This is a genomic window from Curtobacterium sp. SORGH_AS_0776 (genome assembly GCF_031453355.1).
Taxonomy (GTDB): Bacteria; Actinomycetota; Actinomycetes; order Actinomycetales; family Microbacteriaceae; genus Curtobacterium.
Genome location: NZ_JAVIYU010000001.1, coordinates 2,605,471 through 2,719,271, shown reverse-complemented (window position 1 = coordinate 2,719,271; position 113,801 = coordinate 2,605,471). Strand labels below are relative to the sequence as shown.

The window sequence follows — 113,801 nt, the reverse complement described above, 5'->3', positions numbered from 1 at the left end:
GTGACGACTGGCCCGAGGCCGAGCTGCGCGCAGCGGTCCTCGCCGGCGAGCTCGTGGCCGTCGGGGCGTGCTGGGCCTCCCCCGCCGAACCGCAGACCCCGTCACTCCGGGCGGCAGCCGCGGCGTGGGCCCTCCGTGACGCGCGCCTCATCGCGAGCACCCGGACGGCCGCGTGGGTCTGGGGTGCCGTCTCGCGTGCACCGGCCCCGCTCGAGGCCTGTGTCCCGCTCCGGGTCCGCGTGCACGTCGACGGCGCGCTGCGCGTCCGTGAGGTCGTGATCACGGACGAGGACGTCGTCGTGCTCGGTGGCCTCCGCGTCACCACGCCGCTGCGCACGGTCGTCGACCTGCTGCGCAGCCCCGGGGACCGGCCCGGTGGGTTCGACCCGTCGGACGCGGCAGCGGTGGCCGGACTCCTGGCGATCGGTGCGGTGTCGGTCGCGGCGGTCGCCGGGTCCCTCGCGACGCTCGGGACGATCCCGATGGCCCGGCAGGCGGAGCGGCGGTTGCGGGACGTGCTCGACGCGGCCGGGGAGCCGGTCAGCCCGCGCTGACCCGGTCTGGTCGACCGGGTCTCGGGTCAGCCCGCGCTGACCCGGTAGACGTCGTAGACCGCGTCGATCCGTCGCACGGCGTTGAGCACACGGTCGAGGTGGGTCGTGTCGCCCATCTCGAACACGAAGCGGCTCAGCGCGAGCCGGTCGGAGGACGTCGAGACCGTCGCGGACAGGATGTTCACGTGGTGGTCCGTCAGCACCCGGGTCACGTCGCTGAGGAGCCCCGACCGATCGAGCGCCTCGATCTGGATCTGCACGAGGAACACCGACTTCGAGGACGGCGCCCACTCGACCTCGATCATCCGGTCGGGCTCGTTCATGAGCGACTTGACGTTCGTGCACGAGGCCTGGTGCACCGAGACGCCCTGGCCACGGGTGATGAACCCGACGATCTGGTCGCCCGGGACCGGCGTGCAGCACTTCGCGAGCTTGACGAGGATGTCCGGCGCGCCACGCACGAGGACGCCGCTGTCGCTGTTGCGCAGCTGCCGGCTCGTGACCTGGCGGGGGAAGCTGAGCTCCGGCTCTTCCGTCTCGGTCTCGGTCTGGACGTTCCCGAGGACCTTCTCGATCACCGACTGCGTGGAGACGTGCCCCTCGCCGACGGCCGCGTACAGCGCCGAGATGTCGTCGTAGCGCATGGACGACGCGACCTCGGAGATCGAGTCCTGGCTCATGATGCGCTGGAGCGGCAGGTTCTGCTTCCGCATCGCCCGCGCGATCGCGTCGCGGCCCTGCTCGATCGCCTCTTCGCGGCGTTCCTTGGTGAACCACTGCTTGATCTTGTTCCGGGCGCGTGGGCTCCGGACGAAGGTGAGCCAGTCCTGGCTGGGGCCGGAGTCGGGGTTCTTCGAGGTGAAGATCTCGACGACGTCGCCGCTCGACAGGGCACTCTCGAGGGGCACGAGACGCCCGTTGACCTTGGCGCCCATCGTGCGGTGGCCGATCTCGGTGTGCACGGCGTACGCGAAGTCGACGGGGGTCGCACCGGACGGCAGCCCGATGACCTTGCCCTGGGGCGTGAAGACGTAGGTCTCCTTCGCACCGATCTCGTACCGGAGCGAGTCGAGGAACTCCCCCGGGTCGCTCGTCTCGGCCTGCCAGTCGGTGATGTGCGCCAGCCACGCCATGTCCTGGTCGGTCGCCGACGAGGAGTCTACGTCACGGCCGGCCGCGCGCTGCTTGTACTTCCAGTGGGCGGCGACACCGAACTCGGCCCGCTGGTGCATCTCGTGCGTGCGGATCTGGATCTCGACCGCACGGCCCTGCGGACCCAGGACGGTGGTGTGCAGCGACTGGTACAGGTTGAACTTCGGCGTCGCGATGTAGTCCTTGAACCGACCCGGCAGCGGCGTCCACCGCGCGTGCACGGAACCGAGCATCGCGTAGCAGTCGCGCACGGTCGGGACGAGGACACGGATGCCGACCAGGTCGTAGATCTCGTCGAACTCGCGCCCGCGGACGATCATCTTCTGGTAGATCGAGTAGTACTGCTTCGGCCGGCCCATGACCTCGCCGCGGACCTTGGCGGCCTTGAGGTCCTTCTTGAGCGTGCCGATGACGTTCTGGACGAACTGCTCGCGCTTCGGCTGGCGTTCCTTCACCAGGCTGTCGATCTCGACGTACAGCTTGGGGTGGAGCACCGCGAACGAGAGGTCCTCGAGCTCCAGCTTGATCATCTGGATGCCGAGCCGGTGCGCGAGCGGCGCGTAGATCTCGAGGGTCTCCTTCGCCTTGCGCGTGGCGGAGGTCGACTCGACGAAGCCCCACGTGCGGGCGTTGTGCAGCCGGTCGGCGAGCTTGATGACCAGGACGCGGATGTCCTTCGACATCGCGATGACCATCTTGCGGACGGTCTCGGCCTGGGCGCTGTCGCCGTACTTGACCTTATCGAGCTTCGTGACGCCGTCGACGAGCATGGCGATCTCGTCGCCGAAGTCCTCGCGCAGCTGGTCGAGCTGGTAGTCGGTGTCCTCGACGGTGTCGTGCAGGAGCGCCGCGGCGATGGTGATCGGCCCGATCCCGAGGTCGGCGAGGATCTGCGCCACCGCGACCGGGTGCGTGATGTAGGGCTCGCCCGACTTGCGCTTCTGCCCGTCGTGCGCGCGTTCCGCGACCGAGTAGGCGCGCTCGATGAGCGTCACGTCGGCCTTGGGGTGGTGCGACCGGACGGTGCGGATCAGGGTGTCGACGGCACCGGCGGGCTGGGCGCGCGAGAACAGCCGCGGCAGCAGCGACCGGAGCGAACCGAGGTTGCCGGTCGTGTTCGGCCCGAGCGGACTCGTCGGCCGGGGTGCGGAACCGGGGCGGCTCGCGGAGCCGGTGTCCTGCCCTGCCCGCGGCGCAGAGGCGTCTTGCGGCGTGGACTCACGCGTGTCCGTCATGCTGCGCCTCCCGGGATGCCCGTCCGAGCTCGATCCGACAAGACTACGCGTGTCCGGTCAGTGCTCGTGACGCGGTTCGCCCTGGGCGTCGCGCACCACGGGGGCGCCCGACTGCTCCCACGCGACCATGCCGCCGACGAGGTTCACCGCGGGGACACCGGACTGCTCGAGCGCCGCCACGACCCGTGCGGAGCGTCCGCCCGAGTGGCAGACGATGATCGCGGGCTCGTCGCCGCCGTCGATCTCCTTCCACCGGGCGACCAACTCGGACATCGGCACGAGGGTCGCCTCGGGAGCGTGGACCTCGTCCCACTCCCCCTGTTCGCGCACGTCGAAGAGGCGCGCACCGGCGTCGATCCGCCGACGGGCCTCGGCGACGTCGATGTCGACGATCTCCGCCGGCATCAGACGCCCGCCGTCGCGTCGACCTCGCGCTGACGCTTGGCGGCAGCGGCCTGCTTCTTGGCGTCGGCCTGCTTGATCTTCGGCTCGTTCTCTCGCAGGTGCGCGTACATCGGCGACGCGATGAAGATCGTCGAGTAGGTGCCGACGATGATGCCGATGAACAGCGCGAGCGAGATGTCGCGGAGCGTTCCGGCACCGAGGATGTACGACCCGATGAAGAGGATCGCGCCGACCGGCAGCAGAGCGACGACCGAGGTGTTGATCGACCGCACGAGCGTCTGGTTCACCGCGAGGTTCACCGACTGCACGAAGGTGCGGTGGGACTCCTGGCTCGTGTTCTCGCGGACCTTGTCGAACACCACGACGGTGTCGTACAGCGAGTAGCCGAGGATGGTCAGGAAGCCGATCACCGCCGCGGGCGTGACCTCGAGCCCGACGATGCCGTACACGCCCGCCGTGATGAGGAGATCGTGGAGGAGCGCCACCATCGCGGACACCGACATCTTCCACGTGCGGAAGTACAGCGCCATGAACACCGCCGCGAGGGCGAGGAAGATCACGAGGCCGCGGATCGCCTGGTTGAGCACGTCGGCACCCCAGGTCGCACCGATGAAGGTCGCGGCGACCTGGCTGTCCGGGACGTCGTAGGCCTTCGCCAGGGCGTCCTGGACCTCGGATGTCTCACGGTCGGTGAGCTGGCCGGTCTGCACGCGGATGCCGTGCGTCCCGAGCTGCGAGACACGCGGGACGCCGTCGGGGACGATCGACTCGACGGTCTCGGTGGCGAGGTTCTGGTCGAGCGTCTTCACGTCGGAGAGCGTGAACTCGGACCCGCCGGTGAACTCGATGCCGAGCTGGTACCCGCCACGCAGCCACGGGACCGCGAGCGAGACCACGATCGCGATGATCGCGATGACGTACCAGGTCTTGCGGCGGCCGACGATGTCGTACGAGCGCTTCCCCGTGTAGAGGTCGCTGCCGAACTGGCTGAAGCTGGCCATCAGTCGTCCTTCCCGTCCGGCGTCGTGCCGTTCTCGCCGGAGGCCTGCGCGGCCTTCCGCTCTGCGATCGTCTGTCGGCGCTGCGCCTCACCGGCGCTGCGCTGACGCCTGCCGTCGACGACCGGCGCGCGGAACTGCGCGCGACCGCGGTAGACGGCACCGAGGGCCGCGGGATCGAGCCCGCTGAACCGGTGTCCCTCGCCGAAGAAGCGGCTGCGGGCGATGAGCTGCATCATCGGGTGCGTGAACATCACGACCACGACGACGTCGATCAGGGTGGTGAGGAGCAGCGTGAACGCGAAGCCCTTCACGTCGCTCACCGCGAGGATGTAGAGCACCACGGCGGCGAGGAAGTTGATCGAGTCGGACGCCAGGATCGTGCGCAGTGCACGCTTCCAGCCGGCCTCGACGGCGCTCTCGAGGCCTCGGCCGTCACGGAGTTCGTCCCTGATGCGCTCGAAGTACACGATGAACGAGTCCGCCGTGATGCCGATCGCGACGATCAGACCCGCCACGCCCGCCAACGACAGGCGGTAGTCGACGCGCCAGGACATGATCGCGATCACGAGGTACGTCAGCGCCGCGGCCACACCGAGCGAGAGGACCGTGACGAACGCGAGCGCCCGGTACTGGATGACCGAGTAGATGATGACCAGGATCAGACCGATCAGACCCGCCACGAGGCCACCGACGAGCTGCGCGGTACCGAGGGTCGCGGAGATGTTCTCGTTCGACTGGACCTGGAAGTTGATCGGCAGCGCGCCGTACTTCAACTGGTCGGCGAGGGTCTTCGCGGAGTCGGCCGTGAACGAGCCGGTGATCTGCGCCTTGCCGTTCGTGATGGCCGCGTTCGACGCCGGGGCCGTGATGACGGAACCGTCGAGGACGATCGCGAACTGGTTCTGCGGCGGCTGCAGCTTGACGAGCCGGCTGGTGACGTCTCGGAAGTCGTCCGAGCTCTTGCCCTTGAACGTCAGGTTGACGGCCCACTGGCCGGTCGACGTGCCCTGCGAGTCGGTCGCGAGGCCGGAGGTGGCGTTGCTGATGCCCGAGCCGGACACCTCGACCGGGCCGAGGATGTACTTCGCGGTACCGTCCTGGTCACAGGTGACGAGGGGCTCGTCGTCCGGCGCCGTCGTGACGTCGTCCGGCGCGTTGCAGTTGTAGTTCGTGTACAGGTCCTGCAGCGCCGGCGTGACCTGGGACAGGTCGCTTCCGTTCGTCGGCTTCGTGCTCGGGGTCGCCTGCAGCGAGGCCGGGGGCGTGTACGGCGTCGGCGACGCGGACGAACCGTTGCTGCCGCCCACCGCGGTGTTGGTCGCCGCCTCGGTGTAGAGGACCGGGCGGAAGGTGAGCTTCGCGGCCGCCTCGATGCGGTCGATCGTCGCCTTGTCCGGCTTGCCCGGGATGGAGACGACGATGTTGTTCGTCCCCTGGGTGTTGATCTGCGATTCCGAGACACCGGTCGCGTTGATGCGCTGCCGGATGATGTTCACGGCCTGGTTGAGCTGCTGGCTCGTCACCGAGCCGCCCTCGGTGTTCTGCGCCGCGAGCGTCAGCTGCGTGCCGCCCTGGAGGTCGAGGGCGAGTTCCGGGACCCAGCTGGCCCCTTCGAACCACTTGCCGCTGTCGTCCTTGGTGTTCCCGGCGAGGACCGACGCGGCGGTGTTCAACCCCGCGAGGACCGCCATGAGGATCACCAACCAGGTCAGCGAGCGGATCGCCTTCTTGACGGGTGTCGATCGTGCCACCGGTCGTCTCGTCTTTCTGTCAGGACCGACGGCGGTTGACCGGCGGCAGGTGTCGCCGCCGGGTCGGTGGACCCGGCGGCCGAGGAGTCAGTCTTCGGTCTTGCGCTTCGCAGCGTCGGTGTCGGCGTCCGTGGACTCGACACGCTCGCCGTAGATCGGCTCCCCGTTGAGCTCGGCGACGGGCTTCGGCGCTGCCGGCTCGTCCTCGGGCGTGGCCGTGGTGGTGATGTCCGACGCGGTGTCGTCGACGACACGCGACAGGGTCTGGCGGTGGACGGTGACGACCGTTCCGGGTGCGATCTCGACGTCGGCCGTGACCTTCTCGTCGTCGACCGACAGGAGCGTGCCGTACAGACCGAAGGACAGCATGACCTTCGCGCCCGGCACCATCTTGGTGGCGAGCTCGCCCTGCTGCTTCTTGCGCTTCCGGCTGTTGTAGAACATGAAGGCCGCGAACGCCACGACGATGACGATGAGGATGACTTCTTGACCCATGATGCGTTGCCTTCTCTGGTTGCTCGGTTTCGGGCCGTAGCAGTCTAGGGCACACGTCTGTGCGTGGCATGTCACCGAGACCGCGGACGGGGACGTCAGTCGGCGTCGTCGTCGAACAGCCCGGGCTGTGCGAGGCCGGTCTGCCCGGGTGTCATGTCGAAGTGCCGCCAGGCCTGCGGGGTGGCGATCCGGCCGCGGGGGCTGCGGGTGACGAGGCCGACCCGGACGAGGAACGGTTCGACGACCGACTCGATGGTCTCGGACTCTTCCCCGACGGACACCGCGAGGGTGTTCAGGCCGACGGGACCGCCGTCGAAGCGCGTCAGCATCGTCTCGACCACGGCGCGGTCGAGACGGTCGAGTCCGAGTTCGTCGACGTCGTAGAGGTCGAGGGCGCCCTGCACGGCGGCCATGCCGTCGGTGGTGCGGTGCACGAGGGCGTAGTCGCGGACACGTCGGAGCAGGCGGTTCGCGATGCGCGGTGTGCCCCGGGAGCGCCCGGCGATCTCGCGCAGGGCGGACCGGTCGATGTCGAGTTCGAGCAGGTGCGCCGCCCGGATGAGGACCTGCTCGAGCTCGTCCTTCTCGTAGAACTCGAGGTGGGCGGTGAACCCGAAGCGGTCGCGCAGCGGGTTCGGCAGGAGGCCGGCACGGGTGGTGGCGCCGACGAGGGTGAACGGCGCGAGGTCGAGCGGGATGCTCGTGGCGCCGGCCCCCTTGCCGACCATCACGTCGATGCGGAAGTCCTCCATCGCGAGGTAGAGCATCTCCTCTGCCGAGCGGGCCATCCGGTGGATCTCGTCGATGAACAGGACCTCGCCGGGGACGAGGGACGACAGCACCGCGGCGAGGTCACCGGCGTGCTGGATCGCCGGGCCGCTCGACATCCGCAGGGGGCGACCGGACTCGTGCGCGACGATCATCGCGAGGGTCGTCTTGCCGAGTCCGGGAGGGCCGGCCATCAGGATGTGGTCGGGCGTCCGGTCCTGCAGTGCCGCCGCCTTGAGGAGCAGGTCGAGCTGCCCCCGGACCTTCCGCTGCCCGACGAACTCGTCGAGGGACTTCGGGCGGAGGGCCCCCTCGAACGCGAGTTCCTCTTGTGACTCGGCGCCCGCGGCGGTGATCCCGCTCACCGGCCGGCACCGGCGGGGCGGAGCGCCCCGAGGGCGGCGCGGAGCAGTGCCTGGGTGCCCATCGAGGCGACGCCCGGCTCGGACGCGATGGTCTCGTCGACCGCACGCTGCGCCGCGTCCTCGCGCCAGCCGAGGCCGACGAGGGCGGCGACGACGTCGGTCGCGGCCGGGTGCGCGGTGCCGCCGCGGGCCGCCACGACGGGGACCTGCTCGAACGCGGCGAGCTTGCCGGAGAGGGCGACGATGATGAGCTTGGCGGTCTTCGGGCCGATGCCGGAGACCTTGCGGAAGGCGCCGTCGTCATCGTGCGCGACGGCGTTCGCGACCTGGGCCGGGTCCATGTGGGCGAGGACGCCCATCGCCGACTTCGGGCCGACGCCGGACACGCTGCGGAGGAGGTCGAACACCTGGAGCGCGTCGGTGGACTCGAAGCCGAAGAGGAGGTGCTCGTCCTCGCGCACGATCATCGCGGTCCGGACGAAGACCTCGGACCCGTGGCGCATCGTCAGCGCGTGCGCCGGGGTCACCGTGACCGCGTAGCCCACTCCCCCGACCTCGATCACCACGCCGGAGCCGGCGATGTCGATGCAGGTGCCCCGGAGACTCGCGATCATGCCCCGAGCCTACGGCCGGCCACCGACGATGCCGACGAGCCACGCTGCGAGCGACCGGCGGCCGCGGCCGCGGCGCGTGCCAGCGGCGAGTCGACCGTGCCGCCCTGTGCGTCCCGCCACGCGCGCTGTGCCGGGGTGAGGTTCGTGGCACGCGTGCCGACCGTGTCGGGTGACCCGAGCCTCCAGGCGTGGCACACGGCCAGGGCGAGCGCGTCCGCGGCGTCGGCGGGCTTGGGGGCCTCGTCGAGGCCGAGCACGCGCGCGATCATCGTCTGCACCTGGCGCTTGTCCGCGTTGCCGTACCCGGTCACGGCGGCCTTCACCTCGGACGGGGTGTGCAGCCCGACCGGCAGCCCCCGTGCCGCCGCGGCGTGCAGCGCGAGGCCGGCGGCCTGCGCCGTGCCCATGACCGTCCGGACGTTCGCCTGCGCGAACACCCGCTCGACCGCGACGGCGTCGGGACGGTGCTCGTCGATCTCGGCGGCGATGCCGTCGGCGATGCGGAGCAGCCGCTGCTCGAGCGCCATGTCCGCCGGGGTGCGCACGACCGTCACGTGGACGAGCCGGGCGCGGCGGTTCGATGCGACCTCGACGATGCCGACGCCGCACCGCGTGAGCCCGGGGTCGACCCCGAGCACGCGCAGCATCGGGCTAGTCCTCGTCCTCGTCGAGCTCGGCCTGGACGTCCGCGGGGATGTCGAAGTTCGAGTAGACGTTCTGCACGTCGTCGCTGTCCTCGAGCGCGTCGATCAGGCGGAACACCTTGCGCGCCGTGTCGGCGTCGACCGGCACCTTGAGGCCGGGGACGAACTCGGCGTCGGCGGAGTCGTAGTCGATCCCGGCGTCCTGCAGCGCGGTGCGGGCCGCGACGAGGTCGGTCGCTTCGGTGATGACCTCGAAGCCGCCGCCCTGGTCGATGACGTCCTCGACGCCGGCGTCCAGCACCGCCGTCATGACGGTGTCCTCGTCGAGGCCGTCGGTCTTGGTGACGGAGATGACGCCCTTGCGGGAGAAGTTGTAGGCGACGCTGCCCGGGTCGGCCATGGTCCCGCCGTTCCGCGACATCGCGGTGCGGACCTCGGCAGCGGCACGGTTCTTGTTGTCCGTGAGGCACTCGATGAGCATCGCGACGCCGTTCGGGCCGTAGCCCTCGTACATGATCGTCGTGTACTCGATCGTCTCACCGGTCAGGCCGGCACCGCGCTTGATGGCGCGGTCGATGTTGTCGTTGGGGACCGAGGTCTTCTTGGCCTTCTGGACGGCGTCGACGAGGGTCGGGTTGCCGGAGAGGTCGGCGCCGCCCATCTTGGCGGCGACCTCGATGTTCTTGATGAGCTTCGCGAACGACTTGGCACGTCGCTGGTCGATGACGGCCTTCTTGTGCTTGGTCGTTGCCCACTTGGAATGCCCGGACACGGTGCTCCTTGCGTCTTGCGGAAAGTCCCGTCCAGCTTAGCGGCCTGGAGGGACGGTGCGGCCCCGCCTCGCGGGCGGGCCCGTCGACGCACGTACGATGGGGCGCAGCACCGGGACGACCAGGGGGAACGCATGACCGATCCGCTGTCCGCACTGGAGGCCGCCGTCCAGGCGCTCCCCGACGACCGGACCCTCCGGGTCCGCTACGCCGAGCTGCTCGCCGACGCCGGCCGGTACGGCGAGGCGATCGAGCAGGCGAGCGTCGTGCTCCGCGAGGCGCCGGAGGACGAGGCGGCGACGGCGGTCGTCCGGCGCGCGGCCCTCGCGGCATCGGAGCCGCCGGAGCCGGCGGTCGCGCCGCCGACACCGGCACCGAGCGACCGGCACGAGGACATCGACTGGTCCGAGCTCGAGGCGTCGATCGCGAACCCGACCGAGCCGCCGTTCGTCGAGCGGGTCGTGACCGAGCACGACGAGGAGCTCGTGACCGAGGCTGCCGAGACCGCCGAGGACGCCGACCCGGTGGCGGAGCTGCGGCGCGAGACCGTCCGGCTCGCCGACGTCGGCGGGCTCGAGGTCGTGAAGCGGCGGATCGACGAGTCGTTCCTGCAGCCGATGGCGCACCCCGAGATCGCGGCCGCGTTCGGCAAGAAGCTCCGCGGCGGCCTGCTGCTGTACGGTCCGCCCGGCTGCGGCAAGACGTTCCTCGCCCGCGCGATCGCCGGCGAGCTCGGGGCGCACTTCGTCTCCGTCACGCTCAGCGACGTGCTCGACCGGTTCATCGGCGAGAGCGAGAAGAACATCCACCGGGTGTTCCGCACGGCCCGCGAGCACGCGCCGGCCGTGCTGTTCTTCGACGAGATGGACGCGATCGGCGCGAAGCGGAGCGGGAACACGTTCTCGTCGTTCCGGAACGTCGTCAACCAGATCCTCGTCGAGATGGACGGGGTCGACTCGCAGAACGACGGCGTCTACGTCCTCGCGGCCACGAACCACCCGTGGGAGGTCGACGCCGCGCTGAAGCGACCGGGACGCTTCGACCGGATGGTCCTCGTCCGTCCGCCGGACGACGACGCCCGCGAGGCGATCCTCCGTGTCCACCTCCGCCGACGGCCGATCGAGGGCATCGACCTCGGCGACCTCGTCCGTCGTACGAAGGGGTTCTCAGGCGCCGACCTGGAGCACCTCGTGACCACCGCGGCGGAGAAGGCGATGACGGAGTCGATCCGGACCGGGTCGGTGCGGCCGATGCGGATGGACGACATGCGCGCCGCCCTCAAGGAGGTCAAGCCGTCGATCGGCCCCTGGGTGCAGACCGCCCGCAACGTCGCGGAGTACTCCAACGCCAGCGGCGAGTACGACGACATGGTCGAGTGGCTCCGCGAGGAGAAGCAGCTCTGATGGCCGACGCGGTCGACGTCGTGGTCGAGCGCGCCGACGCGCTCCTGGGCTTCAAGCGCCCGGACGACGCGCGGGCCGTCCTCACCGCCGCCGTCGCGAGCACACCGGACGACCCCCGGCTGTGGGCGACGCTCGCACGGGCGGAACGTGCACGCCACGACCACGCCGCCAGTCGCACCGCCGTCGAGCGCGCCCTCGCGCTCGACCCCGACAACGCCACCGCACTGTCCGCCCGGGTGAACGCGATGCTCGACGCGAACGAGCGCCAGGCGGCGAAGGCCGCGGCCGAGGAACTGCGCGAGCGCCGGCCGGACTGGGCGACCGCGCACCTGCTGTGGGCGTTCGCACACACACGCTGGTCGCACGCGAAGCGGTCCGCAGCGGAGGAAGCCGCGTGGCCGACGGCGGACGTCGCCCGGTCCGCGGCAGCCCTCGAGCGCGCGCTCGAGCTCGCACCCCACGACGCCCGGCTGTTCGCCGACGCGGCGCAGTGCTACCGCGCCCTCTCGTGGACCGACGCGGCCCTCGCGCCACGGGCTCGCGAGGCCATGGACCGAGCACTCGAGCTCGACCCGAACGACGAGTGGGTGATGCTCGCGGCCGGGTCGGTCCTGCAGCTGTCCGAGCGGGTCGCGCAGTCCGCTCGGGTCCTCGCGCAGCACCCGACGTCGTGGGAGGCCCGCCGGCGTGTGGACGACGGGCTCTGGAGCCTCGTGTCCGTGCCGGTCGGCGTCGTCGCCTGGTCCCTCGTCGTGACGGTGCTCGGCGCCCACATCGCTGCCGGGGGCGGTGCGAACGTCGTGACGAAGACGCTCGGGTGGACCCTGACCGGCATCGCGGCGCTCTGGGTCTGCTTCGTGGAGGTGCACTCGTTCGCGAAGTTCCCGCGCGGACTGCTCCTCCGGACGATGCGGCGGGTGCCGCTCGTGCCGGTCGTGCTCGGCGTCGCCGCACTCACCTGGATCGCCGGTGCCGCCGGAGCGGTGCTCCTGCTCGCCGGCATCGTCCCACCCGCCGGCGACGGGTACACGACCATCGTCACCGTGCTCGCCGTCGCGCTGCTGCTGCAGTCCGCTGCGCAGGACGTCACCACGATCGTGCAACGCCGTCGTCAGGTGCGGTCCGGGCTGTGGGACGGGCTCGTCGCCGACCGCGGACGGCGTCGCAAAGGAGGAGAACGACCGCGGTGGTGCGTACATCGCCGGCTTCGCCGCGCTCGTGACCTGGGGCATCGTCGCGCTGGCGGCACCGACCACGGGGACGTGGGCCGTGGCCGCCGTCCCGCTGCTCCTTGCCACACGGGTGTTCGTGCTGCAGAGCGCGGCGGAAATCCTGCGTGCGGTGGGCCGGCCGCGGCGCGCTCGGCTCGTCGTGTACGCGGTGATCGCCCTCGGGTTCGGCGTGTTCGCCGTCCGGGCCGTCGTGGTGCAGGTGCTGGTCGCCGCCGGCGTGGCCTGACCCCGTCGAGCGACCGGCCGGTCGGCGTCAGGCGGCGCGGACGAGGTCGAGGAAGCGCCGGTGGAAGCGGTCCTCGCCGGCGACCTCGGGGTGGAACGCACTCGCGATGACGGCGCCCTGCTGGACCGCGACGACCTGCCCGTCGGGGAGCGCGCCGAGGACGTCGACCCCGGGGCCGTGCTGCTCCACCACGGGCGCGCGGATGAACACCGCGTGCACCGGGGCCTCGCCGAGGGCCGGCATCGGGATGTCGATCTCGAACGAGTCGTTCTGGCTGCCGAAGGCGTTGCGGCGCACCGTCGTGTCGAGCACGTCGAGCGTCTGCTGCCCGGGGATGCCGGCGGCGATGCGCGAGGAGAGCATGATCATGCCCGCGCAGGTGCCGTACGTCGGCAGCCCGCCACGGATCGCCTCGGACAGCGGCTCGGCCACGCCGAAGGCACGCGCCAGCTTGTCCATGACGCTGGACTCCCCGCCCGGGATGACGACGCCGTCGAGGGCGCCGATCTCCTCCGGGCGACGGAGCGGCACCACGTCGGCACCGAGTTCCGTCAGCGACGCGATGTGCTCACGGAAGTCGCCCTGCAGCGCGAGGACCCCGATGCGGGGCCGGGCGCTCACCAGCCGCGCTCGGCGAGACGGTGCGGTGCGGGGACGTCGGCGACGTTGATGCCGACCATCGCCTCGCCCAGACCGCGGGAGACCTCGGCGATGACCTTGGGGTCGTCGTGGAAGGTCGTGGCCTTGACGATCGCGGCGGCACGCTTCGCCGGGTCGCCGGACTTGAAGATGCCGGAGCCGACGAACACGCCGTCCGCGCCGAGCTGCATCATCATCGCGGCGTCGGCCGGGGTCGCGACGCCACCGGCGGTGAAGAGCACCACGGGGAGCTTGCCGGTCTGCGCGACCTCCTTCACGATGTCGAACGGGGCCTGCAGGTCCTTCGCGGCGACGTAGAGTTCGTCTTCCTTGAGGTGGCGCAGCGCCGCGATCTCCTTGTTGATCGTGCGGATGTGCTTGGTGGCCTCGGACACGTCACCCGTGCCGGCCTCGCCCTTGGAGCGGATCATGGCCGCGCCCTCGGTGATGCGACGGAGCGCCTCGCCCAGGTTGGTCGCACCGCAGACGAAGGGGGTGGTGAAGTTCCACTTGTCGATGTGGTTGACGTAGTCGGCCGGCGACAGCACCTCGGACTCGTCGATGTAGTCGACGCCGAGCTCCTGCAGCACCTGCGCCTCGACGAAGTGGCCGATGCGGGCCTTCGCCATGACGGGGATCGACACGCTCGCGATGATCTCCTCGATCATGGACGGGTCGGACATGCGGGCGACGCCACCCTGCGCGCGGATGTCGGCGGGGACGCGCTCGAGGGCCATGACGGCGGTCGCGCCGGCCTCTTCCGCGATGCGGGCCTGCTCGGCGTCGACGACGTCCATGATCACGCCGCCCTTGAGCATCTCGGCGAGGCCGCGCTTGACGCGGTCCGAGCCGGTGATCGAGGTGCCGGGGGTGCTCGTGGTGCTGCTGCTGTCGCTCATGATGCCGACAGTCTAGTGCTCCGACGGCCACCCTTCGGCGACGAGTCGGCGGGTCTCGCCGAGCAGCTGGGACATCGACTTCGTCCGCGCGATGATCGGGAAGAAGTTCGCATCCGACTGCCACCGCGGCACGATGTGTTGGTGCAGGTGGCCGGCCACACCGGCGCCGGCGACCTCGCCCTGGTTCATCCCGATGTTGAAGCCGTCGCAGTGCGACACGGCACGCAGGACGCGCATCGCCGTCTGGGTGAGCTCGCCGATCTCGCGGAGTTCGTCCGGCGTCCCCTCGTCGTAGAGCGGGACGTGGCGGTACGGGCAGACGAGCAGGTGCCCGTTGTTGTAGGGGAACAGGTTGAGCAGGACGTAGGCGTGCTCGCCCCGCGCGACGATGAGGCCGTCCTCGTCGGACTTGTGCGGGGCCTCGCAGAACGGGCAGTCGTCGTCGTGGCCGCGGCCCCTGCCCTCGCGCCCGGCGTCGATGTACGCCATCCGGTGCGGGTTCCAGAGGCGCTGGAACGCATCGGGCACCGCGGCGCCGGTCGCAGCGTCGCGGATCACGAGTGGGTCGTCCGCCCCGCCGGTGCCGGTCGCACCGGCCGGACCCGACGAGTCGGGAGCGGGCACGGCGGTGGGACCGGCCGCGTCGTCGACGCGACCCGTCCCACCGACGGGATCCGTGCCTCCTGGAGGGGTCATCAGACCTGCGCGCGCTCGCGGATCGCGGTGAGGATGCGCTCGACCGCATCGTCCACGGGCACACCGTTGTCCTGTCGACCGTCGCGGAAGCGGAACGAGACCGCGCCGGCGTCGCGGTCGTCGCCGCCCGCGATGAGCTGGAACGGCACCTTCTGCTTCGTGTGCGTGCGGATCTTCTTCTGCATGCGGTCGTCCGAGTGGTCGACCTCGGCACGGACGCCGTGCGAGCGCAGCTTCGCGACGACCTCGTCGAGGTAGTCGCCGTACTCCGCCGCGACCGGGATCGCGACGACCTGGACCGGGGCGAGCCAGGCCGGGAACGCGCCGGCGTAGTGCTCGGTGAGGACGCCGAAGAACCGCTCGATCGAGCCGAACAGCGCGCGGTGGATCATGACGGGGCGCTGCCGCGTGCCGTCCGCCGCCGCGTACTCGAGGCCGAAGCGCTCGGGCAGGTTGAAGTCGAGCTGGACGGTCGACATCTGCCAGGTGCGGCCGATGGCGTCACGGGCCTGCACCGAGATCTTCGGGCCGTAGAAGGCGGCACCGGCGGGGTCCGGCACGAGTTCGAGTCCGGTCTCCTCCGCCACCTCGCGCAGGGTGTTCGTGGCGACGTCCCACACGTCGTCGTCGCCGACGTACTTCTCGGGGTCCTTCGTGGAGAGCTCGAGGTAGAAGTCGTCGAGGCCGTAGTCACGGAGCAGCGACAGCACGAACTGGAGGGTCGTGGTGAGCTCCTCCTTCATCTTCTCCTGCGTGGTGAAGATGTGCGCGTCGTCCTGGGTCAGGCCGCGCACGCGGGTGAGGCCGTGGATGACGCCGGACTTCTCGTTGCGGTAGACCGTGCCGAACTCGAACATCCGCAGGGGCAGGTCGCGGTAGGACCGGGCCTGCGAGCGGTACGCCAGGATGTGCATCGGGCAGTTCATCGGCTTGAGGTAGTAGTCGGCGCCCTGGCGGGTGATGTTGCCGTCCTCGTCGCGTGCCTCGTCCATGTGCATGGCCGGGAACATGCCGTCCTTGTACCAGCCGAGGTGCCCGGAGGTCTCGAACAGGTCGCCCTTGGTGATGTGGGGCGTGTAGACGAAGGAGTAGCCCTCCTGCTCGTGCCGACGGCGCGAGTAGTCCTCCATCTCGCGGCGGATGATGCCGCCCTTCGGGTGGAAGATCGCCAGGCCGGACCCGATCTCGTCGGGGAAGGAGAACAGGTCGAGCTCGGCGCCGAGCTTGCGGTGGTCGCGCTTCGCAGCCTCTTCCAGCCGGAGCAGGTAGGCCTTGAGCTGGTCCTTGTCGGGCCACGCGGTACCGTACACGCGCTGGAGCTGCGGGTTCTTCTCCGAGCCGCGCCAGTACGCCGCGGCGACGCGCATGAGCTTCGACGCGTTGCCGATGATGCGGGTGTGCGGCAGGTGCGGGCCGCGGCAGAGGTCCTGCCAGACGACCTCGCCCGTCTTCGGGTCGACGTTCTCGTAGACCGTCAGCTCGCCGGCACCGACCTCGACGCTCTCGCCGGAGTCGCCGGCGTCCGCAGCACCCTTGAGGCCGATGAGCTCCTGCTTGTAGGGCTCCCCCGCCATGCGTTCGCGGGCTTCCTCGTCGGTGACGACGACGCGGCGGAAGCGCTGGGCCTGCCGGATGATCCGGTCCATGTTCTTCTCGATCGCCTTGAGGTCCTCCGGTGTGAAGGGCTCGGCGACGTCGAAGTCGTAGTAGTAGCCGTCGGTGACCGGCGGGCCGATGCCGAGCTTGGCGTCGGGGTTGATCTGCTGCACCGCCTGCGCGAGCACGTGCGCGGCCGAGTGGCGCAGGATGTCGAGGCCGTCCTGCTCGTCGAGGGTCACCGGCTCGACGAGGTCACCGGCGTCGACCGAGGCCGCGAGGTCCTTGAGCACACCCGCGACACGGATCGCCACGACGCCGCGGACGCCGTCGAACAGCTCGGTGCCCGTCGTGGTCGTCGTCGCGGTGCGGGGCTCGGGTGCCTGGGGCACGGCTGCGGGCTCGGCGTTCTCCGGCGATGCGCCTTCCGGCGCTGCGGCGACTGACTCGGTCACGATGATGGGACTCCTCGGTTGGATGGTGGATCAAGACTAGTGCGCGAGCCGCCCCCCGAGGCTCACGCGGGGACGGCGCCGAGGGTCTGCACGGGCAGGCGCGGCTCGAGGCGCTCGCGACCCGACAGGCCGTCGAGTTCGAGCAGCGCGGCGAAGCCGATCGCCTCGTAGCCGGCGCGCTCGAGCAGGGTCACGGTCGCGGCCGCGGTGCCCCCGGTCGCGAGGACGTCGTCGACAACGAGCACGCGCGTGCCCGCGGGCAGCTGCCCGGGGCGGAGCTCGAGCTCAGCCTCGCCGTACTCGAGCGCGTACTGCTCGCTGAGGACCTCGCCGGGGAGCTTGCCCGCCTTCCGAACGGTGAGGACGCCGACCTGGTGCTGCGCGGCGATCCCGCCGGCCAGCGCGAAGCCGCGGGCCTCGATGCCGGCGACGGCGGCGAAGCCCTCGCCGATCGCGAAGGGTGCTGCGAGTGCCTCGCACACGCGGCCGAACGCGACCGCGTCGGAGAACACCGGCGTGACGTCGCGGAACAGGATCCCCGGCGACGGGAAGTCCGGGACGATGGCGGTGAGGCGTTCGACGAGTGCAGCTGCGGTTTCGGTCACCCGACAACGGTACGGGAGGCGCGGGGTGCGCCCGACCCGCCGCGCACCGTGCGCGGTTGGTTGCTCGGGAGGCGCGGTGCGCGCCCGCCCCGCCTCGCACCGTGCGCGGTTGATGGCTCGGTGCGGGGCTGCCTCCTTGGTGGCTGGACGCGAGCTCGCACCGTGTTGTCGCCGACGTGCTGGGCGGATTCCGGCGCACGGTGCGGCGCGCGCCGGTCGCGGCGGGCGCGACCACTCGGTGCGGGGCTGGTACCCCGCACCGAGTGGTCCACGACGCACCGGACGGCGCAGAGCGCACCGTGCGGCGGGCAGACAGCAGAGCGCACCGTGCGGCGGGCGGACAGGCGCGCCGTGCCGCCGCGGAGCGCGCCGCGCCGCGCGGCTCAGCGCCAGCGGTTGAGCATGCCGACCTGGGTGAGCCACGCGGCCTCGCGGGCGGCGCGCTCCCGTTCGAGGCGCCGGCGCGTCTCGAGGTCGACCGACGGACGCACGTGGTGCGTCCGACGGCTCCAGATGATCAGGGACATCCCGATGCGGAGTGCGATGCGGTCGGAGAGCGAGACCCGACGGCGCACCGCACGGGTATCGGGGGGACGGTTGACGGTCTTCGTTGACAAGGTGGTGCCTTTCAGGCGTGACGACGACTGCCAGGGCATGGCAGTACTGCCCGGAACGCGGGCAAGGGCGATGAATGCGCGAGAATGCATTCCGCGCCCCGTCGAAGAATGCACGACGGGTGCGGTCAGGAATTGCTGCCGATGGAAGGAGCGTCGCACCGGCCACCGACATTCACGACCGGTGTCGGGCACACGCCGAGTGTGTCACCACGAGGGCGACGGGCGAGTGCGACCGAGGGTCGGAACGGCACCGGACGGCGAGGATGACCTCAGCGCGGACGGGCCGGTCGGAGATGCGACTGGTGTGGGACGCCCCGTGTCAGCGGACCCGGATCGGGGTGCCGCCGGACGTACGGATTCCACGGAACGGAGTCGTTTCGGTGAACATCATGGTCAGGCCCCCTCTCGGTCTCGTGCTGACGCGGTGATTACTGCTCGTGAACACTATCCACACCGGCATTCCCCGCGCAACCCTTTTCTCGAGATTCGTCCGGAATTGCATTCCTGAACAGTTCGGGGACGCCGCACACACAGAACGCCCCGGTCCCACGAGGGGTACCGGGGCGTTCGATGCGGACGCGGCGCCTAGACCGCGGCGGGGACCGCGACCGTGGCGTCGAGCGCGCCGTCGACCACGTCGACCCGGACGGTGTCGCCCTCGGCCACGGCCTCGTCGACCACGAGGCTCGCGATGCGGTCGTCGACCTCGCGCTGGATCAGCCGACGGAGCGGACGGGCGCCGTACTCCGGCTCGTAGCCGTGCTCGGCGAGCCACCCGACCGCGGCGTCCGTCACCGTCAGCGTCATCCCCTGGGCGACGAGGCGGAGCGCGGTGTCCTCGAGCAGGAGCGACACGATCGACTCGATCTGCGAGCGGTCGAGCTTGCGGAACAGCACGATCTCGTCGATGCGGTTGATGAACTCCGGCCGCATCGCCTCACGGAGCTTGCCCATGACCCGGGCGCGCAGGTCGTCCTCGGCGAACCCGTCCGCGGAGCCGACCGGCGCGAAGCCGAGGGCACCGGAGCGCGACGCGAGGAACTCCGAGCCGATGTTCGACGTCATGATCACGACCGTGTTCCGGAAGTCCACCGTGCGGCCCTGGCCGTCCGTCAGCCGACCGTCGTCGAGCACCTGCAGCAGCAGGTTGAACACGTCCGGGTGCGCCTTCTCGACCTCGTCGAGCAGGACGACCGAGTACGGGTTCCGACGGACACGTTCGGTCAGCTGCCCGGCCTCGTCGTAGCCGACGTACCCGGGAGGGGCGCCGACCAACCGCGACACGGTGTGCCGCTCGCCGAACTCGCTCATGTCGAAGCGCAGCATCGCCGACTCGTCCCCGAACAGCGACCCGGCCAACGCCTTCGCGAGCTCGGTCTTGCCGACACCGGTCGGACCGAGGAACAGGAAGCTGCCCACCGGACGACGGGGGTCGCCCATGCCGGTCCGGCTGCGCCGCACCGCGGTCGCGATCGCCCGCACGGCGTCGTCCTGGCCGACGACGCGCTCGTGGAGTTCGTCCTCGAGCGCGGCGAGCCGGGAGCGGTCGCCCTGCGTCAGGCGGGTCGCCGGGATGCCGGTGGCACGCGACACGACGGCCGCGATGTCCTCCTCCGTGATCGAGGTGCCGACGGATTCCGGACCGGCGGCGCGACCTGCGTCGGCCGATCCGGCGGCGGTGATCCGCGCCTCCAGTCCGTCGATCTCGTCGCGCAGGCGCGACGCTTCCTCGTAGTGCTCCTCGGCGACGGCCGCGTCCTTCGACGCGGTGAGCGTCGCGACCTGTGCGCGGAGCGCCTCGACGTCGACGTCGCCCGACAGGGCCAGGCGACGACGTGCGCCGGCCTGGTCGATGAGGTCGATGGCCTTGTCCGGCAGGTGCCGGTCGGTGACGTAGCGGTGCGAGAGCTCGACCGAGGCGCGCAGGGCGTCCGGCGTGTAGGTGACGCTGTGGTGCTCCTCGTAGCGCGGGGCGAGTCCGGTCAGGATGGCGACGGCGTCCTCGACGCTCGGCTCCCCCACCGTGACCGGCTGGAAGCGACGCTCGAGTGCGGCGTCCTTCTCGATCCGGCGGTACTCGTTCAGCGTGGTCGCGCCGACCATGTGCAGGTCGCCACGGGCCAGCCGGGGCTTGAGGATGTTGCCGGCGTCCATCGAACCGCCCTCGCCGCCACCACCGGCGCCGACGACGGTGTGGAGCTCGTCCACGAAGACGATGAGCTCGTCGGCGTGCGCCGCGATCTCGTCCATCGCCTTCGTGAGGCGCTCCTCGAAGTCGCCGCGGTAGCGCGTGCCGGAGAGCATGCCGGCGAGGTCGAGGGCGACCACGCGCTTGCCCTGGAGCAGCACGGGCACGTCGCCGTCGGCGATGCGCTGGGCGAGTCCCTCGACGATGGCGGTCTTGCCGACGCCGGGCTCGCCGATGAGGACGGGGTTGTTCTTGGTGCGACGGAGCAGGATCTCGACGGTCTGCTCGATCTCGTCGGCGCGGCCGATCACCGGGTCGATGCGGCCGTCGCGGGCCCGCTCGGTGAGGTCGGTGCCGAACTGGTCGAGCGTCGGGGTGTCGCTCTCGGTGTCGGTGGTCTGGTCGGTGCTCGTGGGCATCGTGCGCCCCTCCCTGGCGGCCGCCGCGGCCTGCGCGGCGTAGTCCTGCATGACCTGCGGGGTGACGCCGGCACTGGCGAGCAGCTGCCCGGTGACGGTGTCCTGGTCCATGACGAGCGCGAAGAAGACGTGCTCGGGATCGGTGTAGGTGCTGCCGAACCCGCGGGCGGCCTGGGTGGCCTCCAGCAGGATCCGCTGCGCGGTCCCGGTCAGGGCCGGGCGACCGTCGGGCTGCTGGCGGGGTTCGCGCGCCATCGGCAGGCGCTGCTCGACCTCCTCCGCGAACTGCTCGGGGTCGACCCCGGCGTGCCGGAGGACCGCGGTGAACGGGTCGGTGCGGACGAGCACGTGCAGGACGTGCAGGGCGTCGATCTCGTGCTGCCCCTGCTCGGCCGCGAACTCGGCGGTGCGCTGGAGCAGCTCGTGGGTGCGACGGCTGAGCAGTCGCGTGATGTCGACCGGGCGTCCCAGCGGTACGGATCGCTGGGCGCCGGAGTCCTGTGCCGCGAGCAGGCGGGCGAGGAACTCGTCGAACGAGTCGTTGCCGCCGGTCGGGCCGAACGTTGCTGGCAAAGGGACCTCCTGGGAACTTGAGTGCCTTCGACTCAATGCAACGCAGGAGGGACCGGGTCATTCCCGGTCGTGGAAGAAACTTGCGGCGACCCGGCTCAGGTCCGTGCGATCGGTGCTGCTGTCGCCTCGGTGATGCGCACGAGGTCCGCCGGGGACACCTCGATGTCGAAGCCGCGACGCCCGCCGGACACGAAGATGCTCGCGTAGGAGAGCGCCGACTCGTCCACCACAGTCGGCAGCTTCGTCTTCTGCCCGACCGGGCTGATCCCGCCCACCACGTAGCCCGTGCGCTTCTCGGCGAGGGCCGGGTCCGCGAGCGTCGCCTTCTTCCCGCCGACGGCAGCCGCGATCGCCTTGAGGTCGAGCCGGTTCGCCACCGGGACGATCGCCACGGCCAGGGCACCGTCGACCGACACCACGAGGGTCTTGAACACTTGCTCCTCGCGGAGCCCGAGGGCGGCCGCGGCCTCCTCGCCGAAGTTCGTGGCGGTCTCGTGGTGCTCGTACACGTGCGGCGTGTACGCGACCCCTGCCCGCTCGAGGGCGGCGGTCGCTGGGGTGCTCGGCGAACCTGCGGTCATGGGCACGATCCTGCCGTGACCAGCCACTTCCCCCACGACGGCGCGCGGGCGTTACCCTGAACGGACCATGACCGTCGTCGAACTCCTGCTGCGCGCCGCCGCCGCGCTGGTGCTCGGCGACCCGTCGGCCGGCGCCGTCCCGCTGCTCGCGGTCGCCGCGCTCGGGCTCACGGCCGTGGCGGTCGCGGTGCTGGTCGCCGGCGTCCTCGCGATCGTCCTCGGCCTGGTGCCGGTCCGGTCGCTGTCGTCGCGCGCCCCGGCCGACCTCGTGACGCGGATCGCGTGGAGCCACCCCGACGCCGACGGGCACGCCCGACCCCGGGCACCGGGAGCCGTCGCCTGAGGCCCTGACCACCGACCGGTGGACGGGCCGTACACGCGACCCCTCCCACCGAACCGATCGGAACGTCATGGACCTCACCACCCTGCCCCTCCTCGGGCCGCTGCTGCACGGCGGCGCCGACCTCCTCGCCGCGACCACCGCGGCGCTCTCCCCCGTCGCCGGAGGGCTCGCCGCCGCCGTCGCCGTCGTGCTGCTCACCCTCGTGGTCCGAGCCGTGCTCGTCCCGCTCGCCGTGCTGCAGGTCCGCGCGGAACGGGACCGCCGACGCCTCGCCCCGCAGATCGCCGCGCTCCGGAAGCGCCACGCGAAGGACGCCGAACGGCTGCAGCGTGCGATGCAGGAGCTCTACACGAACGAGAAGGTCTCGCCGCTCGCCGGGTGCCTGCCCGTCCTCGCCCAGGCACCGGTGCTGTCGCTCGTGTACACACTGTTCACGCACGCCTCGATCGACGGCACGGTGAACACCCTGCTGACGGCCACGCTCGCGGGCGTCCCGCTCGGGCACTCGCTCGTGGTCGTCGTGACCTCGCCGCTCTGGTGGCACGCGTGGGTCGTGGTGCTCCTGCTCGCCGTGCTCGCCCTCGTGGTCGAGCTCACCCGCCGCGCGAACCTGCGGTGGAACCCGGCGGCGGCGCCGGACGCCGCGGTGCCGGGAGCGGGTGCGACGGCGGCGATCGGCCGGTGGGCACCGTTCGTCACGGTGGTGTTCGCCGCGATCGCGCCCCTGGCCGCCGCACTCTACGTCGTCACGAGTGCGGCGTGGACGCTCGGGGAGCGTGCGGTGCTGCGACGCGTGCTCGCCTGACGTCGCGGTCGGGCGGCGGGCGTGTCAGCCGCCCTGGCCCTCCTGCTGCGGGCCCTGGTCGACGGGGTCGTACTCGGTGCCGCGTCCCTGCTCCTCGTCCGGCAGGGGGACGTGCCGCTCGGTCCCCGTCCCGCCCGGGCTCGTCGCGACGTAGTCGGCCTCCCCGGACTGCGTGTCGTGGCTCAGCGGCTCGAGGGTCTCGGGGTCGGGATCGTGCTTGTCGCTCATGACCCCCGTCTACGCCCCGCGAACTGGGTGCGCGCCCGCACGGCGCCGGTGGGACGATGGGCGGACAGTGCGACCGGACCGGGAGTGCGCATGGCCGACGACGACGTGGCAGCAGAACGAGCACGGCTCGAGGCGCTCGCATGGGGTGGTGCCGCGTCCGAGACCGACGCGGCCGCAGCGCGGCTCGCCCTCGAGCGGCTCGGCCGAGGACGGCGCGGTCCAGGAGGCGCGGCTCCCGTCTCCCCGCGGGCCCGGTCGACGGGGCGGTCGCGTCCGACCTCCGCGGCGGGCTCCGACCGGGCCGTCACGTCCGGCACGACGAGCCCGTTCGGCACCGGCGGCGCGCGGCCCCTCGCCGGTTCCTCTGGCGCCGTCGCCGACCAGATGGCGACGTCGGCACCGCGTCCGGTCTCGGTGCCGTCGACACCGGGGCCGCGGACACCGGACGTGGGACCGCAGGGCGCTGCCGCCGCCGAGGGTGGGCCGGGCCCGGTCGACCGGGCGGCGACCGACGACACGAGCGGGGTCGCCGACGGACCGGACCACGAGACGGAGCCGGGTGACCGTGGCGGAGGCGGGTCGCGCCTCCTGGACCGCATCGGCGCCTGGCGAACGCGAGCCGCACGGGTGCTCTGGACGACCCGGCCACGGGTCTGGATCGGGCTGGGCGTCGCGGCGGCCGTCGGTGTGGCGTTCGCGGCGGGGACGGTGGTCGGGACCTCGAGGCCGGACCCGGCGGCGGCGCCGAGCGTGACGCCGAGTGCCGGGACGATCACGCTCGAGGACCTGCTGGACGCGCCGCAGACCTACGCCGACCAGCTGCCGGGACCGGTCGAGGCGCCGGTCACGCTCCGGACGACGCGACTCATCTTCACGAACCGCGCGCTCGACGGCGGCTCGTTCGAGACGCCCTGGAGCGTGTGGGCCGGCGTCGGGACGGACCGCTCGACGATCTGCCTCGTCGCGACGGCGAACCGGCTGGAGTCGACGTCCGCGTGCTACCCGCGGCAGGACGCGCTGCACGGGTCGGTCTCGCTGTCGGCGCAGTCGATGAGCGGCACGCTGACGCTGAGCCTCCGGGGCGGCGGGGTGCAGGGCACCGTGACGAACGAGAACTGATCGATCGAGCCCGTGCGGACTGCGCCCGCCCGGCCGGTCCTAGGCGGACGGTTCGCCGGATCGACGCGTCCGGATCGCGCCGGTGACCACCCCGACCGATCCGGTGACCGTCTGGATCGCCCGGCTGATCGTCGGGACCGACGTCGTGACGACGGCGAGCGAGGAGGTGATGGCCTCGAGCGACGACGTCGACAGGTGCTCCTGCGCGTGCGTCCGCGCCGGGAAGCCCTTGCGTGCGGCGATCACGACGCCGAGGGACGCGACGAGGACCGCTCCACCGGCGAACGGCATCCACTGGAGGCCGACGGCGCCGAGGGCCTGGCCGCCGAGGGCCGCGCCGCCGGCGATCCCGATGTTCGAGGCGCCGTTCACGAGCGCACCGGCGATGTCGGGCGACACGCCACCGGTGCGGATCGCAGCGGCCATGAAGAGCGTGCCCGTGGTGCCGTTCGCCGCCATCCAGACGCCGGCGACGGTCATCGTGCCCACGAGCGATCCGTGGACGAAGGGCAGCACGGCGAACGCGGCAGCCATGACCACGACCGAGACGATCAGGGTCTGCCGCGGAGCGCGGTCGACGAACAGTCCGGCGAGCCAGAGTCCGACGACCCCGGTGGCACCCAGGACGAGGAGCGCGCCGGAGACCAGGTCGGGCGCGAGTCCGGCGTCGATGGCGTACGGGCCGATGTACGTGTAGACGACGTAGTGGCCCGCGAAGAGGAGCAGGTCGGCGACGACGACCGAGAGCAGGCCGGTCCGGGCCCAGGCGCGCGGCGAACCGATGTGCGGCGAGGAGGCACCGCGGACGGCCGGCAGGAAGGCGAGCGCGACGCCTGCGAGCACCGCCGAGGCGACCGCCACGGAACCCACGGCGGGTCGCCATCCGATGTGCTGCGCGACCCAGGTCGCGATCGGGACGCCGAGCACGAAGCCGAGCGAGCTGCCCGCAGTACACGAATGCGATCGCACGGCCCGCGAGGCGCGGTGGCACGATCCGGGTCGCGTACGCCGAGGCGACGGAGAAGAACAGCGCGTGGGCCACACCGCCGACGATCCGTCCCGCGCACACCACGGCGAAGGACGGCGCGAGCGCGACCATGAGGTTGGAGACGGCGTACCCGACGAGGGTCGCGACGAGGACCGCCTTGCGCGGCAGCCGGGCCGTGAACGACGTCAGGGGCAGCGCGAGCAGGGCCACGGCCGCCGCGTACACGGTGACGACGATGCCCATGGTCGACTCGGAGACCCCGAGGTCGTGGCTCATCGTGCCGAGCAACCCGACCGGCATGAGCTCCGTCGTGATCGCGAAGAACGTGGCGAGCCCGAGCACGGCGATGCCGACGATCGAACCGGTCGTCACGGTGATCGGCCGCGTGTGCGTGGGCACGGCCGAGGTTCGGGTGGTGGTGGTTGACACGGGGCTGACCTCCTCGCTGGGGACGTCCGGGCGCACGGCGACGACGTCGGAGGAGACGAGGAACTGCGCGCTCGAGCTGTGGATGTGGTTGTGGGTACGACTCCACGGCGAGTGCGCTCCTCCAGTCTTGCACGGTGTGGCGAGGGGCGCGAGGGGGTGCCGCTGAGAACTTCCTCGGACCGCTCCAACGGCGCAGTGACGGGAATTGTTCCCGGGACGCAGAACGGGGTGGGACCGCGCGGCCCCACCCCGTTGCGCGACAGGTGTCAGTCCTGCAGGTGCGACGTCCGGCGACGGTTGCGCACCGCGCGGAACGTCAGGAGTCCGCCGCCGAGCAGCACGAGCACGCCCGCGGCGATGAGCCCCGGCGTCAGGTCGGCGCCCGTGTAGGCGAGGGCGCCGTTCGTCGGGCCGGAGCCCGTCGCGGCGACCGGCGCGGCCGTCGGGACGGGGCTCACCGATGGCGTCGGCGTGGCGGTCGGCGTCGGGCTCGGGGTCGCGGCGGCTGCGACGACGAGGTCGTCGACGGTCACCACGTCGGTGTCGTCGAGACCGGACGTGAACCCGACCGTCGCGTCGCTCCCGGAGACCGACACGGTGTAGTCGGTCGACGGGGCGAGGCCGTCGAGCGTGTACCGGCCGTCGGTGCCGGTGGTGGCCGTCACGGGTCCGCCCGAGTCCGCCTCGTCCGGCGTGGCCGTCACGGTGCGTCCGGCGACCGGCGCGTCGTTGGTGTCCAGGACACGGCCGTTCGCGCTCGTGGTGACCGCCTCGGGCGCTGCCGGGGTCGTGAAGGCGAAGTCGCGGGTCTGGTCCGCGCCGCCGCCGACCAGCGTCACCGCGGTGCTCGTCGCCGTGCCCGTCGCGTCCGGTGTCGGCAGTGCCGAGCGGACCGTGTAGGTGCCGCCCACCGTCGTGAACGAGTACGAGCCGTCAGTGCCGGTGACCGTCGTCCCGACGACCGTGCCGGCCGCGTCGAGCAGCTCCACGGCCACCCCGCCCTGTGGTGTCCCGTCGAGGCGGACGACGCCGCCGACGCTCGCGACGGCGGCGGTCTCGATCGGGTCGGCCCGCGTGGGTGCCGCGGGAGCCGCCTCACCCGTCGTGACCGTGACCGGGTCCGCCCCATCGACGGCGACGGTGACCGGTGTGTTCGGGGTCAGGCCTGACGCCGTGTAGTAGCCCTCGTCGTTCGTGACCGTCTGGATCGGCGCGGTCGCGTTCGGGTCGGTGATGACCACGGGGACGTCCGCCGCAGGGTTGCCCGCGTCATCGACGACCTGTCCGATCACCGCGGTGGTCCCCGTGGGCGACGTGAACGTGAAGTCGCGGACCTGGTCCGCACCTCCCGGGACGCCGTTTAACGAGACACCCGTCGCCGTGGCGGCACCCGTCGCCCCGGGCGGAGCGGTGATCGCCACCTCGTAGTCGTTGATGACGGGGAGCTCGGGGAACGCGTACTTCCCCTCGGCGTCCGTCGTCGTCGTGTACACGGTCCCGCGCGGCGCCGTCACGGTGACGGTCGCGCCGGGGATCGGCGTGCCGTCGAGCGTGGCCGTGCCGGTGATCGCGGCGGTGCGGTTGGCGAACCACGTCTGGTAGACGGGGAACCCGCTCCGGCGCTCGTACGTGATGGTCAGGCTCGTCAGCGGGGTCGTCGGCGTGAACCAGGCGGTCGCGCCGGCGGTGTCCACCGAGCCCGTGTTGCCCGTGAGCGTCAGCGTGGCGGGGTCCCAGGTCGGGACGTCCCGCCCGGTCGACCCGTCCGGATCCGCCGGGCACGACCAGCCACCCGGCGAGGTCGCCGAGCACGAGTTGTAGACGCTCTCGAACCCGAGGTCAGCGGCGGTCGCGGCGGCGCCCGACTGGGTGACCGCCGAGATCGTCGCACGGTCGGCGTCGACGTCGCCGAGCACGAAGGACCAGCTGCTCGCACCCGGTGTCGGCTCCGCGAACGTGTACGTGGTGACCGACGGCTGGCCGGCCGCATCGGCGAGCGGTCGCTGGTTGAGGTAGGTGTTGCCGCGACTCGACCCGTACGCCGTGCCCGGACCGGTGTTCGGGCCCTGCCAGGTCGAGTTGCCGCTGATCACGGTCGACTGCCGCGAGTTGGACGTGAAGGTGGTCTCCGGGAAACCAGGCATGCTGACGGTGCCGGTGTAGGCCTTGCTCTGGCCGGCGAGGGTGAACGTCCCCCAGTGTCCGACCGGTTCAGCGGAGGCGGACGACGCGCCGACGAGCGCGAGTCCCCCTCCGAGTGCGAGGGCGGTCAGTGCCGCCGTGACGGTGCGCAAGCGCCGCATCGTGCTCCCCTGCTCGTGCTGACCTGGTCCCTGAGCCAGACGCCGGATTCTCGACGCTTGCTCAGGCTATCCACGGGGCGCGAAGTCCGTCCAGAACGAGACGAGTTCGTGATGGTCGATCACTCCGCGGTCAGCCGGTCCAGCGCCTCGACCTGTCCCGCGACGACCATCGAGCGCGCCTCGTCGATCGGGACCCACCGCGCGTCGTCGACCTCCGGCACCTCGACGAACCGTCCGGAGCCCCGCGGCAGCTCGATCCGCGTCGTGTTCGACCGCACCCGATCGACCGAGAAGCCCGGGGCGTCGACCGCGAACACCCGCACGCGCTTGCCGGACGCCTGCCGCACCTCGCCGAGGTCGGTCACCGGTCCGTCCGGTGCGGCGACCCCGATCTCCTCGGCGAACTCACGCCGTGCGGTGTCGAGCGGGTCCTCGTCCCCCTCGACGATCCCCTTCGGGATCGACCACGCGCGCGGGCGGTTCCGCCAGAACGGCCCGCCCATGTGCGCGATCCAGACCTGCACGCCGGCGTCGTCGGCCCGGTACAGCAGGAGTCCAGCGCTCAACACCACAGCGCGAGGCTACACAGCGGGCAACGGCGACACAGCGGGCAACGGGAGTAGTTTGCAGCGCAAGGAGCGCCATGGCGACGCCCCCGGAGGACCCCGGACGAGGAGGTCGATCGGGATGGACGAACGGTGGACGACGGTCACACTGGCCGCCGACGCGGCGAAGCCGCACGAGGAAGCCCTGCACTGGGTCACGTCCCGGGTCGGCACGGGCATCGAGCGCATCCGGGTCATCGGCGTGGACCCGGCGATCGAAGGGCGCACCGGACCGGACGGCAAGCGCGTGGCCGACGCCCTGGCGGACGCTGCCCGCACCGCGATGCCCGACGTCCGGGTCGAGGTGCGTCGGCACGCCGGGCCCTTCGCCGCGGCACTCGTCGAGGAGTCGGACGGTGGCGACCTGCTCGTCGTCGGGACCTTCCGTGGCCGGCGCGGTTCGACGGCTGGTGGGGACCCGGCGCGGGTCGCCGAACGTGCAGCGGTGCCGACGATCGTCGTGCCGGAGGGGCCGCACCCGATCGACGGCGACGTCGTCCTCGCGGTCGAGGAGCCGATCGACGAACGCGCCCTCGCGATCGCCGTCGACGAGGCGCACCGACTCCACCGTCGCGTGACGCTCCTGCGTGCCTGGGAGATGCCGGTGCTGACCCGCACGGGCCTCACGGACTTCGCCGAGGACCCGTTGCGGTGGCGCACCCGGAACGCCGAGCTGCTGCAGCGGGTCACGACGGCCCTGACCGCTCGGTACCCCGGCGTCCGGTTCCACCCGCTGCTCGTCGAGGGGCACCCGGGCCGTGCGATCGCCGCGCACACCCGCCGTGCCTCGCTCGTCGTGCTCGGCCTCGGGCACGTGACGGCGCTCTCGGGGTCGGTGCTGCACGACGTCCTGCGGGAGACGGCATCGCCGGTGTGCGTGGTCCCACGGGCGGCGCACGGCGCACACGACGTCGGCGGCGCGGAGGTCCCCGCCGCGACCGGTCAGCCGGCGAGGTCGCGCGCAGCGGATGCCACGCGCTTCGTGAGGTAGGCGACGCCTCGCGTGTTCGGGTGCAGGGCGCCCGGCTCGAGGTCGATCCGCCGCAGGTCGCCGGTGCCGTCGAGCGAGACGCCCGACACGTAGGGCTTCTTCGTCGCGCACGCCGAGTGCGCCTGGGTGGACGAGAACACGTCCACGAACCGGACCCCGGCCGCCCGTGCCGCCGACGCCGAGACGTCGTTCAGCGCCTCCTGCACGCCGTGCAGGTACCGCACGTCGGTGTTCGTGAACGGGTACGAGTTCGTCGGGAAGGACCCCGCGAGCGTCCCGAGGTCGAGGGCGGACCGGAAGCAGCCGCCCTTCGGCGTGTGGTCGGCGTCCGGGAAGATCGCCGGGTACCCGAGGAAGACGATCGTCGCGTTCGGCGCGGCCTCCTTGACCGTGGCGAGGGTGTCGGCGATGCCGAGGGCGACGCGGGACTCGATCTTCGTGCCGAGCAGGTCCTCGCCGTCGGTCACGAGCGTGCTCCGGCAGGACGGTGCGTCGCGACCGGAGAACACCGGGCCCTTCGCCGAGAGCGCGAGGCAGGACGCCGCCGTGCCGAAGAGGTCGGCGTCGTTCCCACCGATCGTCAGCGTCACCAGGCGGGTGCGCTCGGACAGCGACCGGATCTGCGGGGGCACACCCTTGAACTGGAAGCCGCTCGTGACGTCGTCGCTCGTGGCGCCACCGCACGTGACGTCGGTGAGGGCGAGCCCGAAGCGCGCGGCGATGCGGTGCGGGTAGTCCTGGGCGGACTGCCCGCACGCACTCGTCGGCAGGTGCGTCGGGTCGGACAGCCCGTACCCGGCGGAGTACGAGTCGCCGAGCGCGACGTACTCGCTGCCCGGCGGGATGTCCGCGAGCGTCTCCGCCGGCACACCGGTCACCGGGTAGGGCTGCGGGACCGGCCACATCGGCGCAGCCGACGACGCACCACCACCCGCGACCGATCCGGCGAGCACGACGAAGACCGCCACCACGGCGAGCAGCGTCGAGCGGACGGAGCGGAGCAGGTTCGGCCTCCAGGGACGGGTCGGACGGACCAGGCTAACCGGTCGACCCGGCTGCCGCGGTCAGCGACCGACCGGGCGCCGCGGTCAGCGACGGCCCAGGCGCCGCTCTCCCCCGCTGCCGGTGCGGTACTCGAGCCCGTAGTGCTGGTAGACCTCCGGTTCGAGCGACGCGTCGAGCTCGCCGTCGGTCGCGATCGTCGGCGCGGCCTTGATGGTCTTCTTCGGGTACGCGACACGCAGGTGCTTCGGCGCGACGAGGGCTCCGGTCAGGGGCACGAACAGGAGCTTCTGGAAGCCGACCATCCCCGTGGTCACCGCGCCGAAGGCAGGCTCGGACGTCGCGGTGTCGTAGTAGATGCTCTCGAGCGTCCCGACCTTGTCGTCCGCCTCGTCGACGACCGGCAGGCCGATCCAGTCCCGGATGTTCGCGGCTTCGAACACGTGCGCCTCCTCGCGAGCACCCGGCGCGTCCGGGTCGCTCCCCGTCGACGCTACCGGGCCTCGGACGGGTCGGTCACGCCGAGCGAGTCCACCGCGGCGAGCACGTCGTCGGGTCCGATGGCGAGCAGCGCGGGGTCCGGGTCCTCGGCGAAGACGTCGCCGCGCCGCACCGAGGCATCGGTGAGGACGACGTGCGGACCGGAGGCGGGCGGCCCCCACGCCTCCGGCGGCGCCGGACCGAAGACGACCACCGACGGGACGCCGTAGGCGGACGCGAGGTGCGCGGCACCGGTGTCGACCGTCACGACGAGCCGTGCGGCCGCGATCACGCCCGCGAAGTCCTGTAGCGCGAGCACGCCGGCCAGGACCGCCCCCGGCGCCAGCCCGGCCGCCTGCGCGACGGCGGCGGCGCGCTCGACGTCGTCCGCGCCTCCCGTCAGCACCACGTCGAGGCCGCGCTCGCGCAGTCCGCGCACCACGGCGGCGAAGCGGTCCGTCGGCCAGTGCCGCGCACCGTGGAACGCGCCGACGTGCACGACCGCGGCACCCTCGGCGACCGGCGGCGCGTCGGGACGGGCGATCGCGACGTCGTCGGGGTCGGCCTCGATCCCGTGCCACCGGAGCAGGTCGGCCCAGCGGTCGCGCTCGTGCACCGCGTCGGGCCACTCCGGTCCGTCGAAGCCGTTCGTGGGGTCGGCGTGGCCGATCACCCGACGGGCACCGAGCGCGGCGACGAGGTCGGACGACTCCGGCCCGGCGCCGTGCAGGTTCACGGCCACGTCGACCGCGCCCGCGGGTGCGCCGATCGGGTGGTCCAGACCATGCTGGGCGAGGTGCACGTCGACCTCGGGTACGAGCTCCACGACGGGCGCCAGCCAGGCCGTCGTCGCGAGCGAGATCCGGTGGTCCGGGAAGGCGCGGCGCAGCGCGTGCAGTGCGGGCACGGCGACGAGCAGGTCGCCGAGCTTGATGGCGCGGAGGACGAGCAGCTCGGGGCGCCCGTCGGACGGGGGCAGGGTGTCGACGGCGGTCACCGCGCCGACGGTAGACGGATGCCGCCGCCCGCCCGTCCGGGAACGCGTTCCGCGGCTGTTCCTGAACACGTCACCGGCCCGCGGTCGGTACGTCAGGAGCATGGCCCTCGCTCCGGACCGCACCGTGCGCGGTCTCCTCTTCGACCGGGACGACACGCTCGTCATCGACGTCCCGTACAACGCCGACCCGCACCGGGTGGTGCCCGTCCCCGGCGCGCGTCGAGCGGTGGCACGTGCCCGTGCCGCAGGGCTGGCGCTCGGGGTCGTCACGAACCAGTCGGTGATCGCGAAGGGGATGGCGACGCGCGAGCAGGTCGACGCCACGAACGCCCGGGTGGACGAACTCGTCGGACCCTTCGACGTGTGGTGCGTCTGCCCGCACGACGCCGACGACGACTGCGCGTGCCGGAAGCCGCGGCCCGGGATGGTCCTCGACGCGGCCGGACGACTCGGCCTCGACCCGTCCGAGCTCGTGGTCGTCGGCGACATCGGCGCGGACGTCGGCGCCGCTCTGGCCGCGGGCGCCCAGGCCGTCCTGGTCCCGACGCCGCGCACCCGGCAGGAGGAGGTCGACGCCGCGCCGACGGTCGCGGCGACGATCGAGGACGCCGTGGCGCTCGTCCTCGACCACGTGCGGGCGGTGCGCTCGTGAGGACCGGACCCCGGGTCCTCGTCGTCCGGCTCGACTCGTTCGGCGACGTCCTCGTCGCCGGGCCCGCCGTCCGGGCCGTGGCCGCCGGCGCGTCCCACGTGACGATGCTGTGCGGGCCGCAGGGTGCGCCCGCCGCGGACCTGCTGCCCGGCGTGGACCGGGTCCGGGTCTGGGCGGCGCCGTGGGTCACCGAGACCGCCCGCCCGATCGACGACGCACTGCTCGCCGACTTCCGCGCCCTGGTCGCCGAGGAGGCGCCGGACGAGGCCGTGGTCCTCACCTCGTTCCACCAGTCGCCGCTGCCGGTCGCGCTGCTGCTCCGCCTCGCGGGCGTCCGTCGTGTCTCCGGCGCGAGCGTCGACCACCCCGGTTCACTGCTCGACGTGCGGCTCCGACCCGGCGAGGACCTCCCCGAGGACGTCCCGGAACCCGAGCGCGCCCTCCGCATCGCCGAGGCCGCCGGGTTCCGACTGCCGTCGGGTGCGTCCAGGAGGCTCGGCGTGCGTCTCGACGTCGCCCCGCCTGCCGAGGTGGCCGGGCTGGACCGGTACGTGGTCGTGCACCCCGGCGCGAGCGTCCCGGCCCGCGCTTGGCCGGAGGACCGTCACCGGGCCCTCGTCGCCGCGTACGCGGCGCAGGGCACCGCCGTCGTCGTCACGGGCTCGCCGGGCGAACGTGCCCTGACGGCGCGGGTCGCCGGCGACACCGCGATCGACCTCGGCGGACGCACCACGCCGGCCGAGCTCGCGGCGGTCCTGGCCGGTGCCGAGGTCGTCGTCGTGGGCAACACGGGGCCGGCGCACCTCGCCGCAGCGGTGGGCGTGCCGATCGTCAGCCTGTTCTCGCCGGTGGTCCCTGCCGTCAAGTGGGCGCCGGACGCACCGCTCGTCGAACTGCTCGGCGACCAGGGGGCTCCGTGCCGCCTCAGCCGAGCGCGCGAGTGCCCGGTGCCGGGCCACCCGTGTCTGTCCTCCGTGCGCATCGAGGACGTCCTCGAAGCGCATCGGCGGCTGCTCGACCGCGCTTCCCGGATGGTCCGGAGAAGTCTGCGGAGCACGCCAGAAGGAGCTGCGTAGCTTCCGGACTGCTCCTCCTCCTGTTCTTCTCCTCCCGACCGGAAGGCCCTGCATGCGGATCCTCGTGTGGCACGTGCACGGCGGCTGGATGGACGCCTTCGTCCGCGGCCCGCACGACTACCTCATCCCGACGAACGTCGAGCGCGACGCGTGGGGCCTCGGCCGTGGCGGCCGCGACTGGCCCGACTCGGCGATCGAGATCGACCCGGCAGACGTCGCGGCCGCCGAGGTCGACGTCGTCGTCCTGCAGCGGACCGAGGAACTCGAACACGCACGACGCCTGCTCGGCGGTCGCGAGGTGCCCGTGGTCTTCGTCGAGCACAACGCACCGCGGACTGACGTGCCGAACAGCCTGCACCCGTTCCGGGACCGCGACGACCTCACCATCGCGCACGTCACGCACTGGAATGCGCTCATGTGGGACTGCGGGACGACCCGTACGACCGTCATCGAGCACGGCGTCGTCGACCCCGGACCGCTCTACACCGGTGCGCTCGACCGCTTCGGCGTCGTGATCAACGAGCCCGCCCGACGGAACCGTGTCGTCGGGACGGACCTGCTCCCCCGCTTCGCCTCGGTGGCGCCGGTCGACGTGTGGGGCATCGGCACCGAACGGCTGCCGGAGCTCGGGTTCGGTGACGGTGTGGTCGCGCTCGGCGACGTCCCGTCCGACCCGATGCACGCCGCGCTCGCGGAGCGCCGCGCCTACGTGCACCCCAACCGGTGGACGTCACTCGGCCTGTCGCTCATCGAGGCGATGCACCTGGCGATGCCGGTCCTGGTCCTGGCGACGACGGACGCGGCCCGCACGGTCCCGGCCGAGGCGGGCGCGATCTCGACCGACGTCGAGGAGCTGGTCCGCGACTCCAGGACCCTGCTCGAGGACCCCGACGAAGCACGTCGCCGCGGGGCCGTGGCACGCGAAGCCGCCCTGGCGCGACACGCGCTCGGACGGTACCTGGCCGACTGGGACGACCTGCTCGACGACGTGGTCACGCGCGGGGGGCGCACGAACCGAGCGGCCCGAGCCGCTCTCGAAGGGAGCCTGCGATGAAGATCGCCATGGTGTCCGAGCACGCGAGTCCGCTCGCGGTCCTCGGCGGGGTCGACGCGGGCGGTCAGAACGTCCACGTCGCGGAACTGTCCGGTGCGCTGGCCGACCGCGGCCACCAGGTCACCGTCTACACCCGGCGCGACGACGCGGGGCAGCCCGTGCGGGTCCCGCTCCGGCCCGGGGTCGAGGTCGTGCACGTCGATGCCGGTCCGGCACGGCACGTCCCCAAGGACGACCTGTTCCCCTACATGAGCACGTTCGCGTCCGTCCTCGCCGCCGAGTGGTTCGTCGACCGGCCGGACGTCGTGCACGGGCACTTCTGGATGTCCGGACACGCCGCGCTCGAGGCCGTCGCCCAGGTGCAGGCCCGCACCGGGGGCATCCGGATCCCCGTCGCGCAGACCTTCCACGCGCTCGGTGTCGTGAAGCGTCGGCACCAGGGTTCGGCGGACACCAGTCCGGCCGAGCGCGAGTGGATCGAACCCGCCGTCGGCCGGAGCGTCGACCAGGTCGTCGCGACCTGCTCCGACGAGGCCTTCGAGCTCAAGACCCTCGGTGTGCCGCTCCAGCGCATCTCGGTCGTCCCGTGCGGCGTCGACACGACGGTGTTCCGACCGGACGGAGCCGTCGAGGAGCGGCAGCGTCCGTTCCGGGTGCTGTCAGCGTCCCGCCTCGTCCGACGCAAGGGCGTCGGCACGACCATCGCCGCGCTCGCGGAACTCGTGCACGCCGGACGCGACGTCGAACTCGTCGTGGTCGGCGGCGCCGGTGTCGCCGGCGCCGATCTGCCGGACGACCCGGAGTACCAGCGGCTCGATGCGTTGGCGCGGGAGCTCGGCGTCCGGGACCACGTGACGTTCCGGGGCCAGCTCGGCCAGCACGACATGCCCGCCGTCTACCGCAGTGCCGACGTCGTCGTGTGCGCCCCGTGGTACGAGCCGTTCGGCATCGTGCCGCTCGAGGCGATGGCGTGCGGCCGACCCGTCGTGGCCTCGAGCGTCGGCGGACTCATCGACACCGTGCTGGAGGACGCCACGGGGTTGCACGTGCCACCGCGCGACGAGCACGCGGTCGCCCAGGCGGTCGGTGCGCTGCTCGACGATCCGGACCGGCGCGAGGCCTACGGGCGTGCCGGCCGGGAACGCGCAGACGCCCGGTACACGTGGCAGAAGGTCGCCGCGGACAGCGAGCGCGTCTACGAGCGACTCCTCGCCGGGACGACCGGCGTCACCGCGGCCACCGCCCCCGCACGCCCCCGCACCACCGCACGCACGCGCAGCACCGACGCCGGCCGGGTCGCCCGCGCCGCGCAGCCGACGGAGAGGACCGCACGATGACCATCGACCAGCAGACCGGGCTCGACGAGCACACCGCGACGGACAGCGCACGGGTGGTCCTCGACCACGTCGCCGCCTCCGTCCCCGTCATCGCGTCGCTCGTCGACCACAAGGACCGCATCGCCGACTGGGCGGACGACATCGCTGCGCGGCTCGTCGCCGGACGACGGCTCCTCGCCGCGGGGAACGGTGGCTCGGCCGCCGAGGCGCAGCACCTGACGTCGGAGCTGACCGGGCGGTTCGACGGGGACCGGCCCGCCTACTCCGCGATCTCGCTCCACGCCGAGTCGTCGGCCGTGACGGCCATCGGCAACGACTACGGCTACGACGAGGTGTTCGCCCGGCAGGTGTCGGCGCACGCCCGCGCCGGGGACGTGGTCGTGCTGCTCTCGACCAGCGGGAAGAGCCCGAACCTGCTCCGTGCGGCAGCCGCGGCACGGGCGGTCGGCGCGAAGGCCATCGCGATGACCGGCCCGCGTCCGAACCCCCTCGCCGAGGCGGTCGACGACGCGATCTGCATCGACGGGCCGTCCGCGAACGTGCAGGAGGCACAGCTCGTGCTCGTGCACGCGCTCTGCCGCGCCATGGAGCCCGCCCTCCGCCGGGGCGGACGGCGATGAGCGCGGACGCCCGCCGGCTGCGGCCGGGCACCGGCGCCTCCGAGAGCACCACCCGACTCCGGATCGCCGTGGTCGGGGACACCCTGCTCGACGTCGACGTCTCCGGTACCAGCGAGCGCCTCAGCCCGGACGCCCCGGTGCCGGTGGTCGACGTCCGTACGGACGACCGACGAGCCGGGGGTGCCGGCCTCGTCGCGACGATGCTCGCCCGGGACGGACACGACGTCACCCTGGTCACCGTGCTGAGCGACGACGGCCGAGCCGACGAGATCCGGTCCCTGCTGCCCGACGTCACCGTGGTGGCCGGCCCGTCCGGCGCGCCCACCCCGGTGAAGACCCGCGTGCGCGTCGTCGACCACGCCCTCGTCCGCATCGACGAGGGGTGCGCCACCCCACCCGTGCCGGAGGTCACACCGGACATGGTGGCCGCGCTGGAAACCGTCGACGCCGTGGTCGTCGCCGACTACGGCCGCGGTGTCGCCGCCGCGCCGGGCCTGCGCAGCGCGATCGCCCGGACCGCAGACCGCGTCCCCGTAGTGTGGGACCCGCACCCCAAGGGTGCCGAGCCCGTCGCCGGGATCGCGGTGGCGACGCCGAACCAGGCCGAGGCGCGGGGCTTCACCGACATCGGCGGTCACGGCGTGCCCTTCGCGACCGAAGCCGCAGAAGCGTTGGTCACGCGCTGGGGTGTCGACGCCGTGGCGGTGACGCTCGGCGACCGGGGCGCCCTCGTCGCGGTCGGTCGTTCCGGCAACCGCTTCGTGCCCGCTCCGTCCGTCACCGCCGGCGACCCCTGCGGTGCCGGAGACCGACTCGCTGCGAGCGTCGCCGTGGCGCTCGCGTCCGGTTCCGACGTCACCGACGCCGTCTCCGCCGGGGTCGCCGCCGCGTCCGAGTACCTCGCTGCCGGAGGAGTGACCGCACTCCTCGCGGACGAGGGCCCCGCACCCGTGCGCGTTCCCGGAGCCGACCGCGACGCGATGCGCGTCGTGCACGACGTCCGGAGTGCCGGGGGGACGGTGGTCGCGACCGGTGGCTGCTTCGACCTGCTGCACGCCGGGCACGCCCGCACCCTCTCCGCCGCCCGCGCCCTCGGCGACTGCCTGGTCGTCTGCTTGAACTCGGACGACTCGGTCCGGGCGCTCAAGGGTCCCGACCGACCGATCATGACCCAGGACGACCGCGTCGAACTCCTGCTCGCGCTGGACTGCGTCGACGCCGTCGTCGTGTTCGACGAGCAGACGCCCGACGAGGCCCTGCGCCGCTTCCGACCCGACGTGTGGGCGAAGGGCGGCGACTACACCGCGAGCGAGTTGCCCGAGACGGCCACCCTCGGCGAGTGGGGCGGCCGCGTGGTCACGGTCCCGTTCCACCCCGGCCGCTCGACGACCCGCCTCGCCGCCGCGCTCGAGCACGTCGGCTGAGCACCCCCAGACCCCCTACGGAAGGAAGTCCATGCCCGTCCCCACCACCCCCATCGGCCGTGTCCTCGTCACCGGCGGCGCCTCCGGACTCGGAGCCGCCGTCGTCCAGGCGGTCGCCGAGGCCGGCGGCACCCCGATCGTCCTCGACCTGCGGGTCGACGCCGTGCCCGAGGGCACCGACGCGGTCGCGGTCGACGTGACGGACACCGAGGCAACGGAGCGCGCCGTGCGCGACGCTGCGGAACGGCACGGCGGTCTCGACGCCGTCGTCACCGCGGCCGGGATCGACAAGCCGGCGCCCATCGGCGGGATCTCCTCCGGGGACTGGGAGCGCATCGTCGCCGTCAACCTGCTCGGGACCGCCGCAGTGGTCCGTGCCGCACTGCCGGCGCTCGAGGCGACGCACGGCCGTGTCGTGACGATCTCGTCCTCGCTCGCCCTCCGCGGCGTGGGCGACGGCACCGCCTACTCGGCGTCGAAGTTCGGCGTCCGCGGGTTCTCGCAGGCGCTCGCCGCCGAGACGGGCGGCAGCGTCGGCGTGACGAACATCATCCCCGCCGGTATGCGCACGAGCTTCTTCGCGGACCGCACCGAGCAGTACAAGCCCGGTCCGGGCGCGCAGCTCATCGAGCCCGAGTACGTGGCGAACGCGATCCTGTTCGCGCTGTCGCAGCCGGCCGGCTGCGAGATCCGCGAGATGTCGATCATGCCGGCGACGGAGCCGAGCTGGCCGTAGACGGCGCTGTGTGACGGACGGGAGGCGCGGTGCCGGTCGGCACCGTCCCTCCCGTCCCCGCTGTCACCCCGCTGGAGGTCGCGTCAGCGACGCGTCGTCGCGAGCAGGTCCGCGACGTCCGCGAGCACCGCTGCCGGCTCCACCTCGTCCACATACGACGGGTCGTGCTCGCAGCGTTCGGCCGTCCAACCCACCTGCGTCACATCGATGCCGCAGACCGGACACCGCGTCACGTACGACAGGTGCACGCGGTGCCGTCCACGGTCGACGGGCCCCGCGTTGACGACGTTGCCGAACCAGAACACCCCCACGGTCGCCGTCCCGACCGCCAGGGCGAGGTGCCGCGGACCGGAGTCGTTCCCGACCAGCACGTCCGCGGCCGCGAGCACGGCCGGCAGGTCGCTGAGCGGGAGCTCCCCCGTGCGGTCGTGCAGCCGGTCGGCGAGCTCGTCGGGCAGCGCCGCGCGGATCGCGCCGGCTGCGGGGACGTCCGTCGCGTCGCCGACCAGGACGACGTCGTCGCCGGCGCGGAGCCGTGCCAGGGCGACGGCGGCGAAGCGCTCCGGGCTCCATCGTCGGCGCGGGTCGGTGGCGCCCGGGTGGATCGCGACGAGCCGGTCGGTCACCCCGAGTCGCTCGCGCACCGCGAAGCGTTCCTCGTCGGTGACGCGGACCCGTGGGTCGAGCGTGACGGGTGCGGCACCGGCGAGCGAGACGACCTCGAGCCCGCGCAGGACCTCGTGCTGGTAGTAGACGTAGCGGACCCACCGCTCCAGGACCTCGGCGTCCTCGGTGGCGGTCCCGACGGTGTGCAAGGCACCGAGCCGCAGGAGGAACGGGTTCGAGTTCCGGCCGCCGCCGTGCAGTTGGACAGCGAGGTCGAACCGGCCGTGTGTCCTCGCGTCGAAGTCCGCGAGGCTCGGCGCCCCTTCGCCGGACTCCCGCACGCCCGGCACGACGGGGAGTTCCTCGAAGGCGTGCACCGCGTCGGTGCGCCCGTCGAGGACACTGCGGGCGAGTGGTACGCCGAGCAGGGTGACCCGAGCCTCCGGGTACGCCGCGGCGAGGGCCTCGATCGCCGGGACGGCGAACATCAGGTCCCCCAACCCGCCGCCGCGGAGCACCGCGATCTCCCGGACGCCGTCGAACCGTTCTCCACCGTTGCCGATCAGTTGCACCACTCTCGTCTACCGGGCCGACGCCGCGGAGGTGTCCAGCGGCAGACCGGATGGACGAGAAGCGCGATCCCGGGAACGTGTCCAGCCACGGTCGAGCAGCGTTCGACTCCCGCTTCTCTCCCGGAAGGACCCCATGACGCTCGAAGCCCCGCTCACGACGGAGACCGATCGAGACGACGCGCTGGTGGTGACCGACCCGACCGACGGGACGGTCGCGTCCACCGTGGTGCGATCGTCCCCGGACGACGTCCGGAACGCGGTCGCCCGCGCACGCGCCGCTGCCCCGGCATGGGCACGCACCGCGCCGGCCGAGCGCGGTGCGCTGCTGCACGCGGCGGCCGCGCACGTCCGCGCGCACGCCCAGGAGCTGGCTGACCTGAACACCCGGGAGACCGGCAAGGTCCCCGGCGACGCGCTCGGCGGGGTCGAGGCCGGGGTCGGGACGCTCGTCCAGTACGCCGAGCTCGGACCCGTGCACCGCGGCGAGGCCCTGCGCGGCGCGTTCGGCGCTGCCGACTGGTCGGTGCCGCACCCCCGCGGCGTGGTGCTCGCGCTGACCCCGTGGAACGACCCGGTCGCCGTGGCGTGCGGGATCCTCGGCGCCGCGATCGTCACCGGCAACACGGTCGTGCACAAGGGCAGCGAGCGCTCCCCCGCGACGATCGCACGGCTGAACGCCCTGCTCGCCGAGGTCCTGCCGGACGGCGTCCTCGTCGGGGTGGACGGCGACGGCGCGACGGGTGAGCTGCTCCTCGCACAGGACGGCATCGACGTGTACGCGCACGTGGGCTCGACCGCGACCGGTGACCGGCTCTCCGAGGCTGCGGTGCGGACCCGTGCCCACGTCGTCCGGGAGAACGGCGGGAACGACGCGGTCGTCGTGGACGCCGACGTCGACCCGGTGTGGGCCGCGGCCCAGGTCGCCCTCGGCGCCTTCGCGAACACCGGCCAGATCTGCACGAGCGTCGAGCGGGTGTACGTGCACCGCGCGATCGCCGAGCCGTTCGTGACCGCGCTCGTCGCCGAGGCCGAGCGGCGCACGTCGGCCCCGGCCGCGGAGTACGGGCCGCTCGTCGACGACCGGCTCCGGCGCACCGTGCAGTCGCACGTCGACGACGCGCTGGAGCGTGGGGCGTCGGCGCGCACCGGCGGTGCCACACCGGACGGCCCGGGCGCCTTCTACCCCGCGACCGTGCTCACCGGCGTCACCGACGACATGCTCGTCATGACCGAGGAGACCTTCGGGCCGATCGCACCGGTACGCGTCGTCGAGGACTTCGACGAGGGCCTGCGGCTCGCGGCAGCCGACCGCTACGGCCTCGCGGCGACGGTGCTCACGAACGACACCGGACACGCCCTGCGTGCGGCCGCGGAACTCCCCGTCGGCACAGTGAAGGTGAACGCCGTCTTCGGTGGCGCCCCGGGTGGCAGCGCGCAGCCCCGGGGTGCCTCCGGTGCCGGGTTCGGGTACGGCCCGCACCTGCTCGACGAGCTCACCACCACGACCGTCGTGCACCTCGAGGCGGCCCCGCCGGCCGGGGGTGCCCGGTGAGCGTCGACGTCCGGCTCGTCCGGGACCTCGTCGCCACGGTCGACGACCGCGAGCCGCTCGTCGTCGTCATCGGCGACTGCATCCTCGACCGCTGGACCGTCGGCGAGGCCGAGCGGGTCTCGCGCGAGGCCCCGGCCCCGGTGGTCCGCGTGACGGAGACCGTGGCGGTCCCTGGTGGCGCGGCGAACACCGCGGTGAACGCCCGCGCACTCGGCGCCCGCGTCCGGATGGTCGGACTGCTCGGTGACGACGAGGCCGGCGCCGTGCTCCGCGAACGCCTCGACGCCGCCGGGGTGGACACGTCCTGCATGGTCGTCGTCCCCGGCACCCGCACCACGACGAAGTCGCGGGTCGTCGGCGGCGACCGGGTCGTCGTCCGCGTCGACGAGATCGCCGCGGAGCCCACCGCCGAGCACGGCGTCCGGCTGGCCGAGGCCGTCGCCCGCGCCCTGCGGTGCGCCGACGCGGCGGTCGTCTGCGACTACGGCCTCGGGGTGGACCCGGCCGACGTCGTCCCCGTGCTCGACGCCGATCGTCCCACCGCGGTCGTCGTCGACGCGCACGACCTCACCCGCTGGGCGGCGCTCCGGCCCGACCTCGTGACGCCCAACGCCGGCGAGGCGGCCGCCCTGCTCGGTGCGCCGCTCGGGACCGGCCCGGACCGGGCGTCCGCGGTCGTGGACGCCCGGCACGAGGTGCTCCGACGGACCGGCGCACGTGCGGCGGTCGTGACGCTGGACCGCGACGGCACGGTCCTGGTCGAGCCGGGTTCTGACGGTGGCTTCCGGACGCGGGCGGTCCCCGCGTCGGAGCAGCAGGCCTCCGGTGCCGGCGACACCTTCTGCGCCGCTGCCACGGTGGCGCTCGCCGTGCACGCCCCGCTCCGCGACGCCGTGTCGGTCGCCCAGGCGGCAGCCGACGTGGTCGTTCGCGAGGCCGGGACCTCGGTGTGCTCGGCCGCGGCGCTGCTGGAGTCGGTGACCGCGCCGGCCGCGACCGTCGTCGACCACGACGAGCTCGCCGCCGCGGTGGACGCCGCGCGGGAGGCCGGACGACGCATCGTGTTCACGAACGGCTGCTTCGACGTGGTCCACCGCGGGCACACGACGTACCTCCGGCAGGCTCGGGACCTGGGCGACCTGCTCGTCGTCGCCCTGAACGACGACGACTCCGTCCGGCGTCTGAAGGGTCCGGAGCGGCCGATCAACCCGGCCGAGGACCGGGCGGGTGTCCTCGCCGCCCTCGCGTGCGTCGACCTGGTGACGGTCTTCGCCACCGACACCCCGATCCCGCTCATCGAACGGCTGCACCCCGAGGTCTACGTGAAGGGTGGCGACTACTCCCCCGAGATGCTGCGCGAGACCGCGGTGGTGCAGGGCTACGGCGGCGAGGTCGTCATGGTCGACTACGTGCCCGAGCACTCCACGACCGCCGTCGTCCGACGGATCCGCGAGGCGGCCGCAGCGACCGAGGCCGCGCGGACGGACCCCGAGGCGACACCGTGACCCGTCAGGGGGAAGTCATACCGCGGTAGGGGGTGGTCGAGACCCGCGCGGGATGGCAGCCGGTCGCACGCTCCGTAGCGTCGAACCCGTCGACGAGGTCCGTCGGCGGAGGGAGCCACCGTGTTCGACCAGATCACCCCGCTCGTCGTCGAGCTGGCGGCCAGCCCGCTCGTCTTCGTCGTCCTCTTCGCGCTCTGCCTGGTGGACGGCTTCTTCCCACCCGTGCCGAGCGAGGCCGCCCTCGTCGCGGTCGCCGCCATCGCCGCGACCTCCGGCCAGCCGGTCCTCGCCGGGGTCCTCGCGGCCGCCGCACTCGGCGCGGTCGCCGGGGACTCCGTCGCCTACTGGATCGGCCGTCGGATCGGACTCGGCCGCCTCGCGCGGTCCCGGCGTCCGAGGATCGCCGCGGCGTTCGCGTTCGCCGAGCGCCAGATGCGACGGCGGTCCGCGAGCCTCATCCTCGTCGGTCGGTACATCCCCGTCGGACGCGTCGCGGTGAACATGTCCGCCGGTGCGACCCGGCTCCCCTACCGCCGGTTCCTCGCGATCAGCTCGGTCGCCGGTCTGGCGTGGTCGGCCACCTCGATCGGGATCGCCCTCGCGGCGTCGAGCGTGTTGCACGAGCCGCTCGTCGCAGCACTGGTCTCGATGGTGGTCGCCGCCGGACTGGGGATCGCCGTCGACCGGGTCATCGGTAGAGTCACCCGGAAGCGGGAGGCCCGAGCAGCCGCCCGGGCGGACGACCGCGCGGACGCCCGGGCAGCGGTCCTCGACGCCGCCCGCACCGCCCCGCACCTCGCCCACTCCGGAGGGAGCGCACGACCGTGACCGCCCACGTCCCACCCGCGACGCCGCGCCGACGCCGGCCGTGGTCGACGCGCCGGGAGTGGGCGACCTGGCCCGTCGTCGCCGCCCGGATCGTGCTCGTCGTCGTCGCCGCGACGCTCTTCGCGGTGGCCGCACCCGTGACGGTCGCCGTGTACGACGTGCCCGTCCCGCTCGCGCTGCTCGTGACCGCGGTGCTCTCCGTCTCGCTCGGGCTCGCTCCCGTGCTGCCGCGGACGTCCTCGGTGGTGCACCTGGCGGGGGTGGCGGCCCTCGGGCTGCTCACCGCCGGGTCGCCGGCCGGTCCGTGGCCGCTCCCGGTCACCGCCATCATCGGCGTCGGCGCGCTCCTCGTCGTGCTCGGCGTCCGGACGGACTGGCGACTCACCGCGGCTGTCTGGACCGCTGCGACGGTGCTCACGCTCGGCCTGGTCGCGGTGGTCCCCGGTCGGTGGGACCCGGCCGACGTCTGGGCCGCGACCTTCGTCGTCTCCGCCGGCAGCGACCTGCTCCTCGCCGGGACGGCCGTGGCGATCGGGCAGCGCCGGGCCGTCCGGGTGGAGCTCGCCGAGGCCCGCCGCGACGCCGAACTCGAGCAGGCCCGCCGCCGGTCGGTCGAGGAACGCTCCCGGATCGCCCGCGAACTCCACGACGTCGTGGCGCACAGCATGTCCGTCGTGCACATGCAGGCCGAGTCGGCGCCGTTCCGCGTGGCCGACCTCCCGCCGGCAGCACGTGCCGAGTTCGCGGCGATCGCCGAGACCTCGCGGACGGCGCTCCGCGAGATGCGGCAACTGCTCGGCACCCTCCGCGGCGACGGCTCGGCCGAACGGGCGCCGCAGCCCCGGCTCGCCGACCTCCCCGCGCTCGTGCAGGCCACGCGGGCCGCCGGGATCCCGGTCGAGCTCCACCTCGACGACGACGCACCCGACGACGGGGACGACCGGCTGGCACAGCTGAGCGCGTACCGGGTCGTGCAGGAGGCCCTCGGGAACGTCGCGCGGCACGCTCCCGGCGCCGACACGATCGTGACGGTCGCCCGGCGTGGCGCCCTGCTGGCGGTCGAGGTGGCCAACGCCGCGCCACCCGCCGGCACCGTCCCCGCCGCTCCCCCGGACGACGGCGGGTTCGGGCTCGCCGGCATGCGGGAGCGCGTGTCGGCACTCGGCGGGACGATCGAGCACGGGCCGCTCCCGGACGGCGGGTTCCGGGTCGCCGTGACCCTGCCCGCCCAGCCGAGCACCGCCCAGCCGAGCACCGCCCACCCAAGCACCGCCCGCCCGAACACGGCCCCGCCCGCCCGCCCGAACACGGCCCCGCCCGCCCGAGGAACCCGATGACGCGTGTGATGGTGGTGGACGACCAGCAGATGTTCCGCATGGGACTGCGGGCGATCCTCCAGGCCCAGGACGACGTCGAGGTCGTGGGCGAGGCGTCGGACGGCGCCGAAGCGGTCGTCGAGGCACTGCGGCTCCGACCCGACGTCGTGCTCATGGACGTCCGGATGCCCGAACTCGACGGGATCGAGGCGACCCGACGGATCACGGCCGCCCCGGCCACGCAGCCCGTGCGGGTCGTCATGCTCACGACGTTCGACATCGACGACTACGTGTTCGACGCCCTCCGTGCCGGGGCGAGCGGGTTCCTGCTCAAGGACGCCAGCGCCGACGAGCTCGTCCAGGCGGTCCGGACCGTCGCGGCGGGCGACTCGTTGCTGGCGCCGCGGGTGACCCGCCACCTCGTCGAGGCGTTCGTCGCGGGCCCGCTCCCGGCCGCACCCCGGACCGAGGTGCTCGAGGTGCTGACCGAACGGGAGCGCGACGTGTTCCTGCTGCTGGCTCGGGGCCGGTCGAACGGGGAGATCGCGGCGGAGCTCTACATCGCCGAGCAGACGGTGAAGACGCACGTCGGCCGGATCCTGGCGAAGCTGCAGCTGCGGGACCGGGTGCACGCGGTGGTGCTGGCGTACGAGACCGGCCTGGTGACGCCGGCCCCCTGAGGGACCGGTGCCACCAGGCCGTGTCGACCGAGCCGAGGAGGCTAGCGGACCCGGACCTGCTTCGAGGCCTGCTTGCCGGACTGCACGCCGGTGAAGGTGATCGTCGACTTCCCCGACGTCGCCTTCCACGCCACCGTCGCCGTGCCGTCGATGACGTCCACCGTGCCGAGGTCGGTCGAACCAACCGCGACCCGCACCTGGCGGTCACCGGCGAACCGCGACCCGGTGAGCGTCACGCGCTGGTTCGGACGCGGTGCACCGACGGACAGGTCGATCCGGGCGCCACGCGACAGTGCCGCGAGGTCGTCGTGCAGCCGGAGCCCGTCGCGGATGGTGAAGAACGTGTCCGTCTGGTCCGACAGCCCGACGACGTTCGCGGCACCCGGGCCGTACGCCGCGATGCGGACCTGCGTGCCGGTGTGCTGCTGCGAGCTGCCCGCGGCGGAGGTGCCGTACGAGACCTTCATCGTGGTGCCGTCCGAGGTGCGGAGCGCCGTGGAGAGCGAGGTCGGCGGCGTGCTGTCGACGATCTGGCTCGAGTGGGCGTGGTCTGCCGTGGCGATGACGAGCGTGTTGCCGTCCTTCTTCGCGAAGGCGAGTGCGGACTGCACGGCCTCGTCGAAGTCGATCGTCTCGCCGATCTGGCCGCAGGCGTCGGCGGCGTGGTCCTGCTTGTCGATGCTCGCGCCCTCGACCTGCAGGAAGAAGCCCTTGCCGGTCTTCCCACGGTCACGGTTCAGCAGGTCGATCGACTTGTTCGTGAGCGACTGCAGCGACAGCCCGGTCGACAGGCGTGCCGGGTTCGGCGTGCACTGCACCGGTGCCTGGTCCGCCCCGCCGACGGTCGCCGTGGTGGGTGCGTACCGGGTCGGGAAGTTGCCCGGGGTGAAGAGCCCGAGGAGCGGCTTCGACTGGTCCGCACGACGGACGGCGGCGAGACCGTCGGCGTCGGAGACCACCTGGTAGCCGCGCTGCTCAGCCTGGGCGAAGAGCGTCGAGCCCTGCCACTGCCCGGCCTTCGCGGTCTGCTGGAAGCTCGCCGAACCGCCGCCGAGGGTGAGGTCCGGGCGCGTGTTCAGCAGCTGCTCGCTGATCGACCCGAGCCCACCGTTCTGCAGCGCGTCCGTGCCGCACGATGCCGTGTCCGGGCCGTAGCAGGACCGGGCGCCGACGTGGGCGACCTGGACCGCCGGGGTGGCGTCCTGGATCTCGGCGGTGGAGACGTCGCCGGTGCGGAGGCCGTTCGCCTTCGCGAGCTCGAGGAGCGTCTGCTGCTGCTTCCCGTCGATGTCGACCGAGATCGCGCCGTCGTACGTCTTCGTCCCGGTCGCCCAGGCGCTGCCGGAGGCCGCCGAGTCGGTGACGTAGTCGGGCTTGCCCTTGTCCGCACCGTCCTTGTACAGGGAGTACGTCGTGTACGAGCCGGTGAGCGGCAGCGCGTCGAGGCCCGGGAGCCGACCGGCCGCGCCGTACTGGTAGTTCCGCGCGATGGTGATCTCGGAGTCGCCCATCCCGTCGCCGATGAGCAGGATGACGTTCTTCGCGCCGGCCCGCTCGATCTCCTGCTGGATCGAACGGGTCTGGTCGCCCTGGTGGCGCTGTGCGCCGCCGTGCTGGTTCAGCGCGAGCTGCCCGACGGCCTCGGCCGCGCCCGGCAGGGCGACGGCGCCGGCGATGAGCGCGGCGCCGAGTGCGAGCGCCGCGCGGCGGCGGCGCTGCGGAGTGTGCTGCATTGGGTGTTCCCCTCGTCTGTGCCCCGAACGGGTGCCATCCGAGGATGGCTGTGCGTGGGTACAGGCGGGTGAACGGGCCCGGTCTGGTCGATGAACAGACGCGGTGACAGCGAGACGGGAGGCGCGGTGCCAGCTGGCACCGCGCCTCCCGTCCGTTCCTGGGTCGCGTCTACGCGGCGAGGTGCGCCTGCAGGAACCAGCGGTCCTTGGTCAGGCCGCGCTCGATCTCGATGACGACGTCCTGGCTGTTGAGGTCGACCTCGTCGAGGCCCTCGACGGCGCGGCGGACCTGCAGCAGCGCGGCGTCGATCTCGGCGATGACCTCGGTGATGGTCACGTCGGAGTTCTGGAACCCCTCGGACAGCGGCGGGATCGTGGTGTTCGCGGCGACCGTGGCGATGCGGGAGTCGACCGGGAGGCCCAGGGCGACGATGCGCTCCGCGGCGAGGTCGGCCCACTCCTGGGCGTGCTCGACGATGGTGTCGAGGAGCTCGTGGACGCCGACGAAGTTGCGGCCACGGACGTGCCAGTGCGCCTGCTTGCCGTTGACGACGAGCGCCTCGAGGTCGATCACGACGGGGGCGAGGAACTGCGCCACCCCAGCGGCGAGCTCCGGCGTCGTCGAGAACGGGGACGTGGTGGGCGTGGTGCTGGTGGTGTTGGTCATGTGGTTTCCTCCTGCCTCGTGGTCCCACCCGAGTGGGGCGGAGCCGATGGTGACAACAGTGCCCGCTTCTCTTGTATGCCGCAAGGAAGCGAAGGCTGACCTCACCCGGTCAGCCGACGAGGGTGTCGAAGCCGGCGTCGGCCAGTTCGATCTGCACGACGGAGCGGGCGCGCTCGACCCAGGGACTGTCGGCGCAGCCGATCCAGACGCTCGTGCGCGGTTCGCAGTCGGCGACGCACCACTCGGCCGCCCACCCGGTGACGGCGTGCGCGAGGGCCTCGCCGTGGTCGGCGAAGACGAGGGGTGACACCGCTGACGTCCGGGCGCTCCGGAGCAGCCACGTCACCGTGACGCGCGGGGGCGCCGGGAGCGTGCGGACCTGCTCGGCGAGGGCTGCCTCGACGAAGACCTGGCCGTAGGCGTTCCCGGGCAGGTCCTCGAGCATGCGGGTCATCTCGGGGAGGTCGTCGACACTGCCGGCGATGAGGATGCGTTCGCTGGGCTGTCGCCGGGTCCGTGCCATGCGACAACGGTAAGGCAAGCCTTACCTCATCACAAGGGCCTCGCGGCGGTTCCCCCGATACGCGCAGGTGCCACACCGAGTTCGTGGGCGAGGAAGGTCCACATCCAGGACAGGGCGACCGTGTTCGTCAGGTCCGGCACCCCCTGCGCGATCTGCGTCGCGACCCCGTCGCTGTACGCCGCGAGCTTGAGCGCCACGACCTCGGGCGACTCCGCGGGCGTGAACACCCCCGCCTCGACGCCTCGACGGACGACGCGGACCAGGCAGGCCTCCCACACGCGGATCCGCTCGGCGTACTCCGCCGCGACCTCGGGCCGCCGCACGACCGCCGTCCAGTAGTCCGACCAGATCCGCCAGTGCTGCCGGACCTGCTCGGTGTCCCCGAACAGCGGTTCCACGAGCATGCGGATGCCGGCGACGGGGTCCGGCTCCGCGTCGACCGCGGCGACGATCGCCCCGTAGAAGCGCTCCGTCTCGAGCACGACGACCTCGTTGAGGATCTCCGCGACGCTGCCGAAGTGGTACGTGACGGTCCCGACCGAGACGTGCGCCTCGGCGGCGATGTCCCGCAGGCCCGTCGCGCCGACGCCGTTCCGGACGATCACGGCGCGTGCCGCCTCGACGATCATCGCCCGCCGGACTTCGGGACGCTGCCGGACCCGTGTCTGCTCCGGCCCGCTCACGCCGAGGTCCTCGGCACCTCGTCGATGAACGTGTGCTCGGCGACGAGCACCTCGGCGACGTCGGGACCACCGTCCCGGGCCCAGGCCCGCACGGTGTTCCGGACGTGGAAGGCGTCGGCGTCCGCGGTGACCTCGGAGGCGGTCTCGAGCCGTGCGGCCCACTCCGGCTTCGCCAGGCCGATCGACCAGCGGGACGTCGCGCTGGCACTGGTCGGGTCGTCGGACCGGATGCGGTAGGTCTCGCGGGCGTCCTCGCTGAAGACGAGCCCGTCCGGGTACACGCGTCCGCCGCCGTACCCGGGGTCGACGTCGAGCGTCCACTCCCCCGACTCGACGTCGTGCGTGACGGTGCGCTGCGGCAGGACCTCGGTCGGCGCGACCCGTTCGATCGCGAGCGGCTCGGAGCGCGCCGGCTGCTCGAACCGCACGCCGTCGTCGGTGGCGCGTGTCCAGACCGGGAGCTCGACGTGCGAGCCGGCGGGGTCGATCGTGACGGTCGGTGCGACGCCGTGCGGCCAGACCCACGGCCAGTACGACGTCGACACGGCGATCCGGAGCCGGTGGCCCGCCGCGAACCGGTGACCGGTCGACACGAGCCGGACCGGCAATGACGCCACGGCGCCGGGCTCGAGCGGGTCGTCCCGGTCCATCCCGCCGCGCTTCGCGGCGTTCAGCACACCCCGGGTGACGAGGGTCGACGACCCGTCCGGCGCGACGTCGCACAGGCGCACGGTCACGGTGGCCCGGGGCTGGTCGCTCGTCACGGCGAGGTGGACGAGGACGGTGCCGAGCACGTCGACCGGCTCGTCGAGCGGCAGGTCGAAGCAGACCGAGCGGCCGTCCTCAGCGCGCTGGTCCGGCGGCAGGTCGGTGGCGTTGCCGAACGGGAAGAAGCGTCCGGCGTCGGCACCGGTGTGTTGCGGCGACCGGACGACGACCGCGCCGTCCGCGCCGCCGCGGAACCCGGCGAGGGGAACCGTGCGGGACACGGTGGCCGACGACGGCCAGGCCTCGGCACCGACCCACCGGCCGCGGCGCGACTCGTAGTACGTCGCCGGCGGCTCGCCCTCGTTGATCCAGGCCCGGAGCGCGGGCTCCCGCTCGATGCCGGTGTCGACCCCGCGCAGCCAGCGGTCCCACCACCGCAGGGTCTCCTGCAGGAAGCCGATCGACGGCCCGGGCGCGAGCCCCCGGTCGGGGTACTGGTGGGACCACGGTCCGACGATCCCCTTGACCGGGGCGTCCACGTTGGCCACGAGCCGGAGCACGGCATCGCGGTACGGGTCGGCCCAGCCGCCGACCGCGAGGACCGCGGCGCCGATCTTCCCGTACTCCTCCGCGGCGCTGCCGTGCCGCCAGTAGTCGTCGCGCTCCTGGTGGGACAGCCACACGGGCGTCATCGGGCGGTTCGCATCGAGGCGGTCACGCCACCGGTCGACCCAGCCGGAGCCGACCACCTCGGGCCGCGGCGGCCGCGAGTTGAACGCGAACATCGTCGCACCCCACGCCGCCATGTCGATCCCGAGCACCGCACCGCCGACGTAGTGCACGTCGTTGTCGTACCGGTCGTCGGTCGAGCACACCGTCACGATCGCCTTCAGTGCCTCGGGTGCGCGGGCCGCGAGCTGCAGCGCGTTGAACCCGCCCCACGAGATGCCGAACATCCCGACGGCACCCGTCGACCACTCCTGTGCGGCGAGCCAGGCGATCACGGTCTCGCCGTCGCGGAGTTCCTGCTCGCTGTACTCGTCGTCGAAGAACCCGTCCGACGAGCCGGTCCCGCGGATGTCCACCCGCACCGAGGCGTACCCGTGCTGCGCGTACCAGGGGTGCCGCTCGGAGTCCCGCGGCGCGGTCCAGTCGTCGAGCCGGTAGGGCAGGTACTCGAGCAGCACCGGCACGGGGCCGTCGGGTGCCGCCGGGGACCAGATCCTCGTGTGCAACCGGACGCCGTCGGGCATCGGGATCCACTCGTCGCGGACGGTCACACCGTCGGGCAGGGCCGGGTCCACTCCGAGTGCGGTGAAGCCGGTCATGCGTCCTCCCAGTTCCGGGTCAGGTGTCCGTCACCGCGGTCGGTCCAGCCCGGAGCCTCGCGCCACCGCGGCACGCCGTCGCCGACGTCGGGCAGCTCGGTGCTGCCGGGTTCGAGCGTCGCCGCGAGGAGCGTCGCCGTGTACGGGTGGTTCGGGCCGCCGAACACGGCCTCGGTCGGGCCGATCTCGACGATGCGGCCGCCGGTCATCACGGCGACGCGATCGGCCACGCCGCGCACCACCGCGAGGTCGTGGCTGATGAACAGGCAACTCAGCCCGCGCTCGCGCTGCAGGTCGGCGAGCAGCGCCAGGATCCCCGCCTGCACCTGCACGTCGAGCGCGGTCGTGATCTCGTCGGCGATGACCAGGCGCGGCTCGGCGGCGAGGGCCCGGGCGATCCCGACACGCTGCCGCTGCCCGCCGGAGAGCTGCGCTGGCAGCCGGTCAGCGAACTCCGGCCCGAGCCCGACCTGGGAGAGCAGTTCCCCGACGCGCTCGCGCGACGAGGAACCGGTGAACAGCTTCAGCGGCCGCGCGATGGCTGCCCCGACGGTCCGGCGGGGGTTCAGCGAGGTGTCGGCGTTCTGGAACACGAGCTGCACCGCACGACGGAGGTCCGGGGACCGTCCGGCGATCGGCTCGCGCAGGTCCCCGCTCACGGTCCCGTCGTCGAACGAGAACGTGCCCGACTCGGCCGGGACCAGGCCGGCCAGGGCCGTCGCGAGCGTCGACTTGCCGCTGCCGGACTCCCCCACGACGGCGAGCGTCTCGCGCGGCGCGATCGTGAACGAGACGCCGTCGACGGCGGCCTGCAGGGCGCGTCCGTAGCGGATCACCAGGTCCTCGGCGGTCACCACGGGACGGACGAGCGGTTCTGGGCCCACGCCGCCGGTTCCGGCGCGACGCGTCAGCGGCGGGCCGGCCGTGCCGGTGGGGAGAGGAACGGTCCGGCCGGCCCTGGAGGCGACCGCCGACGAGACGGTCGCCGTCTCGGGCACGTGGTCCGTTCCTCCTGGCCGGCGGCCGTCCGGCACCGCGGCCAGCAGGGCGCGCGTGTACTCGTGCTGCGGGGCGGCGAAGAGCGCCGCCGTCTCGGCGTGCTCGACGACCTCGCCGTCGCGCATCACTGCGATCTCGTCGGCCATCGCGGACACGACCCCGAGGTCGTGGCTGACGAGCAGGACGGCCATGCCGAGCTCGCGGCCGAGGTCGGCGACGAGGTCGAGCACGGCGGCCTGCGTGACCACGTCGAGGGCGGTGGTGGGCTCGTCGAGGACGAGCACACGGGGGCGCGCCGCCACGGCCATCGCGATCGCGACGCGCTGCTGCTGCCCGCCGGAGAGCTGGTGCGGGTACCGGCGGACGATCGTCTCCGGCGACGGCAGCCGCACGAGCCGGACGAGCTCGAGCACACGCTCGGGGCCGTCGGGCTCGCCGTGGGCGCGGAGTGCCTCGCGGATCTGCTCGCCGACGCGCATCGACGGCGTGAGTGCCTGCCCGGCGTTCTGCGCGACCACCGATGCGGTGCCGCCACGGAGCGCCCGTCGGCCGGCAGGCGAGAGGGCGAAGACGTCCTCGCCGTCGACGTGCACCGTGCCGTGCTCGATGCGGGAGCCGGTCCGGAGGTGCGCGAGCAGGGTGCGGGCGACGGTGGACTTGCCGCTGCCGGACTCGCCGACGAGCCCGAGGGTCCGTCCCGCCTCGATGGCGAACGAGACACCGCGGACGACCGGCACGGAGCGCTTGCCGGCGGCGTACGAGATCGCGAGGCGGTCGACCTGGACGATGCTCACGCGCCGACTCCCTTCGTCGCGCGGTCGACACCGAGCGACTTGCTCAGCCCGTCGGCCGCGAGGTTGAGGCCGACCACCAGGGTCGCGAGCGCCACGATGGGCGCGAGCGTGCCGAGGGGCACGACCGTGAGGGCGGTCCGGTTCTCCTGGACCATGAGCCCCCAGTCCGGTGTCGGCGGGTTCGCGCCGAAGCCGAGGAACGACAGCGACGCCACGAGCAGCACGATCCAGGAGGCACGCATCGCGTACTCGACGAGGACCACGTCGAGGACGTTCGGCAGGATCTCGCGGAACACGATGGAGAGGGAGCGTTCGCCCCGGGCGCGCGCGGCCGTGACGTAGTCCTGCGTGATCACCGTCCTCGCCGCGCCGCGCACCACCCGGGTCACGGCGGGCGCGTAGACGATCGTCACGGCGAGGACGATCACCCAGAGCCCGGCGTCGAACACGGTGACGACGACGAGGAGCGCGAGGATCGACGGCACGCTGAGCAGGGCGTCCACGATCCGCATGACGACCTCGTCGAACCAGTTGTCGGCGTACGCGGTGACGCAGCCGAGGACGGTGCCGACCGCCACGGCGATCGTCGTCGCGAGGAAGGTCACGAGCAGGGCGTAGCGGCCGCCGTTGAGCGTCCGGGACAGGATGTCGCGGCCGTACTGGTCGGTGCCGAGCCAGTGCGTCCACGTCGGGCCGGCGAGCACGTCGGCGGAGTTCGTCGCCACCGGGTCGTGGCCGGCGATGACCGGGGCGAGGACGGCGAGCACGAGGTGCAGCGCGATCAGGCCGAGGCCGATGGCCAGCGCGGTGGAGCTGCGCAGGGGGGCGACGGCTGCGCCGATGACGTTCCGGGAACGCGGGGCGATGGCGGTCATGCTGCTGCCTTCCGGGTGGGGCGTGCGCCGGCGCGGCTCCGGGTGCGCGCCCGTCGCTGTCGGGTGCGGAGCTTCGGGTCGAGCACCAGCGCGACGAGGTCGGCCGCGAGGTTGCACACGACGTAGACGAGGGCGCTGAGGAGCGCGATCGCCTCGATCGTCGGCAGGTCGCGGTTGAAGACGGACTCGAGCATGAGCTTGCCCATGCCCGGGTAGTTGAAGACGTTCTCGACGACGACCACGCCGCCGAGCAGCCAGGCCACGTTGAGCGCCACGACGTTGAGCGTCGGCAGGAGCGCGCTCGGGACCGCGTGCTTCCAGACGACCCGGCGCATCGTCAGGCCCTTCAGCTCCGCGGTGGTCACGAACTCGGACGCCATCACGTCGATCGTCGAGGAACGGGCGGTCCGGACGATGTACGCGGCCATCGCCAGGGTCAGCACGATGATCGGCAGCCAGATCGTCGGCAGGAGCTCGCCGACCGTGGCGTCGCTGCCGCGCAGGACGACAGCGGGGAAGAGCGGCAGCCCGATCGCGAAGAGCAGCACGAGCACGGTGGCGACCATGAACTCCGGCACGCTCATCACGACGAGGCTGACGATCGAGATCACCCGGTCCGACGCACGGCCGCGGCGGACCCCGGCGATGACGCCGAGCGCGAGGGACAGTGTGACGCCCACGACCATCGCGGGGACGGCGATGAGCATGCTGTTGCGGAACGCCGTGAACAGCGTCGGGGCGACCGGCTCCCCGCTGACGAGCGAGGTGCCGAAGTCGCCGTGCACCGCTCCGGCGAGCCACTGCAGGTACCGGAGCCAGACGTTCTGGTCGAGGCCGAGCGATTCCCGGAGCTGCTTGACGGCGTCGGGTGTGGCGTTCTGCCCCGAGCAGCTGCTGCGCGACGTCGCCGGGCAGCGCCTGCACGGCGAGGAACACGAACAGCGAGGCGAGCACCACCGTGAGCACGGCGATGCCGAGCCGACGGAGGACGGGGACGAGGACGTCCGACGGCTTGTTCGTGGTCGTCGTCATCGTCGCAGTCCGATCCGGAGGTAGTCGAACTCGAAGCCGTACTCCGAGTAGTTCACGACGTCGCGGGACAGCCCGACCAGGCGGTCGCCGAACATCGGGGTCATGTCCGCGCCGTCCTCGACCACGAGCCGCTGGGCGTCCTGGTACAGGGTCAATCGCTTCGCGTCGTCCATCTCGGCGCGGGCGTCGTCGAGCAGTCCGTCGAACCGCTCGTTCGACCACGCGCTCTCGTTGTACGACGAACCGGACCGGAAGATCTGGTTGAGCAGCTGGTCGATCGGACGGCCGGTGAACCAGTAGCTCACCATGAGCGGCTTCTGCATCCAGATCTGCGTGTAGTACGAGTCCGAGCTGGCGTTCTTCACCGTCAGGCGGATGCCCGCGTCCGCGACGGCGTCGCGGTAGGCGACGGCCATCGGGGTGAAGACCGACTCGTAGCTCGACGTGTAGATCGACGCGCGGAGGTCCGACCGACCGGCGGCCTTGAGCAGCGCCTTCGCCTTGTCGGGGTCGTACTCGCGGTGGTCGTCCACGAAGGCGGCGAGCTGCGGCGGCACGGGGTTGTCCCAGCCCGGCGACCCGGTGCCCTGCAGGGCGGTGTCGACGATCGTGCGCGGGGCGTAGGCGAGCTTCATCGCCTGGCGGACCCGCGGGTCGCGGAACTCCTCGGAGGTGGCGAGCATCGGGATCGTGTACCACTGCGCGTTCTTCGAGCGGGCGATGGTCGCCCGATCGGAGGCGGCGACGACCCGGGCCGTCGCGAAGTCGAGGTTCGTCTGCGAGATGAGGTCGATCTGCCCCGCGAGCAGGGCGTTCACCCGGGCGGTGGTGTCCTGGATCGAGTAGAAGTCGATGCCGTCCAACGCGGGGCGGCCGGCGAAGTGGTCGTCGAACGCCTCGACGCTGCCGGCACCCGCCGGAGTGAAGGACGACAGGCGGAACGGTCCGGTGCCGATGCCCGTCCGGCCGATGTCGGCGATCGCCCCGGCCGGCACGATGTAGCACTGGTACGCGGTGAGCAGCGACGGGAACTCCGCGTTCGGCTTCGTGAGGGCGAACCGCAGCGTGTACGGGTCGACGGCCGTCATCGAGCGGGCGTCCATCACCTCGCCGAGCACGCCGGCCTGCGGGCTGCCGGTCTTCTCGTCGAGGATGTGCCGGATGCTCGCGATCGCGTCGTCGGCGGAGAAGCGCGACCCGTCGTGGAAGCGCACGCCCCGGCGGAGGCGGAAGGTCCACTCGGTGCCGTCCTGGTTCGCCGACCACTCCTCGGCGAGGTCGGGCACGGTCCGGCCCTGCTGGTCGAGCTTGACGAGCCGGTTGTAGAGCGCGCCGAGGTACTCGTACGCGGACAGGGAGCTCGCGGAGTCGAGCGTCTCGGCGGCCGACGCGGCGGGTCGGGCGATCCGGAGTCGACCGCCGCTCCGGGCGGTGCCGGTGGCGGCGGCCTCGGGAAGGTCGGTGGTGCCGGCCGAGGCGCCGGAGCTGCACCCGGTGAGCGTCAGCAGGCCGAGGCCGGCGAGTCCGGCGGCGCCGGTGAGGAGCGCACGACGGCTCGGGCCGCGGGCGTTCCGGGGTTCGGGGACGATGGGCTGCATTCGGGGTGACCCCTCCTGGTAATCGTTCCGGTGAACGATAGAGGGCGGATCGTCCCCGGCCAAGCCCGACGCGACGGACGCCGGCCGCCCTCACGGGGCCCCGATCCGCACGGTGACCGCGATCGAGCGGTCTCCCGCAGCCGCACCAGAGGCACGGGAACGTTTACCAACCCGTTACACGAGCGCCTGCGCGAGGCGGGATGATCGACCAGAGCGGCGCCCGCCTGGTCGCCGGACACGCGACCGAGGAGCACCGATGGCGACGTTCACCCGAGGCTTCGGCGGTCGCCGTGACGACCGCGACGACCCGCGCATCCCACCGGGCCAGACACTCGTCCGCGACTGGCCCGTGCTGTCGGCCGGCGCCACCCCCGAGATCGAACCGTCCGACTGGAGCTTCTCGATCCGCACCGAGTCCGGCCTGCACAGCTGGACCTGGGACGAGGTGCAGGCGCTCGGCGTCGAGGACGTCACCGTCGACATCCACTGCGTGACGCACTGGACGAAGCTCGACATGCCGTGGCGCGGTGTCCCGCTCGACCGGCTGTTCGCCGACGTCGAGACCTCGCTGGACTACTGCATGGTGCACAGCTTCGGCGGGTACACGACGAACGTGCCGCTCGACGAGCTCCTCGACGGGCAGGCGTGGATCGCGTTCGAGGCCGACGGCGAACCGCTCACCCCCGAGCACGGCGGTCCCGCACGCCTGCTGGTCCCCCACCTGTACTTCTGGAAGAGCGCGAAGTGGGTGCGCGGCATCGTCATGCAGTCCGACGACGAACCCGGCTTCTGGGAGAACGCGGGTTACAACCTGCACGGCGACCCGTGGAAGGAAGAGCGGTACTGGTGAGCGCGGTGGAGGGCCTGGAGGAACGGATCACCCCACCGACGTCGGCTGCCCTCCGGCGGCGGCCGGCCTGGCACGCCGCGACGGTCGCCGCCGTCTCCCCCGAGACCCCGAACGCCAGGCGGATCGTCCTGGACGTCCCGACGTGGCCGGGCAACGACCCGGGCCAGCACCTCGACCTGCGCCTCACCGCCGAGGACGGCTACCAGGCGTCACGCTCCTACTCGATCGCCTCGTCCGGCGCGACGACCTCGGTCGTGCTCGCGATCGACCGGGTCGAGGACGGCGAGGTCTCGCCCTTCCTGGTGGACGCCGTCGAGGTCGGGGACGCACTCGAGGTGCACGGACCGCTCGGCGGGTGGTTCGTCTGGCGCCCGGGCGTGTCGGAGCGGCCCGTGCAGCTCATCGCCGGCGGCTCGGGGATCGTCCCGCTCGCTGCCGTCGCCGGCGCGCACGCCGACGCCGGTGACGCCGCCCCCTTCCGGCTCCTCTACGCCGTGCGCACGCCGGAGGACGTGTTCTTCCGCACCGAGCTCGCACGTGCCGAGGCCGCCGGGGTCGACACCACCGTCGTGTACAGCCGCCGTGCCCCGGACGGTGCCGCGGTCCCGGCCGGCCGACTCACCCGGGACGCCCTGGCAGCAGCGGTGTTCCCGCCGGACGCCGGCGCCCTCGTCTACGTCTGCGGATCGACGCCGTTCGTCGAACAGGTGCTGACGTGGCTCGGCGAGCTCGGGCACGACACGACCGACGTCCGCGCCGAGCGGTTCGGAGGCAGCGCATGACCGTGCTCGACGGCAACGCGTTGGCCGGGGTGCTCATCGGGTTCCTCGGCTCGGACCCCACGGTGGCCGCGCTCCGGTGCTCGGGGTGCAGGACGGTCGGGGCGCTGGCGGGCACCCGGGTGCACGCCAGCCCGATGGGCTTCGTCGCGCGGTGCCCGCACTGCGACGACGTGCTCGTCACGGTCGTCGACGCTCCGGGCGGACCGTGGGTCGGCATCCCTGGTGCACGGGTCGCGCTCGACGCCGACTGAGAACGTCCGTCCTGGCGGAGCATGAGCGACACGCCGAGCACGTGCGAGGTGATGCGGGATCCGTGCGGGAAACCGCACGGTCCGGGATCCGACCCATCCGGACGGGGCGCCGCTCCGGATCACCGGATGGGCGCCGACCGGACCACCCATCCGCCGGCGCTCGAGTGGGCACGGTGGCCCGCGCGTCCGAGGGGCGCGGGCACCCGAAGCCTGCGCCCCACGGACCGGATCCGGCCACCAGCCCGGACGACGAAGGCCCCGGTCGAGTGACCGGGGCCTTCGCAGTTCCGAGCGGATGACGAGATTCGAACTCGCGACCCTCACCTTGGCAAGGTGATGCGCTACCACTGCGCCACATCCGCGTACACGAGAACACTACCAGGCCGAGGGAGTTCGATCGCACCATGAGCTACGTGCACGACAACCCCGGCGGTACCGAGGCCCACGGTGTGGACCTCGTCGACGGCGACGAACCAGCGGCGCGGATCCTCGTGCACGGCGACCTGCCGACGACGATCGAGCACGAGGGTCGGACCTGGCTGTCCTCCGGCGAGAGCCACGACGACGGTGACGACCAGGCGCCCCCGATCGCGATCTACCGGCCGGTCGGCTGAGCAGTGACCACCGCTCTGGAGGACGTCGTCGCCCTCTTCGAGTACGCCACCACGCGCCTCCTGGACCGCGTCGCGGGCCTGACGGACGACGAGTGGGCCCGGGAGCCCGTCGACGGCGAGCCGCGGATCTCGATCCGTTGGCGGCTCGACCACATCGCCGAGACGCTCGACGAACCGCGCAACCGGGAGTTCCTCGCCTCCGGACCGTCCGGCGAGGCGGCACCCGTCCCCGCGGCGTCGGCGGATGCGGCAGTCGCCGCCGTCCGCGACGCCGCCGCCCGCTTCGCCGCGCTGGCCCGCGGGCTCGGCGACTCGGCGTCCGAGCCCCTCGGTCCGGTCGCGGGTCCGTACGGCGCCGACAGTCGGCTCTCGTTCGTCCTGCACGTCGTCGACGAGCTGGTGCACCACGCCGCCGAGGTCGCGCTGCTCCGCGACCTCCACGCCGGCTGGGAGCGTGCACATCGGGTGGCCCCACACTGACGGCACGGTGTCACCAGGGTGGACCGCGGAACCCCTCGGTCACCCTGGGGAACCGCCGAGGGAGACCCCATGACGAACCCATCCGAGGCGGCCACGACACCCCTCGCACTCACGAGCGTGGTGGCCTCCGGCCTCCCCAGCGAACTCGGCAGCCCCGCGGCAGCGAAGTACTACGACGTCCCGGCAGTCTTCAACCGTCGACCAGACGCCACCGAGACCACGGCGCTGCGCGGTGCCGACGGACACGCCCGGCTCGCCGCAGCCGGGTACCCCGACGTGACACTCGACGTCCAGGACCGCCGCCTGGTGATCGGGCACACGAACCTCGGGCAGCTCGAACGCGGCCTCGCCACCGCCGTCGCGACGATCGTCGACACCGTCAGCCGCGCGTCGCTGGCCGAGAAGGAGGTCGCGCGGGACGCCGCACGGGCCGACTTCGACGACCGCACGGCCCGGGCGCAGGACGTGACACGGGCAGCGGAACGCATCCGCTTCGTCCCGGAGGCAGCACGGGTGTACTAGGGTCTCGGAAAACGGACAATGCATCGACGGCCGGATGGACCGTGCGACGGATCGCACGACGGCGGACGACCGAGAACGGTGTCACCCATGGATCAATTCGCTGCTGCAGCGGCCGCCATGCAGGCCGCGCCGGAGGGTACCGACCTGTGCCCGCCCTTCCTCGCCACCCTCCCCGTGACGAGCGTCGGCATCTCGACGCTCGGCGACCCGTTGGGTTCGGTGACGGTGTGCGCGAGTGACGCGATGGCGGAGCGCGTGGACGAGATCCAACTCGACCTCGGCGAGGGACCGTGCTGGCAGGCGCTCGAGACCCGGCGTCCGGTCCTCGAGGCCGATCTCACCGCCACGACGACCGCGACCTGGCCCGTCGCGCTCGAGGAGCTCCTCCGTGCCGGGGTCGGTGCGCTCTTCTCCTTCCCGATGCGCATCGGGACGATCCCCGTCGGCGCCGTCGACCTCACGGTCGGCGAGGAACGGACACTGACCCGCGGGCAGGTCCAGGGGGCGATCGAGCTGAGCACGGTCGCCGCGCGGCGTGTCCTCCGGGACGCCCTGCTCGCCGCTGCCGCCGACGGGCGCGCGGACATGGAACCCGGACGATACTCGAGGCGGGAGGTGCACCAGGCCACCGGCATGGTCGCAGCCCAGCTCGGCGTCAGCGTCCAGGACGCCCTGCTCGTCCTGCAGGCCCACGCGTACGCCACCGAACGCACCGTCCGCGACGTCGCCGCGGACATCATCGAACGCCGACTCGACCTCGCCCGGCCGTACGGTTCCGAGACCTAGGGAGCACGCACCATGGCACCGACCCGCGAGCACCGACTCGTCGACACCTTCGTCGCGCTGACCGACATCCTCGTGGACGACTACGACGTGGTCGAACTCCTGCAGAACCTCGTCGACAGCGTCGTCGACATCTTCGACGCGTCCGCCGCCGGCATCCTGCTCGTCAACCAGTCGCAGGAGCTCGAGGTCCTCGCGTCCACGAGCGACCGGTCGAGCTTCCTCGGACTCCTGCAGCTCGACGCCGGCGAAGGCCCCTGCGTGGAGTGCTTCGCCACCGGGCGCCCGGTCTCGGTGCGCGACCACGCCGAGATGGAACGTCGGTGGCCGACGTTCGCCGCGGCCTCGGCCGAGTCCGGCTACGCCTCGGTCCACGCCATCCCGATGCGCCTCCGCGACACCACGCTCGGGTCGCTCAACCTGTTCCGCGAGACCGAGGGCGCCCTGAACCGCGACGACGCCCTCGCCGCCCAGGCGCTCACGGACGTGGCCACGATCAGCATCCTGCAGCAGCGGTCGCTCGAACACGCCAACCTGGCGCAGCAGCAGCTCCAGCGCGCGCTCGACAGCCGGATCGTCATCGAGCAGGCGAAGGGCTTCCTCGCCCAGACGCACCGGATCGACATGGACCAGGCCTTCGCGAAACTGCGTGCCCACGCGCGGTCCAACCAGGAGCTGCTCGCCGACGTCGCGCGCGCGGTCGTGGAGCGGCGACTCGTCATCCCCTGAGCCGCGCAGGTCGCTCCGCGTAGCGTGCAGGACACCACGTAGCCCCGGTCCCCGGTTACAGCGTCACCGCTGCACCCAGGAGGACACCATGGTCGACGACACGACCGCACCGGTCGGCTACCGGAAGACCACACCGCGCGACGGCCGGCCCGACACGACGTCGACCTACACCGCGCTGCTCGCCCAGGTCCGCACCGCCGGACTCCTCGGTCGTCGGACCGGCTGGTACTGGGGGCTCGTCGCCGTCCTCACGGCGCTGCTCGTCGCCACGGGCACCGCGTTCGCCGTGCTCGGCGGCTCGTGGTGGCAGCTCGTCGTCGCGGGGGTGCTCGGACTGCTCTTCACCCAGTTCGCGTTCCTCTCGCACGAGGCCGCACACCGGCAGGTCTTCGCCAGTCACGACTGGAACGACCGTGCCGCACGGTACGTCGGCACGTTCCTGACCGGCATCAGCTACGCCTGGTGGATGAACAAGCACACCCGGCACCACGCGAACCCGAACACGGTCGGCAAGGACCCGGACATCTCGTTCGACGCGATCTCGTTCCGGGCGGAGGACGCGCGGAGCCGCACCGGGTTCCTGCACGTCCTGGTCCGGGTGCAGGGGTGGGCGTTCTTCCCGATGCTCCTCGTCGAGGGCGCGAACCTGCACTGGCAGTCGATCCGCACCTACACGGGACGCGGCGCCGTCAAGCACCGTTGGGCCGAGGGGTCCGTCTTCGCCGGACGCTTCGTGCTCTACGTCGGCGCGGTCTTCTGGGTCCTGCCGATCGGCATCGCGTTCGCGTTCCTCGGCGTCCAGCTGGCGGTGTTCGGCTTCTGCATGGGGATCGCGTTCGCGCCGAACCACAAGGGCATGCCGATCATCGAGGCCGGACGCCGGGTCGACTTCCTCTCCCGCCAGGTGCTGACCTCCCGCGACATCAGCGGCGGGCGGTGGGTCGAGTTCTTCATGGGCGGGTTGAACCACCAGGTCGAACACCACCTCTTCCCGAGCATGGCCCGGCCGAACCTCCGTGCGGCGCGGGACCTCGTCCGCCGGTACTGCGACGAGCAGGGGGTGCCGTACACCGAGACCACCCTCGTGCACTCCTACGTGATCGTCGTGCGCTACCTGAACGAGGTCGGCCTGGCGGCGAGCGATCCGTTCGCCTGCCCGGTGGTCGAGCGCTTCCGGGCCCCGTGACCGTCGGCGGTCCCCGCTAGGGTGCGGGCGTGATCACACGCACCACCGGTCAGGGCCGCCCGCTCGTCGCCGTGCACGGCTTCGGCATCGACCACCGCATCCTGCTCCCCCTCGAGCACGCCGTCGCGGACGCGCCGTGGCGGTGGGTCCACCTCGACCTGCCGTGGGTCCGCGAGTCGCCGGGGTACGACCCCTCGGCCTCGAGCGCGCAGGACGTCGCCGACGCCGTCCGGGAAGCGGTCCGTGCGCACCTGGGCGACGAGCCGTTCGCGATCGTCGGCAACTCGTTCGGCGGCATGGTCGCGCGCTCCGTCGCGCACGAGCTCCGCGGCCAGGTGCTCGGCCTCGCCACGATCGTCGGCGTCGTCGAACCGGACCACGCACGCCGACGAGTGCCCCCGCGACAGGTCGTCTTCCCCGATCCGGCCGTGGTGGCCGCGGCCGAGCCCGGTGCCGCCCGCGACGACTTCGCCGCCCTCAGCGTCGTCCAGACCACCGCGACGCTCGAGGCGTACGAACAGTCCGTGCTCCCCGGCCTGCGCGCCGCCGACCAGGCCGTGGTCGACCGGATCGCGTCCGACTACGCGCTGCGCACCGAACCCGAGGCGCTCCACCCCGATCCGTTCTCGGCGCCGACACTGCACCTCTTCGGCCGTCAGGACGACGTGGTCGGGTACGAGGACGGCTGGGCGCTGCGCGACCACTACCCCCGCGCGACGTACGCCGTGCTCGACGCGGCGGGGCACAACGCCCACCTGGAACGTCCGGCGGTCGCGGCGGCGCTGTTCCGCGACTGGCTCGACCGGATGGCCTGAGCCGGGGCGTCCGCCGCCCAGGCGCCGAGGACTACCGTCGAGCCAGGTGACCCCAGCCCACGGCCGCCGGAACGATCCCATCGTCCAGCGACCGGAAGCACCATGACCTCCCTCTCCAGCACCGAGCACGCCGAGACCGACGACGTCCGCTGGGCGGCGGTCGATCCGCGGACCTGGGAGGCGCGGTGCGGCTCCGTCGTGATCGGCACGGTGGTCTTCGGGTCGCGGTACGTCGTGCGGCTGCGGGACGGCGACATGACCGGCTTCCACACCAGTCTCGAGAGCGCGAAGGCGCAGCTCGAGGCGTGGGTCCGCTGGCAGTCGGGGCCTCCCGGCGAGCTCTGAGAGGCTGGGTCGGTGCACATCACACTCGACTCCACGACCGCGACCGACGTCGTCACCGACATCCGGTTCCCCGAGGGCAACCGCTGGCACGACGGCAGACTCTGGTACTCGGACATGCACACGGGCGAGGTGTTCTCGCTGCGCCCCGGCCCGAGCGCGCAGCCCCGGCTCGAGACCACGGTGGACGGGCAGTCCTCGGGCCTCGGGTGGCTGCCGGACGGCCGGTTGATCGTCAGCGCGATGGAGTCCCGCACGGTCGTGGCCGTGGGCGAGGACGGCGCGGCCGAGGTGTTCGCCGACCTGTCCGGGGTCGAGTCCTCGCTGCTCAACGACCTGGTCGTCGACGACGCCACCGGCCGCACCTACATCGGCGCCTTCGGCTACGACCTCTACGGCGGTGAGGAGCTCCGCCCCGGCCCGCTCTGGGTGATCGACACCGACGGGTCGCACCGCCTCGCCGCGGACGGTCTCGTCTTCCCGAACAGTGCGAACGTCCTCCCGGGGACCCGCACGCTCGTGGTCAGCGAGACGTGGGGTGGTCGTCTGACGGCGTTCGACATCGAGCCCGACGGTTCCCTGATCGGACGACGCGAGTGGGCGGCGCTCCCCGCCGGCACCACGCCGGACGGCAGCACCGTCGACCGCGACGGCGCGGTCTGGGTCTGCTCCGTCGACACCGGCGAGTTCCTGCGGGTCGTCGAGGGTGGCACGGTGACGGACCGCATCGACGCCCCGGGTCGGTGTGCGATCGACTGTGCGCTCGGCGGCGAGGACGGGCGCACGCTCTACCTCGCGACCGCCGACAGCTACGACCCCGCCGTGACGGCACGGACCCGGGCCGGTCGGATCAGTTCCGTGCGCGTCGAGGTCCCGGGGTGGTGACGGCGACCGGTCGGTCGTGACGCCGCGCGGAGATCGCTCCGTGCGGCCGCGGGGTCGCGTCGTCGGCGTCCCGGGTGACCGCCTCGACGACGTCGAAGCCCGCTGCGGAGACCGCTGCTGCCAGACGGTCCACCGACCACCGGTGCGCGGTGGTGACCGCGTGGTCGAACGGCTCCACGTCCGGTCCGGTGGGGAACCCGACGAGCAGCCCGCCGCCGGGGCGGAGGACCCGCGCGAACTCCTCGAGTGGACGTCGCAGGGCAGCCGGGTCGTGGTGGATCAGCGAGTACCAGGCCAGGACGCCACCGAGGCTCTCCGGCTCGTCGGGGAGCGCGTCGACGTCCGCGACCGCGAACGGGATGCCCGGGTGCGCCTGCCGGGCGTGGGCGACGAACTCCGGGACCCGGTCCACACCCCGTGCGTCGTGACCGAGCGAGGCGAGCTGTGCGGTCCAGTGTCCGGGGCCGCACCCGGCGTCGAGCAGGGGTCCGTCGACGGTCGACGCCCACGCCGTCACCAGCGCCTCGTCGGCCGCGTGGACGGACGTCATCGACCCCAGGTGCTCGATGTACTCGACGGCGCGACGCGAGTACGCCGACGTGACGGGGTCCGGGTCGCCGGGACGCACCATCACCACGTCGACGTCGTCCTCGTGGTCACGGACGAACCCGTGCCGCTCGTAGAGCCGCTGTGCCGCACTCCCCTGCAGCACGATGAGCCGCGTGTCCCCGGCGTGCGGCTCGGCCAGCACGGTCCGCAGCACCGACGACCCGATGCCGCGCCCCTGCAGGTGCGGCGCGAGGTACAGGTGCTCGATCCACCGGTCGCTGCCCTCGACCCGGACCGTGACGGAACCGACGTCGGCGCCGTCGACCACGATGACCCGCGTGCTGTCGGGCAGGAACCCGCGACGCAGCCGCTCCCGGACGCGCACGTCGTCGTACCGGCCGAGTCGGCGGAGGTCGGCTCGGAGCACCTCGGCCCGGAGCTCCGCGACCCACTCCACGTCGTCGGGGGTACCGGGGCGCAGCGAGATGTCCATCACCGCCATCGTACGGTCGCCGGGACACGCCGTAGCCTGGCCGCGTGGCACCTTCGCGAGCGGTCGGGTTCGACCTCGACGGAACCCTCTTCGACCACCGGGGCGCCGCCAGCACCGGCGCGGAGCAGTTCCTCACCGGGCTGGGCGTCACCGTCACCCCGTCGGTGCTCGACGCCTGGTCCGCCGCCGAGGACGAGCACTTCGAGCGCTGGCGTTCCGGCGAGATCGGCTTCCAGGAGCAGCGACGCGAGCGGCTCCGGACCGTCCTGCCCCCGCTCGGGATCGTGCTCCCCCACGACCCCGACGCTCTGGACAGCGTGTTCGAGCGGTACCTCGACGCCTACCGCGCCGCCTGGCGTGCGTTCCCGGACGTTGCACCGCTGCTCCGCGAGCTCCGGACGCGCGGCTACCGCCTCGGGCTGCTGACGAACGGGTCCGCGGAACAGCAGTCCGAGAAGCTGGCGGCGACCGGACTCGACACCGCCGTCGACGTGGTGTGCATCTCGGAGCGCATCGGCGTGCAGAAGCCCGACGAGGGCGCCTTCCACGCGCTCGCCGACGCACTGGGGGTGCCCGCGTCGGCGTGCCTCTTCGTCGGCGACGACCCGGTCCGCGACGTCGCCGGGGCCCGGTCCGCGGGGATGCGCACCGTCCTCGTCGACCGGTACGCCGACGGTGCACCCGACGTCCGGCACCAGGTGCTGTCCGCGCTCGGCGAGTCCTGAACGACACGTCGTCCCGACCGGCTCGTGCCGTGGCGCTCGCGCCGTTCCCTAGGCTGGTGCGATGCGCTCCCTGACCCGGCTCGACGACTGGACGGCAGACGAGGTCGAGGAGGTCTTCGCCCTCGCGGACGCGTACCGCACCGGTCAGGGGCCGACGACCGACGGCTCTGCGGTGATGTTCTTCCCCGCGACCAGCCTGCGCACGCGGGTCACGTTCGAGCGCGGTGCCGCGACGATGGGACTGCAGCCGATCGTCTTCCCGGACACCACGCTCGACAAGCCCGAGGCGCTCTCGGACGTCGCCGGCTACCTGGCATCGTGGGCGGACGTCCTCGTCGTCCGCCACCACGACCTCACCGTCGTCGAGGGCCTCGCGGGTGCCGGAGCACTCCCCGTCGTGAACGCGATGACCGACGAGAACCACCCGTGCGAGGTGCTGTCCGACCTGTACGCCCTGCGGCGGGAGCAGCGCGACCTCGGCACGCTGCGCTTCCGTTTCGTGGGCGCTGACGGCAACATCGCCCGGGCGTGGCAGGAGGCCGCACGTGTCCTGCGGCTCGACCTGGTGCAGTGCTGCCCCGCCGACCTCGCGACCCCCGGAGCCGCGTGGACGGACGACCTCGCGACCGCGATCCGAGGCAGCCGCCGAAGAGCACGAGAAGGAGACCGTCCCCGCCGGCTGACCCTCGACCCACCCGCGAACGCAGAAGGCCCCGAGCGTGTGCTCGGGGCCTTCTGCGTTCGACAGCCTCATGCGTGAAGCTGGCTTCGCCGCCCGATGTCAGGCGCAGTAGCCTCGACTGGGCCATCCGGCACCTGACAGCATGGTGTCCATGCCCGTATCGCCGCGCCTCTTGGAAGCATTCACTCAAGCTCGTGAACAGGCCCTGAGTCACATCGTGCGATCTGAGAAGTCGGGCTACACGTGGGCTGAAGAGACAGTGACCGATCTTCTCCTCGTCGAATCGAGCCCTGAGGTCCGAGCGTTCCAATTCAACAAGAGGCAGGAAGGCGGCAAGAGGGGCACCGGCGCGGACTGGCTCTGGTGGTGGATCGGCGATGGGGGCGAGTCGTTCGGCGCTTTGGTTCAGGCGAAGCGTTTGCATAAGGAACGAGACGGCCGATGGACGCTCGACTTCGACTACAAAGAGGGGAAGCAGCGTGCGCTGCTCATGAGCGCTGCAAGGGCCCTGCAGGTCGCGCCGACCTATGCCCTCTACATGGGCAGCCCGAACTACAGATCTCCAATCGACTGCGGTTGGCCGCACAACTCCAGCGACTTCCAGCGATGCGAGCGCTGCATCCGCAAGACCATCTCGCTCCTACCTGCTGTCCTCCTGACTGACGGCGGCATCAGGAATCACCCGGTATGGGCGTATCAACTCGCTTCGCCGCTGGAGGATCTCGCTGACCCGAACGTCCCTGTCTCCGCGGGCCCAATGCACCTGAGCGCCGACATGGGCGAGGAGTTGGTTAGATTCCTGCTCACCCAGTACCGAAGCGGCCCAAGGAAAGTGGCCAAAGCGCTCGTTGGACAGATCCGATGGGCTCGGGCGGGTCAGTTCGGATTGATGACTGCCGAGCCTCTTGAGACGCGAGGTGAGGACTTCGCCTTTCAGAAGCTGCCCGACGACCATGGCCACTGGGGTGAGGCTTACTACCCGAACGTCCTACGCGGTCTCCGCAACTCCCCTCCCGGTTACGTGCTGGAACTTCGCTCGCACGACGGGCACGAGGTGCCTTTCGACGTTCCGTTCGACCCGGAAGAGCTGAACCTCGCTGGCGTCGTTCTCGTTGACGCCGCGTCTGCGTAGGCCACACATCCGTTCGTGTGCGACGAAGGCCCCGAGAGTGTGCTCGGGGCCGTCTACTGTTGTGCTGCTTGCAGCTGGCTTCGGTGTCTGATGAGAGGCCGAGTTTCGCGCGGCCGCGCTGCGACTCAGCCTGCCCCTTGTCGGAGTCGAGGAACGAGAAGTCGGCGTCGTCCTCGTTGTCCGCGTTGACGATGGCCTGCATCCCAGCGACCTCCCCGTAGTAGGAGTCGGCGATCGCCTGAATGTCCGCTTCGTCGACCTCCTTCGGCCAGGAGATCGAGTCATCCTCGAGCTTTGCTGCGGTCGCCTTCTCGATTGTGATGCTCTTCCGAACCACGTCCTGCAACACGGAGAAGTCGCCGGAGTCGGCAGCCTTGTTCCACTCGTCGCTGATGTTGTTCGCGGGGCACACAGCCGACAGGTAGTACTTGCCTGCTTCCTCCTTCGACATGGCGCAACCAGAGAAGGTGACAGCGACGAGGGTAGCGGCGATGGCGGCGACGGCGGCACGCTTGGCGGTAATGAGCACCGGACGAGCGCAGCGGCAGGTGACGTGTCCTCGCGTTCCCGCGAATGAGGGCAACGACGAAGGCCCCGAGCGTGCACTCTCGGGGCTCGGACCTCTGCCCCGGCAGCCGCAGATGGCCCACCGTCCGCAGTCGACGCCCGCCCGTTGACCGAGGAGGTGCGCGGACCTAGATTGCGGATGCACGCCCACCGCTCCCAACTGTGGAGATGGGTAATCAGGAGGACATCATGGATGCAAGCCCGTCATCTCAAGTCCCTACAGGGTCTAGCCGCGACGACGAGTGGACCGACTCGGAACGAGACGCACCCCTTCCACCACCCGGGTTTCAGCTTTGCGTGCACGTCTCACCGAGCGGAGCTTGCACGCCTCGTGCACCGCGCGTCCGTTGAGCTCATCGAAAGACCATGCTGTCCTGACTGCGCATCATCGCCCGCCACCGTGCGATTGACCGGATCCGCGGCCTCGAAGCCGCCCGAAATCGTGGATTCCGAATTGGCGTCCGCAACCACGCCGCCGGGCACGGGGACGACCGCGACGTTCTCTTCATCCGCCCCCGGCTACGACGAGCCCTTCGACGGGCTCACCGACAAGCAGCGGCAAACGGTGCTCCTGCGGTACCTCGGCGAACGCACCATCCCGAGGTCGCACAGCACCTCGGCATCAGCGTCAGCACCGCCGGGACCCGCGTCCGCGACGGCATCCTCGCACTCCGCCACGCACACACCAACACCATGACCAGCGGCCCAACCGCCCGGAAACCGATCGCCCATCGGGCGCTGCGAGCGGACACGCAACCATCGACAGATGCCGATCTCCCGCCGTGTGAGCTGGCTTCGACAGGTTTGCCGCCAACAGGGAGAGAATGGGCGCATGGGGACGGAATTAGTCGCGATCTGGGTCCAGGTCGCCGCAGTGCTGGTGGCTGTCGGAGCGGCGGTCGTTGCGCTGGTGATCTCTGCGCTTGACCGGCGGAGTGCTCGTGCGATCGCGGCGAAGGACCGAGCGGTGGGTATCCGTCAGGCTCACCTGCTGTTCGAACTCGACTCGTTGCTCCGCCTTGAAGCCAACCTTCGACGAGGGGGTTCCAACGACATACAGAAGAGTCGCGACATGGGCGCGGAGGCCGGCGCGCTAATTGGCGCTATCGGTCCGGAGCGCCTTCCCCTGAACTGGGAGAAGCGGATCGGGAAGACCGACGACGAACTCCGGGAGTTCAGTAACGACGACAAAAACCTCGACTGGCTTCGACGGTCAGTTGAGGCTCAGCGGGCGCTAAGCGCTGTCGTCTCCGAGCTTCGCGAACTCCGCGCCGGAACGCTCGATGACATCTGATGCATCTGCAGTCCGCAATCTAGGCGGGAGAAGCTGCTCCAGATCGACGCCTGGACCCGCGTCGTGCCGTGTTGTAGCGACAGCGTTCGACAGTAAGGATTTACCCGTATCGCTCGCACGCTGAGCGCTCCTGCTACAGGGCCGGGCGCCGGTCCGCCGATAGAAGAGTTGGACCCAGACCAGTCGTCGCCCGTACGCTGGCTCGCGGCGCGCGCACCACGAAACTGCTCGCAGCAAGCGCGGTGGAGGGCGGCGAGATGGCTTACGTAACAGACGGCTACGACTTGACAGCGATCAACGACGAGGCGCGAGCTACCGTCTCTGCTGCGCTCCGAGCTCTGGCTGAAGCGTTTGAGGCTGTGGCTATTCACGCCCGCGAATCACTTTGGGCGGAGGACTGCCGCGCCGCTCGTTGGATGCGGGCGTACGACGAACTGCCCTCACCAGAGCACATCGGTGAAGTGCGCTTACTCATCGGCCATCTATTCAGTCGGTGTTTCGCCGCGGCGGATCACGCTCGTGGGGCGGCACTGATCCTTCGAGGTACTGGAACTCATGTGTCGGTGGCGACGAACACGCGCGGATGCATTGAAGCTCTCGCGAAAGCTTCCTACGTTCTCACTGCCCCCACTGCCACCGACGCCATCCGCAACAATCTTCGGCTTATTCGAGGCGAGATGCGCTATCTCGGCAAGTACAGCGAGGTCGACGTGGACGGGACGCTCGTTGATGCAGAGGTGGTGCGCGATACCATCGACGACGTCTCTGAACGCTTCGCCGTGACCGACAGCGCGAATGTCACAGCGCTAGCGGCCGCGCTCCTCGACCGACCATCGCAAGAGCCCGAGGGTCGTCACTATTACTCACATATCTCGTCGTTCGCGCACGCTGAAGTTGATTCCATCAACATGTTCCTCACGCGCGGTAATCTCCGCAGGCCCGCACTCCCGATGGCGTACGCCGTGGAGTGGGCGGGCATGTGCGTAGGAACCTGCACCCTCATCGGCTGGGACTTGGTGGACTTTTTTGGCATCGACGGGTCCGTAGGACATCGCTGGGCGATGGCTGTGGACACCACCGTCGCAGCCATCCAAGCGACCGCTTCTGCCGGCAAGAGACAGGACTAAAACGCTCCTGACTAGATCGCCATCGGAACCCCACCAGAGCTGCTGCTCGCGGACACGGAGACCTCTCGACTGAGCCGCACCGGTCGCGGCATCGCAACCCTTGAGTACGATCACCGCATGACCCGGGAAGCAGCAGACGCGAAGCTGCGCTTGCAGCGCATCCTCGACCGATCGAACGACCTCATCGCGGCCGCCGCCAGCGGCCGAGGAACCGTCACCGGCATCCCGACCATCGGCGCTCGCTCTCGGGTCGTCACGTATCGTTTGCGGATCAAGGGCGCTCTGGTCGAGCCGGCGTGGGAGTTCGATCTAGCGGACATCCTCCTGAACGTCAGGTCGCTGCTGGACAACTTGGTATGGCAACTCGCCCACGCGGATCCAAACGTGCAGTACACGGCTGCCGAAGAGCGACTAATCACGTTTCCCATCAGCGAGACGAACGAGAAGTGGGACCAGACGGTTCGGACAAAGCCACATCTCAAGCGCATGGCCCCCGAGATACTCGCTCGCATACGCGCGCTTCAGCCCTTCGAAGCACAGCGGCAACCGGACGAGGTCGTGAGCTTCATCGATGCCCTCCACCGACTTGACAAGCATCGTTCCAGGCTGCGATTGGAGGCGCGGATGGATCCGCAGTTCCCTATGCTTTTTCGCGTCGTACCTGAAGGTAAGGAGCACGGCGCACGAGACGTGGACTGGCTCGTCTCGCTTGATGAGGAGCTCCGTTCGGGCCTGGCTGTTGTGCGGGTGACATCCCAAAATGGCATACGTCATGCTCCAAAGGAGCCTGTCCCGGTTGCGCATTTCGTCGTGGCTGATGGTGAGAGCTACGACCTCCAAGACTTTCTATGGGACTTGCAAGCCCTTGCAATGCGCGCTTTCGAGGTCCTGCAGGGAATGGATCTGATTGGGTATGAGGCTCTTCGGAAGGTCGCCGAGTTCCGCCGTGAGCGTCTAGCTGCTTTCAACCGATCGATGATGTACGGGACGGACGAGTGGGAGCGCCGGGGGTTTGCCGACGACACCATCGATCGACTGTTGGCTCCAGAGTGAACAGCGCTCCGCGGCTCGCCCTAGTCACCTCGCTGCCGCCCGGCCGGGCACGCCCCTGCTACTGCTCTGAACAGTGGTGCCGGACAGGGACTCACAGACGGTCGGTTAGCCGGTCGTCTTCCGAATCCACCCTTGTAATTGCGCGGATTGCGAGGACGTCGAGCGGCCCATGGACGTAAACCCCGCGTGGAACAGTCGGTACCGCTGGCGCGTTGTTTGACTGGCTACCCCAGGCAGCGCACTACCAGAGACCCGATTCAATTCACGAGGTCGGACGAAAGTCGGCCTCGAGCCCCCGATACGTCGATGATGTCTCGATGCGCTGATGATTCAGGCGGCGGCGCAGACTGCTCCGCTGCTTTGCCTCCGCCGGCCAGGCGCCCCGACGCCACCCGATCGGCCACTCCCCCGGTGAGGGTCGGCTGATCCCGGATAGCCCGGGCGTTGCGCCTGTCGCAGATAGCCCGTCCGCTGGCGTCCTCAAAGCGGGCACGCCATACGGACTGGTCACCACACCCTCCGCCTGGCCGACCGCACATCATCTGGCACAGTCGCTTTCATCTCATCCGTTGTGGTCCCGAAGAACTCCGGGCGACGCCGTTCAGCGCAGACAAGCGTGACGGAGGTGGACATCGGGCAAGACCGTCGCAACTTCGGCCCGGACGGCGCGCCGGAACTCGAAGCCGTGATCGCATCCCGCGGGCCCAGAGGACACCGTGCACACCGAAGTCGAGCCTCGCCTGATGCCACAACCAGCTCCGGAGCTCCTCCGATACAACCGAGACAGAGCCTTCAGCAGATTTCGGCTCGCCGATGTGACCTGGGCTTAACGTGTTTCACCACGGCTGATGGTGGGGGGTCGCGCATAGACGGTGTGTCGCCCACTCCGGGAGACAACGGGCTCACCGAGCTCGCCACGTCCAGCACCGAAAGCGAAACACCATGTCCAAGTCCTTGAGCCGCCCGAGCGCGGAATCGGAGACTCCCGAGCTCACCTCCAGGTATGCAGCTCTCCTCAAGCCGGCTGAAGCCGCAGCATTCCTCCTCACGTCCGTCGGCACGCTCGCGCAGTGGCGCTACCTTCGCCGCGGCCCCGCGTACATCAAGGTCGGCCGCTCGATTGCCTACCGCCTCAGTGACCTGCTCGACTACGTCGAGCAGACGCGCGTCTCGCACAACGGAATGGCTGCCTGATGGCCACGATCCGAGAGTACGAGACGGCAAAGGGCAAGCGGTTCGAGGTCGGGTACACGAAGCCGGACGGGGGAACGACGCGGAAGCGTGGGTTCCGGACCAAGCGAGACGCGAACGTCTGGTCCGCGGCGAACGTCGTCGCGATGAGCAAGCCGACCTACCGGACCCAGTCTGACCTGTCGCAGAAGCTCGGCCCGTTCATCGACGAGTTCCTCGCACGGCGCGCGACGCTCGCCGCGACCACGGTCGCTAACCGCGCAGCCGTCGCGGGCAAGTGGATCACGCCCTACTGGAGCGAGAAGTCGCTCGAGGCCCTCACGAAGAAGTCGGTGCGGGCCTGGGTGGAGTGCATCCACGCCGCCGGCGCCGGAGCGCAGACGATCCAGAAGGCGCACCAGATCCTCGGGGGCGTCCTCGAGGAATGTGTCGAGCAGGGCCTGCTGACCGGGAACCCAGCGCGAGGAGTCAGGCTGCCCACCGTCGTGACACGCGAGCACGGCTACCTCAGCGCCCCGCAGGTCGCGCACCTCCTCGACGAAGCGCGGGAGCGCGACCGGATGCTCATCGCTTTCCTGGCGTTCTCTGGCCTTCGGTTCGGCGAAGCCGCTGCCCTCACGTATGCCGACCTCGACTTCGCGAACAACGTCGTGAACGTCCGGAGGTCGGCGACCGAAGTCAAGGGCGAGCTCGTGCTCGGCCCGCCCAAGAACGGCAAGGCGCGACAGGTTCCCGGCGTGCCGCAGGTCATGGAGCCGCTCCGACGACGCTCGGCTGGACGTACCGCACACGACCTCGTCTTCACCGCGCCGGAGGGCGGCATGCTCAGGCTCTCGACCTGGCGGCGTCGCGTCTTCGCTCCAGCCGTTCAGCGGGCGATCGCAAGCTGGCCGGCGAGCGACTTCGCGCGTGGGACGCTCGTGCAGCACTTCCCGAAGCTCACCCCGCACGACTTGCGGCACACCGCCGCGAGCCTCGGTGTGTCCGCGGGTGCGACCGTGCCACTCGTGCAGAGCATGCTCGGACACGCGAAGCCGAGCATTACGCTCGACGTCTACACCGGGCTCTTCCCCGCTGACTTCGACCCGCTGGTCGCGAAGCTCGAGGACCTCGCCTCGGGATCGGGCATCGCGGACCGACTCTGACCCCCCATCCCCGTCCATCTCGCCGAAAGCCGGCCTGTTCGATTCGTCGACAGGTCGGCTTTCGGCGTTCGACGCTCGCACGAGACGCGCGCCGCGAGCAGCACTGCATCGGCCGAGGAGCATCGGAGCGGAGCACGCGAGAACGATTCGCGCGTTGGACACCACGATTCGAGCACCGACGTCGGCGGTCGTGCTCTTCCGACGCATGCGTCGACTCGGTCACTGCACGCGCCAACTTCGCATCGCGGGCACACCCTGACTGTCGCTCGTGCACGACTCAGCCTGATCGGTTCAGACGCGACGATCACGACCTTCACGGAGGAGGCGACCAAGTTGGCATCGGCGACAGCGCGCGGGCCGTGCGAGCATCGTGCCAAAACCGTGCCACGTGGTCTGATTTGACTCCGGAACACGACCTGATGAAACACGAAAACCCCCGAAAATTCGGGGGTTTTCGCCTGGTGGGCGATACTGGGATCGAACCAGTGACCTCTTCCGTGTCAGGGAAGCGCGCTACCGCTGCGCCAATCGCCCAGAGGAGTGTGGAACTGGAGGTGGGGACGGGATTCGAACCCGCGTGGACGGCTTTGCAGGCCGCTGCCTAGCCTCTCGGCCACCCCACCATCGAGGTTCACGTCTCCGTGAGTACCCGAACGGTGGGATACCCTCTGGTGAGTCGTGACGTTCCGGAGAACACCACACTCGAGCGGATGACGAGATTCGAACTCGCGACCCTCACCTTGGCAAGGTGATGCGCTACCACTGCGCCACATCCGCACTTGTCTGACCCGCTGTCGCGGCGACGACGTAAACTCTATACGAACCCGGGGGCATCCACCAAAATCCTCCTCGTTCACCGGGCGTGTCCCCCGTGTTCATGCGGATCGGGCGGGTTCCACCACCCGCGCCACACCCGGGACGCGCGCCGTGTTCGGCACCGGCCCCGGCATCCGCTACTATCGACTGGCACGCACAGTGCAGGGGGCGATTGGCGCAGTTGGTAGCGCGCTTCGTTCACACCGAAGAGGTCATCAGTTCGAGTCTGGTATCGCCCACCCACCCGCAAGAGCCCGGCGCAACAGCGTCGGGCTCTTCGCATCTGTTGAGACAGTCACGAGCAAGATCGGACGAAGGGGCGCATGACCGACGTCGACCTCGAGTTCGCCCGGGTCCGGGCAGTCCTCGACCGTCCGACCCTCCGGCTGATGTCCCGGCCGACCAGCGCCGTCGTCCTCGCGGTGTTTCGCACGGTGTTCGACCGCGACGTGCAGTACGTCCCCGCGGACCGGATGCACCTGCAGGTCGAGGAGCACGTCGCACGGCTCCAGGCCGCCGGCGCGCGCACCCCCGCGAGCGAGCAGGCGGAGCAGCCCGAGCAGGACGCCCGACCGAACGGCCGCGCCCTCTGCCGCGAGTGGGTCGCCGCGCAGTGGCTCGTCCGCTCGAACTCCCCCGACGGCGACGAGCAGTACTCCCTGACGAGCCACGCGCTCGAGGCCCTGTCCCTCGTCGACGCCCTGTCGTCCGACCGGGCGCTCATCAGCGAGAGCCGGCTCGCGATGATCGTCGACGCCGTGCACCGCTGGGCCGCCCGCGCCGAGCCCGACCCCGACGTGCAGATCCGCCGCATCGACGCGCAGATCGCCGAGCTCCAGGCCGAGCGGGCGCGACTCGAACACGGTGACGTGGACACCGTGGACGACGCCCGGATGCGGGACGGCTACACGAACATCTCCGACCTGATCCGCCAGCTCCCGAGCGACTTCAAGCGTGTGGAGGAAGCGGTGGCGACGATGCACCGCTCGATCGTCGAGGACTTCCGGCAAGAGGTCCGTCCGATCGGCGAGATCCTCGACGACTACCTCGCCCGCACGGACAACCTCATGCAGGCCACCCCCGAGGGCCGTGCGTTCGAGGGGGCGTTCGAGCTGCTCCGCGACGACGCCCTGCTGCTGCGGCTCCGAGACGACATCGCGACGATCCTGGCCCACCCCTTCGCGGACTCCCTCGGCGCGTCCGAGCGCCGGGCCTTCCGCAACACGGTGGTCATCCTCCGCCAGGGCATCGAGGACGTCCTCGCCCAGCGACGACAGCTCACGGCGACGCTGCGCGACCAGATCGTCGCGCACGACGTCGCCCGCGACCGTGAACTCGACGCCGTCATCCGGTCGATCGAGCGGGGGCTCGCGACCTGGATGGAGCAGGGGTCGGCGCGCGACCGGCTGTCCCTCGGTCTCCTGCCGGCGACGGCCGAGGTCGGCACGCTGCGCGAACGGTTCTACGATCCGGACGCGGAGTCCGTGCCGCCCGCGATCGAGGAGCCGGACGACGACGTCTTCGAGGAACTCGACGTGGAGACGCTCCGGCGACACGGCGGACCGCTCCTCACCGAGCTCCGCGCGGCACTGCGCTGGGCCGAGGCCGACTCCAGCGTCGACGCCTTCCACGGCCTGCCGCCGGAGCAGCGGCGTCCGGTCGAGCTCTTCGGGCTCGCGCACCTCCTCACCGGTCACGAGGACTTCGAGTCCGCCACGCACCTCGCGGAGCACCGGACGGTCCGTCCCGACGGCAGCCCGGTCACCTTCCACATGCCGACCGCGGCGCTCACCGACGAGCGCCGCGACCGGACGCCAGACACGACGAACGACGAACACGCACAGGAGGCGCGGTGAGCGACACGACGCCGGCACCGGTCGACGAGACGGTCCCCTACGACGACCCCGCACCCGTCCCGCAGGACGACGAGCGCGACGAGACCAGCTTCGCCCTCTTCGAGGGCGACGAGGGCCGACTGGACGACCGGCAGCGCCGTGCCCTCGTGGCGCTGCTCCGCAACTCCTACGTCAGCGCACGGACGCACGCCGACGAGTGGCGCGCCGTGCTCGACGCGGAGTACCAGCTCCGCTCACGCCTCAACGACCTGTTCCTCGAACTGCACGTGGACCGCGACCGCGAGGTCGCCTGGAAGCGTCAGGCCCGCTCCGAGAGCCAGCGCCGCGGCTTCCCCACCCTGCTGCGCGACGTCCCGTACACGCGCGAGGAGACGATCGTCCTCGTCTACCTGCGCATGCGCCTCCGCGCCGACACCCGCCCGGGCCCGGACCAGGTCGTCGTCGACCGCTCCGAGATCCTCGGGCACGTCGCCGGGTTCCGCCCCGCGACGGCGACCGACCGCACCCGTGACGAGGGCCGCGTGGCGAAGGCGGTCGAACGCCTCGTGACCGCCCGGATCCTGCTGAAGACCAGCGACCCGGACCGGTTCCGGGTCGCGAGCGTGGTGGAGGTGCTGCTCCCCCTGGAGCGGCTGCGCGACCTGGACACGTGGTTGGCGACCACAGCGTCGCGGACCGCCACCGCGCACGGGGACGCGACCACTCCGGAGGGCGAGCCGACCGACGGGGACGACCCGTCCCTCCTGGCCGACGAGACCGACACCGACGACGAAGGCGAGACGGAAGCGTGACCGACACCTTCGAGATCCCGGCGCTGTTCGACACGGTCGCGCAGTGGCGCGCCGAGTCGATGCAGGTCGTGAACTGGGGCGGCTTCCACGGCCACCGCCAGGTCGAGCTGTCCGGCACCGCGACGCTCATCTCGGGCGCGTCCGGCACCGGCAAGTCGACGCTGATGGACGCGTACCTCGCCGTGATGATGCCGTCGGACGTGCCGTTCAACGGCGCGTCGAACGACGCCACCACCGGGCGCGCGCGCAGTGCCGACCAGCGGAACCTGCTGACGTACCTGCGCGGCAAGGTGGACACCCGTCGCGACCCCGAGTCCGGTGCCCTGCGCGACGTGAACCTGCGCGGCGACGACCAGACCACGTGGGGTGCCGTCGCGGTGACGTTCCGGAACGACGACGAGCGGCGCTTCACGGTGCTGCGCGCGTACATCGTGCCGAAGCGTGCGCGGGGCGTCGGCGACATCCAGATGACCATGGCGACGGTGGACGACACGTTCGACCTGCGCCGGCTCGAGGAGTTCGTGCCGACGCGGTTCCACCACCTCGAGCTCACCGGACGCGTGCCGGGGCTCGTCATCCGCGACACCTACCAGGAGCTCGCGTACACGCTGCAGACCCGCCTCGGGATCGGCGACTCCGGCGGTGGCAACCGCGCGATGCGGCTCCTCGCGCGCATCCAGGCCGGGCAGCACCTGCCGACCGTCGACGCCCTGTACAAGTCGCTCGTGCTCGAGACGCCGGGCACGTACGAGGCCGCCGACCGCGCCCTCGCGCACTTCTCCGCCCTCGACGAGGCGTACGAGGCGATGGACACCGAGGAGCGCAAGGTCCGCATCCTCTCCCCCATCACCGAACTGCACGCCGAGATCGCGCGCTCGAGGGCCGCGGCCGAGGCGCTCGACGGGATCGCGACCGGCGCCGAGGTCTCCCCGTTCGCGCACTGGACCGCATCGCGCAAGCGTGCGCTCCTGGACGCCGAGGTGGACCGCAACGGGCGCGAACGCACGGCTGCCCGCGCCGAGGTCGCCGCGGCGGAGGCCCGGCACGCCGCGGTCGAGATCGAGCTGCGGGACGCCGAGGCCCGGCTCCGCGACCAGGGCGGGAACGCGCTGGCGCAGCTCGAGGACCGCATCGACCGTCGGACGCGGGAGCGCGACGCCGTCGTCCGCACCCGGGCGACGTTCGACGAGCGGACGGCCGTGCTCGGGTCGCCCGTGTCCACCGAGCAGTCCTTCACCGCCGCGCAGCGGGCGTCGCACGAATTCCTCGGCACCTACCCCGCGTCGCGCGCGGAGCTCGACGAGCGCCGTGACGCCCTCACCCGCGAGGAGTACCCGCTCCTCGACCGCGAGCGGTCCCTCCGCCAGGAGCGCCAGTCGCTCGAGCACCGACAGGGCGCGATGCCGCTCCCGATGCACGAGGCCCGGCTCGCGATGGCCCGTGCCGCCGGCATCGACCCGTCCGAGCTGCCCTTCGTCGCCGAACTGCTCGACGTGCTGCCCGGCGAGGAGCGCTGGCGCACGGCGATCGAGTCCGTCCTGGCGCCCGTCGCCCGCACGCTCCTGGTCGACCAGGACCGCCTCGCCGACTTCAGCGAGGCGATCGACGCGCTCCGCCTGCCGGTGCGCGTGCAGTTCGAGGGCGTCCCGACGGGGCCGCACATTGACGTCGACGGCGACCCGTCCATGGTGTCCGGCAAGCTCGCGATCAAGCAGTCGCCGTTCAGCACCTGGGTGCGCGAACGCATCGAGTCCGACCGCACCGACGCCCGGTGCGTCGGGTCCGCCGCGGATCTCGGCGGCGGCGGTCGGCGCGTCACCGAGTCCGGGCAGCTCCGCGACGGTCGACGCGGTGCCCACGGCGACCGACGTCAGGCGAACGTCATCGGCTTCACGAACGAGGCGCGGGTCGCCTCGGTGGAGCAGGAGCTGGCCGCGATCGCCGAGGACCTCGCCACGCTCGAGGCCCGGCGTACCGACGTCGCGCAGGACATCACGGCGCTCGACGTCCTCCGCGCGGCGCACCAGCACATCGTCGACGTCACGTGGGAGGCGATCGACGTCGTCGGGCTCGACGACTCGCTCGCCCGCCTCGACCAGGAACGCCAGGCACTCCTCGCCGCCGACGACGGCCTGCGCACCCTGCGTTCGGCCGTGGGTCGGCTCCGGGCGTCCCTCGACGAGGCGTCGGACCGTCGCGCCGCTGCCCGCCAGTCCGTCGCCCGGCTCGAGGAGCGGCACGCCGTGCTCGTGGACGGTCAGGACGCCGCGGCCGAGATCCTGTCGCGCTTCGAGGACACCCCTGACGCCCTGCCGGACGACCGACAGGCGCAGCTGCTGTCCGAGACGTTCGAGGAGATCGGAGCGCCGGACGGCGTCGACGGCTTCGACGACGCCACCCGCCGACTGAAGCGCCGGCTCGAGGAACGCCTCGCGCAGGCGCTCGACGGCGCCGCCTCGGCCTCGACCGCGTTGACGCTGACCTTCCAGCGCTACCAGGACGCCTGGCCGGACCCGAACCTCGGGACCGGCGTCGCGTCCTACCCCGACTACCGCGCCATCCTCGACCAGATCGTCGCGACGGGCCTGCACTCCCGCCGGAGCGAGTGGCGCCGACGTCTGTCGCAGTGGAGCGGCGAGGACCTCGTCCCGCTCGCCGGTGCCTTCGACCGGGCCGTCGTCGAGATCGAGGAGCGGCTCGAACCGGTCAACGAGATCCTCCGCGAGCTGCCCTTCGGTGCGAACCGCGACCGGCTCAAGATCCAGATCCGCCGGGTCACGCGCGAAGAGGTCACGGCCTTCCGCCGGGAGCTGCGGGCACTGTCGGCGTCCGTCGACACCGAGCTGACCGACGACGTGCTCGAGACCCGGTTCCGCCGGCTCCGACGCTTCATGGCCGTCATCCGCCCCGACCCGTCCGTCCCGCGTGGTGGCCGGACCACGCAGCGCGACGCTGTGCTCGACGTCCGGCGGCACATGGAGATCACGGCCGTGCGGTACGACACCGAGGGCAACGACCTCGGCGTGTACTCGTCCCTCGGTGACAAGTCCGGCGGTGAGACGCAGGAGCTCGTGGCGTTCATCGTCGGTGCCGCGCTCCGGTACCAGCTCGGCGACGAGACCCGGCCGCGGCCGCGGTTCGCGCCGGTGTTCCTGGACGAGGCCTTCATCAAGGCGGACTCGGAGTTCGCGGGGCGTGCGGTGACGGCGTGGCTGCGGCTCGGGTTCCAGCTCGTCGTGAGTGCGCCGCTCGACAAGGTCACGGCGCTGGAGCCCTCGATGGAGCGGCTCCTGTCGATGCGCAAGCACCCGGACACCGGGCACTCGTCGATCACCGAGATCGCGCGGGCTGCCGTGGGGGCGTAGGCGCGCGTCCCGTCCCGTCCGCGGGTCGACCGCCCGTTCGCGGGCCGCCGGGGTCGCACGAACTGCCGCCCGGCGCCGGCAGCAGCGGCACCTCGTGCGACCCCGGCGATGGGTGCACGGCATGTCGTGCGACCAGGGCGACCGTTCCCGCCACCCCCGGACTGGGGTGCCGGCAACAGCAGGCCGCCGGGCACTCCTTGACTACGATCGCCAGGAGCTCCACCGACTCCAGCAGGGACCGTACCGTGACCACTCGCACACGCACCGCAGGCGCGATCGTCACCGGGCTCCTCGTCGCCGGCGCGCTCGCTGCGTGTGTCCCGTCCTCCACGGCACCGGGGTCGACAGCGGCACCGACCACCGCCACAGCGACTCCGCTGGTCACACCGACGCCGAAGCAGACACCGACGCCCACACCCACCCCGACCCCGACTGCGACCCCGACCGCCGTGCCGACGACGCTCCCGGTCGGCGACGTCACGTCGAACGGACGCACCTGGCGGCAGTCGTACGCCGAGGACTTCACGAAGCCCGCCGCACTCGGCACGGTGGCATCCGTCTACCCCGGCATGGGCCTCTACGACGGATTCCAGGACACCAGCGGACTCGGCACGTACGCCCCTGCGAAGGTGCTGTCCGTCGCCGACGGCAACCTCGACTTCGACTTCCACTCCGAGGGCGGCCGACCGCTCGTCGCCGCCGTCATGCCGGACGGGTACGCACCGCACACGACGGCACGGGTCAGCATCCGCTACAAGACCACGGTCACCGACGGGTACAAGTTCGTCGGCATGCTGTGGCCGTCCTCCGACGACTGGAACGACGGCGAGATCGACTGGCCGGAGTCACTCACGCTCGGAGCATCGCCGCGCCCCGCGTCCGCGATCCCGGGAACGTACGCGAACCGTCACGTCAAGTACGACCGCTCGGTGCAGGTCCACGCGAAGACCGACACCACCGAGTACCACGTCGCCACCACCGAGTGGGACACGGGCATCGTCCGCTTCTACTGGGACGGGGAGCTCGTCTCCTCCACCACCGAGGCCGTGCCGACGAAGCCGATGCGCGTGACCCTGCAGGGCGAGACGTGGACCGATCACGGTGCCGTCCCGACGGACGCGACGGGCACCGTGTCCGTCGACTGGATCTCCATCTGGAACTGACCCGCGCACGGTACGGTGGGCGCGTGTTCGGACGCCGCTCCCCCAGCCCCCGCCCCGACGACCGACCGGGCCTCGGCATCGGCGCCCTCGTGCAGGTCGTCGACACCGACCAGGGCGGCGAGCAGTGGGCTGACGAACCGATCGGCGTCATCGTCGCACCGGGCGGCAGCCAGCTCGGCGGGACCCAGCGCACCTGGACGGTCGCGTTCGAGGAACCCGTGTACACGAAGGACGGCCGCGGCCCGTTCGAGCGCGCGACCGTCCTGAGTCGTCAGCTGGTGCCGATCGAACCGGCACCGGACACCGAGGGCTAGTACTCCTCGTTGCCGCTCTTCATCATGGCTGCGAAGGCCATGCAGACCCCCACGCCACCGAGCACGCCGATGCCGATGATGACGCCTGCGATGAGTTCGAGCATTGGTGACTCCTTGGTTCCGGGGCCGGTCTGGCTGCCCTCAGGTTAGCGGATGCCGCGCATGAGCTTCAGCACCGGCTTGGCGAGGACGAGCAGGACGACACCGACCGCGACGGCGACGAGCCCGAGGACGGCGAAGTACGGCGCCTCGTCCGTCGGGTCGTAGTACTGCGAGAGCACCCCCGTGACTGCGGTGCCGAGCGACACCGACAGGAAGAACAGGGCCACCATCTGCGTCTGGAACTTCGGCGGTGCGAGCTTCGTGGCCACCGACTGCCCCACCGGCGACAGCAGGAGCTCGGCGATCGTGAAGACGAGCAGGATCCCGACGAGGGCGAGCAGCGGCGTGCCGTTCTGCCCGGTGCCGACGAAGGGCAGGAAGAGCAGGAACGCGACGCCCATGATGCCGGTGCCGAGGGCGAACTTCGTCGGGGTGGACGGCTGGCGGTCGCCGAGCTTCGTCCAGATCGCCGCGAACACACCGGACAGCACGATGATGAAGACCGGGTTGATCGACTGCACCCACGAGACCGGCATCTCCCAGCCGAACAGGGACCGGTCGAGGCGCTCGTCGGAGTAGACGGTCACGACGGTGAACTGCTGCTGGTACAGCGACCAGAACACCGCACTGCCGATGAACAGCGGGATGAAGGCGAACACGCGCGACCGCTCCTGCGCGGTGATGCCGCTCGAGAGGATCACCACGAAGTACCCGATCGTGGCGAGGATGACGATGGCGACGACCACGGTGGGCAGGTTGTCGACGTTGAGGAGCCCGGTCAGCACGGCGACCACGATCACCGCGAGTGCCACGAGGACGAGCACGCCGATGTGCGGGAGCCGACGGCGGTCGACGGGGTTCGTGACGTGCCGCACGGACTCCGGCAGCTTGCGGCGGCGGATCGCGTACTGCACGAGCCCGGCCGCCATGCCGACCGCAGCAAGGCCGAAGCCGTAGTGGAAGCCGAGCGAGCTCTGCAGCAGGCCGGTCAGGAGCGGACCGAAGAACGCCCCGAGGTTCACGCCGAGGTAGTAGAGCGAGAAGCCGGCGTCACGACGGGGGTCGTCCCGGCTGTAGAGCCCGCCGACGATCGTCGTCGCCGTGGCCTTGAGCCCGCCGGAGCCGAGCGCGATGAGCACGAGGCCGACGCCGACGCCCGCGACACCGGGGATGAGCGCGAGGGCGATGTGCCCGAGCATGACGACGATGGCGCTGCCGAACAGTGTCCGGTCCGCACCGAGCAGCCGGTCGGCGATCCACGCCCCGATGATCGTGAACAGGTACACGGCTCCGCCGTAGGCACCCATGATCCCGCTGGCGACGCCCTTGTCGATGCCCAGCCCGCCCTGCGAGAGCGTGTAGTACATGTAGATGAGGACGATGCCCTGCATCCCGTAGAACGAGAACCGCTCCCAGAGCTCGACGGCGAACGGCGTCGACAACTCGAACGGCTGCCCGAAGAAGGTCCGCCCGCGTGCGGGCGTGGTGGTACCTGACATGCCGGACAGTCTGCCCTCGCCCGTCCGCTCGCGCACAATCGTCTAGCCCTGCTCAAGAAATGACGGTCGACGCTTTGGAGGGTTCCCACCACCGTGTCGGACCAGAGCGCCCCGTGCGTTGTCGGCCCGGACGGCGTTCACGCGACTCGCGGGTCCGATCAATAGCGTGGGTTCTGCAACACCGGACAGAGCAGTTCAGGAGGGCTCCGACCATGGTCGACACCGCACCCGTCCACAGCACGAACACGCCCAAGGCCGACGCCGCGGGCGACCCCGCCGCGGGCACGCCCGCCGGCGGGACGGACACCGACGTCCGGATCGACGTCGACCTGCTCGCCGAGCACCTGCTCGGCCGCTGGGCGGACGACCGCCGCGCCTCGCGCCGACTCGCACTCGACCCGGCGATGCACAAGGTCGAGGGCATGCCCTACGCCGACGCCCGCGCCCGGACACTCGACCAGCTCCGCATCCTCGTCGACGCGGGAGCGATCCAGCGCCCCTACCCCGAGGAGTTCGGCGGCTCGAGCAACCACGGCGGCAACCTCGCCGCGTTCGAGGAGCTCACCACGGCCGACCCCTCGATGCAGATCAAGGCCGGCGTGCAGTGGGGGCTGTTCGGCTCGGCCGTGCACCACCTCGGCACCGAACGGAACCACCGCGAGTTCCTGCCGGGCATCGTCTCGTTCGAGGTCCCCGGCTGCTTCGCGATGACGGAGACCGGGCACGGCTCGGACGTCCAGAGCATCGCCACGCGGGCGACCTACGACCCGGCGACCCAGGAGTTCGAGATCCACACGCCCTTCCGCGGTGCGTGGAAGGACTACATCGGCAACGCCGCCCTGCACGGCAAGGCCGCCGTCGTCTTCGCGAAGCTCGTGACGCAGGGCGTCGACCACGGCGTCCACGCGTTCTACGTGCCGCTCCGCGACGCCGAGGGTGCGTTCCTGCCCGGTGTCGGCGGCGAGGACGACGGCTACAAGGGCGGCCTGAACGGCATCGACAACGGCCGGCTGCACTTCGACCACGTGCGCGTCCCCCGCACCAACCTGCTGAACCGCTACGGCGACGTCGCCGAGGACGGCACCTACTCCTCGCCGATCGCTTCGCCCGGTCGCCGCTTCTTCACCATGCTCGGCACCCTCGTGCAGGGCCGCGTGTCGCTCGACGGCGCCGCGGTCGTCGCCCAGAAGATCGGCCTGGAGATCGCGCTGACGTACGCGGCACAGCGTCGCCAGTTCCCGACGGGCGACGGCACCGAGGGCGTCCTGCTCGACTACGGCCGGCACCAGCGCCGGTTGATCCCCCGCCTCGCCACGGTGTTCGCGCAGTCGTTCGCCCACGAGAAGCTCCTCCGCACCTTCGACGACGTGTTCAGCGGGCGTGCGGACACCCCGCAGCGTCGCGAGGACCTGGAGACCCAGGCAGCGGCCTTCAAGTCGATGTCCACGTGGTCGGCCCTCGACACGCTCCAGGAGTGCCGCGAGGCCTGCGGTGGCGCCGGGTTCCTCGCCGAGAACCGCCTCACCGGACTCCGCGCCGACCTCGACGTCTACGTGACGTTCGAGGGCGACAACACCGTGTTGCTCCAGCTCGTCGGCAAGCGCCTGCTCACCGACTTCCGCGCGAAGGCGCCGAAGGACCCGGCGTCGACCGCGAAGTTCGTGGCGGCCCAGGCGGCCACGAAGCTCGCCGACGCCACCGGTCTCCGACGCCTCGGGCAGACCATGACCGACCGGGGCTCGCTCGCCGCCTCCGTCACGGACCTGCAGGACGCCAGGACGCAGCGCGACCTGCTCGCCGGCCGCGTCGACACGATGGTCACCGAGATCGGCATGCGCCTCGCGTCGGCCGGCAAGGACCGCGCACGCGGCGCCCGACTGCTCAACCGCTCGCAGCACGAGCTCATCGAGGCGGCGAAGGCCCACGCGGAGCTCATGCAGTGGGAGGCCTTCACCGAGGCCATCGACGAGGTCCCGCCGGGAGACACCCGCCGCGTGCTCGTCTGGCTCCGCGACCTGTTCGCCCTCGGCCTGCTGGAGCAGCACCTCGACTGGTACCTCATGCACGGGCGCATCACGGCGCAGCGGGCGCGGGCGGTCTCGGCGTACATCGACCGCCTCGTCGCCCGGGTCCGGCCGGTCATCCCGCAGCTGCTCGATTCGTTCGGGTACGAGGCCGGCCACGTCCGCGCACCGATCGCGCTCGGTGCCGAGCAGGCCCGGCAGGACGAGGCGCAGGCATGGTTCGCCGCCGAGGCGGCCGCGGGTCGCCTCCCCGAGCAGGAGAAGAAGCCCCGCGCCTAGCGCTGGACGTGGGGCGCGTCAGGCGTCGCCGGCGGGCCCGCGGTCCTCGAGGGCCCGGCGGAGCCGCGCCTCGGCGTCGTCCCCAGCGCCGGCGGCAGCGGCAGCGGCCTCGGCGTTGGCCTCGGTCACCGCGCGCACGACCTCTTCGCGCTGGATCTTCACCCCGCGAGGCGCGTCGATACCGATCCGGACGCCGTCCCCGCGGCTGTCGAGCACCGTGATGACGATGTCGTCACCGACGAGGATCCGCTCGCCGACCTTCCGCGTGAGTACCAGCACCCGTTCAGCCTAGCGACACGACGGGGACTCCCAGCAGGTGCACCGACTCCGGCGTGGCGGTCTCCCCCGCGCCGATCGCCACGACCCCCGCCACGTGGGCCCGGTCGGCGACGGCGGCGAGCATGCGGACCGAGTCCTCGTGCTTCCGACCGACGTCCACGACGACCCAGACCTGGTCGGGTGCGAGTCCGGCGGCCGTCGCGACGTCGTCCCAGGCGGCGACCGCGAGCAGCGCGTACCCGTCGCGGACGCCCTCGGCCCGGGCGAGGATCCCGCTCCGCCGGTCGGCCGCGTCGGTCGGCCGCAGTGCGTGCCGGGTCGCGAAGATCCCTGCGGCTGCATCCACGTCGTTCGGACGCCCGACGAGCAGCACCAGGTCGCCGTCGGCGGACCGGACCGACGGGACGGGCCGGGTGGGCGCGGTGGCGGCGACCAGCTGCTCAGCCACGACGTCGTCGACGAGCCGAGCCGTCCCTCCAGGAACGACCGACGGACCGGGCACGACGGACGCGACGGGCACCGCGGGCCGACCGGGCACGTCCAGGAGGCGCGACCCGACCGGCTCCTCCGCCCCCGCCTCCGGCAAGGCGCGCGTCGGGCGCGGGGCGCTCCCCGTGATCCCGTCGGCGACGAAGCCGTCGAGCACCGACGCGAACGCGTCGGCCCGCGTGGACGCGGTGCCGTCGTGGCCGGCGATGCGCGCCTCCGCGGCTTCGGCATCGGCCAGGAGCGCGGCGATGCCCACCCGCTGGACCGGCGAGTCGGCGATGGCGACGCGCGCGGTCGGGACGTCGTCGGGGCCGGGGACCTCGACGGTGGCCTCGACGTGCGCCTTGCGGAACAGCCCGCCGATGCCCGGTGTGGTGACGCGCTCGGCGGCGACGATGCGTGCGCCCGGTCCGAACTCCGAGCGGACGGCGTCCCGGAGCTCGTCGAGCGTGGCGCCGTTACGCTGCAATCGGGTCGGCGGCACGGACCACTCCCACGGTCTCGATGGTGGAGCCCGCGGCGGTGGCCTCCTGGTAGGAGAGCACCGGCAGGCCGTTCGACTGCGCGGAGACCATGCGGTGCACGGCCGGGCGGAGCTGCGGGGCGCAGACGAGGACGGCGGAGATCCCCTGGTCCTCGACGGAGCGGACGGCCTCCCGGAGCGACCCGAGGACCTGCTCGATGCGGTGGGCGTCGAGGACGATCTGGGTCCCCTGCTCGGACGGCCGGAGCCCCTCGAGCATCGACTGCTCGAGCAGCGGGTCGATCATGATCACCCGGAGCGTGCCGGCGTCGAGGTACCGGGCGGGCAGCGCTGGGCCGAGTGCGGCGCGGGCGGCCTCGACGAGCCCCTCCGGGTCGGTCGACACCTTCGCGCGGAGCGTGAGGCCTTCGCAGATCCGGCCGAGGTCGTTGATCGGGACCCGTTCGGCGAGCAGGCCCTGCAGGACCCGCTGCAGCTCGGCGAGCGAGAGCATCCCGGGGACGAGCTCCTCGACGGCCGCGGGGTTGACCTGCTTGACGCCCTCGGTGAGGACCTTGACGTCCTCGCGGGTGAGGAGCCGCGCGGCGTTGTCGCCGATGATCGCCTGCAGGTGGGTGACGAGCACGGAGACGCGGTCGATGACGGTCGCGCCGGTCATCTCGGCGGCGTGCCGGAGCTCGGTGGGGACCCACTTGCCGGCGAGGCCGAACACCGGTTCGACGGTGGTCTCCCCCGGGAGGCCCTCGAGGTGGTCGCCGAGCGCGAGCACGCTGCGCGACGGTGCGGTGCCCCGGCCGGCCTCGACGCCGGCGATGCGGATGGCGTAGGTCGACGGCGGGAGCTCGATGCTGTCGCGGGTCCGGACGGGCGGGACGACGATCCCCATGTCGATCGCGATCTTTCGGCGGAGTGCCCGGACGCGGCCGAGCAGGTCGTCCGAGGCGCCGGACACCATGTCGACCAGGTCGGGCGCGAGCAGGATCTCGAGGGCGTGCACGCGCATCTGCTCGATGAGGTCCTCGGGGGTGTCGGCGCTCGGCGCGGCGGCCTCCATGGCCTGCTGCTGGGCGACGGCGGCCTCCTCGCGCTTGGTGTTCTGCCCGAGGCGCCACCCGATGACGAGCAGCGTGGCGCCGATGACCAGGAACGGGACGATCGGCATGCCGGGGATGAACCCCATCGCGATCGCCGCGACGCCCGCGATCACGAGGGCGTTCCGCGACTGGGTGAGCTGCTGCGACGCCGAGGTGCCGATCTCGGTCTCGGCGCCGGAGCGGGTGACGATCATGCCCGTCGACACCGCCATGAGGAGCGCCGGGATCTGCGTGACCAGCCCGTCGCCGATGGTCAGGATGCCGTACTTCGACAGGGCGTCGGTGATCGAAAGCCCGTTCTGCACCATGCCGATGGCGATGCCGCCGACGAGGTTGATGACGATGATGAGGATGCCGGCGATCGCGTCGCCCTTGACGAACTTCGACGCACCGTCCATGGCGCCGTAGAAGTCGGCCTCGGCGGACACGGCGGCACGGCGTTCCTTCGCCTGGGCGTCGGTGATGAGCCCCGCGTTGAGGTCCGCGTCGATCGCCATCTGCTTGCCGGGCATCGCGTCGAGCGTGAACCGTGCCCCGACCTCGGCGACGCGCTCGGCGCCCTTCGTGACGACGACGAACTGGATGACGACGAGGATCAGGAAGATGACCGCGCCGATGATGATCGAGCCGGAGACCGCCACGTGGCCGAACGCCTGGATGACGTCGCCGGCGAACCCCTCGCCCAGGACGAGCCGCGTCGACGCGACGTTCAGGCCGAGCCGGAACAGCGTCGCGACGAGCAGCAGCGACGGGAACACCGAGAAGTCGAGCGGCTTCTTCACGAACAGCGTCGTGAGCAGGATCACCAGCGCCAGCAGGATGTTGCAGATGATGAGGAAGTCGAGCAGGAAGGACGGCACCGGCAGGATCAGCAGCAGGATGATGCCGACGATGAAGACCGGGACGACGAGCTTCGGCAGGTCCTTGCGGTTCATGCGGGCACCCCTTCGGGAGTCGAGTTCGGGCGGAGCTTCCGGGGCCGGAGGTCCCCGCTGATCGTGGCCGGGTCGATGACCGTCGCGACCTCGTCCGGGGTGGTCGGCCGCGGCGGGGCGTGCGTCCCGGCCGCCGCTCCCCTGGCCTTGAGCGCCATGACGAACGACAGCACGCGGGCGACCGGCGTGTAGAGGTCGACCGGCACCTCCTGCCCGAGCTCGCACGCGGCGTGCAGCGCACGGGTGAGCGGGACGTCCTGGACGATCGGCACCCGGGCATCGAGCGCCTTGTCGCGGATCATCGCCGCGACCGGACCGGCGCCCTTCGCCACGACGCGCGGCGCGGACTTCCCCGGCTCGTACGACAGCGCGACGGCGTAGTGCGTCGGGTTCGTCATCACGACGTCCGCGGTGCCGATCGCCTGCACCATCCGGTTCCGGCTCATCGCGAGCTGTCGGGACCGGCGCTGGGACTTCACGAGCGGGTCGCCCTCGGCGTGCTTGTTCTCGTCCTTGACCTCGCGCTTGGTCATCATCGTGCGCTTGCGGTTGCGGCGGATCACGACGAAGACGTCGAGCGCGGCGAGGACCAGGCCGGCGACGATCGCCGCCCGCAGCAGGGTGCCGGTCCCGGCGGCCGCGGCGTCGAGCACGGCGGACAGCGGCAGCGATCCGCTCGTCATGAGGACGGGGACGAGTGCCTGCACGGCCATCCAGAGGACGAGGCCGACGACGGCGGTCTTGAGGAGCGCCTTGCACCCGTTCCAGAGCGCCTGGGTGCCGAACACCCGCTTCAGGCCCTGGATCAGGTCGAAGTGCTCGGGCTGCGGGGTCAACTTCCGGACGTGCACGCCGCCCTGCGCGACCGCTGCGGCCAGCACGGCGACGGCGACGACCCCGAGCATCGGGCCGAGGGTCCCGCCGAGCGAGCCGAGGGCCTCGTGGAAGACGGCGTTCATGGTGCCGATCGTCGGGTCGGCGATGACGCGCTGCACGGCTCGGAGCTGCTCGGAGCCCGCGGCGGCGGCGTTGCCGATCGCGGACGGCATCATGAGTGCCGCGACCGCGATCCCGATCCACGCGCCGAGGTCCTGCGACCGCCCGATCTGGCCCTTCTGGTGGACCTCGCGCATGCGCTTCTGCGTCGCCTGCTCGGAGCGTTCTCCGCTGTCGGACACGTCGTCACCCCCGTCCCGTGATCGCGGCCACCGCGTCGCCGGTGAGGGACGAGACGACGGACGGCAGGGCCATGAAGAGCGCGCCGGCGAAGACGACGGTCAGCCCGATCTTGATCGGGAAGCCCATCTGGAAGGCGTTGAGCGCCGGGGCCACGCGCGTGAGCAGGCCGAGGCCGACGTCGGCGAGGAAGAGCACCACCACGAGGGGCCCGGCGATCTGCAGCGAGGACAGGAACATCTGCGTGAGCGCGGTGACGAGCACGGACGCCAGGCCGCCGAGGTCGAACGTGCCGGTCAGGGGCACCGCGTCGAAGGAGCGCACGAGTCCGGCGACGATGAGCTGGTACCCGCCCGAGGCGAACAGCAGCGCGAGCGCCGCCATCTGGAACAGCCGCGTGAACTGGGCGCCGTTCACCTGCGACTGCGGGTCGAAGGCCTGCGCCAGCGTGAACCCGCCGAACAGGTCGATGAGCGCACCGGCCGACTGCACGGCGGCGAACACGAGGAACACGAGGAACCCGAGGGCGAGTCCGACGAGGAGCTGCGTCAGGAGCGCGAGCAGGAACGGTCCGGTGTCGAGCGACTCGTAGCCGACCGCGACGCGCGGGGCGACGCCGATCGCCAGCCCGATGCCGAGGATCACCTTCACCGTCGCGGGGAACGCGCGGTACGAGAACGGCGGCGCGATGACGAAGAACGCGACGAGGCGGACGCCGGCGAGCATCGTCGCCTCGAGGCGGTCGCCGTCGATCGACAGCTCCATCAGGCCGTTCCCAAGAGCTTCGGGATCATGTCGAACGCGACGTGCGTGAACCCGACCATCTCCGAGATCATCCAGTTGCCGCAGACGACCAGGGCGATCGCGACGGCGACGGCCTTCGGCACGAAGGAGAGCGTGACCTCCTGGATCTGCGTGACCGACTGGAACAGCGAGATCGCGAAGCCCACGACGAGCGACGTCACGAGCACGGGCGCGGCGAGCTTCGCCGACACCAGGAGCGCCTGGAGCGTGAGGTCGATGACGGCCTGCTGGTTCATCAGTGCACCACCTGGTAGCTCTCGATGAGGGACTTGATGATGAGCCCCCACCCGTCGACGAGGACGAACAGCAGGATCTTGAACGGGAGCGAGATCATGACCGGCGGGAGCATCATCATGCCCATCGACATGAGCGCCGCGGAGACGACGAGGTCGATCACCAGGAACGGGATGAAGATGACGAACCCGATGATGAAGGCGCTGCGGAGCTCGGAGATCACGAACGCGGGGATCACCGTCGTCATCGGCACGTCGGCCATCGACTTCGGGTTGTCCTGACCGGCGGCACGGGTGATGAGCGCCACGTCCTCCTCACGCGTCTGGTGCAGCATGAAGGTCCGCAGTGGCTTCGTCCCGATCTCGACCGCCTGGGTGAAGTCGAGGTGGCCGGCGAGGTACGGCTGCAGGGCGTCGTCGTTGATGTGCCCGAGGACCGGTGCCATCACGAAGAGCGACAGGAACAGCGCGAGCCCTGCCAGCACCTGGTTCGGCGGGATGGACTGCAGTGCGAGGGCGTTCCGCGTCATCGCGAGCACCACGAAGATCTTCGTGAACGACGTCATCATCAGCATGAGGGCCGGTGCGACGCTGAGCAGGGTGATCCCGATCAGGGTGACGACGGCGGACGACGGGGTGCCGTCCGGGCCGTTCACGCTGACGCTGAAGTCACCGGTCGACGGCGGCGTCGGCGTGGCGGGAGCGGTCGGCTGCACGACGCCGGCCGCGTGGGCGCCGGTCGCCGTGAGCATGAGGAAGCCGGCGACGATCGTCACCCCCAGCAGGAGGAGGGCGATCAGGCGTCCGGTGCGGGCCGCGGTCACCCGGCCCGCCGGTTCCGGAGCGCCGAGGCGGCCTGCCGCCAGGTGTCGGCGGACAGGATCGACCCCTGCAGCTGCTGCGCCGTGGGCAGCGTGGTGCGCTGCGAGCGGCGGTTGCGGGGACGCATGGGTAGGTGGTCCTGGAGGGACGGCTCGGTCTGGTCCTGTCGCTGCAGTTCCCGAGAGAACGCGTCGGCCGACGGGGTCGGACGCACCGGCAGCGTCACCGGCCCGGTCACGATCGTGAGTTCCGGCGCCGGCGCCTGTCCGCTGGTGAGCAGGGCGACACCGTGCTCGGAGACACCGAGCACGAGGCGCTCGCCCTCGACGTCGACGACGACGACGCTCGCCTTGCCGCCGATGCCCTGGCGGCCGACGACCTCGACCGACGCCGAGCGGCGGCCCTTGGCCTTGCCCGCACCCAGGCCGCTCTTCGCGACGCGACGGTGCAGCACCCACATCAGGGCGAGCACGACGCCGAGCGAGAGCGCGACGCGGAGGACGATGACGGCGGTGTCCACGTCGGGGCTCAGACGCTCTCGGCGACGTCGAGGATCTTCGTGATCCGGACCGCGTAGTCCTGGTCGACGACGACGACCTCGCCGTGCGCGATGAGCCGGCCGTTGAGCAGGACGTCGGCCGGGGCTCCGGCGCTGCGGTCGAGTTCGACGACCGCGCCGGGCTCCATGCCGAGCACGTCGCGCACGGACATCCGGGTGCGGCCGATCTCGACGGTCAGGGTCATCTCGACGTTGTTGATCCGGCCGAGGTTCCCGGCGGGCAGGCTCGTCGTCGGTGCCGCGGCGGCCGGTGCGGACACGGTGCCGTTCTCGCGGACGCGCAGCGCGAACCAGCCGCCGGGGACGCCGCCAGCGGTCAGCTCGAACACGACCGCGTCCGGGTCGGCCAGGAGCGCCGAGGCCGACTCGCGCCGAGCCTCGCCGAGGACGCCGACGCCGAGGACACCGGCGGCGGCCTCGAGGGACGGACGGAGCACGTCGGTCACGTCGACGATCCCGTGGTCGGTGCCGCCCGCGGCGACGACGGCCTCGAGGTCGGTGAGCACGAGGACGAGGTCGGCCGACAGGCCGCCGACGAAGGACGCGACCACCGCGTCACCGGCCGCCTCGAGGGCGACGGGGGTCGCGCCTCCCGGGACCGCCACCGCTGCGAGCGGAGCGGCCGTCGGGAGCTGCGCGGCGAGTGCCTCGGCCGCCTGCGTGTGGAGGGTGGTCGTGACGGTCATGCGGGCTGCTCCGATGTGGTGGTGACGACGATGCCGGCGAGGCGCGAGCCGTTCGCGCCGACGGCGGCGGTGCCGACGGGCTCGCCGTCGACCGCGATGGTGAGGGGGCGGTGCTGCGGGTGCGGCAGCGGCAGCACGTCGCCGACGGCGAGGCGCAGGACCTGCGACGGCAGCACCGTCGCCGGGGCGAACCGCAGGCTGACGCCGACCGGGACGCCGGCGAGCTGCGCGTCGACGAGGGCGCGGGCGTCGGCGGGGGTGACGTGGGCGGCGGCCTCGCCGAGCTGCGGCAGGACGGCGTCGGCCGGCAGCGCGAGCGTGCCGGGGGCGACGCGCTCCCCCACGCGGATCGTGAACGAGGCGACGATCATGAGGTCGCCCTTCTGGGCGGCCTGGGCGAACTGCGAGTTGAACTGGAAGCCGCCGGCGGTGACGTCGTGCGCGAGCAGGCCGCCGAACGAGTAGCGCAGGTCGTCGAGGGCGTCCTCGACGATCTTGCGGACGAGCGCCTGCTCGATCGGGGTGAACGTCCGGTCCGGCGTCGGGAGCGGCTTCGAGGCGCCGAGCGCGTGCGAGACCCAGGTGAGCGCGGCGTCGAGCGGGACCTGCAGCACGCCCTTCGGGACGACGTCCGCGATCGGGAGCAGCACCATGCCGGTGAGTGCGGGCAGCGAGGCGGCGTACTCGTCGTACGTCGTCATCTGGACCTGCTCGCACGTGACCTGGCTCACCGCGCGGACCTTCGCCGTCAGCTGGGTGCCCCACTGGCGCGCGAAGGTCTCGAAGGCGAGCTCGAGGACCCGGGCGTGCTCGCGGGCGAGCGTCGACGGGCGCGCGAAGTCGTACACCTCGGGCGCTGGCAGGGTCTCGGTCACGGGTGCGTCTATCGGTCCGCCGGGGACGTCCCGTCAGTGCTGTGCCCCGTTCTGGGGCGGTGGTGCGCTCAGCCGGCTCGTGCCCCGTCCTGCGCCTTCGCCAGGGCCGGCATCAGCGCGCTGACGTCCTGGTCCTGGTTCGACAGCACCACGATGTCGACCCGCCGGTTGAGCGTGAGGTCGGCGTCCGTCCCGCCCTTCGCCAGCGGACGGCTCGACCCGAACCCGACGCTCTGGATGTGCTGGGCCGGCATCCCGCCGCGTTCCACGAGGTCGCGGAGCACCCCGGTCGCGCGGGCGGCGCTCAGCTCCCAGTTCGTCGCGTACGGCGCGGTGGAGTTCCGCTGGTCGGCGTGGCCCTCGACGCTGACGTCGTGGCCGCCGGTCTTCAGGACCGGGGCGATGGCGTCCATGATCCGCTTCGCCTGGTCGGACAGGTCGGCGCTGTTCGTGGTGAAGTACGTCTCGCTGCCGACGAGCCGGACCGTGAGCCCGCGGGCGTCGACCGTGAACTGCACGTTCGACGTCTGGCCGGCCTTCGCGAGGTTCGCCTTGATCGCCTGCTCGATGGCCTGCAGGTCGTCGAGCTCCTTCTTCGCCGCGGCGACGTCGGCCTTCGTCGCGGTCGTCGGCACCACGGTGGAGGCCGGGTCGACGTTGGTGTCCTTCGTGCCGGACGACGCGGTCGAGTGGTCCGCCTGGGACTTGTCGACGGAGTACCCGGAGCCGTCCTCGACCTCGTCCTTCGTCACGACCGTGCCCGACGCGGTGTCGATCTTCTGCGACTTCACCTCGCCGAAGCCCGTGGCGAGCGAGTTCTTCAGCTGGATGTACTTCTGCTGGTCGACCGTGGACATCGCGAAGAGCACGAGGAACATGCACATCAGCACGGTGATCATGTCCATGTACGAGGCCATCCAGCGCTCGTCGGGGTGCTCGGCCTCGTCGTGCGACTTCTTCGCGCGTCCGCGACCGCGCCCGCGGGGGTTGGCGCTCATCGTCAGGCCGCCAGCTGCTGGTCGTCGGCGTCCGCGTCGCTGCCCTTGCCGGCCTTCGCCTTGCCGCCCTTGGCGTCCCCACCGCGCGCCGCGGGCGGGACCATGGCGGTCAGGCGCTCGCCGAGCAGGCGCGGCTGGCTGCCGGCCTGCACCGCGAGGAGCCCCTCCATGAGCAGCGTCTGGCGGTCGGCCTCGAGCTGCGCGAGCTTGCGGAGCTTGCCGCCGATCGGCAGCCACAGGAAGTTGGCGGTGAGCAGGCCCCAGAGCGTCGCGACGAACGCGCTCGCGATGAGCGGACCGAGCTCGTCGGGCTTGCCGAGGTTCGCGAGGACGTGGGTCAGTGACACCACGGTGCCGATGATGCCGACGGTCGGGGCGAAGCCGCCGAGGCCCATGAAGAACGAGCTGGCCGACCGGACCGGGGCGGCGTTCGACTCGATCTCGTCCTCGAGCAGGATCCGCAGCTCGTCGCCGTCCGTGCCGTCCGCGATGTTCTGCAGCGCCTTCTTCATGAACGGGTCGTCGTGCTTGTCGGCCTCCTGCTCGAGCGCGAGCAGACCGTTCGCACGGGCCGTCTCGGCGAGCCCGACCACGTCGTCGATGACCGACTGCGGCGGGGTGACCTTGCCGGTGAACGCCTTCGGCACGGCCTTGAAGCTGGCGATGGCGTCCTTGAGGGTCGTGCTCGCGATGCCGCAACCGATCGTGGCGCCGAACACGAGCAGCATCGGGGCCGGCAGGAACAGCCCGGCGAGCTCGACGTGCTCCATCTCGACCATGCCGAACAGGGCGCCGAAGGCGAGCAGGATCCCGATGATCGTCGCGATGTCCACGTCAGCGACCCCCGTCCTGCGTGCGGGGTGCCCGGTCGGTGGACACGGCGTGGATCGGGGCGACCGGTGCCAGCGTCGGCTGCGGGCCGGTGGCGTCCCGTGCGGCGGTGTCCGTGCCGTAGGCCATGCCGACGATGCGTGCCCGGTACGCGGCGATCAGGTCGATGACGTCGGCCAGGGACTCGCGGACGATGTACTTGGCGCCGTCGACCATGATGAGCGTCGTGTCCGGCGTCTCCTGGATGCGCTCCACGAGATCGGGGTTGACAGCGAATCCGCTGCCGTTGAGTCGTGTGACGACGATCATGGCCCGTCCTGGTTCTCGATCGTCCCGCCGCCGTCCGTGGGGCGGGATGCTGCCCGTCCGTGGGCTGCACCGAGGACTATCGGCGGGCCGGGGCCGGTCGTTAGGCGTGACCGGTCGTTCGACGTGGCCGGCGTGGCCGGCGTGACCCCGACACCGGATTCCGGATCGGGTGCATCCGATCGGCCCCGTCCACCGGTAGTGCCGGTGTGACGTCGACGACGACGTCGTCCGTACCGGCCCGAAGGGGCCAGAAGGAGACCCGACATGCGCAAGACACTCGCCACCGGCCTCGCCGCCGGTGTGCTGCTCGCCGCCGCTGCGGCCGCGGTCCCGGCAGCCACCGCCTCCGCCGCGACCGGGGACGCGACGCTCTCCGTCCTGCACGCCGTCCCGGACGTCACGGTCGACGTCTACCTGGACGGGAAGCGCGCCCTCGACGACTTCACGCCGGGGACCCTCGCCGGCCCGATGATGGTCCCGGCGGGCGCGCACCAGCTCGCGATCACCGCGTCGGACGCAGCCGATGCGTCGAAGCCGGTCATCGGCCCCGTGGACGTCACGCTCGACGCCGGCGGGAACTACACCGCCGTCGCGCACGACGACACCAGCGGCAAGCCCACCGCCACGCTCTTCACCAACGATGTCTCGGCCACCCCGGCCGGGCAGGGACGCCTGATCGTCCGGCACGTCGCCGCCGCTCCCGCGGTCGACGTGCTCGCCGGTGGCAAGGCCGTCGTCAGCAACCTGTCGAACCCGGACGAGCAGGCACTCGAGCTCCCCGCCGGCACCGTCTCGGCATCCGTCGCCGCCACCGGCACGACCGACCCGGTGATCGGTCCGGCCGACGTCGCGGTCACCGCCGGCGCCGACACGATCGTGTACGCCTGGGGCAGCCTGGACGACCAGAACCTGGCGCTCGCCACCCAGACGATCTCGGACCTCGGCGGCACGCCGAACGGGGTCCCCGCGGGCAACGCCGGACTCGTCGCGACGAACCGGACCGACACCGTCGGGATCGTCGGCGGGACGACAGCAGCCCTCGCGGCCGCGGTCGCGATCGGCGCGGTGGTGCTCCGCCGCCGCCGCACCGTGACCGGGGACCAGCGGCAGGACTCGGGTCACTGACCGCGCCGTCCCCGGTCCGGACCACCGCGGCGGCGCTCGTCGTCGCCGCGGTGGCCGCGACCATCCTGACCGGGTGCTCGTCGGGCGGCTCCCCCACCCCCGACGGGCACCCCTCGACCGCGATCGTCACCGGTCCGTCGTCGACGCCGACCCCGGTGCCGTCGGCGTTCTCGACCGCGGTGCCGCAGGTCCGCGCCACGGTCCCGCCGGCCGTCCGGGTCGCCGCTCCGTCCCGGATCGCCGTCGACTGGGCCGGCGTGCGGGCCGAGGTCCGTCCCGAGGGCGTCGACGACAAGGGCGCGATGTCCCTGCCGCCCGATCCGGCCGTCGCCGGCTGGTACCGGTACGGCGCAGCACCGGCGTCGACCACGGGGACCGTCGTGATCGCCGCCCACGTCGACGCCGTCGGCTACGGCGTCGGGCCGTTCGCCCACCTCCGGGACGTCCCCGCCGGCACGACCGTCGTCCTGACCGACACTGCGGGTGACCGGACCCGGTGGCGGATCGACTCGGTCGCCCTCGTCGCCAAACGCGGCCTCCCGTGGGCCTCGGTCTTCCGGACCGACGGGCCGCGACGGCTCGTCCTGGTCTCCTGCGGCGGCGTGTTCGACGAGTCCACCCACCACTACGAGAGCAACCTCATCATCAGCGCGACGCCCGCCTGACCGGACCGATCACGTCCGCCGTACGATCGGGTCACGGTCGACGACGACCACGCCAGCGACAGGATCCAGTGACGACCACCCTCCCGGACGACAGCGAGCTCTCCGACGCGTTCAGCGCCGGGAGCGAGGACGCCCTGCGCGCCGTCTACGACCGGTGGTCCCCGCTCGTCTACTCGTTGGCGCTCCGCGCGCTGGGCGACCAGTCGGCGGCCGAGGACGTGACGCAACAGGTCTTCGTGAAGGCCTGGCGCCGGAGTGCCAGCTACGACCCGGAGCGGGCCCCGCTCGGCGCCTGGCTCGTCGGGATCACCCGGAACTGCATCGCAGACGCCTTCGCGGAACGGACACGGCACGCCAGGACCACAGACCCGACCGTCGTCGAGGAGACCGCGGCGGCACCGGAGTCCGAGTTCGACCTGGCCGAACGCGCACTGGTCGCGGGCGAGCTCGACCGGCTGGACGACGTACCACGCCGGGTCATGCGCTTGGCGTTCTACGACGAGCTGAGCCATCGTGAGATCGCCGAGCGGCTCGGACTCCCCCTCGGCACCGTCAAGAGTCACATCCACCGAAGTCTGGCTCGGCTCCGAACACGTCTCGAGGTGATCGAATGAAGCACGTCGACGACGAGACGCTCGCCATGCTCGCGGTCTCCGGTGTCGTGGCCGACGACGCCGTGACGGAGCACCTCGCTGCCTGCGCCCGGTGCCGTGACGAGGTCGCGGACCTGCAGCGCGTCGCCGCCGTGACGCGGTCGTCCTCCCACGTCCGGCTCGACGCGCCCCCGGAGGCGGTCTGGGACCGCATCGCGGCCGAGGTCCGGGACGGTCCGCCGCGCGACCTCCCGGCGGAGTCACCCGCACCGGTCGCGGTCTCCGGAACGGGCCGCCCAGGAGGAACGACCCGCCCCCGCGGACGGGTCACCCCCGGTGGCCCCCGCGTCCACCGCCGTCGGCGCGTCCTCCTGACCGTCGCGGCCGTCGTCGGGGCGTTCGCGATCGTGCTCGGGATCGGCGTGGCGACGGGTGCCCTGCCCGGGCTCCCCGGCTCGGCGTCCGAGACCGTGCTCGCACGGGCGGAGCTCGACGCGCTGCCCGGATGGTCCGGGGCCGGTGGCACCGCCGAGCTGGAGCGGGACCGCGACGGGCGGCTCTCGCTCGTGGTCGACCTGCGCGGCGGGACCGGACGAACTGGTGCCGGTGCCCTGCGCGAGGTGTGGATGATGCGCTCCGATCTCGACGGGCTCGTCAGCGTCGGGTTCCTCGACGGCGACCGCGGGCGGTTCACGGTCCCGTCGGGCATGGACACCGCACGCTTCCCGGTCGTCGACGTCTCGGCTGAGGCGGACGACGGCGACCCGGCACACTCGGGCGACTCGATCGTGCGCGGCCGGCTCGCACGCCCCTGACCGAGGACGTGCTCCGCTGGACGACAGGTGACGACGAAGTTCTCACAGACGGTGTATTCCCGACTCGATCCTGAGAAGTCTGGGCGTTGTCCCCCGCGATTTATCTCATGAGCGTGTTAGCGTGCCCCTCATGACCGACACCACCATCGTCGCTCCCCCGACCACCCCGGCCCCGCTCCGCGAGGTCGGCGCCCTCATCCGGGGCGCCCGCAAGGGCCGCAGCATGACCCAGGCCCAGCTCGCCGAACGCGTCGGCACGAGCCAGAGCGCCATCAACCGCATCGAGCAGGGCGGGCAGAACCTGTCCCTCGAGATGCTCACCCGCATCAGCGACGCCCTCGACCAGCAGATCGTCTCGATCGGCGGCGCCCCGCAGCGTGCCCACCTCCGCGTGCAGGGCGGCCGCAAGCTGAGCGGCTCGATCGCGGTGAACTCGAGCAAGAACGCCGCCGTGGCGCTCCTGTGCGCCTCGCTGCTCAACCGCGGTGTGACCCGCCTGCACAAGGTCGCGCGCATCGTCGAGGTCGACCGCATCATCGACGTGCTCCGCAGCCTCGGTGCGACCGTCACCTGGTCCGAGGACGGCGAGACCCTCGAGATCGTCGCCCCGTCCGACCTCCGCCTCGACGCGATCGACGCCGATGCCGCCCGCCGGACCCGCAGCGTCCTCATGTTCCTCGGTCCGCTCAGCGGCCGGTACGAGTCCTTCCGCCTGCCGTACGCCGGCGGCTGCGACCTCGGCACCCGCACGGTCGAGCCGCACCTCATCGCCCTGCGCCCGTTCGGCGTCGACGTCGAGGCGACGTCGGGCTGGTACGAGGTCGACGTGGCGAACACCGAGGTCCCGACGAAGTCGGTCGTCCTCACCGAGCGCGGCGACACCGTCACCGAGAACGCGATCCTGGCAGCTGCCGCCCGCGACGGCGAGACCGTCATCCGCAACGCCAGCCCGAACTACATGGTGCAGGACCTCTGCTTCTTCCTCGAGCTCCTCGGCGTGGAGATCGAGGGCATCGGCACCACCACGCTCCGGATCACCGGCAAGAGCCGCATCGACGAGGTCGTGGACTACTGGCCGAGCGAGGACCCGGTCGAGGCCATGAGCCTGCTGACCGCCGGCATCGTCACCGACTCCACGCTCACCGTCACGCGCGCACCGATCGAGTTCCTCGAGATCGAGCTCGCGACCCTGGCCGAGATGGGCCTGCGCTTCGACGTGACCGACGAGTACCCCGCCGCGAACGGTCGCACCCGCCTGGTCGACATCACGGTGCACCCGTCCGAGCTGCACGCGCCGATCGACAAGATCCACGCGATGCCGTTCCCCGGCCTGAACATCGACAACCTGCCGTTCTTCGTGGTCATCGCCGCGATGGCGGAGGGCACCACGCTCGTGCACGACTGGGTCTACGAGGGCCGCGCGATCCACCTGCTCGACCTCACCCGCCTGGGCGCGAGCGTGACCCTGCGCGATCCGCACCGGCTCGACGTGACCGGCCCGACGCACTTCTCGGGTGCCGAGGTCAGCTGCCCGCCGGCCCTCCGCCCCGCCGTGGTCATCCTGCTGGCGATGCTCGCGGCCAAGGGCGAGAGCGTCCTGCGCAACGTCGGCATCATCGCCCGCGGCTACGAGCAGCTGCAGGAACGGCTCAACTCGCTCGGCGCGTCCATCGAGACGTTCCACGACTGACGCACCGCAGGCCGCACCCGGCCGCCTGCCGACGTGACCCGATGGCCCGTCCCCGCAAGTGGGGACGGGCCGTCACCCGTCCCGGGTGAACCGAGCCGTTCCTCCAGGCCGATGCCCAGGAGCGCTCCACTGCCCGCCCAGGCCGACGGTGCTGGATGGGCTGATGGCCACGAGATCGCTCCTGACCGTCCCCCTGCTCACCACCGTCGCAGCCGGCGCCCTGGCGTGGTTCGCGCTCGGTCCGGCCGCCGTGCTCGCGTTCGTCGCGCTCGCGCTCCTCGAGATCGCGATGGCGGCCGACTCGTCGGTCCCGATGGCCGGCATCGCGTCGCGCCTGCACTCCCCCGCGCGGCGGCTGTTCCTGTCGCTCGGCATCGTCGCGGGGGTCCTCGCGATGCGGCTGCTGCTCCCGCCGGCCGCGGTGGCGGTCGGCGACGCGACCGACCCGGCGAGCTCGGTGGGCGAGGCCGTGTTCGCACCGGGGTCGTTCTCGGCGCACCTCGCCGAGGTGCGGCCGGCCCTCGCCGCCTTCGGCGCCGCGTTCATCTGGCTCGTGTTCGCCGAGTACCTCTTCAACACGGACCGCGCGTCGCGTCGGTCCTGGCTGGGCCGACTGGAGGCGCGGCTCGCCCGGGTCGCCCGGCCTCGCGTCTGGTCGCTGGTCACCGCCGGTACCGGGGTGCTGCTGACCTCGGTGCTCGTGGGGGTCGACGCCGGGTGGTCCCCGCCGACGCTGCTGCCGGTGGTCCTCGGCGGGACGATCGGCATCGGCGCGTACCTCGGATCGAAGCGGATCGCGGCGTGGGCGCTCCGGAGCACGGACGGGACCGACACGGCGTCGATCGGGACCGGGAGCGGCGCCTGGCGGATCCACGCCTACGCCTCCGACGGTCGTCTTCGAACGCGGGCTCGTGGTGTTCATGCTGTTCGAGATCCTCGACGGGGTCTACAGCCTGTCCGGCTCCGGCGCGCTCGGCGGTGACGGGCTCGGGGCGCTCGAACAGGCAGCCGTGGCGATCGCCGCGATCGGGGTCGGGGCGGTGTTCCTCGCGCGCCTGACCTCGCGGCTCGACGAGGCGTCGGGGCTGAAGCGGCTCCGGTACCTCAAGGCGGGGGCGGCGTACGTGCTGGGCATCCTCGCGGTGCTGCTGTGGACGAGCCTCCTCGTGCCGATCCCCGGCGTCGTCGTCGGGTGGTTCGGCAGCGTCGTGATCGGCCTGGCGCTCGCGACCTCGCTGCCGTGGGGTGCGTGGTGGCGGCGGGCGCGGCGGTCGTTGCCCGGTGGGGCGCGCGCCGCGCGGGGCTGAACGGTCCGCCCCGCGGCAGACCCGCGCCGTCGAGGACTCCGGGTGCGCGCCGAGCCGCACCGTCCCTCCTGTCCGGTGTCAGCCGCGACCGACGAACGGCATGGCGGTCGGCATGACCGTCAGGTTCGGCACGTTCGTGCCGGCCGGCATCCCGGCCATGTACGCGACCGCTCGGCCCGTCTCGGCGACGTCCATCGTCGGTTCGGGGCGGATCGAGCCGTCCGCCTGCATCGTCCCGTCCGCCGCGCCCGACCCCATGGTGGTGGCTGCGTTGCCGATGTCGAGCTGCCCGCAGGCGATGCCGAACGCCCGACCGTCGAGCTGGAGCTGCTTCGTCAGGCCGGCCACCGCGTGCTTGGCGACCGTGTAGGGCGCGGAGAGCGGACGCGGTGCGTGCGCGGAGATCGAGCCGTTGTTGATGATGCGGCCGCCCTGCGGTGTCTGGGTCCGCATGATCCGGAACGCCTCGCGGGCGCAGAGGAACGAACCCGTGAGGGTCACGGCCAGCACCTCGTCCCAGGTGTCGAGCGTGATCTCGTCGAACTGCGTCGCCGGCGCCCCGGTGCCGGCGTTGTTGAACAGGAGGTCGAGTCGGCCGAACCGTGCGACGGTCTCGTCGAAGAGCCGTCGGACGTCCGCCTCGACCGAGACGTCGGCGACGACCGGGACGATGCGCTCCGAGACGGCCGCGACCTCGTCGAGCGGGCCACGCCGCCGTCCGGCGACCACGACCGTCCACCCGTCGCCCGCCAGCGCGAGTGCGGCGGAGCGGCCGATCCCGCTGCCGCCGCCGGTCACGACGGCGATGCGGGTGTCACGCGCGCGGGCGGGGGTCGTGTCGTCGCTCATGGCGGCACGCTACCGCGGACGTCCGTCCCCGTGCGTCATGCGTCGACCATCCCGTCGGCGCCGCTGCGACCAGGCCCGCTCGCCGACGGAGGTCGAACGCGGCCGCGACCAGCTCCCGCGTGCGCGGGTGCCGTCCCGCGTCGAACAGCTGCTCGGCCGGACCGACGTCGACGATCCGCCCGGCGTCGAAGACCGCGATACGGTCGGCAACGCGACGCACCACCGCGAGGTCGTGCGACACGAAGACGCACGTCGTCCCGGTGGTGCGCTGCAGGTCGAGGACGAGGTCGAGGATCCGCGCCTGCACGGACACGTCGAGCGCCGAGGTGGGCTCGTCGCACACGACCAACGGGACGGGACCTGCGAAGGCCCGGGCGATGGCGACGCGCTGCTTCTGTCCGCCGGAGAGCTGCGCCGGCCGGCGGTCGAGGACCGCGGCGTCGAGTCCGACCCGGGCGGCGAGGTCTTCGGCGCTGCCCTCGCCACCGAGCAGTCGGATCGCTCGGCCGAGCACCTGCCGGACGGTCCGCCTCGGGTTGAGCGAGGCGTCGGCGTTCTGGAACACGACCTGCACGGGCGGGGTCCGTCGCCCGGGGCCGTCGCCCGCGGCGGAGGCAGCCGTGGTCACCGTGCCGTCGTACCGGACGAGACCGGCGAGGGCACGTCCGAACGTGGTCTTGCCGGAGCCGGACTCCCCGACGACGCCGAGGACCTCGCCCCGGTGCAGGTCGAGGTCGATGCCGTCGAGGGCGACCGCACCGTCGTACTCCTTGCGGAGGCCGCGGACCGACACGAGCACGTCGTCCTCCGTGGTGCCGCGTGCGGCCTTGCCCGCGGTGATGTCCGGCAGCGCCTCGACGAGCTGCACCGTGTACGGCTCGGACGGCGCACCGAGCACCGTTCGGGCGGAGCCCTCCTCGACGAGCACGCCGTGCCGGAGGACACCGACCCGCTCGCAGTGCGCGGCGACGAGCGGCAGGTTGTGGCTGATGAGGAGCGTGGCGAAGCCGGTCTCCTCGCGCAGTTCGTCGATCAGCGCCATGATCCCCGCCTCGACGGTGCTGTCGAGGCCGGTCGTGGGCTCGTCGAGCACGAGCAGCCGCGGCCGGGACACCAGGGCCATCGCGATCGCGACGCGCTGCTGCTGCCCGCCGGACAGCTCGTGCGGGTACCGGACGCCGATCGTGTCCGGGTCGGGCAGACCGACGCGGGTGAACGCCTCGACCGTGCCGGACTCGGCCTCGGCCCGCCCGGACCCGGTGGCGCGGAGCACCTCGGCGACCTGACGGCCGACGGGCATCGTCGGGTTCAGCGCGAGGCCCGGCTCCTGGTGCACGACCGCGACCACGTCACGCCGGAAGCGCCGGAGCCGTTCGCGGCGGAGCGTGGGGACGTCCGAACCGTCGACGACGATCGCCGCCGCCGAGACGTCGGCATCCGGACCGAGCGAGGCGGTGAGGGTCCCCGCCACCGTGCTCTTGCCGGAGCCGGACTCGCCGACGAGGCCGTACGACCCGCCCGCCTCGATCGTGAACGACACCCCGTCGACGACCCTGACGCCGCGGTACGCGACGGTGAGTCCCTCGACCCGGACCAGCGGTTCGCTCACTCGGCGACCTCCTTGAGGTTGTCCGCGATGAGGTTCGCGGCGACGACGATCGACGCCACGGCGACGCCCGGGAAGACGACCGTCCACCAGGCGGCCTGCAGGTAGGCGCGGTTCGCGTTGATGTCGAGGCCCCAGTCGGCGGCCGGAGGTTGCGACCCGAGGCCGAGGAAGGACAGCGACGCGGTGATGAAGATGGCGGCACCGAGGCTCAGGACGGCCTGCACGACGAACACCCCGACGACGTTCGGCAGGAGCTCGGTGAGCATCGCCCGGAGTGCGCTCTCGCCCTGGAGCCGGGCCGCCTGCACGTAGGACTTGCCCATCTCGACGAGCACCGCGGCACGGACGATGCGCGCGATGCCCGGTGCGAAGAGCACGCCGACGATGAGCACGAGCGCCGGGGTCGAGACGCCGAACGCCCCCACGAGCACCACCAGGAAGATGAGGCTCGGCAGCGCGAGGAGCACGTCGAAGAACCGCATCAGGGCGGTGTCGACCCAGCCGCGGTGGAAGCCCGCGACGAGCCCGAGCGTGCCCCCGAGGACGGTCGCGAGCGCGGCACCGAACGGGCCGATCACGAGCGCCGGGCGGGCTCCGGCCGCGACCCGGGCGAAGACGTCGCGCCCGAGCGAGTCGGTGCCGAACCAGTGCGCCGCACTCGGCGCCTGCAGGAGTTCCCCGGTCTTCGCGAACGGCTGCAACCCGAGCGCGTGCCACCCGACGGCGAGGACGACCCACCAGACGAGGATCGCGACCGAGACCAGGAAGGTCGGGCGACCCAGCAGCGCGCGCCAGCCACGGCGGGCACGGCGCGACCCGGCGGTCTGCTCCGGCCCGGTGACGACCGGGGCGTCGGTGGCGAGGGCTCCGGGGACGACGGCGGTCATGCGGTGACCCGCCGTTCGAACCGGATCCGGGGGTCCACCACGACGAACAGGAGGTCGGTGAGCAGCAGCGCGCCGAGGGACAGCGCTCCGGCGAGCATCACGCCGCTCTCGAGCAGGAGTGCGTCCTTCCGCTCGGCGGCCGACACGAGCAGCGCGCCGAGCCCCGGGTACGAGAAGAGCGTCTCGACGATCACGCTCCCGCCGAGCAGGGTGCCGAGGTAGATCCCGAGCACCGAGAACGTCGGGATGAGCGCGTTGCGGACGACGTGCCGCCGGACGATCTGACCGGTCGTCAGCCCCTTCAGCACCGCGGTCCGGTGGAACTGCGACCGGATCGTCTCGATGACGCCGGCCCGCACCATCCGGGTCAGGACGGCGAGGTACGCCAGGGCCAGCACGACCGCCGGCAGGGTGAGCACCCGGAGCCGCTCGCCGAACCCCGCGTCGAGCGCCCCGGACGCCTGCACGGGCACGACGCGGAGCCAGACCGCGAAGACCAGCAGCAGGACGATCCCGACCACGAACTCCGGGATCGCGGAGACGGTCAGCAGCCCCACCGTCACGGCACGGTCGGACCGGCGACCCTGGCGGTAGGCCTGCACGGCGCCGAGCACGAGGGCGACCGGCACCATGATGACGAAGGCGTACGCGCCGAGCAGGAGCGAGTTGCCGAGCCGTCCGAGCACCAGGTCCCGCACCGGCTCGGAGTACACGAAGCTCGTGCCCCAGTCGCCGGTCACGAACCCGCCGATCCAGTGCAGGTACCGGCTCACGAGGGAGCCGTCGAGTCCGTGGTCGACGTTCCAGGCCTGCACCTGCGCCGCCGTCGCGTACTGCCCGAGCGCGTTCCGACCGGGGTCCCCCGGGACGACCTGGACCAGCCAGAACGTGAGGATCGAGACCACGACCAGGACGAGCGGGATCTGGACGACCCGCTGGCCGACGAGGGACAGCAGACGACGGCGGCGCGCGGTGCTCATGACGAGGTGACCCCGATCCCGCGGAAGTCGAACCCGCCCGGGAAGTCCTGCCCGGACCGGAAGGTCCCCGTCACGCGCTTCTGCAGCAGGATGCTGCTCGACGCGAACGCCGGCACGATCACCGGCAGGTCCGTCCACTCGATCGTCGCGATCCGGTCGGCGAGGTCCTGCCGCTCGGACTCCGACGTGGTCGACTCGTACTGGTCGACGAGGGTCTCGAGCTCCGGGTTCGAGTACTTCGACGCGTTCCAGGCGGCGCCGGACCGGTAGATCAGGTCGACGTACTGGGCCGGCAGTCGCTGCGCCCAGTTCGTGATCGTCACGGGGGCGTTGAGCCACGGCGTGTCGGCCCCGTCGGCGTAGTACTGCGCGCTCGTGAGCACCTTGAGCGTGACGTCGAACCCGCCGACGGCCTCGAGCTGCTGCTGCACCACCTGGGCGAGCGCCTTCTCGGCGTCGAGCGTGGTGATCTCGAACGACACGGTCTTGCCGCCGAGGAGCTCCCGCACCTTCGCCGCGTCCTGCGACCGCTGCTCGAGGCCCTTCGGCTGGATCGCGGAACTCGGGAAGAACGTGGTGTCGTTGCCGACCTCGGCGTTCCCGCCGTAGACCGTCTTGACGATCTCCTTCCGGTCGAGCGCCAGGGCGAACGCCTCGCGGACGTCCGGGTCGTCGAACGGCGCCTTGGTCACGTCGAGGAAGATGCCGTCGAACTTGTTGTAGTACGGCTTGGTCTCGTTGTAGTCGGAGGCCTGCAGCGTCGAGGTCGCGGTCGGGCTCGACGCGATCTGGTCGATCTCGCCGCTCTGGAAGGCCAGCAGCTGTGCCTGGTCGTCGGCGTAGAACTTCACGTCGACCTTCTCGAGGTCGACGTCCTTCGCGTCCCAGTAGTCGGGGTTCTTCGTGAACGTCGCGCCCTGGCCGGCGGAGTACTTCGACAGCACGAACTGGCCGGCACCGACGGGCTGCTTCGCCCAGTTCGTCGACGCCGTGAAGCCGGCGGGCTGGATCGTCGTGTTCGAGCCGGTGAGCAGGTAGGGGAAGTCGGCGTAGGGCTTGTCGAGCGTGAACTCCACGGCGGAGTCGCCGTCCGCGGCGACGGACCCGAGGATGCCCTCGAAGCTCGACTTGCCGGGCGACTGGCTGTCCGTGCCGATGATCGAGTCGAACGTCGCGACGACGTCCTTGCTCGTGAGGGCGGCGCCGTCCGAGAACTTCAGGCCGTCGCGCAGGGTGACGGTCCAGGTGCGCCCGTCGGACGAGGCCTTCCAGGAGTCGGCGAGCCGGCCCTCGAGCTTGCCCTGCGCGTCCTGACTGAGGAGTCCCTCGGATGCCAGCCCGACGATGAACATCGCGTTGTAGTCGGACGTGGTGAGGGGGTTGATGGTGCTGTCGGGCTCCTGGAGGCCGAGCGTGTAGGTGCCGGCGTCCGAAGAGCCGGACGAGGCGTCGCCGCCGGACGAGCACGCGGCGAGGGTGAGGGCGAGGGCGGACGCGGTGGCCGCGAGGGCGAGGCGCTTGAGGCGACGCCGCCGCGACGTGAGGTCGACGGTCATGGTTGGCTCCTGGGGTTCGGGGTGCAGGGGGTGGTGCGGTCAGCGGTGCGCACGGTCGGGCACGCGGGGGTGTCCGAATCGCTCACGCAGGGTGAGGTCGTCGTACGTGGTGGCGGTCCGGCCGCGGCGCTGCAGCTCGGGCACGACGTGGTCGACGAAGCGGTCGATGCCACCCGGCAGGTACGGGAACTGCACGATGAAGCCGTCCGCTCCGCCGTCGTCCGCGAGTTCCTCGAGCCGGTCGGCGATCTCCGGCCCGGTGCCGGTGAGCAGGCTCCGCCGGTACGACCACGAGTAGACGTCGCGGGGCGTCGCCGGCCCGTCCGCGAGCAGGCGCTCGACCGCGGGCTTCGGCGACCGGGTCTCGTTCGAGGTGTCGAACTCCTCGGCGTAGTCGAACGGCACGTCGACGTCGCGCCCCGACAGGTCCTGGCCGATCTGGTGCGACACGTCCTCGAGGATGAGCGCGTCCGGGGTGAGCGCCAGGATCGCGTCCGCCTCGGCCCGGGCGTCGGCGGCGGTCTCCCCCACGACCGGCATGACCGAGGGCATGATCTTCACGGCGTCGGCAGCGCGACCGTGCCGGACCGCCCGGGCGCGCAGGTCGTCGACGAACCGACGGACGTCGGCCGCGGACCCACCCCGCGTGAACACGGCGTCCGCGGTGTCGGCGGCGAGCTCGAGGCCGGACTCGGAGCCGCCGGCCTGGAACAGCAGCGGGTGGCCCTGCGGCGGCCGGGCGATGTTGAGCGGACCGCGCACCCGGAAGAACTCTCCGTCGTGGTCGAGCCGGTGCAGCCCGTCCCGGTCGGCGAAGATCCCGGACGCGGCGTCCGCACGGATCGCGTCGTCGTCCCAGCTGTCGAGCAGACCGTGGACGACGTCGACGAACTCGCGGCCGCGCTCGTACCGGCGGGAGTGGTCGATGTGCGCGTCGCCGCCGAAGTTCCGGGCCTCTTCGTCGTAGCGGCTCGTGACGAGGTTCCACGCCGCGCGGCCCCGGCTGATGTGGTCGAGGGAGGCGATCGTCCGCGCCACGTGGTACGGCTCGTTGTAGGTGGTCGAGACCGTCGCCGCGAGTCCGATACGGCTGGTCACCTGCGACAGCGCGGCGAGCAGGGTGAACGGCTCCGGGCGGAGCGCGCCGTAGTGGTCGACGCCGGACGGGTACCGGTCCCAGAAGTACAGGCCGTCCGCCAGGAACAGCGTGTCGAAGAACCCGCGCTCGGCGCTCTGCGCGATGTGGCGGTGGTGGCCGATCGTCAGGTGCTCGGCCGGCCGCGACGACGGGTGCCGCCAGCCGGTGACGTGTGCGCCGCCGGGGTGGAAGGCGAACGCACCGAGCAGGATCCGGTCGCTCATGCCGAGACCTCCGCCGTCCGGAGCGTGCTCGCCGGTCGCGCCAGCCCGAGGTGCTCGCGCAGGGTGTCCCCGCGGTACGTGCGGTCGTACACGCCGCGGCGTTCGAGCTCCGGCACCACCTGGTCGACGAACCGGTCCACGCTCACCGGGATCGACGAGAACGCGAGCATGAAGCCGTCCGCGGCGTCCTGCTCGTAGCGCTCGGTCAGCCAGTCCGCGATCTGCTCGGGTGTCCCGGGCAGGAACCGGCGCCGCAGGATCGTCCGGTAGACCTCGCGCAGCGTCGTGGCGTCCGCGGCGATGCGTCGGATCGACTCGTACACCGACTTCGACTGGGTGATCGACGACTCGTCGAAGACGTGCTCGAACGGCGCGTCGAGCGGCCGGTCGGACAGATCGGTCTGCAGGTAGTGCGAGAGCAGGTCGAGCGAGACGCGGTCCGGCGTGAGCTCCTCGATCTCGTCGAGCTGGCGCAGCGCGTCCGCCTCGGTGTCGCCGATGACGGGCGACACGGCCGGCAGGATGAGCATCGACGACGGGTCGCGACCGTTGTCGACGGCTCGGCGCTTGTAGTCGGCGTACAGCGCCTGCGCGTCGGCGAGCTCGTCCTGCCAGAGCGTGAACACGCCCTCGGCCTTCGCCCCCGCCAGCGCTCGGCCGGCCTCGGACGCGCCGGCCTGGAACAGCACCGGGTGCGCCTGGGGCGGACGGGCGATGTTGAGGGGTCCCCGCACCCGGAAGAACTCCCCCTGGTGGTCGAGGACGTGCAGGCCCTCGCGCTTGGCGAAGTACCCGGACTGCTTGTCGTGCAGGAAGGCGTCGTCGTCCCAGCTGTCCCAGAGTCCCTGCACGACGTCGACGAACTCGGCCCCGCGCCGGTAGCGCACCGCATGGTCGAGGTTGGCGTCGCGCCCGAAGTTCCACGCCTCTTCGTCGGAGGCGCTCGTGACGAGGTTCCACGCGGCGCGGCCCTCGCTGAGGTGGTCGAGCGAGGCGAGCTTCCGGGCGACGTGGTACGGCTCGTTGTACGTCGTCGACACCGTGGCGGCGAGTCCGATGTGCTCGGTCCGCTGCGACAGCGCGCCGAGCAGCGTGAAGGGCTCGGTGCGGATGTTCACGACGTGGTCGATGCCGGAGTCGAAGCGGTCCCAGACGTAGAGCTCGTCGGCGATGAAGAGCGTCGCGAACCCGCCACGCTCGAGCGTCTGGGCGAACCGGACGTAGTACTCAACGTCGAGGTACTGCTCCGGTTCGCTGCCGGGCAGCCGCCAGCTCGTGACGTGTTCACCGCCCGGGTAGAAGACCATCCCGCCCAGCACGAGGCCGCCGTCGCGCGTCATGCCGTCACCGCCTCTCGTGTCCGTGCCGGTGCGACCGGCCCCACCGTCGCCCCGATGCGTGGCGCGACGTCCTCCGCGAAGAGCGCGAGGGCCTCGCGCCGACGCTCCTGGTCGGCGTAGCCGTGCTCGACCTGCACGTTGAGCTGCGTGGCGTACCGGGAGTACGGCTTCGACAGGATCGACTCGGCGATGTCCTCGGCGGTGCCGTAGTGCAGGTTCAGCGACGCGGCCTTCTCGGCCAGGGTCGAGGCCGGGGGCAGGAACGACTCGCCCCACGCGTACTTCGCCTCGATGCCGGCACGGGCCTCGCGCAGCGCCGTGGCACGGTCACGGGCCGGGTAGATCGCGGTGGAGAGCGCCACCCGCGGCACCGCGCCGTCGGGCAGCGCGTCGAGGTAGGCGGCGGCGGTGACCTCGGCCGGTACCGTCTGGGTGGTGCCGACCAGGACCCCGTGTCCCCGGGTGGCGGCGATCGCAGCGCTGCCGGCGGTGAGGGTGGCGTCCCAGAGCCGGTCCAGCAGCGCGCTGCCGTCCGGGTTCAGTCGGGCCGTGCCGGTCCCGAGCGGCTCCCCGCGGAGCGCACCGAGCAGCGTGTCGAGCTGGGCGTCGAAGGCCGCCCGACGTGCCTCGTGCTCGGCGTGGGCGAGGTCCGGCGCGAAGACGTCGAGGGTCTCGGGGCCGCCGCCGTTCGCGACGCCGAGCTCGACCCGGCCGTCGCTGAGCGCGTCGAGCACCGCGGCGTCCTCGGCGACGCGGACCGGGTCCTCGTGCGGGAGCGTCACCGCACCGAGTCCGAGCCGGAGGGTCGAGGTGCGCTCGGCGAGGGCGGCGAGGAAGACGAACGGTGACGGCAGCCCGCCGCGGTCTGGGTCGTCGTCGTGCCGGAAGTGGAACTGCCGGACCCACGCGCTCGCGTACCCGAGTCGTTCCGCGGCGGCGAACAGGTCCAGCTCGTCGCGGTACGCGCGGCTC

110 protein-coding genes, 5 tRNA genes and 2 pseudogenes (2 of these 117 only partly in view) are annotated in these 113,801 nt (G+C 71.8%); 54 read left to right on the top strand and 63 right to left on the bottom strand.

The features are described 5' to 3' along the window. A protein-coding gene (locus QE359_RS13420) for a type IV toxin-antitoxin system AbiEi family antitoxin (protein ID WP_309779572.1) crosses the window boundary here: on the top strand, nt 1-554 show its 3' portion. 25 nt of this gene lie to the left of the window's left edge; 554 of the gene's 579 nt are visible here — the last part of the coding sequence; the start codon falls outside the window, past its left edge; it ends in the stop codon at nt 552-554. A gap of 26 nt (nt 555-580) precedes the next feature. Here the strand turns inward: QE359_RS13420 and QE359_RS13415 are convergent, their stop codons facing one another. From QE359_RS13415 to QE359_RS13375, 9 genes are all read right to left on the bottom strand, one after another. After that, complete coding sequence (locus QE359_RS13415; RefSeq protein WP_229085942.1) at nt 581-2,941, bottom strand: bifunctional (p)ppGpp synthetase/guanosine-3',5'-bis(diphosphate) 3'-pyrophosphohydrolase; 2,361 nt, start codon at nt 2,939-2,941, stop codon at nt 581-583. Nucleotides 2,942-2,998: 57 nt separating this feature from the next. Further along, complete coding sequence (locus tag QE359_RS13410; protein WP_092387135.1) at nt 2,999-3,346, bottom strand: rhodanese-like domain-containing protein; 348 nt, start codon at nt 3,344-3,346, stop codon at nt 2,999-3,001. Beyond that, nucleotides 3,346-4,347, bottom strand: coding sequence for a protein translocase subunit SecF (gene secF / locus QE359_RS13405; RefSeq protein WP_070418977.1), 1,002 nt, complete (start codon nt 4,345-4,347; stop codon nt 3,346-3,348). Before secF ends, QE359_RS13410 begins: the two co-directional genes overlap by 1 nt. Next, complete coding sequence (secD, locus tag QE359_RS13400; protein WP_309779571.1) at nt 4,347-6,098, bottom strand: protein translocase subunit SecD; 1,752 nt, start codon at nt 6,096-6,098, stop codon at nt 4,347-4,349. The genes secF and secD overlap by 1 nt, the downstream gene beginning before the upstream one ends. Nucleotides 6,099-6,185: 87 nt before the next feature. Then, nucleotides 6,186-6,593 (bottom strand): preprotein translocase subunit YajC, encoded by a 408-nt coding sequence (yajC, locus tag QE359_RS13395; protein ID WP_070418975.1) that lies wholly within the window; start codon nt 6,591-6,593, stop codon nt 6,186-6,188. Nucleotides 6,594-6,688: 95 nt separating this feature from the next. Then, nucleotides 6,689-7,726: a Holliday junction branch migration DNA helicase RuvB gene (ruvB, locus tag QE359_RS13390; RefSeq protein ID WP_071294678.1), complete on the bottom strand. Its 1,038-nt coding sequence runs from the start codon at nt 7,724-7,726 to the stop codon at nt 6,689-6,691. Continuing rightward, nucleotides 7,723-8,340 carry a Holliday junction branch migration protein RuvA gene (ruvA, locus tag QE359_RS13385; RefSeq protein WP_070418973.1) on the bottom strand — a complete coding sequence of 206 codons (618 nt, stop codon included), beginning with the start codon at nt 8,338-8,340 and terminating at the stop codon, nt 7,723-7,725. Before ruvA ends, ruvB begins: the two co-directional genes overlap by 4 nt. Further along, on the bottom strand, nt 8,337-8,984 hold the full coding sequence (ruvC, locus tag QE359_RS13380; protein ID WP_175475696.1) for a crossover junction endodeoxyribonuclease RuvC: 648 nt from the start codon (nt 8,982-8,984) through the stop codon (nt 8,337-8,339). Before ruvC ends, ruvA begins: the two co-directional genes overlap by 4 nt. 7 nt (nt 8,985-8,991) lie before the next feature. Beyond that, entirely contained in the window at nt 8,992-9,756 is a 765-nt protein-coding gene (locus tag QE359_RS13375) for a YebC/PmpR family DNA-binding transcriptional regulator (RefSeq protein WP_070418971.1), read from the bottom strand. A gap of 132 nt (nt 9,757-9,888) precedes the next feature. Between QE359_RS13375 and QE359_RS13370 the strand changes: the two genes are divergently transcribed. Beyond that, nucleotides 9,889-11,157 (top strand): AAA family ATPase, encoded by a 1,269-nt coding sequence (locus tag QE359_RS13370; protein WP_309779568.1) that lies wholly within the window; start codon nt 9,889-9,891, stop codon nt 11,155-11,157. Continuing rightward, nucleotides 11,157-12,725 (top strand): tetratricopeptide repeat protein, encoded by a 1,569-nt coding sequence (locus QE359_RS13365; RefSeq protein WP_309779567.1) that lies wholly within the window; start codon nt 11,157-11,159, stop codon nt 12,723-12,725. The genes QE359_RS13370 and QE359_RS13365 overlap by 1 nt, the downstream gene beginning before the upstream one ends. Here the strand turns inward: QE359_RS13365 and pdxT are convergent. From pdxT to ybaK, 8 genes are all read right to left on the bottom strand, one after another. Next, complete coding sequence (pdxT, locus tag QE359_RS13360) at nt 12,643-13,239, bottom strand: pyridoxal 5'-phosphate synthase glutaminase subunit PdxT (protein ID WP_070418968.1); 597 nt, start codon at nt 13,237-13,239, stop codon at nt 12,643-12,645. The two genes, QE359_RS13365 and pdxT, sit on opposite strands and share 83 nt — an antisense overlap. Further along, a complete protein-coding gene (pdxS, locus tag QE359_RS13355) occupies nt 13,233-14,153 on the bottom strand; it encodes a pyridoxal 5'-phosphate synthase lyase subunit PdxS (protein ID WP_070418967.1) in 921 nt (306 codons plus the stop codon). The genes pdxT and pdxS overlap by 7 nt, the downstream gene beginning before the upstream one ends. Before the next feature lie 12 nt (nt 14,154-14,165). Next, entirely contained in the window at nt 14,166-14,849 is a 684-nt protein-coding gene (locus QE359_RS13350) for an HIT domain-containing protein (protein WP_309779566.1), read from the bottom strand. After that, the gene (gene thrS, locus QE359_RS13345) at nt 14,849-16,900 is read right to left on the bottom strand and encodes a threonine--tRNA ligase (protein ID WP_396127739.1); all 2,052 of its coding nucleotides are present in this window, start codon (nt 16,898-16,900) and stop codon (nt 14,849-14,851) included. The genes QE359_RS13350 and thrS overlap by 1 nt, the downstream gene beginning before the upstream one ends. A 62-nt stretch (nt 16,901-16,962) precedes the next feature. Then, nucleotides 16,963-17,505: an adenine phosphoribosyltransferase gene (locus tag QE359_RS13340; protein ID WP_070418966.1), complete on the bottom strand. Its 543-nt coding sequence runs from the start codon at nt 17,503-17,505 to the stop codon at nt 16,963-16,965. Nucleotides 17,506-17,888: 383 nt separating this feature from the next. Further along, nucleotides 17,889-18,122 carry a hypothetical protein gene (locus QE359_RS13335; RefSeq protein ID WP_309779564.1) on the bottom strand — a complete coding sequence of 78 codons (234 nt, stop codon included), beginning with the start codon at nt 18,120-18,122 and terminating at the stop codon, nt 17,889-17,891. Nucleotides 18,123-18,707: 585 nt separating this feature from the next. Continuing rightward, on the bottom strand, nt 18,708-21,302 hold the full coding sequence (locus QE359_RS13330; RefSeq protein WP_309779563.1) for an ATP-dependent Clp protease ATP-binding subunit: 2,595 nt from the start codon (nt 21,300-21,302) through the stop codon (nt 18,708-18,710). A gap of 95 nt (nt 21,303-21,397) precedes the next feature. After that, nucleotides 21,398-21,883 (bottom strand): Cys-tRNA(Pro) deacylase, encoded by a 486-nt coding sequence (gene ybaK, locus QE359_RS13325; protein ID WP_070418963.1) that lies wholly within the window; start codon nt 21,881-21,883, stop codon nt 21,398-21,400. Nucleotides 21,884-21,950: 67 nt separating this feature from the next. Here ybaK and QE359_RS13320 point away from each other — a divergent pair, with 67 nt between their 5' ends. Beyond that, the gene (locus QE359_RS13320) at nt 21,951-22,226 is read left to right on the top strand and encodes a hypothetical protein (protein WP_309779562.1); all 276 of its coding nucleotides are present in this window, start codon (nt 21,951-21,953) and stop codon (nt 22,224-22,226) included. Between the two features lie 67 nt (nt 22,227-22,293). Further along, nucleotides 22,294-23,031: a membrane protein insertase YidC gene (gene yidC / locus QE359_RS13315; protein WP_309779561.1), complete on the top strand. Its 738-nt coding sequence runs from the start codon at nt 22,294-22,296 to the stop codon at nt 23,029-23,031. 24 nt (nt 23,032-23,055) lie between these two features. On the opposite strand, the gene QE359_RS13310 is transcribed toward yidC, so the two are convergent. Next, nucleotides 23,056-23,259, bottom strand: coding sequence for a hypothetical protein (locus QE359_RS13310; RefSeq protein ID WP_071294668.1), 204 nt, complete (start codon nt 23,257-23,259; stop codon nt 23,056-23,058). Between the two features lie 90 nt (nt 23,260-23,349). On the opposite strand from QE359_RS13310, the gene QE359_RS13305 reads away from it, so the two are divergent. Next, nucleotides 23,350-24,378, top strand: coding sequence for a hypothetical protein (locus QE359_RS13305; RefSeq protein ID WP_309779560.1), 1,029 nt, complete (start codon nt 23,350-23,352; stop codon nt 24,376-24,378). A gap of 39 nt (nt 24,379-24,417) precedes the next feature. Here QE359_RS13305 and QE359_RS13300 read toward each other — a convergent pair whose 3' ends face one another. Continuing rightward, entirely contained in the window at nt 24,418-25,347 is a 930-nt protein-coding gene (locus tag QE359_RS13300; protein WP_309779559.1) for an MFS transporter, read from the bottom strand. A gap of 43 nt (nt 25,348-25,390) precedes the next feature. After that, a pseudogene (locus QE359_RS19135) lies at nt 25,391-25,642 on the bottom strand (MFS transporter); the annotation flags it as partial. 22 nt (nt 25,643-25,664) lie between these two features. Here QE359_RS19135 and QE359_RS13295 point away from each other — a divergent pair. After that, nucleotides 25,665-25,961: a hypothetical protein gene (locus QE359_RS13295; protein ID WP_309779558.1), complete on the top strand. Its 297-nt coding sequence runs from the start codon at nt 25,665-25,667 to the stop codon at nt 25,959-25,961. Between the two features lie 100 nt (nt 25,962-26,061). On the opposite strand, the gene QE359_RS13290 is transcribed toward QE359_RS13295, so the two are convergent. Beyond that, nucleotides 26,062-28,089, bottom strand: coding sequence for a carboxypeptidase-like regulatory domain-containing protein (locus tag QE359_RS13290; protein ID WP_309779557.1), 2,028 nt, complete (start codon nt 28,087-28,089; stop codon nt 26,062-26,064). Between the two features lie 128 nt (nt 28,090-28,217). After that, entirely contained in the window at nt 28,218-28,670 is a 453-nt protein-coding gene (locus QE359_RS13285) for an NUDIX domain-containing protein (RefSeq protein ID WP_309779556.1), read from the bottom strand. Between the two features lie 115 nt (nt 28,671-28,785). On the opposite strand from QE359_RS13285, the gene QE359_RS13280 reads away from it, so the two are divergent. Further along, entirely contained in the window at nt 28,786-29,694 is a 909-nt protein-coding gene (locus QE359_RS13280; protein WP_309779555.1) for a universal stress protein, read from the top strand. Here the strand turns inward: QE359_RS13280 and QE359_RS13275 are convergent. The 3 genes from QE359_RS13275 to QE359_RS13265 form a co-directional block, all read right to left on the bottom strand. Beyond that, nucleotides 29,646-30,665, bottom strand: a complete 1,020-nt coding sequence (locus tag QE359_RS13275; protein ID WP_309779554.1) for an SGNH/GDSL hydrolase family protein — start codon at nt 30,663-30,665, stop codon at nt 29,646-29,648. The two genes, QE359_RS13280 and QE359_RS13275, sit on opposite strands and share 49 nt — an antisense overlap. Nucleotides 30,666-30,782: 117 nt before the next feature. Next, nucleotides 30,783-31,139, bottom strand: a complete 357-nt coding sequence (locus tag QE359_RS13270) for a PRC-barrel domain-containing protein (RefSeq protein ID WP_070418952.1) — start codon at nt 31,137-31,139, stop codon at nt 30,783-30,785. Nucleotides 31,140-31,189: 50 nt separating this feature from the next. Continuing rightward, entirely contained in the window at nt 31,190-32,173 is a 984-nt protein-coding gene (locus QE359_RS13265; RefSeq protein WP_309779553.1) for a glycosyltransferase family 9 protein, read from the bottom strand. Nucleotides 32,174-32,273: 100 nt separating this feature from the next. Here QE359_RS13265 and QE359_RS13260 point away from each other — a divergent pair, with 100 nt between their 5' ends. From QE359_RS13260 to QE359_RS13230, 7 genes are read left to right on the top strand one after another with little or no spacing between them, the layout of a single operon-like run. Further along, complete coding sequence (locus QE359_RS13260; protein WP_071294660.1) at nt 32,274-32,825, top strand: HAD-IIIA family hydrolase; 552 nt, start codon at nt 32,274-32,276, stop codon at nt 32,823-32,825. After that, a complete protein-coding gene (locus QE359_RS13255; protein ID WP_309779552.1) occupies nt 32,822-33,901 on the top strand; it encodes a glycosyltransferase family 9 protein in 1,080 nt (359 codons plus the stop codon). Before QE359_RS13260 ends, QE359_RS13255 begins: the two co-directional genes overlap by 4 nt. 52 nt (nt 33,902-33,953) lie before the next feature. Then, nucleotides 33,954-34,955 (top strand): glycosyltransferase, encoded by a 1,002-nt coding sequence (locus QE359_RS13250; RefSeq protein ID WP_309779551.1) that lies wholly within the window; start codon nt 33,954-33,956, stop codon nt 34,953-34,955. Next, nucleotides 34,952-36,292 carry a glycosyltransferase gene (locus tag QE359_RS13245; RefSeq protein WP_309779550.1) on the top strand — a complete coding sequence of 447 codons (1,341 nt, stop codon included), beginning with the start codon at nt 34,952-34,954 and terminating at the stop codon, nt 36,290-36,292. Before QE359_RS13250 ends, QE359_RS13245 begins: the two co-directional genes overlap by 4 nt. Next, a complete protein-coding gene (locus QE359_RS13240) occupies nt 36,289-36,912 on the top strand; it encodes an SIS domain-containing protein (protein WP_309779549.1) in 624 nt (207 codons plus the stop codon). Before QE359_RS13245 ends, QE359_RS13240 begins: the two co-directional genes overlap by 4 nt. Then, nucleotides 36,909-38,336, top strand: a complete 1,428-nt coding sequence (locus QE359_RS13235; protein WP_309779548.1) for a PfkB family carbohydrate kinase — start codon at nt 36,909-36,911, stop codon at nt 38,334-38,336. Before QE359_RS13240 ends, QE359_RS13235 begins: the two co-directional genes overlap by 4 nt. Nucleotides 38,337-38,367: 31 nt before the next feature. Further along, entirely contained in the window at nt 38,368-39,072 is a 705-nt protein-coding gene (locus QE359_RS13230; RefSeq protein WP_309779547.1) for an SDR family oxidoreductase, read from the top strand. A gap of 83 nt (nt 39,073-39,155) precedes the next feature. Here the strand turns inward: QE359_RS13230 and QE359_RS13225 are convergent, their stop codons facing one another. Continuing rightward, on the bottom strand, nt 39,156-40,250 hold the full coding sequence (locus tag QE359_RS13225; protein ID WP_309779546.1) for a glycosyltransferase family 9 protein: 1,095 nt from the start codon (nt 40,248-40,250) through the stop codon (nt 39,156-39,158). 133 nt (nt 40,251-40,383) lie between these two features. Between QE359_RS13225 and QE359_RS13220 the strand changes: the two genes are divergently transcribed. The 5 genes from QE359_RS13220 (at nt 40,384) to QE359_RS13200 (ending at nt 46,131) form a co-directional block, all read left to right on the top strand. Further along, nucleotides 40,384-41,802: an aldehyde dehydrogenase family protein gene (locus QE359_RS13220; RefSeq protein ID WP_309779545.1), complete on the top strand. Its 1,419-nt coding sequence runs from the start codon at nt 40,384-40,386 to the stop codon at nt 41,800-41,802. Beyond that, complete coding sequence (rfaE2, locus tag QE359_RS13215; protein ID WP_309779544.1) at nt 41,799-43,307, top strand: D-glycero-beta-D-manno-heptose 1-phosphate adenylyltransferase; 1,509 nt, start codon at nt 41,799-41,801, stop codon at nt 43,305-43,307. The genes QE359_RS13220 and rfaE2 overlap by 4 nt, the downstream gene beginning before the upstream one ends. Nucleotides 43,308-43,427: 120 nt before the next feature. Beyond that, nucleotides 43,428-44,135: a VTT domain-containing protein gene (locus tag QE359_RS13210; RefSeq protein ID WP_309779543.1), complete on the top strand. Its 708-nt coding sequence runs from the start codon at nt 43,428-43,430 to the stop codon at nt 44,133-44,135. Further along, nucleotides 44,132-45,472 (top strand): histidine kinase, encoded by a 1,341-nt coding sequence (locus tag QE359_RS13205; RefSeq protein WP_309779542.1) that lies wholly within the window; start codon nt 44,132-44,134, stop codon nt 45,470-45,472. Before QE359_RS13210 ends, QE359_RS13205 begins: the two co-directional genes overlap by 4 nt. Further along, nucleotides 45,469-46,131, top strand: a complete 663-nt coding sequence (locus QE359_RS13200) for a response regulator transcription factor (RefSeq protein ID WP_071294651.1) — start codon at nt 45,469-45,471, stop codon at nt 46,129-46,131. Before QE359_RS13205 ends, QE359_RS13200 begins: the two co-directional genes overlap by 4 nt. 41 nt (nt 46,132-46,172) lie before the next feature. Here QE359_RS13200 and phoA read toward each other — a convergent pair whose 3' ends face one another. The 10 genes and pseudogenes from phoA to QE359_RS13150 form a co-directional block, all read right to left on the bottom strand. Then, nucleotides 46,173-47,864 carry an alkaline phosphatase gene (gene phoA, locus QE359_RS13195; protein WP_309779541.1) on the bottom strand — a complete coding sequence of 564 codons (1,692 nt, stop codon included), beginning with the start codon at nt 47,862-47,864 and terminating at the stop codon, nt 46,173-46,175. Between the two features lie 169 nt (nt 47,865-48,033). Next, on the bottom strand, nt 48,034-48,531 hold the full coding sequence (locus tag QE359_RS13190; RefSeq protein ID WP_070418937.1) for a Dps family protein: 498 nt from the start codon (nt 48,529-48,531) through the stop codon (nt 48,034-48,036). 109 nt (nt 48,532-48,640) lie between these two features. Then, nucleotides 48,641-49,054: an SIP domain-containing protein gene (locus tag QE359_RS13185; protein ID WP_071294649.1), complete on the bottom strand. Its 414-nt coding sequence runs from the start codon at nt 49,052-49,054 to the stop codon at nt 48,641-48,643. Nucleotides 49,055-49,083: 29 nt separating this feature from the next. After that, a complete protein-coding gene (locus QE359_RS13180) occupies nt 49,084-49,737 on the bottom strand; it encodes a TetR family transcriptional regulator C-terminal domain-containing protein (protein WP_309779539.1) in 654 nt (217 codons plus the stop codon). Continuing rightward, entirely contained in the window at nt 49,734-51,773 is a 2,040-nt protein-coding gene (locus QE359_RS13175; protein WP_309779538.1) for a CocE/NonD family hydrolase, read from the bottom strand. The genes QE359_RS13180 and QE359_RS13175 overlap by 4 nt, the downstream gene beginning before the upstream one ends. Next, a complete protein-coding gene (locus tag QE359_RS13170) occupies nt 51,770-53,566 on the bottom strand; it encodes an ABC transporter ATP-binding protein (RefSeq protein WP_309779537.1) in 1,797 nt (598 codons plus the stop codon). Before QE359_RS13170 ends, QE359_RS13175 begins: the two co-directional genes overlap by 4 nt. After that, nucleotides 53,563-54,441: an ABC transporter permease gene (locus QE359_RS13165; RefSeq protein WP_309779536.1), complete on the bottom strand. Its 879-nt coding sequence runs from the start codon at nt 54,439-54,441 to the stop codon at nt 53,563-53,565. Before QE359_RS13165 ends, QE359_RS13170 begins: the two co-directional genes overlap by 4 nt. Next, a complete protein-coding gene (locus QE359_RS13160; protein WP_309780432.1) occupies nt 54,438-55,127 on the bottom strand; it encodes an ABC transporter permease in 690 nt (229 codons plus the stop codon). Before QE359_RS13160 ends, QE359_RS13165 begins: the two co-directional genes overlap by 4 nt. A gap of 72 nt (nt 55,128-55,199) precedes the next feature. Further along, nucleotides 55,200-55,280, bottom strand: a pseudogene (locus QE359_RS13155) (hypothetical protein); the annotation flags it as partial. Between the two features lie 189 nt (nt 55,281-55,469). Next, nucleotides 55,470-57,071, bottom strand: a complete 1,602-nt coding sequence (locus QE359_RS13150; protein WP_309779535.1) for an ABC transporter substrate-binding protein — start codon at nt 57,069-57,071, stop codon at nt 55,470-55,472. 256 nt (nt 57,072-57,327) lie between these two features. On the opposite strand from QE359_RS13150, the gene QE359_RS13145 reads away from it, so the two are divergent. The 3 genes from QE359_RS13145 to QE359_RS13135 are packed head-to-tail and all read left to right on the top strand — an operon-like array spanning nt 57,328 to nt 58,954. Continuing rightward, a complete protein-coding gene (locus QE359_RS13145) occupies nt 57,328-57,921 on the top strand; it encodes a molybdopterin-dependent oxidoreductase (RefSeq protein WP_070418930.1) in 594 nt (197 codons plus the stop codon). Then, the gene (locus QE359_RS13140) at nt 57,918-58,703 is read left to right on the top strand and encodes an FAD-binding oxidoreductase (RefSeq protein ID WP_309779534.1); all 786 of its coding nucleotides are present in this window, start codon (nt 57,918-57,920) and stop codon (nt 58,701-58,703) included. Before QE359_RS13145 ends, QE359_RS13140 begins: the two co-directional genes overlap by 4 nt. After that, nucleotides 58,700-58,954, top strand: a complete 255-nt coding sequence (locus QE359_RS13135) for a DUF6510 family protein (protein ID WP_071301606.1) — start codon at nt 58,700-58,702, stop codon at nt 58,952-58,954. The genes QE359_RS13140 and QE359_RS13135 overlap by 4 nt, the downstream gene beginning before the upstream one ends. A 290-nt stretch (nt 58,955-59,244) precedes the next feature. On the opposite strand, the gene QE359_RS13130 is transcribed toward QE359_RS13135, so the two are convergent. Next, nucleotides 59,245-59,316, bottom strand: a tRNA-Gly gene (locus QE359_RS13130). 42 nt (nt 59,317-59,358) lie between these two features. Between QE359_RS13130 and QE359_RS13125 the strand changes: the two genes are divergently transcribed. From QE359_RS13125 to QE359_RS13085, 9 genes are all read left to right on the top strand, one after another. Further along, on the top strand, nt 59,359-59,568 hold the full coding sequence (locus QE359_RS13125) for a hypothetical protein (RefSeq protein ID WP_070418928.1): 210 nt from the start codon (nt 59,359-59,361) through the stop codon (nt 59,566-59,568). Nucleotides 59,569-59,571: 3 nt separating this feature from the next. Continuing rightward, on the top strand, nt 59,572-60,048 hold the full coding sequence (locus QE359_RS13120; protein WP_309779532.1) for a DinB family protein: 477 nt from the start codon (nt 59,572-59,574) through the stop codon (nt 60,046-60,048). A 69-nt stretch (nt 60,049-60,117) separates the two neighbouring features. After that, entirely contained in the window at nt 60,118-60,570 is a 453-nt protein-coding gene (locus QE359_RS13115; RefSeq protein WP_309779531.1) for a hypothetical protein, read from the top strand. Between the two features lie 87 nt (nt 60,571-60,657). Further along, nucleotides 60,658-61,356 (top strand): GAF and ANTAR domain-containing protein, encoded by a 699-nt coding sequence (locus QE359_RS13110; RefSeq protein ID WP_309779530.1) that lies wholly within the window; start codon nt 60,658-60,660, stop codon nt 61,354-61,356. Nucleotides 61,357-61,368: 12 nt separating this feature from the next. Beyond that, nucleotides 61,369-62,082: a GAF and ANTAR domain-containing protein gene (locus QE359_RS13105; protein ID WP_071294638.1), complete on the top strand. Its 714-nt coding sequence runs from the start codon at nt 61,369-61,371 to the stop codon at nt 62,080-62,082. Between the two features lie 88 nt (nt 62,083-62,170). Continuing rightward, nucleotides 62,171-63,268: an acyl-CoA desaturase gene (locus QE359_RS13100; protein WP_229086553.1), complete on the top strand. Its 1,098-nt coding sequence runs from the start codon at nt 62,171-62,173 to the stop codon at nt 63,266-63,268. Between the two features lie 29 nt (nt 63,269-63,297). After that, nucleotides 63,298-64,083, top strand: coding sequence for an alpha/beta hydrolase (locus tag QE359_RS13095; protein WP_309779529.1), 786 nt, complete (start codon nt 63,298-63,300; stop codon nt 64,081-64,083). A 102-nt stretch (nt 64,084-64,185) separates the two neighbouring features. After that, nucleotides 64,186-64,428, top strand: a complete 243-nt coding sequence (locus QE359_RS13090) for a hypothetical protein (RefSeq protein ID WP_071294635.1) — start codon at nt 64,186-64,188, stop codon at nt 64,426-64,428. Between the two features lie 12 nt (nt 64,429-64,440). Next, nucleotides 64,441-65,310 (top strand): SMP-30/gluconolactonase/LRE family protein, encoded by an 870-nt coding sequence (locus QE359_RS13085; protein ID WP_309779528.1) that lies wholly within the window; start codon nt 64,441-64,443, stop codon nt 65,308-65,310. Here the strand turns inward: QE359_RS13085 and QE359_RS13080 are convergent. Beyond that, nucleotides 65,276-66,352: a GNAT family N-acetyltransferase gene (locus QE359_RS13080; protein ID WP_309779527.1), complete on the bottom strand. Its 1,077-nt coding sequence runs from the start codon at nt 66,350-66,352 to the stop codon at nt 65,276-65,278. The two genes, QE359_RS13085 and QE359_RS13080, sit on opposite strands and share 35 nt — an antisense overlap. 44 nt (nt 66,353-66,396) lie before the next feature. Here QE359_RS13080 and QE359_RS13075 point away from each other — a divergent pair, with 44 nt between their 5' ends. The 8 genes from QE359_RS13075 (at nt 66,397) to QE359_RS13040 (ending at nt 75,268) form a co-directional block, all read left to right on the top strand. Beyond that, the gene (locus QE359_RS13075) at nt 66,397-67,077 is read left to right on the top strand and encodes an HAD family hydrolase (protein WP_309779526.1); all 681 of its coding nucleotides are present in this window, start codon (nt 66,397-66,399) and stop codon (nt 67,075-67,077) included. A gap of 61 nt (nt 67,078-67,138) precedes the next feature. Continuing rightward, nucleotides 67,139-67,837, top strand: coding sequence for a hypothetical protein (locus QE359_RS13070; RefSeq protein ID WP_309779525.1), 699 nt, complete (start codon nt 67,139-67,141; stop codon nt 67,835-67,837). Nucleotides 67,838-67,976: 139 nt separating this feature from the next. Continuing rightward, on the top strand, nt 67,977-68,891 hold the full coding sequence (locus tag QE359_RS13065; protein WP_309779524.1) for a hypothetical protein: 915 nt from the start codon (nt 67,977-67,979) through the stop codon (nt 68,889-68,891). Between the two features lie 1,399 nt (nt 68,892-70,290). After that, entirely contained in the window at nt 70,291-70,752 is a 462-nt protein-coding gene (locus QE359_RS13060; RefSeq protein WP_309779523.1) for a hypothetical protein, read from the top strand. 257 nt (nt 70,753-71,009) lie between these two features. Further along, on the top strand, nt 71,010-71,879 hold the full coding sequence (locus QE359_RS13055) for a hypothetical protein (RefSeq protein ID WP_309779522.1): 870 nt from the start codon (nt 71,010-71,012) through the stop codon (nt 71,877-71,879). A 117-nt stretch (nt 71,880-71,996) separates the two neighbouring features. Continuing rightward, nucleotides 71,997-72,932 carry a hypothetical protein gene (locus tag QE359_RS13050; protein ID WP_309779521.1) on the top strand — a complete coding sequence of 312 codons (936 nt, stop codon included), beginning with the start codon at nt 71,997-71,999 and terminating at the stop codon, nt 72,930-72,932. A 942-nt stretch (nt 72,933-73,874) separates the two neighbouring features. Next, nucleotides 73,875-74,126: a helix-turn-helix domain-containing protein gene (locus tag QE359_RS13045; protein WP_309779520.1), complete on the top strand. Its 252-nt coding sequence runs from the start codon at nt 73,875-73,877 to the stop codon at nt 74,124-74,126. Continuing rightward, nucleotides 74,126-75,268, top strand: a complete 1,143-nt coding sequence (locus QE359_RS13040; protein WP_309779519.1) for a site-specific integrase — start codon at nt 74,126-74,128, stop codon at nt 75,266-75,268. The genes QE359_RS13045 and QE359_RS13040 overlap by 1 nt, the downstream gene beginning before the upstream one ends. Nucleotides 75,269-75,727: 459 nt before the next feature. Here the strand turns inward: QE359_RS13040 and QE359_RS13035 are convergent. The 3 genes from QE359_RS13035 to QE359_RS13025 form a co-directional block, all read right to left on the bottom strand. Beyond that, nucleotides 75,728-75,802 (bottom strand) — tRNA-Val (locus QE359_RS13035). 15 nt (nt 75,803-75,817) lie between these two features. After that, nucleotides 75,818-75,891, bottom strand: a tRNA-Cys gene (locus tag QE359_RS13030). An 82-nt stretch (nt 75,892-75,973) separates the two neighbouring features. Then, nucleotides 75,974-76,045, bottom strand: a tRNA-Gly gene (locus QE359_RS13025). 205 nt (nt 76,046-76,250) lie between these two features. Between QE359_RS13025 and QE359_RS13020 the strand changes: the two genes are divergently transcribed. The 6 genes from QE359_RS13020 to QE359_RS12995 all read left to right on the top strand — a co-directional run bounded on the left by QE359_RS13020 (nt 76,251) and on the right by QE359_RS12995 (nt 83,573). Then, nucleotides 76,251-76,323, top strand: a tRNA-Val gene (locus QE359_RS13020). 84 nt (nt 76,324-76,407) lie between these two features. Further along, the gene (locus tag QE359_RS13015; protein WP_309779518.1) at nt 76,408-77,940 is read left to right on the top strand and encodes a DUF3375 domain-containing protein; all 1,533 of its coding nucleotides are present in this window, start codon (nt 76,408-76,410) and stop codon (nt 77,938-77,940) included. Beyond that, nucleotides 77,937-78,731, top strand: coding sequence for a DUF4194 domain-containing protein (locus QE359_RS13010; protein WP_309779517.1), 795 nt, complete (start codon nt 77,937-77,939; stop codon nt 78,729-78,731). Before QE359_RS13015 ends, QE359_RS13010 begins: the two co-directional genes overlap by 4 nt. After that, on the top strand, nt 78,728-82,096 hold the full coding sequence (locus QE359_RS13005; RefSeq protein WP_309779516.1) for an SbcC/MukB-like Walker B domain-containing protein: 3,369 nt from the start codon (nt 78,728-78,730) through the stop codon (nt 82,094-82,096). Before QE359_RS13010 ends, QE359_RS13005 begins: the two co-directional genes overlap by 4 nt. Before the next feature lie 245 nt (nt 82,097-82,341). After that, the gene (locus QE359_RS13000; protein WP_309779515.1) at nt 82,342-83,259 is read left to right on the top strand and encodes a glycoside hydrolase family 16 protein; all 918 of its coding nucleotides are present in this window, start codon (nt 82,342-82,344) and stop codon (nt 83,257-83,259) included. Between the two features lie 23 nt (nt 83,260-83,282). After that, a complete protein-coding gene (locus QE359_RS12995) occupies nt 83,283-83,573 on the top strand; it encodes a hypothetical protein (RefSeq protein WP_309779514.1) in 291 nt (96 codons plus the stop codon). Nucleotides 83,574-83,719: 146 nt separating this feature from the next. Here QE359_RS12995 and QE359_RS12990 read toward each other — a convergent pair whose 3' ends face one another. Then, complete coding sequence (locus QE359_RS12990; RefSeq protein ID WP_309779513.1) at nt 83,720-85,174, bottom strand: peptide MFS transporter; 1,455 nt, start codon at nt 85,172-85,174, stop codon at nt 83,720-83,722. Between the two features lie 212 nt (nt 85,175-85,386). On the opposite strand from QE359_RS12990, the gene QE359_RS12985 reads away from it, so the two are divergent. After that, a complete protein-coding gene (locus QE359_RS12985) occupies nt 85,387-87,477 on the top strand; it encodes an acyl-CoA dehydrogenase (RefSeq protein ID WP_309779512.1) in 2,091 nt (696 codons plus the stop codon). An 18-nt stretch (nt 87,478-87,495) separates the two neighbouring features. On the opposite strand, the gene csrA is transcribed toward QE359_RS12985, so the two are convergent. From csrA to QE359_RS12920, 13 genes are all read right to left on the bottom strand, one after another. Continuing rightward, on the bottom strand, nt 87,496-87,756 hold the full coding sequence (gene csrA / locus QE359_RS12980; protein ID WP_070418910.1) for a carbon storage regulator CsrA: 261 nt from the start codon (nt 87,754-87,756) through the stop codon (nt 87,496-87,498). A 4-nt stretch (nt 87,757-87,760) separates the two neighbouring features. Then, entirely contained in the window at nt 87,761-88,729 is a 969-nt protein-coding gene (locus QE359_RS12975; RefSeq protein ID WP_309779511.1) for a hypothetical protein, read from the bottom strand. Further along, entirely contained in the window at nt 88,704-90,758 is a 2,055-nt protein-coding gene (locus QE359_RS12970) for a flagellar biosynthesis protein FlhA (protein WP_309779510.1), read from the bottom strand. The genes QE359_RS12975 and QE359_RS12970 overlap by 26 nt, the downstream gene beginning before the upstream one ends. Beyond that, entirely contained in the window at nt 90,755-91,936 is a 1,182-nt protein-coding gene (locus QE359_RS12965; RefSeq protein WP_309779509.1) for an EscU/YscU/HrcU family type III secretion system export apparatus switch protein, read from the bottom strand. The genes QE359_RS12970 and QE359_RS12965 overlap by 4 nt, the downstream gene beginning before the upstream one ends. Before the next feature lie 4 nt (nt 91,937-91,940). Continuing rightward, the gene (locus QE359_RS12960) at nt 91,941-92,699 is read right to left on the bottom strand and encodes a flagellar biosynthetic protein FliR (protein ID WP_070418906.1); all 759 of its coding nucleotides are present in this window, start codon (nt 92,697-92,699) and stop codon (nt 91,941-91,943) included. Next, complete coding sequence (fliQ, locus tag QE359_RS12955; RefSeq protein WP_070418905.1) at nt 92,699-92,974, bottom strand: flagellar biosynthesis protein FliQ; 276 nt, start codon at nt 92,972-92,974, stop codon at nt 92,699-92,701. Before fliQ ends, QE359_RS12960 begins: the two co-directional genes overlap by 1 nt. Then, the gene (gene fliP / locus QE359_RS12950) at nt 92,974-93,795 is read right to left on the bottom strand and encodes a flagellar type III secretion system pore protein FliP (RefSeq protein WP_070418904.1); all 822 of its coding nucleotides are present in this window, start codon (nt 93,793-93,795) and stop codon (nt 92,974-92,976) included. The genes fliQ and fliP overlap by 1 nt, the downstream gene beginning before the upstream one ends. Beyond that, on the bottom strand, nt 93,792-94,313 hold the full coding sequence (locus QE359_RS12945) for a flagellar biosynthetic protein FliO (RefSeq protein WP_309779508.1): 522 nt from the start codon (nt 94,311-94,313) through the stop codon (nt 93,792-93,794). The genes fliP and QE359_RS12945 overlap by 4 nt, the downstream gene beginning before the upstream one ends. 8 nt (nt 94,314-94,321) lie before the next feature. After that, nucleotides 94,322-95,038, bottom strand: coding sequence for a flagellar motor switch protein FliN (gene fliN / locus QE359_RS12940; RefSeq protein WP_309779507.1), 717 nt, complete (start codon nt 95,036-95,038; stop codon nt 94,322-94,324). Continuing rightward, on the bottom strand, nt 95,035-95,913 hold the full coding sequence (locus QE359_RS12935) for a flagellar motor switch protein FliM (protein WP_083403170.1): 879 nt from the start codon (nt 95,911-95,913) through the stop codon (nt 95,035-95,037). Before QE359_RS12935 ends, fliN begins: the two co-directional genes overlap by 4 nt. A 68-nt stretch (nt 95,914-95,981) precedes the next feature. After that, on the bottom strand, nt 95,982-96,911 hold the full coding sequence (locus QE359_RS12930) for a flagellar motor protein MotB (RefSeq protein WP_309779506.1): 930 nt from the start codon (nt 96,909-96,911) through the stop codon (nt 95,982-95,984). 2 nt (nt 96,912-96,913) lie between these two features. Beyond that, nucleotides 96,914-97,744 (bottom strand): motility protein A, encoded by an 831-nt coding sequence (locus QE359_RS12925; RefSeq protein ID WP_071294618.1) that lies wholly within the window; start codon nt 97,742-97,744, stop codon nt 96,914-96,916. A 1-nt stretch (nt 97,745) separates the two neighbouring features. After that, nucleotides 97,746-98,051, bottom strand: a complete 306-nt coding sequence (locus QE359_RS12920) for a flagellar FlbD family protein (protein WP_261647256.1) — start codon at nt 98,049-98,051, stop codon at nt 97,746-97,748. Nucleotides 98,052-98,315: 264 nt separating this feature from the next. On the opposite strand from QE359_RS12920, the gene QE359_RS12915 reads away from it, so the two are divergent. The 7 genes from QE359_RS12915 to QE359_RS12885 all read left to right on the top strand — a co-directional run bounded on the left by QE359_RS12915 (nt 98,316) and on the right by QE359_RS12885 (nt 104,246). Then, complete coding sequence (locus QE359_RS12915) at nt 98,316-99,176, top strand: DUF4397 domain-containing protein (protein WP_309779505.1); 861 nt, start codon at nt 98,316-98,318, stop codon at nt 99,174-99,176. A 50-nt stretch (nt 99,177-99,226) separates the two neighbouring features. Then, a complete protein-coding gene (locus QE359_RS12910; protein WP_309779504.1) occupies nt 99,227-99,841 on the top strand; it encodes a sortase domain-bontaining protein in 615 nt (204 codons plus the stop codon). Between the two features lie 68 nt (nt 99,842-99,909). Continuing rightward, nucleotides 99,910-100,455 (top strand): RNA polymerase sigma factor, encoded by a 546-nt coding sequence (locus QE359_RS12905; protein ID WP_071294616.1) that lies wholly within the window; start codon nt 99,910-99,912, stop codon nt 100,453-100,455. Further along, complete coding sequence (locus QE359_RS12900) at nt 100,452-101,249, top strand: anti-sigma factor domain-containing protein (RefSeq protein WP_309779503.1); 798 nt, start codon at nt 100,452-100,454, stop codon at nt 101,247-101,249. The genes QE359_RS12905 and QE359_RS12900 overlap by 4 nt, the downstream gene beginning before the upstream one ends. A 130-nt stretch (nt 101,250-101,379) precedes the next feature. Beyond that, nucleotides 101,380-102,939: a UDP-N-acetylglucosamine 1-carboxyvinyltransferase gene (locus QE359_RS12895; protein ID WP_070418895.1), complete on the top strand. Its 1,560-nt coding sequence runs from the start codon at nt 101,380-101,382 to the stop codon at nt 102,937-102,939. Nucleotides 102,940-103,102: 163 nt separating this feature from the next. Then, complete coding sequence (locus QE359_RS12890; RefSeq protein ID WP_309779502.1) at nt 103,103-103,921, top strand: DUF475 domain-containing protein; 819 nt, start codon at nt 103,103-103,105, stop codon at nt 103,919-103,921. Next, nucleotides 103,860-104,246, top strand: coding sequence for a DUF475 domain-containing protein (locus tag QE359_RS12885; protein ID WP_309779501.1), 387 nt, complete (start codon nt 103,860-103,862; stop codon nt 104,244-104,246). The genes QE359_RS12890 and QE359_RS12885 overlap by 62 nt, the downstream gene beginning before the upstream one ends. Before the next feature lie 78 nt (nt 104,247-104,324). Here the strand turns inward: QE359_RS12885 and QE359_RS12880 are convergent, their stop codons facing one another. The 8 genes in view from QE359_RS12880 to QE359_RS12845 are tightly spaced (at most 39 nt apart) and all read right to left on the bottom strand, a layout consistent with a single transcriptional unit that may run on beyond the window. After that, nucleotides 104,325-105,095, bottom strand: coding sequence for an SDR family oxidoreductase (locus QE359_RS12880; RefSeq protein WP_309779500.1), 771 nt, complete (start codon nt 105,093-105,095; stop codon nt 104,325-104,327). After that, nucleotides 105,061-106,704, bottom strand: coding sequence for an ABC transporter ATP-binding protein (locus QE359_RS12875; protein WP_309779499.1), 1,644 nt, complete (start codon nt 106,702-106,704; stop codon nt 105,061-105,063). The genes QE359_RS12880 and QE359_RS12875 overlap by 35 nt, the downstream gene beginning before the upstream one ends. After that, nucleotides 106,701-107,591 (bottom strand): ABC transporter permease, encoded by an 891-nt coding sequence (locus QE359_RS12870; RefSeq protein WP_309779498.1) that lies wholly within the window; start codon nt 107,589-107,591, stop codon nt 106,701-106,703. Before QE359_RS12870 ends, QE359_RS12875 begins: the two co-directional genes overlap by 4 nt. Next, complete coding sequence (locus QE359_RS12865; protein ID WP_070418892.1) at nt 107,588-108,571, bottom strand: ABC transporter permease; 984 nt, start codon at nt 108,569-108,571, stop codon at nt 107,588-107,590. The genes QE359_RS12870 and QE359_RS12865 overlap by 4 nt, the downstream gene beginning before the upstream one ends. Next, a complete protein-coding gene (locus QE359_RS12860) occupies nt 108,568-110,127 on the bottom strand; it encodes an ABC transporter substrate-binding protein (protein ID WP_071301637.1) in 1,560 nt (519 codons plus the stop codon). Before QE359_RS12860 ends, QE359_RS12865 begins: the two co-directional genes overlap by 4 nt. 39 nt (nt 110,128-110,166) lie before the next feature. Next, complete coding sequence (locus QE359_RS12855; protein ID WP_229086583.1) at nt 110,167-111,489, bottom strand: NtaA/DmoA family FMN-dependent monooxygenase; 1,323 nt, start codon at nt 111,487-111,489, stop codon at nt 110,167-110,169. Continuing rightward, nucleotides 111,486-112,829, bottom strand: coding sequence for an LLM class flavin-dependent oxidoreductase (locus tag QE359_RS12850; RefSeq protein WP_261647247.1), 1,344 nt, complete (start codon nt 112,827-112,829; stop codon nt 111,486-111,488). Before QE359_RS12850 ends, QE359_RS12855 begins: the two co-directional genes overlap by 4 nt. Continuing rightward, nucleotides 112,826-113,801, bottom strand: the 3' portion of a protein-coding gene (locus QE359_RS12845; RefSeq protein WP_309779497.1) for an LLM class flavin-dependent oxidoreductase. 86 nt of this gene lie beyond the right edge of the window; 976 of the gene's 1,062 nt are visible here — the last part of the coding sequence; its start codon lies beyond the right edge, outside the window; its stop codon occupies nt 112,826-112,828. Before QE359_RS12845 ends, QE359_RS12850 begins: the two co-directional genes overlap by 4 nt.

Excerpts from the sequence above, each read along its gene's own strand:
- QE359_RS13415 (WP_229085942.1), bottom strand. The coding sequence starts at position 2,941 with ATGACGGACACGCGTGAGTCCACGCCGCAAGACGCCTCTGCGCCGCGG.
- QE359_RS13410 (WP_092387135.1), bottom strand. The coding sequence starts at position 3,346 with ATGCCGGCGGAGATCGTCGACATCGACGTCGCCGAGGCCCGTCGGCGG.
- secF (WP_070418977.1), bottom strand. The coding sequence starts at position 4,347 with ATGGCCAGCTTCAGCCAGTTCGGCAGCGACCTCTACACGGGGAAGCGC.
- yajC (WP_070418975.1), bottom strand. The coding sequence starts at position 6,593 with ATGGGTCAAGAAGTCATCCTCATCGTCATCGTCGTGGCGTTCGCGGCC.
- ruvA (WP_070418973.1), bottom strand. The coding sequence starts at position 8,340 with ATGATCGCGAGTCTCCGGGGCACCTGCATCGACATCGCCGGCTCCGGC.
- QE359_RS13370 (WP_309779568.1), top strand. The coding sequence starts at position 9,889 with ATGACCGATCCGCTGTCCGCACTGGAGGCCGCCGTCCAGGCGCTCCCC.
- QE359_RS13365 (WP_309779567.1), top strand. The coding sequence starts at position 11,157 with ATGGCCGACGCGGTCGACGTCGTGGTCGAGCGCGCCGACGCGCTCCTG.
- pdxS (WP_070418967.1), bottom strand. The coding sequence starts at position 14,153 with ATGAGCGACAGCAGCAGCACCACGAGCACCCCCGGCACCTCGATCACC.
- QE359_RS13350 (WP_309779566.1), bottom strand. The coding sequence starts at position 14,849 with ATGACCCCTCCAGGAGGCACGGATCCCGTCGGTGGGACGGGTCGCGTC.
- ybaK (WP_070418963.1), bottom strand. The coding sequence starts at position 21,883 with ATGACCGCAGGTTCGCCGAGCACCCCAGCGACCGCCGCCCTCGAGCGG.
- QE359_RS13320 (WP_309779562.1), top strand. The coding sequence starts at position 21,951 with ATGACCGTCGTCGAACTCCTGCTGCGCGCCGCCGCCGCGCTGGTGCTC.
- yidC (WP_309779561.1), top strand. The coding sequence starts at position 22,294 with ATGGACCTCACCACCCTGCCCCTCCTCGGGCCGCTGCTGCACGGCGGC.
- QE359_RS13310 (WP_071294668.1), bottom strand. The coding sequence starts at position 23,259 with ATGAGCGACAAGCACGATCCCGACCCCGAGACCCTCGAGCCGCTGAGC.
- QE359_RS13305 (WP_309779560.1), top strand. The coding sequence starts at position 23,350 with ATGGCCGACGACGACGTGGCAGCAGAACGAGCACGGCTCGAGGCGCTC.
- QE359_RS13295 (WP_309779558.1), top strand. The coding sequence starts at position 25,665 with ATGAGCTCCGTCGTGATCGCGAAGAACGTGGCGAGCCCGAGCACGGCG.
- QE359_RS13280 (WP_309779555.1), top strand. The coding sequence starts at position 28,786 with ATGGACGAACGGTGGACGACGGTCACACTGGCCGCCGACGCGGCGAAG.
- QE359_RS13260 (WP_071294660.1), top strand. The coding sequence starts at position 32,274 with ATGGCCCTCGCTCCGGACCGCACCGTGCGCGGTCTCCTCTTCGACCGG.
- QE359_RS13250 (WP_309779551.1), top strand. The coding sequence starts at position 33,954 with ATGCGGATCCTCGTGTGGCACGTGCACGGCGGCTGGATGGACGCCTTC.
- QE359_RS13245 (WP_309779550.1), top strand. The coding sequence starts at position 34,952 with ATGAAGATCGCCATGGTGTCCGAGCACGCGAGTCCGCTCGCGGTCCTC.
- QE359_RS13240 (WP_309779549.1), top strand. The coding sequence starts at position 36,289 with ATGACCATCGACCAGCAGACCGGGCTCGACGAGCACACCGCGACGGAC.
- QE359_RS13235 (WP_309779548.1), top strand. The coding sequence starts at position 36,909 with ATGAGCGCGGACGCCCGCCGGCTGCGGCCGGGCACCGGCGCCTCCGAG.
- QE359_RS13230 (WP_309779547.1), top strand. The coding sequence starts at position 38,368 with ATGCCCGTCCCCACCACCCCCATCGGCCGTGTCCTCGTCACCGGCGGC.
- QE359_RS13220 (WP_309779545.1), top strand. The coding sequence starts at position 40,384 with ATGACGCTCGAAGCCCCGCTCACGACGGAGACCGATCGAGACGACGCG.
- QE359_RS13200 (WP_071294651.1), top strand. The coding sequence starts at position 45,469 with ATGACGCGTGTGATGGTGGTGGACGACCAGCAGATGTTCCGCATGGGA.
- phoA (WP_309779541.1), bottom strand. The coding sequence starts at position 47,864 with ATGCAGCACACTCCGCAGCGCCGCCGCCGCGCGGCGCTCGCACTCGGC.
- QE359_RS13190 (WP_070418937.1), bottom strand. The coding sequence starts at position 48,531 with ATGACCAACACCACCAGCACCACGCCCACCACGTCCCCGTTCTCGACG.
- QE359_RS13185 (WP_071294649.1), bottom strand. The coding sequence starts at position 49,054 with ATGGCACGGACCCGGCGACAGCCCAGCGAACGCATCCTCATCGCCGGC.
- QE359_RS13175 (WP_309779538.1), bottom strand. The coding sequence starts at position 51,773 with ATGACCGGCTTCACCGCACTCGGAGTGGACCCGGCCCTGCCCGACGGT.
- QE359_RS13165 (WP_309779536.1), bottom strand. The coding sequence starts at position 54,441 with ATGACCGCCATCGCCCCGCGTTCCCGGAACGTCATCGGCGCAGCCGTC.
- QE359_RS13160 (WP_309780432.1), bottom strand. The coding sequence starts at position 55,127 with ATGGTCGTGGGCGTCACACTGTCCCTCGCGCTCGGCGTCATCGCCGGG.
- QE359_RS13150 (WP_309779535.1), bottom strand. The coding sequence starts at position 57,071 with ATGCAGCCCATCGTCCCCGAACCCCGGAACGCCCGCGGCCCGAGCCGT.
- QE359_RS13145 (WP_070418930.1), top strand. The coding sequence starts at position 57,328 with ATGGCGACGTTCACCCGAGGCTTCGGCGGTCGCCGTGACGACCGCGAC.
- QE359_RS13135 (WP_071301606.1), top strand. The coding sequence starts at position 58,700 with ATGACCGTGCTCGACGGCAACGCGTTGGCCGGGGTGCTCATCGGGTTC.
- QE359_RS13125 (WP_070418928.1), top strand. The coding sequence starts at position 59,359 with ATGAGCTACGTGCACGACAACCCCGGCGGTACCGAGGCCCACGGTGTG.
- QE359_RS13115 (WP_309779531.1), top strand. The coding sequence starts at position 60,118 with ATGACGAACCCATCCGAGGCGGCCACGACACCCCTCGCACTCACGAGC.
- QE359_RS13110 (WP_309779530.1), top strand. The coding sequence starts at position 60,658 with ATGGATCAATTCGCTGCTGCAGCGGCCGCCATGCAGGCCGCGCCGGAG.
- QE359_RS13105 (WP_071294638.1), top strand. The coding sequence starts at position 61,369 with ATGGCACCGACCCGCGAGCACCGACTCGTCGACACCTTCGTCGCGCTG.
- QE359_RS13100 (WP_229086553.1), top strand. The coding sequence starts at position 62,171 with ATGGTCGACGACACGACCGCACCGGTCGGCTACCGGAAGACCACACCG.
- QE359_RS13090 (WP_071294635.1), top strand. The coding sequence starts at position 64,186 with ATGACCTCCCTCTCCAGCACCGAGCACGCCGAGACCGACGACGTCCGC.
- QE359_RS13080 (WP_309779527.1), bottom strand. The coding sequence starts at position 66,352 with ATGGACATCTCGCTGCGCCCCGGTACCCCCGACGACGTGGAGTGGGTC.
- QE359_RS13070 (WP_309779525.1), top strand. The coding sequence starts at position 67,139 with ATGCGCTCCCTGACCCGGCTCGACGACTGGACGGCAGACGAGGTCGAG.
- QE359_RS13060 (WP_309779523.1), top strand. The coding sequence starts at position 70,291 with ATGGGGACGGAATTAGTCGCGATCTGGGTCCAGGTCGCCGCAGTGCTG.
- QE359_RS13055 (WP_309779522.1), top strand. The coding sequence starts at position 71,010 with ATGGCTTACGTAACAGACGGCTACGACTTGACAGCGATCAACGACGAG.
- QE359_RS13050 (WP_309779521.1), top strand. The coding sequence starts at position 71,997 with ATGACCCGGGAAGCAGCAGACGCGAAGCTGCGCTTGCAGCGCATCCTC.
- QE359_RS13045 (WP_309779520.1), top strand. The coding sequence starts at position 73,875 with ATGTCCAAGTCCTTGAGCCGCCCGAGCGCGGAATCGGAGACTCCCGAG.
- QE359_RS13040 (WP_309779519.1), top strand. The coding sequence starts at position 74,126 with ATGGCCACGATCCGAGAGTACGAGACGGCAAAGGGCAAGCGGTTCGAG.
- QE359_RS13015 (WP_309779518.1), top strand. The coding sequence starts at position 76,408 with ATGACCGACGTCGACCTCGAGTTCGCCCGGGTCCGGGCAGTCCTCGAC.
- QE359_RS12990 (WP_309779513.1), bottom strand. The coding sequence starts at position 85,174 with ATGTCAGGTACCACCACGCCCGCACGCGGGCGGACCTTCTTCGGGCAG.
- QE359_RS12985 (WP_309779512.1), top strand. The coding sequence starts at position 85,387 with ATGGTCGACACCGCACCCGTCCACAGCACGAACACGCCCAAGGCCGAC.
- QE359_RS12970 (WP_309779510.1), bottom strand. The coding sequence starts at position 90,758 with ATGAACCGCAAGGACCTGCCGAAGCTCGTCGTCCCGGTCTTCATCGTC.
- QE359_RS12960 (WP_070418906.1), bottom strand. The coding sequence starts at position 92,699 with ATGGAGCTGTCGATCGACGGCGACCGCCTCGAGGCGACGATGCTCGCC.
- fliQ (WP_070418905.1), bottom strand. The coding sequence starts at position 92,974 with ATGAACCAGCAGGCCGTCATCGACCTCACGCTCCAGGCGCTCCTGGTG.
- fliN (WP_309779507.1), bottom strand. The coding sequence starts at position 95,038 with ATGACCGTCACGACCACCCTCCACACGCAGGCGGCCGAGGCACTCGCC.
- QE359_RS12930 (WP_309779506.1), bottom strand. The coding sequence starts at position 96,911 with ATGAGCGCCAACCCCCGCGGGCGCGGTCGCGGACGCGCGAAGAAGTCG.
- QE359_RS12920 (WP_261647256.1), bottom strand. The coding sequence starts at position 98,051 with ATGATCGTCGTCACACGACTCAACGGCAGCGGATTCGCTGTCAACCCC.
- QE359_RS12915 (WP_309779505.1), top strand. The coding sequence starts at position 98,316 with ATGCGCAAGACACTCGCCACCGGCCTCGCCGCCGGTGTGCTGCTCGCC.
- QE359_RS12900 (WP_309779503.1), top strand. The coding sequence starts at position 100,452 with ATGAAGCACGTCGACGACGAGACGCTCGCCATGCTCGCGGTCTCCGGT.
- QE359_RS12895 (WP_070418895.1), top strand. The coding sequence starts at position 101,380 with ATGACCGACACCACCATCGTCGCTCCCCCGACCACCCCGGCCCCGCTC.
- QE359_RS12890 (WP_309779502.1), top strand. The coding sequence starts at position 103,103 with ATGGCCACGAGATCGCTCCTGACCGTCCCCCTGCTCACCACCGTCGCA.
- QE359_RS12885 (WP_309779501.1), top strand. The coding sequence starts at position 103,860 with ATGCTGTTCGAGATCCTCGACGGGGTCTACAGCCTGTCCGGCTCCGGC.
- QE359_RS12880 (WP_309779500.1), bottom strand. The coding sequence starts at position 105,095 with ATGAGCGACGACACGACCCCCGCCCGCGCGCGTGACACCCGCATCGCC.
- QE359_RS12870 (WP_309779498.1), bottom strand. The coding sequence starts at position 107,591 with ATGACCGCCGTCGTCCCCGGAGCCCTCGCCACCGACGCCCCGGTCGTC.
- QE359_RS12865 (WP_070418892.1), bottom strand. The coding sequence starts at position 108,571 with ATGAGCACCGCGCGCCGCCGTCGTCTGCTGTCCCTCGTCGGCCAGCGG.
- QE359_RS12860 (WP_071301637.1), bottom strand. The coding sequence starts at position 110,127 with ATGACCGTCGACCTCACGTCGCGGCGGCGTCGCCTCAAGCGCCTCGCC.
- QE359_RS12855 (WP_229086583.1), bottom strand. The coding sequence starts at position 111,489 with ATGAGCGACCGGATCCTGCTCGGTGCGTTCGCCTTCCACCCCGGCGGC.
- QE359_RS12850 (WP_261647247.1), bottom strand. The coding sequence starts at position 112,829 with ATGACGCGCGACGGCGGCCTCGTGCTGGGCGGGATGGTCTTCTACCCG.